Source organism: Pseudomonas sp. B6(2017), from assembly GCF_002112765.1.
GTDB classification, from domain to species: Bacteria; Pseudomonadota; Gammaproteobacteria; order Pseudomonadales; family Pseudomonadaceae; genus Aquipseudomonas; species Aquipseudomonas piscis.
On record NZ_NEIQ01000021.1, the window covers coordinates 1 to 115,343 of the forward strand.

Genomic DNA, 115,343 nt, shown 5'->3' on the forward strand with positions numbered 1-115,343 from the left:
CCACTGTCCGGACGGGACGGCCGGTGATGGCGCTGCCGTTGTCTTGAGTGGCGGGGCCATGGTCCGCACATCGGGGTATTCCACCAGGACCCCGGCGTCACGGTTGACCGCATCGCCGGGCCGATAGCCCTCCAGTACCTCGCGCACCTGCGCGCCATGGCTTTCGTGAAAACACAGCATGGGTTCGAGCAAGCGCCCGGAAACCTCGTCCCTGCGGCGGATGTAGTCCTTGAGCGACAAGGCGTCGGCTCGGCGGGCATCATAGTGATGACAGCGCGTCACCCCGACCACGCTGCGCACTGCGTCGAGGCTGGCCAGGTACACCAGCGTGAAATCGATCAGCTCATCGGCCAGCCCCTCGCCCTGGTGTTCCGGGTGCACGCAAATACCCAGCAGCTGCGCGACGGGGCCGGCCGGATCATGCAAGGCCTCGACCTGGAAGCAATCGCTGTGGCGTAGCTGGTCGACCGCCGCCAAGCGCTGGGAATAGATCGCCGCCACTAGCTGCCCCTGGTACTCGAGCACCAGCTGGCCCTGGGGGTAGAGCGCCAACCGACGCTGCAACACCGCTTCGGTAGCGCCCAGTCCGCTGGGCCAGCAGGCCAGCTCCAGTTCCCGCAGCCGTGGCAAGTCCCTGGGTAGTGGGTGGCGGATGCGGTAACGCCGTGGCAACAGCCGATTCAGGCTGGCCTGGGTGAACGGCTCGCCACGGGGCAAGCCCTGGGCCACGGCCCGATCCGGAAACAAGCCGGCTTGCGCCGCGGCCATCAGGAACACCGGCGCCTCGAACAGCTGGTGCCCGGCAAAACCATGGCTGGCGTCCAGATGCACCGCCCCGCTGCGCCGGGCATGCTGCCGGGCGCTGTCAGGGTGCAGGCAATGGGCGGCCAGCAGTATCAGGCCGTGGTGTGTGGTGAGTTCCTGCCAGCGGGCCAGGTGTTCGACCAGGCCCTGCAAGGCTGCCGCCGGCTCGATGCACGCTCCATGTCGATCCACATGAACGCTGCTTGGGCGTGCGTGGCGCTGGTCGTCGATGCCCTGGGTCGAGCCTGGCGGCTGCCAGGCCCGCCGATGTTCCTGGAAGGCATGGATATAGAGGATGTTCTCCGGGTCGCGGATACCGTTGGCGCCCAGGCTGGCGAGCAATCCCTGGGGATCGCCGATGTCACCGGTCAATAGCAGGTGCGGCAGGCCTTCCAGGGTTTGTTGCCCCCGGGCCTGCTGGGTGCTGTTGGCCGTGACGCCGATCAGCAGCAGCGGGTAGCGCTCGAGCTGCTGGCCACGCCGACTGTGATTGGCGATAGCCAGGTACAGGCGACGCAGCAACGCCCCATCGGAGCAGCCCACCTCGACGAGATAACCTGGTTGTTGCTCGAGCGGCTGTTGGTCGAATCGAGCGACCACGGCAGCCTCGAACGCAGCGAGATACTCGGCCGGCCAAGAACCTGCATCTTCCTCCCTGGGTTCCTGGATCGAGCTGGCATCGCCGAACAGCAATGCCTGCAATCGGTCCGGCAGCGGTTGCCAGGCCAGGCTCGCGCGCAACTGCGCGGTGCCCTCCAGCAGTGTACGGCCGGCATCGTTCAGGCAAAAACCGTGGCCTTGCCAATATCCCCAGGTACGTTGCTCGAAGTATCGGCGCAGCGCCTCCAGCACCGCACTGGACAGTCCTGTGGCCGGCCCTCTGGTGCTAGCCTCCTGCTCTTGCAGGACCTGCGCGCCACCGGCCTGTTCCAGCGCTATCACTAACGGTGCCAGCAGTGCCCCGTCCAGGCAGGTCGCCATCGGCTCGGGAGCATTTTCCCAGCCACCAGCGGAACGCTCGAGCCAGGAGCGCAGTTCGTGGCCGGCGGGCTCGCCCAGCAACTGCGGCAGCGACAGGCGAGTCAGTGCGCCGGCGCCGGCCGGGATGCGAATGCTCATTCCTGGCGTCAGCCCGTAGTGATCGTTGGCCAGCTGCACCAGGCATCCCAGCTCCAGCAACAGACGCAAGGCCACCCGCAACTGGCCCTCGTTGGCGGCGCAGGCCCGGGCCAGGCTGCGGGCGCTGATGCCGTCGGGCGTGCTTTCCAGGGCGCGCAGCACGCCATGTTGGCCAAGGGCCTCGAGCACCGGCAGCGCTAGCCAACCATCGGCGAGGCGATTGAGTAGATCGGTCACGACATACCTCCAGCGGTATCCGCAGCAGCTAGTGGCCAGCGTCTTGGCGGCATGGGGTTCATGCAGGGATGTGGGGGTATTGGCCCCGGTACAGGCCAGGTCTTGAGGTGTGCTCAGGACCTGGAATGCTCGACGTGCGAACGCATGGCACTTCCCGGATGGATCATTCGCCGGTCCGGTCCACCAGGTGGCGGGCCTCGAAGACGGTCATGCCGAGCATGCGAAAGTACGCACGCCAGAACTCCACCGCTTCCTGCGCTGCACTCACGTCCTGCACGCATTCGATTTCGAAGACATCGCCGCTGGCCAGTTGTGTCCGGGCAGGCCAGCGGGCCAGCGCGGGGTCGCTGGAGCAACGGATGAAATCCAGGAGTCGGGGCTCGCATGCGCCGGGGTCGTCGACGGCGTAGTCGACGAACAAGCGGCTGTCGGGTTCATGGCAGACGCCAAAGATGTGATACGCACCGTCCCTTGTAGAGTTCATGTCTTGTCCTCCTGACAAGAATCGCCTTCCCCGCACGCAAAGCGGTCTCGGTTACAGCGTCGCTGGCCGGCGCCTGGCTCGAGCGGTGCGGCCTGTGTACGGGCTGGCACCAGAAGTAGAAAAAAGCCTAGTCAGCTCATTGGATCGCGCCATTTGCGAGTGGCGAAATCCGACGAATAAACATCCCCAAACCTGCGCCTGCGCTCGGCACCTGGGCTCGAATGTCCGGCTGGCCCCATATGATTGCGCCCCGGATTTCCGGGCCTTGGCTGGCCGCTGCGGCAGCGGGCAGCGAGTTGACAGCGCGCTGGATTTCACCGCTGGATAAACGCTTGACCTTAAAGATGACTTTAAAGTTAAGGTTTGCCGTGGCCGCAGAACCACCGCCTTTCGATTCACCAATCGACCTCGCCCAAGCCCCATGGCCGGCAGGCGCACGTGGATTCGCTAAGCTCAATGGGCCAGGTCTGCCGAACAGCAGATCGAGGTTGGCCCGCAGGCTCCACGCGGCGACTACGCAACGTCTGCAACGACTCAAGGACACAGCATGCAAACCATATTGGGAGCCAGTGGGCAGATCGCCATAGAGCTGGCGCGAGAACTGTCCAGCAGCCATACCGATGCGCTGCGGCTGGTCAGCCGCAACCCGGCCAAGGTCAATACGTCCGACACCTTGCTACCGGCCGACCTGCTGGATGCCGACCAGGCCGCCAAGGCCATCGAGGGCAGCAGCATCGTGTATTTCACCGCCGGCCTGCCGCCGGACACTCGCCTGTGGGAGCAGCAATTCCCGCTGATGCTGAAAAACGCTCTCGAAGCGACGCGCGCGGCCAACGCCAAGTTCGTCTATTTCGACAACACCTACATGTACCCGCAAGACGATCGGCTGCTCACCGAAGACGCGCCCTTCCAGCCCGTCGGTCGCAAGGGCCAGGTCCGAGCCGCCATGGCCTCCATGGTGCTGCAGGAGATGGCCCGCGGCGACATTCCGGTGCTGATCGGCCGGGCGCCGGAATTCTATGGCCCAGGCAAGACCCAGAGCATCACCAACAGCCTGGTCCTGGATAACCTCAAGGCTGGCAAGACGCCGCGAGTGCCAGTGCGCGACGACACCAAGCGCACGCTGATCTGGACCCCCGATGCCAGTCGCGCCCTGGGATTGCTCGGCAATACCGCGGATGCCTATGGGCAGACCTGGCACCTGCCCTGCGACGATCAACGCCTGACCTACAAGGAACTGGTCGGCCTGGCTGCACAGGTGCAGGGCAAGGCGCCCTCCTACAAGGTTCTGGGCAAGTGGACCCTGCTGGCCGCCGGCCTGGTTTCCAGCCAGGTCCGTGAGCTGCGCGAACTGCTGCCGCGCTACGAATACGACAACCTGTTCGATTCATCGAAATTCAAGCAGCGCTTCCCCGAGTTCCAGGTCACTACCTACCGCCAGGGGCTGGAGCAGGTACTGGGCCGACACAGCGCCCGCTAGCCGTACCTGCCAGTGGGCGGCGGCTCCAGGTTCGCCAGCTCGGCCCAGCTCTTCACGCGAAGATTACGGTAGCCAAAGCAGCTCGCACCGCCAACAGCCTACCGGGAGCTCAACCTGGCTCGTACCAGGCCTGGTCATCGCCAGCCAGGCGCTCCAGCAGGCGACAGTAGTCGGCGAACATCGCCGTCACCCGTGCAGGATCCAGGCGCCCGGGCGCCAGGTCCCAATGGATCAGCAAGCCTTGCGGCAACTCGCTGCTAAGGTTGTCCAGCGCCACCCCATGGGTGCGGCTGGCACTCTTCACCAGGGTCGCCCCTTCGGGGAGTCCGAGGGGACCTTGCGGATCCAGCCGGGTAAACACCACCGGGAACTCAAGCTTGCGCGCCGACTGGCGATTCGTCGCCATCTTGCGCAGGGCCTGCAAGCCACTGACGCAGGCATGCCGGCGATCCTCGGCGAAGATCCGCTCGCAACGCCGGGCCTCCTCAAGCAGCGTCGCCGGGCGATCGTGAAAGTCGATCCAGCTCAATGTGGTGAAGTCACCCACCAGGGCGTCCACCTGCGGGTGCGCCGCCGGTCTCTGCCAGCCCGGGGCCACCAGGGTGAATGGCGCTGGCCAACCGTGCCTGGCGATGCTTCGGGCATAGACGGCGATCAACAAGGCATCGGCCGAGATCCCTGCCCGGTGGATACGCGTGCGCAGGGCTGGCCAGCAGGCCAGGCAGTGCTCGTATTCCAGGTACGCGATACTGCCGGCGCCGCCATCGTCGAGCTGCGGCCCGCATGGCAGGTGGCGGAACTTCTCTTGCCAGTAGGCCAAGGCCGGTCCTGCCGCCGGCGTGCGCTTGTAGCCTTCGAGCGCCGCGACGTACCCGGCAAAATCGATGTTCAGCGGCGCCAGAGGCTGGCCGTGGTAGAGCTGGAGCAACTGGCGCAGCAGCAGGTTACGGCTGGGCAGGTCGATAAGCAGCAAGTCCACCGCCAGGTGCACCCCCTGGCAACCACCGTCCAGGGGGCTCACCCGCAGCCAGGCATGGGGCCAGTCGCCCAGCGCAGTCACTTCTCCCAGCAGCCGTTCGGCGATGCGTCGAGCGTCGCCCCCCGGGCCGTGCGGCTCCAGCTCCAGTTGCGCCGAAGGGGCCGGCTCCATCACCTGCTGGGTGCCATTGGCCAGGACGCGCGTACGCAGCATCGGATGGTGGGCCACCAGTTGCTGCCAGGCACGGCCCAGTCGCGCAACGTCAAGGTCGTCGATCGCCAGAGCGCAATACAGCTGCGCGTTGCCCTGGCCCGGATGCAAGGTGCGATTGAAGGCATAGGCCTGCTGCTGATCGGTCAAGGCGAAGGGGCGCCCGGACGCTGCGACTGGAAGCACTTGAAAAGGCGCGACGACAACCAGTTCGCTCACCGGCAATGCCTTCCACCCGGCATCGGTATCGGCCACGCGGGCCAGCAATTGGCAGTAATCCTCGAACAACTTCTCGAGCATTCCTTCGGGGTAGCAATCGATGGCCACATCCCAGCTGAACTCCAGCACCCCGGCACGCTCGCGCAACTGGTGATCGAGGTTGATCTGCGGGGTCTGGGTCACGCAGTAGTGCTGGGCGTCGGCAAACCCCGGGGCTCCATCGATCGCCGGATTGTTGAGCATCGAGGTGAAGACCACCTCCGCTCCGCTGAATCGCGGCCCCTGGCCCTCGGTACGCCGAGCCTCGCGCAGCGCGGCAACGCTGCCCACACAGCCATGGTCGAGGTCCTCCAGCAACTGGCGCTGCGCTTGTTGCAGCCATTGCGCCAGGTCCTGTCCTTGCGCCGCAGCAAAGGAAAACAGCTGGGTCGAGATCAGTGGCCCCACCAGGCTATCGATATCCGGATGCAGGGGGAGCCGGCCGTAGCAGGTGCATATCAGGGAAAAGCCCTGTCCGGCATTGGCTTGCTGCAGGACCAGGCCGAACAGACCAAGCAGCAACGCGCTGCCGGAAACCTGCAGGGCCGCGCCCTGCTCCTTCAAGCGCCGCCAGCGTTCGCGGTCCAGGGTTCGGACCAGGCGACGGCGATGACGACCGGCAGGCCCCGGCGCCTTGGGCAGGTACAGACCCGCCGGCAGTTGGGCCAGCTTGTCAACCCAGTACCGCAGGTCCCGCTGGTAGCGCGGCGATGCCTTGAAGGCGTCCAGGGCCAATTGATAATCACGGAACCTCAGATCCTGCCCAGGCAGGACGGCCGCAGGCTCCCGGTAGACCTGCAGCCATTGCTGCAAGAGCACTTCGAGCGAGGTGGCATCGACGATCAACTCGTCGATGCTCAGGTGGACCCGGCTGGTCCCCTGGTCCAGCAGCGATACCGCGATAGTGAACAAACGCTCCTGACCCACCTGGTAGAGCTGGTGCGACATCGATGCGCGCAAGGCCATCAGCGAGCGTTCGCGCTCGGCGCTGGCACTGCGGCGCAAGTCGCGGACCCTGAAGCGATATGGCAGTGCCGGACCGGCCTGCTGGCGGCCATCGTCCAGCATTTTCAAACGCAGCGCGTCATGCTGCGCCAGGAGTCGGTTCCACGCCTGCTCCAGGCGGTAGACGTCCAGTTCCGGCCAGTCGAACTCCAGGTAGATATGGCAACCGACCCGCTCGGTCTCGGCCAGGAGCATGCGCCCCGACAAGAACGATTGCTGGATATCGTTGAGGGCAAACGGCTGGCAGGCGGCTTCGGGCTCGGCTTGCAACACTGGCAGCAGTCCTTGCTCGCCATCGTGGTCCAGCGTCGCCAGGTAAGCCTCGACCTCGCCAAGGCTCAGGTACGGGCTGAGCTGGGCCAGGGGGACCGCTACCTGCAACCGCTGTTCGAGCCTGGCCTTGAGGCCCACCGCCCCCAGCGAGTCGAGCCCCAGGCTGGCCAGGCTGCGCGCCTCGCACCCGGCCAGCGCCTGCGGGTCGCAACCCAGCACCTGGGTGAGGATCTGGCGCAGGTCCCGGCCCGGCTGCGGACAAGGGGCCGCGGGGCGCGTGGTCGCCGCCAGGCGCGGCGGCAGCCAATGGCGCTGCCGGGCGAAGGCATAGCCGGGCAGACCGACGCGCCGCGGCGGCTGTGGGCGCTGCAGTTGCTGCCAAGGCACGCTGCGCCCTTGCAACCAGGCAGCGGCCAGGGCGCCGAGGTCCGCTGTCGCCAGGGCCTGGTCGAGCGAGCCGTGGTTGCCTGGCGGCACCTCCTCGACCCACACCGGAGAATCGCCCAGGCCCCGGGCCAGTGCGTCGAGCTGATGCCGCAAGACGCTGATGCTTTGCACCTGGCTGGCCCAGCGGCAAGCCATCGCGGTGCGCCCCACTTGCAAGGTATAGGCGATGTCGGCCAGGTCCAGCTCCGGCTGGCGCTCGATGGCCTCCCCAAGCAAGGCGGCCTGTTCCCTGAGGCGTTGCCCATCCTGCGCCGACAGCAGGATCAATTGCGGGCCATGAGCCAGGCCAGGGGGGCGCGGCTGGACGTCAGGCTCCTCCACCACCAAGTGGGCGTTGACTCCGCCGAAACCGTAGCTGTTGATGCTTGCCCGACGAGGCAGCTCCTGCCCACGAGCATCGCGCATGGCCGGCCATGGCCGATTCTGTGCACTGAGCGACAACAGTTGCGGATCGAGGCTGATCGCCGGGTTGGGTTGGCCATAGCCCGGAATTCCCGGTAACCGCCGCTGGCGCAACGCATCGATCACCTTGAACAGTGCCGCCATGCCCGAAGCCAGCTCGCAGTGCCCGATCAACGGCTTCAAACTGCTCAGGTGCCAGGGCGCGACGACCGCTTGTCCGTCTCCCAGCTCTCGGTAGGCCGCCTGTAGCGCGTCGATCTCAATCGCATCGCCCAATGCCGAACCGGTGCCATGGGCTTCTACGTAGCCAAGGGTCTGGGGCTTGACCCCGGCGCGACGATAGGCAGCGACCATCGCCGCTTGCATGCCGTCATGATCCGGTGCGGTCAGGGACATCCCGTGGCCACCATGGCTCACGCCGCTGCCCTTGATCTTCAGGTGAATCCGATCACCGTCGCGCAGCGCGTCGGCCAGTGGCTTGAGCAGCAGCACGCCGACCCCCTCGGCGCGCACGTAACCATCGGCCCCAGCCTGGAACGAGCGGGTCTGCGCCTGTTCGCTGAGCAGGCCCATTTGCCGGTAGCCCGTGGTTTCATCCGCGGACAACAACAGGTTCACCGCGCCCACCAGCGCCTGCCGGCACTCGCCGCTGCGCATTGCCTGCATGGCCCGGTGCACGGCTACCAGCGCCGACGAGCAAGCGGTATTGCAGTATTCGCTGGGGCCACGCAGGTCGAGGAACCAGGAAATCCGGTTGGCGTACATGCACGGCGCAGAAGACGTCAGCAGGTACGGGCTGCTACAGGGCACCTCGACGACTTCAGGGTATTGGCTCGGGGCGGCGGTTATGAACACCCCTGTCGGCTGCCGGGCAAAATCCGCGGCACTGATCGCCGCATCGTCCAGGGCCAGCCAGGCATGCTGCAGCAGCAGACGCTGCTGCGGATCCATCAGCGCGGCTTCCGCCGCCGAGAGCGAGAAGAACCCGGGGTCGAAATATTCGATACCGTCGATGTAGCCGGCCACAGGCCCGGCCATGCCGCGTTCGGGCGGTACTTCGCGAAGCTGGCTGGTGCCGTTGTGAATGGCGGCGTAAAAACCTTCCAGTCCGCCACCGGGAAAGGAACCGCTGATGCCCACCACGGCAAAATCGTCCCCTGGAGTGGCGGACAGCGCTGGCGGTTGGGACGCCGGGGCGAGGTAGGCCGCCTGCGCTTCGGCCCCGGGCGATGCGGGGCCGCCCAGGCGCTCCTGCACGGCGTCGAGAATTTTCCCGAGGTTGTTGTAGCGAAAGAAAAAGCTCGGCTCCAGGACCAGGCCGAAGGCCCTGCCCAGCGCTTCGCCGAATCCTGGCAGGTCCGCCGAATCCAGCCCCAGCTCCATCAGGCTGTGCTGCGCCGATACGGGTCGCTCCGGTGCCTGCCCCAGGCAACGGTTGAGCGCCTGGCGCACGGCGACTTCGGGCGTGATACCCGGTTGCTCGAGCCGTGGCGCCACGGGTTGCGGTTGCTGGCGTTGGCGGCCAGCCAGGTGATAGTGCACCAGGACGCCATGGCCGGCGTTGTCGGCATCGGCGGGCCGGTAGCCAGCAACCAGTTTCTCGATCCGCGCACCGTGCTGTTCATGGAAGCGCAATATCGGATCCAGCAGTCCTCCTCGCTCGTCACGTGCCTGGATATAGTCGGCCAGGGCCAGGTGCCGGTGCCGGGGATAGTCCTTGCAACGGGTCACGCCGACCACCGTGTCCACGCCGTTTTGCAGCGTGCAGTATTGCAGCATGAGTTCCAGCAACTGGTCGCCATAGCCGCTGTACTGGTGGGCCGGCAAGATATTCAGGCTCTGGATCTGCACGATCCTGCCCTTGCCGTGGAACAGCTGGTCGACGGTGGCGAAGTTGACCGTGGCCAAGTCCTCGATGCGCAAGAGGCGCTGGGAATAGATCACGCCCACCACTTGCCCGCCGAGTTCCAGGACCAATTGCCCCGCAGGATCCTGGCGCAAGCGGCGCCGCAGGATCGCTTCATCGACTCGCCCGCCTGCTGGCCAGCAAGCCTGTTCGAGCTCCAGCAAGGCGCCCATGTCCCCCGGGGCTGCATGGCGGACACGATACTCGCGGCGCTTGTAGCAACCGCTGGTGGCGCTGCAACCGAGGCCATCCTGGGGGAACTTGTGGAGCATGCCCGGCTCGGCGAACAGCCCGGCTCCGGCCAGCGCCATCAGGTAGTGCGCGGCCTCGACCGGATAGTGGCAGGCAAGGTTGCCGGCCCAGTGGTCGCCCGGGTACCAGTGGCTGTCACTGAGTACCAGCAACTGCTCGCCAGTCAGCATCGCCAGGCCTGCGGCCGAACGCTCGAGGCTGGCCAGCACCGCGGCGCCATCCACCGCCTGCCCGGCGAGGTCCAGGTAATGACGCCGTGGTACCAGGGACGGCGGGCGCGGCGTCGAGGCTTGGGGTGGCAGCAGGTTCTGCTGGCCGATACCCAGCCACAGAATCCGTGCATCACCCGGTACGCCTGCTTCTTGTAGTTGTTGGCGCGCCGCCTGCGGTTCACCGGCCAGGGCGCGATCCAGCTCCAGCCATCGCAGCGGGTGGTGTTCCAGGGCCCGCCCCCGAGCGGTATGCCGGCCTACCCAGTGCTCCAGCTGGTCCAGGGTGCCCGCGGGGGAGCGGCCCAGGCTGACGACCCAGTGCGCCTGGGCAGACACTGGTTGGGCATCGAAAAGCTGGCCCAACAGCAGCTCCAGCGTCGGTCGATCTCCCGGCCAGGCGTATTGCTCGCCTGCCTGCTGGAGCCATTGCAGCGCCTGTGCCCAGCGCTCCTCCTGGCCGAACAGGAGCTCTTCGACCATGGCGGGCAAGCTGGCGAAATAGGCCAGGAACGGTTGGCTCAATAGCTCGGCCAGCAGTGTTCGGCGCTCGGGGGCGAGCACCAGATGGCGTTCCTCCCGGCGAATCCAGCGCTGGCCCCGCAGGAAATCACTCAACCGGCGGCGGGCGTCGGGATCCATCGGCCCGGCCGCCAGGCGTCCAGGATCGACCCGGCCGCTGTCGACATCGATTCCTGCGTTGCGTTGCAACCGCTGTAGCAGCCCCAGCGCCAGCAACTGGTCCAGGCCCTGGCGGAGTACCGGGCAATGCAGGTTCCAGTCCAGCGCCGCCAGTTCCAGCCAGGGGCCTGCCGGCGATAGCTCTGCGGCTTGCGGTAGCTCTGGCGCCAGCCAGGAGAACAGCTGGCTGGCCTGGCTGGGCAGCAAGGCGATGGCCGATGCCGGGGCCTTGAAAAAATACTGATCATCGCTCGCCTGGCTCAACCAGCCACAACCTTCGAGGGCATCGAAGATCACGCGCAACGGACCGGCGTTGACCGAGGCCGCATCGGTGAATTCGGCAAAGCCGAACGTCTGGTTGATGCCCCTGGCGGAAATCAGCTGGCGGCTTTCCAGGGCCAGCACACTGGCGATGAACAACAGCTGGTCGGTCAGCGCGGCATTGGTCGTCGGTTCCATGACAAGGCGTCCTGGGCTAGGTGCGATCACGATAAGGCGGTGTTGCGCGCGGCCTTGACCAGCTTGGTCAGAACCTCGCCCGGTCCCAGCTCCTCGAACTCCAGCTCCCCCTGGCGCATCAGGTATTGCATGCTCTCGAGCCAGCGCACCGAGCCGCAGATCTGCCGGGACAGGTTGTCCACCACTTCCCCATCGCGATAAGGCGCGGCGTTGACGTTGGCGATGACCGGGGTCTGCAGCGGCCGGTAATCGAAGGTCGCCAGGTATTGACTGAAGGCGCGCATGGCACTGTCCATGTAGCGGGAATGGAAAGGCGCGCTGACCGGCAGTTCGACGAAGGTGATGCCCTGCGCCTGGAAGATCTCCCTGGCTTCGCTGAGCGCCACCACAGGACCGGCCAGCACCACTTGGGACGGTGAGTTGTAGTTGGCAATGTCCAGGGCCCCGAGGGCATGACGGTTCAACAACGCCTGGACCTCATCAGGGCTCGGGCCGATGACCGCCGCCATGCCGCCTCCGGTGGCGAGCGCCATCAGCTCGCCACGTTTTTTCACCAGTTTCAGGCCGGTCTCGAAGGAGAATGCCCCGGCGGCGAACAAGGCGCAGTATTCACCCAGGCTGTGTCCGGCCAGGAAGTCGGGCTTGCGCGGATCGGCCTGCTGCCTGGCCAGGAATGCCAGGGCGCTGACGGTATAGAGCGCCGGCTGGGTGAACCGGGTGTTGGACAGCTGGCGCTCGGGATCTTCCAGGCACAGGGTCTTGAGCGAATAACCGAGGATCTGGTCCGCTTGCGCCAGGTGGTCGGGGAACTGCTCGAACAGCTCCGCCCCCATGCCCAGGCGTTGCGAACCCTGCCCGGGAAACAGGTACACCCTCTTGGGGCCGGATGGCAATGGCGTCGACGGTCGCTGGACCAGCCGTGGTGGCGGGGACAGGACTGGCGCCTGCCGCTGGATGTCGAGCGGTGCCTGCACCGATGGTGCCGCCGCCATGTCCGGCTGGATGGCGGTCGGCAACGGCTGCAAGGCGCGGCCCAGGGTCAGGGCCTCGTCGAACTTCTCCAGGTCACGGCCGAACGGGCTCAACACCGCGATCGTCTGCGGCAAGGAGCGCTCGCGCAGGTTCTGCTTGACCAGGTTGGCCAGGGTGCCGCTGGGCCCGAGGTCGAGGTAGATCATCGACTCACCGCGCTCGGCGGCTTGCTGCTCGAGCTGTGCCAGGGTCTGGGAAAAGCGGATCGGCTGGCGAATGCTCTGCCAGTAGTGGTCGCCGTCCAGCCGCTCCAGGACCTGGCCGCTGTGGCAGGAAACCACCGGGGTCTGTGCCGGTTGCCAGGCCACCTGGCGAAACAGGGCGTCGACCTCGGGCTTGAGAAAGTCGATATGCCGCGAGTGAAAGGCCTGGTTCACCGGCAAGCGTTGGTAGACCACGTCCCGGGCATTGAGCTGGCGCTCGGCCTCGGCGATCGCACTGGCCGAGCCCGCCACCACCATGACCGAGGGGGCGTTGTAGGCGGCGATATCGCAGTGCTCGTGCAACGCCGGCAGTTCCTGGAACAGCGACGGTGGAGCCAGGATCGCCAGCATCGCGCCAGTGCCCGTTGCGCCTTGCTGCTGGTGGAACAACTGCCCCTGGCGCACCACCAGGCGCACCGCCTCGGGCAGCGCGATGATCTCGGCCAGCGCGGCGCCGGCCAGTTCCCCGAGGCTGGCGCCCAGCAGCAGGTCAGGCTTGACGCCCTGCTCGGCCAGGGTCCGGCCCAACGCGTACTCGACCATGAAGATCGCCGGGTGGCTCAGGCGGATGTCATCGAACACCTGGGAGCGTGGATGGCTGTCGTGGTAGATCGTGGCGACCACCGACTGGCCCAGTTCGGCGCGCACCAGGCTATCGAGTTCGTTCATCCAGTGCTGGAACCGCAGGTTGTTCTGATAGAGCTCGCGACCCATCTGGTAGAACTGGCAGCCCTGGCCGGGAAACATGAACACCACGCAAGACTTCTGTCCCTGGAAAAGATAAGGCATGAATTTCATCCTGAAATGAATTGCGATAATGACGGCTCGCAGTATAGGAGCCGATCCGGAACGGCTCGGGGCCGTGAGAAAAAATCCTCGGCATCTTGGCCATCACTTCTATGCTGCTGTGGCGAAGCCCTTTGCAGCTTTCTCACATGGAGGTAGAAATGACGACCCAAGAACCAGTGACCGTATCGCCGATCAGCCAGTGGTACGACATGATGACCCGGATGTTCCCCGACCAGCGCCTGACGTTCCTCAACTACGGCTACCTGGCCAGGGACAGCGACTTCGACTGGATCGATGACCGGGACCTGGAGCAGAAATGCTCGGCGAACCTGATTCGCACCCTGCTGGGGAATATCGACCTGCGCGGCAAGAAGGTCCTGGAAGTCGGCTCTGGGCGTGGCGGCAACTGCTCCTACCTGGCCCGCTACACCGGGGCGGCGTCCGTCACCGGGATGGATTTCTGCCCGGCGCATATCGAGTTGTGCAACCGGGTGCATGCCCTGCCGGGGCTGACCTTCGTCGAGGGCGACGCCATGGCCCTGCCGTTTGCCGACAAGCAGTTCGACGTCGTGATCAATATCGAGTCGTCGCACTGCTATCCCGACCTCGATGCCTTCGGCACGCAGGTGCGCCGGGTACTGAAGGACGATGGCTGGTTCCTGTACGCCGACACCATGAAGGGCGACAACCCCAGCACCTTGAACGAGCGTGACAGCATCGGCGTCGATTTCTTCGAGAACGTGCTGGAACAGCACGAAGCGATGATTCGCCATGCGCGCTTCGAGGTGCGCGATCACGCCGATATTTCCGAAGGCGTGCTCAGGGCCTTCGAAAGCGAGCAAGGTCACCTCAAGCACCTGCTCAAGAGCCTGGTGAACGAGAAGAAGCAACAAGGCACGGCGCTGCCGCCCGAGGTCTGGCACGCATTCGACACCATGTTCCACTTCTTCGATGACAGCGGCGTCAAGGCCTACAGGAACGGCCATCTGGCGTACAAGCTCTGGCGCCTGAAAAAAGCCCCCTGAAGCCCATCGACAACAGGTGCAGAGACCGCCTCGGGCCTCAGCCAATGGCACTCTCCACCGCCTCTGGGCAATACAGGGCCGCACACGACCGGGCGATCACCCGCAATACCTCCGGTTGGGTCAACAGGGTCATGTGGTTGGCCGAAGCCACATCGGTCATTTCGAAATTCGGCAGCTGGCGTTGCCATTCCTGCCAATAGTCGGCGTGATTGAAAGCGGCGAACTCCTGGCTGTCGGTGGAAAAGAACGGTTCCAGCTCGCCCATCCACAAGCCACTGGCATTGCGAAAATAACGGCAGGCCACTTCCCCGGCCCTGGGCAGCGGCAGGATGCGGTAGTGCTCGACCTGGTAGGCCTGCTGGACCCGCGTGACTTGCTCCAGCCGCTCTTGCAGGCGTTGCTCGCTGATGGCCAGGCCACGCTGGCGAGCCAGCCCGATCAGTTGCTCGCGGTAATCCGCGATCGCCAGGGCCAGGTCCACTTCGTCGCGGTGGATCAGCACCTGGGCAAAACGCTCCGGCGTCTGGCCGATGGTCATTTGCAAGGACATGTTGACGGTCTGCAACAGGCGGGTCTTGTCACTAAGGCGCGCGGTGCGCTCGCCGGTCACGTCCGGCGAGTCGAGCATCACCAGGCTGTCGACGATTTCCCCCAGTTCCTGCAACTGCCGGGTCACTTCATAAGCCAGCATGCCGCCCAGGGAATAGCCCCCCAGGTCATAGGGGCCCTGCGGCTGCACCGACTGGATGACCTGGATGTAATAGGCCGCCATGGCCTGGATACCCTGTAGCGGCGCGCGATCGGTCATCCAGCCCCTGGCCTGCAGGCCGAAGAACGGGCGTTGCACCTGCTGGGCCAGCCCCTGGTAGATCTCGCTGCCTCCCAGGGCGCCGTGGAACCAGAACACCGGACGACCGTGCTGCGCCTGGTTGAGCCGCTGCAGTTCCGGGAAACGCGCTGGCGATCCGCCGAGCAAGTCGATGATCTGCGCGGGCAGCGCCACCTCTGGCCGGTCATCCGGCGCCAGCGGCCGGTCGAGCAGTTCCAGGACATCGCCAAGGGTATTGCAGAGCTGGATATCCGCCAGCACCAATCGGGGATCGATCCGGGCCTGCACCTGCATCGCCCATTGCACCATCACGATCGAATCGGCGCCGTAGGCCGTGAGCGGCCTGGCCGGCGCCAGTTCCTCAGGCGCCATGCCCAACAGTTCCGCAAGCAGGTACAAGCCCTGCTCTGCGGCGGTACGCGGTGCTTTTCCGGATTCCAGGGGAGCGCTCGCGCCAGCGGCGGGCAGCTCATCCGTCGAACTGGGCGCGGCGCCCTGCTCCAGCCAATAGCGCTGCCTGTCGAAGGCATAGGTCGGCAGGTCGATCAGTCGCGCACCGGCCTTCGGGGCCAGTTCATGCCAGGGAACCTCGCCCCCCTGGGTCCAGAGCAATGCCAGCTGCTGCAGGTCGCCGGCACCGACCAGGCCCTGGCCGAAGGCCGCGGCCCCCGGCCCGGACAACAGACTGGCGAGCGCCGCCGGAACCGCCTCGACATCACCGAAGGCCAGCGGCAAGCCTCGGGCTTGTAACGCAACCAGGCTTTCGCCCTGGGCAAGCGCGGCCAGGATCTCGGCCAGCAGCGTGCGCAACTGGTCGATGCTGGCCACCCGCAACGCCAGGCGCAGCGGCATGGCCTCACGACCAACCTGCAGGGTATGGGCCAGGTCTTGCAGGCGCGCTGGCCGATGGCGATCCAGATGATGCGCCAACCTGGCCAGCGCCTGGTGCAGGGAGTACCGGGTGCGCGCGGACAGCGGCACGATCTGTTCTTCGTCCGGTCCTGGCGGTGCCTCGCCCGCGTTCGTGCCTGGGTACTCCTCCAGGATCAGGTGGGCATTCGAGCCGCCGGCGCCGAAGGCACTGAGCGCGGCCCGACGCGGCACGGCCTGGGCCATGCCGTCGATCTCCAGCAGCGGCTGCGGCCAGTCGGCCAGCGTACGTTGCAACACGAATGGCGAGTTCTCGAAGTCCAACTGTGGATTCAACTGGCCGAGCAGCAACGATGGCGCCAATTGCCGGTGCTGCAATTGCAGTACCAGCTTGCTGAGGGCACACAGGCCCGAGGCGGCCTCGGCATGCCCGACATTGGATTTGACCGAACCGATGGCGCAAGACCGGGGCGCAACCCCGGCCTCGGCGAATACCCGGCTGAGGGCGCTCAACTCGATCGCGTCGCCCATGGCCGAACCGTTGGCCGCCGACTCGACATAGCTGATGGTGCGCGGGTCGATGCCGGCCCGCTTGAAGTTGCCCTCGATCAACGCTGCCTGCAGCTTGGCGCTGGGCATCGAGAAACCATGGGTATGGCCGCCATGGTTGACCGCCGTCGACTTGATCACCGCCAGCACCGGATCGCCATCGCGCTCCGCGTCGGCCAGGGTCTTGAGCAATACCGCCCCGACGCCTTCGGCCGGCAGGTAGCCATCGCCGTCGGCGAAGCTGCGGCTGCCGGCATGGCTGCCCAGTACCTGGCCGATGCTCAGGCCGATGTACTTCTTCGGATGCAGGCTGAGATTGACGCCGCCGGCGATCGCCAACCGGCAATCGCCGTTGCGTAGCGCTTCGCCGGCGGCATGGATCGCCGAGATCGACGACGAGCACATGGTATCGATGGCCAGGCTCGGTCCCTGGAAATCGAAGAAATAGGACACCCGGTTGGCGATGGCGCTGTAGGACGTCACGGACACCAGGGACTCGCGGACCAGATCCGCGGCGAACGCCTGGTATTGCTGGTACATCACTCCGACGAAGACTCCCACCTGCTGCTGATAGCGTTGCTTGAGCTGTTGCCGGGTGATGCCGGCGCTTTCCAGCAGGTTCCAGCAGGTCTCCAGGAACAACCGGTCGTTGGGGTTGATGATCGGTGCCTCGCGGGGCGAGAGATTGAAGAACAGCGGATCGAAATCCTCGATGCCATCGAGAAAGCCGCCCCATTTGCAGTAGGTCTTGTCGAAGCGCCCGCGCTCCGGGTGGAAATAGGCCTGGTGGTCCCAGCGCGCGGCTGGTACTTCGCTGATCAGATCCTGGCCCGCGGCCAGCTTGCGCCACAAGGTCTCCAGGTCTTCGGCGCCCGGATAGCGCCCACTGATCCCGACGATCGCCAGGTCGCGACCGCCAGTGGCCGCTGGCTGTGCGGCCCGGGCCTGGCGCTGGCCCTGTCGCCGCGCGGCTGCCGGTGCCACCCGGGGCGCGGCGTCGGCCTGACCGGGCGGCGCACGGCGCGCCTGTCCCGGCGCCAGCAACTGGCGCAGCCGCTCCGGTTGCTGGCGGCTGAAATACTGGCTCAACTCGCGCACAGTCTGGTGTTCGTACAGCAGGGTATTGGGCAGCGAGCCGAAGCTTCGCTCCAGCTGGCCGGTCAACTCGGTCAGCAGGATCGAATCGGCCCCATAGCGTTCGAACGACTCGTCGCTGTCGATCTTCTCCTGGGGACGCTTGAGGGTCTTCGCCAGCAGCTGCTTGAAATAGCGGAGCGCCAGGTTCTCCAGCTCATCCTCCATGACCTGCGGCACGGGTGCGGCTTCTGGCTCGACCGTCGCTGGTCCAGGCGCCTGGCGCTGCCCGGCGATGAAGCTTCTGATCCTGGCGATATCTCCTTGCAGCACCAGCCAGCGCCCAGCGCCTTGGGCACTGGCCAGTAGCCGGCGCAACGTGTTCAGGCCGCCGGCATCGCTCAAGGGACGGATTCCGCTGTGCTCGAACATCTGGCGTTCGCGCAGGGCATCGATCCCCATGCCGCCGTTGCGCCACAACGGCCAGTCAATCGCCAGGGTCCGCCCATGGCGCAGGCCTGCCTGGACCTGGGCGTTGCGCCAGCCGGCCCATTCATCCATGAAGCCATTGGCCAGGGCGTAGTCGCCCTGCCCTGGGTTACCAATTACCGCGCTCACCGACGAGTACAGCACGAAGCAGTCCAGCATCAGGTGCGCGCTGGCGAGGTCGAGGTTCAGCACCCCCGCCACCTTGGGCGCCAGTACCGCCGCCATGTCGCTTGCGCGCTTGTTGCACAGGCGACTGTCGCGAGTGATGCCCGCGCAATGGACAATCCCGTTTAGCGTGCCGAACAGGTGCTCGCAGCGCTCGACCAGTGTCCGTACCGCCTGCGGGTCGCTGATATCCAGGGCGTGCAGATGCACCTCGGCGCCCAGCGCCCGCAGTGCCTCGATGCGAGCCTGCGCGTGCGCCGATAGTTGGTCGGCCCCACGACTGGCCAGCACCAGCCTCACGCCTCGGGCCTGGCGGGCAATGCTGTGTGCCAGCAGCAAGCCCAGGCCACCGGTACCACCGCTCAACAGATAGGCCCCGCCCGGTCGCCAAGGATCGGCAGGGTCGTCGGCCAGCGTGGTTTCCTCCCAGGCAAGCACCTGGCGCTGGCCTGCGAGGTAACGCACCTGCTCGGCATCCTGCCGGCCATTGTCCAGCAGCCGTTGGGGGTTCAGATCCCCGGGCAGTTCCAGAAGCTGGACGGCGGCCACCAGGCCTTCGTTCCTGGCCGTCTTGAGCAAGGCCAGCAAGGCCTTGAAAACGGCGGTGGCCGGCCCTGCTTCGCCCCATACCAGTTGCACCAGGCTGTCGGCGGGGCACGCCTGCAAGCGCTGGATCAGGAAGCTGGCCAGCTCCGGCAGGGCAACGCCCGGATCGTCGGGCACCTGGGGCAAACGTTCGATAACGATCGATTGCTGCGCGCCGGCCAGGGCCTGGCAACTATCTTGCAGGGATTGCAGGTCCACGGTCGGGGCTGCGGCCACCAGCACCCACTGCCGGGCAACGGATCGCTGAGCGGGCTGTTCAAGGGTTTCGTCGCGCCACACTGGACGCAGGACCAGCAGCGGCTCGGCGGCCGGCGCCAGCACCCGCGACGAAAAACCCTGCAGGCGCAGGGCTATGCGCCCCTGATCGTCGCAAAGGTCCACGTCCAGCTTGCTGATACGCCCGGGCTGGTGGCCGGTGCCATGGCGCACCCAGGCCTGGCACGGCTGCTTGAGCAAGCGCAGATCGCCAAGGATCACCCTGTCCAGGGCGAACGGCACCAAGGGCCGTGGCTCCTGACCGGTTGCTTCATGACCCGGTTCGGCCAGGCCCATGCCGGCCTGCAAAGCGGCATCGAGCAGGCCGCACGGTAAGTCAGTGGCGGTATCTGGCTCGCCCAGCAGCTTGGCCAATACCTGGTCGTGGCCGGCCTGCAGTGCCTGGATCCGGCGAAACCGCTCGCCATAGGCCAGGCCCATTGCGGCGAACACGCCATAGCAATGCTCCGGCTCCAACGACCGCTCACCGGTGGCATTGGCGATGGCCGCCAGGTCCAGCGGTGCCGGTTGCTCGCTGGAACCCAGCAGGGCCACCCCGGTGCAGTAACACGAGTCATCGCCCAGGGCATCGCGGATCTCGAAACGAATCTCACCGGCGCCCTGCTCCACCAGTTCGATATCGATCAGCAACTCACCGCCCTCATGGCACATGGGGCGGCGCCAGGCGATGTTCTTCAGGCCTGCCAGGCGTTGCTCAGCGCCCAGGGACAACTCCAGGGCGGCCCTGGCCATCTCCAGGTAGGCCACGCCAGGCAGGGTCTTCCGGCCATTGACCCGATGCTCGGTGAAAAACCACTCGTTGCCGCTGAAGCGACTGCTAAAGCGTTGCCCCGAGAGATCCGAAGTATTGCGGTGTACCAGCGGATGCAGGGCGCCCGGCCCCGGTTGCACCGGCTCGGCGCCGGTGCTGAGCCAGTAGCGTTCGCGGCTGAACGGATAGGTCGGCAAGGGAATGCGTGTCGGCCGGCAGTGCCGGTAGAGCTGGCGCCAGTCCACTTCGGCGCCCTGGACCCACAAGCCCAGCAAGGTGCTGCCATCCTGCTGCTGAGCGCCAAGCACTTGCTTCGCAGCACTCGGGGCGCAGGCCCGGATGCCAGCCCCGCAGGCACGCAACTGCTCCACCAGGCTGGCGTGACTGTGGGCTACGAAGGCCAGCCGGTACTCCATCGCCTCGCGACCCAGTTGCAAGCTGGCGGCCAGTTCCGCCAGGGCCGGTGGTCGTTGGCCATGCAGGAACTCGAGCAACTGCCGGACCCGCGCCTGCAGGGCGTCGGGGCTGCGGGCCGAGAGCGGGAACAAGGTCGCCGCCATGCCTGGTTGCGCCGTGACCTCGACGGGGCCGACCGCTTCAAGCACCACATGGGCGTTGGCCCCGCCGAAGCCGAATGAACTGACGCCGGCCCGGCGCGGCAGCGGATTGCCATGGCTATCCTGGGCCGATGGCCATTCGCGCCCGGCCTGGAGGATCTCGAACGGGCTGTCGGCCAGCTCGATATAGGGATTGAGCCGTTCGCTGTGCAGGCTCCTGGGCAGATAACCGTTGTGCAGTACCAGCAGGGTCTTGATCAGCCCGGCGATCCCGGCTGCGGACTCGAGATGGCCGATGTTGGTTTTCACCGAACCCAAGTAGCAACGCTGGCCGGGCTTGGCGCCCAGTTCGGCGAAGGCCTGCTTGAGCCCGCTGATCTCGATCGGGTCGCCCAGGCGCGTGCCCGTGCCGTGGGCCTCTATGTAGCCGATGCTGGCGATGTCCAGGCCGCGGTACGCTTGCTTGAGCAATTCGGCCTGGGCCCTGGGATTGGGTGCGGTCAGGGAGTTGGCATGGCCGCCATGGTTTTCCGCCGAACCGATGACCGTCGCGACGATATTGTCGCCATCGGCCAGGGCCTGCTGGTAGTCCTTGAGGATCACCACCCCGACGCCTTCGCCCCGCACATAGCCGTCGGCATCGTCGGCGAAGGCCTTGCAACGGCCGCTCGGACTGAGCATGCCGGCCTTCAGCGCACCGATGAACACCATGGGTTCCAGGCACAGGTTGACTCCGCCAGCCACCGCCACCGCGCAATCGCCGTTGCGGATCGCCTGCACGGCGCGATGGACCGCCACCAGCGAGCTGGAACAGGCGGTGTCGACGGGAGCGCTGGGGCCATGGAAGTCGAACAGGTAGGAAATGCGGTTGGCGATGATCGAGTGGGCATTGCCCGTAGCATCGTGGCTGCCAGCATCGGCGCGGGCCAGCAGGCCGTTGTAGTCGGCGGAAGAAATGCCGATGAAGACCCCCGTATCGCTGCCTCGCAGGTCGCCGGGGCGAATACCCGCATGCTCGAAGGCGGCCCAGGTCTGCTCCAGCACCAGCCGATGCTGCGGGTCCATGGCCTCGGCCTCGCGTGCGCTGATCCTGAAGAAGTCGGCGTCGAACGCCAAGGGCTCGTCGATGAAGCCGCCCGGGCACGCGAAGGCATCCCGCAGGTGGGCACGCTCGGCGATGCCCGGCAAGTGCCAATAGGGCAACTCACTGATGTGCGAACGCTCCTGGCGCAACGCCTGCCAGAATTGCCCGGCGTCGGCGGCCCCCGGAAAACGTCCGGAAAAACCGACGATCGCCACCCGGGTGCCCGCTGCCTGCGGCGCTGGCCGCGGGCGGGAAATCTCGCTGACCTGGCGCCTGTCCCGGGGCGCCGGCGCACCGGCTTGGCGCGGCGACGGTCGCTGGTTGGGCAGACGGATGTCGGATGTATGGTTCGAGGTTGTATCGTTCATGCCCTTACCGTCCTGGTTCGCCCGGCAGCCTGGCCGGCCGGGTCGCTTCTGCCGCTCAATGCAGCGCCTTGTGCTGTGCTTGCAGCCTTGCCGCCAATTCACCCAGTTGCTGCTTCTCATAGAACAGGTCGGGCATCAGCCGGGTGCCGAAGCGCTTGTTCAGGCTGTCGGTCAGTTGCATCACCATGATCGAGTCCAGCCCCAGGTCATGCACCTGTGCCGACTGGCCGATCTCCTCGGCCGAGAACCCCAGCTTGTGCTGCAACTGTTCCTGGATGAACGCCAGTACCTGGTCCCCTGGATCGCCGGCACCGGTATCCGCCCTGGCGACCTGCGGCTTGGCCTCGCTGGCGGAGCTGGCCTGCAGCGACGACCGGGAAACATCGGCGACCTGCCCCGCAAGCCATGGGTGGTCGTGGTCGATAGCCGCCAGCTGGCGTTGATCGAGATGCAGGCTGACCCGATCGGCCTTGAGGCAGATCCGCGCCTGCTCATCGAGTACCAGCAAGCAACAAGCCAGGCCGTCGGTTCCCAGCCCGATACCGCTGAGCACCACCGTGAAGTCGCCGGCCGGTGACTGGTAGCAGCACAGCTGCTCGATATTGCGTATCACTACCTGGGCCTGGCCCAGCCCCAGCTGGTCCAACAACAGGTAGAACGCCTTGTCGAGGGTGGTCGCCAGGTACGGCGTCAGGTGCAGGTTGGCGGCGTGGTGATTGTGCCGGTTGAGCGGTGGCCGGCCTTCGAGCAGCAAGCCACTGCCGCCGACGACCCACCCGCCGGTGTTCTCCAGGTAGGGAGCAAAATCGTAGCCGGCCCGGGCCAGGCGTTCGCTGGCATCGGTGGCCGGTTGGCGGCTCAACAGCTCGTCGGCGGCATCGAGCCAGGATTGCGCCACGACCGGTTGCCCGCCCGCCAGTGGGTTGATCAGGGCGAACCCCAGGTTGATCGACTGGCCATCCTGGCGTAGCGCATCGAAATCCAGCTCCAGTTGCCCGGCATCGATTTCCAACAGGCGATAACGCAGCCCGCCAACCGTCGCCCAATCGCCGATGAAATGCTCGAAGGCGCAGGATACCGCCAGCGTGCTGCCGTCGAATCGCTCCACCAGCGCCGGCATCGCCAGAGCCACATCGACGAAGTTGAAGGCACCGAGGCGCTGGCCGCCGGGTGCCAGGTACAGGTAGTCGAGCAACTGCGCCGGCGCCAGTTCGCAGCGAAACAGCGCGCCCTCAGCGGTGCTGGGGCAACTCTCGCTCACCAGTGGATGCAGTTTGCGGGTGAACATCGACGGGTTGATGATCGCCGACTCGTAGCCCGGCTCGGTGTACCAGCAGCGGTTCTTCTCGAAGGCGTAGGCCGGCAGGCTGATGCGCTGTGGCTGGCGCTCGTACAGGCTGGTCCAGTCGACATCGTTGTCGCCCCCCAGCCAGCGCCCCAACAACGCCGCCAGCGGTTCGTCCGCCCGGGGCAAGCGACTCGCCGTGGTTTCCTGGAAGTGATAGAGGCTTGCGTTGTCGTAGCGGCCCTCGATGCACTCCGCCAGGCCATCCAGCAGTGCCTGGCGGTTGGCGCAGCGGATCACCAGGCGGTTGCGCAGGTTGTTCTTGCCCACTTGCAGCGTGTAGGCGACCTGGGCCAGCGAAGCATCGCTGCTGGCCAGCCAGGTACGAAACTTTCTGAGGTTCTCCGCCAGCAGCGCCAACTTGTGCACCGAGAACACGAACGCCAGGCACTCATCCGCAATCTGCCCGGCGGCGTCGGCTGGCGGCACGAACTCCTCGACGATCATGTGGGCGTTCATGCCCCCGGCAGCGATCGACGTCAGGCCGGCGCGCCGTGGCAAGCTCTGCAGCCGGCCGTCGACCAGGTGCTCCGGGCGGCGCCACTCGACCAATTGCTGCGGCACCTTGAAGGGCGAATCGGCGAAGTCGATGTCCTGGTTGAGCACCCCCGAGTGGATCGAGGGAGCGATCTGCCCGTGCTTGAGCTGCAACAGGGTCTTGGTCAGCCCGGCCACGCCCGAGGCGGCCAGCAGATGGCCGATGTTGGATTTTATCGAGCCCAGGTAGCAGAACTGCTTGTCCTGGGTATGGGGCATGAACGCATTGCGCAACCCCAGGACCTCGATCGGATCGCCCAGGCGTGTGCCCGAACCATGGCCCTCGACATAGGAAATCGACGCCGGGTGCACCTTGGCCTGCTCCATGGCCTGGCGAATCGCCAGGGTCTGCAAGTCCGGGTTGGGCACGTTGAAGCCATTGCGCTCGCCGGCATTGGTGATCGCCGAGCCCTTGATCACTCCGTAGATCTGGTCGCGATCGGCGATGGCCCGATCCAGGCGCTTGAGCAGCACCGCACCGACCCCTTCGCCGATCACCGTACCGTCGGCGCCCACTCCGTAGCTGTTGACCGACCGGGAAGTGATCGAGGTGAAGTTGCCCTGGGAGGTATTGACCACCGTATAGGGGTGGTACATCAGGTTCATGCCGCCGGCCAGGACCATCATGGTTTCATCGTGGCGCAGCATCTGGAAGGCGGTATGGATGCAGGTCGAGGATGACGAACACATGGTATCGATGAACAGGCTCGGCCCGGTCAGGCCATAGAAGTACGACACCGTCATGGGAATGGTGGCCATGCCCGAGCCAGAAGCCATGGCGCCGGCGGACAGATTGTGTTCGAAACCGTAGTAGTGATAGTCGTTGCTCATGGCTCCCAGCAGCACGCCGACGTTGCCGCCATAACGGCGTTGCAGGGTCTCGCGGGAATAGCCGGCGTCCTCGAAGGTATGCACCGCGGTTTGCAGGAACAGCCTGACTTCCGGCGACATGTGGTCGGCATAGACCTTGGGCATCTTGAAGTAGCTGTAGTCGAACTTGTCCACATCCTTGATGAATGAGCCGTTGATGCACGTGGTCTTGCCCAGCACGTCACGGTTCTTGTAGTAGAGCTTGGCATGGTCCCAGCGCTCGGCGGGGAACTCGTCCATGCAGTCGACGCCATTGGCCAGGTTGTGCCACAGCTGGTCGATGTCGTCGGCCCCCGGGTAATGGCCGCCCAGGCCGATCACCGCCACGTATTGCGCCAGGTCGCTGTCCGGCACCGGCTGCTTGGAGGCCGACGCCACGGCCGCTGCGGCACGGGCGAAGCGATCCACCGGCGATGGCCCCTGGGCGATGCCGGCCGCTGGCGTCAAGGCATCACCGGCGAACATAGCGACGAAGTGCTGGCGATACTTCTGCGCGAAGTGCTCGACCATGCCGGCGATGTTGACGTGCTCGAACAGCAGGGTCTTGGGCAACGAGCCCAGGTGTTTTTCCAGTTCGTTGGTCACCCCGACCGCCATGATCGAATCGAACCCGTAGGCCTCGAACTTCTCCGCCGGGTGGATCTTCGCCGCATCGACCTGGGTCACCTTGGCCACGATCTGCACGATGAAGGCCTGGATCCGCTGGCGCAGCTCGCTGTCGCCGAGGCTTGCGCCGCTGTCGACGCGGGGTGGCGCTCCAGCCGGGGGGAGTCCCTGGCCGGCAGGGGCCAGGCCGATACCGGCCAGGCGCGCGGCCTCGCCATACACCACCCAGGCCTGGGCGGTGACCGACTCGGCTAACAACAGTTGCAGGCTTTGCAGGCCCACCTCCTGGGGCATGGGCACGATGCCAAAGCGTTCGCGCAGTTGTTGCTCGATCACTGGCGCCAGGCCCATGCCACCGTCGCGCCACAACGGCCAGTTGATGCTCAGCGAGCGGCCCTTGCGCTTGCCGTCGGCGCAAAGCGCTTGCCGATAATGCATGTAGGCATCCATCCAGGCGTTGGCACAGGCATAGTCCGCCTGCCCCAGGTTGCCCAGGGCCGCCTGGGATGAACAACAGACGAAGAAGTCCAGTGGCCGTTCGCCAACGGCCAGGTCCAGGGCCTCGAGCCCCCTGACCTTGGCCGCCAGCACCTGGGAGAAATCACTGGCGCGCTTGCCCGGGATCAGGCCATCGCGGATCACCCCGGCACTGTGGATCACCCCGTGCAGTTCACCCTGCCCGGCGTGGATGGCATCGATCCACCGGTTCACGGCCGCGGCGTCAGCGACATCCAGCGCCTGGTAGAACACCCGGGCACCGAGCGCCTGCAGTTGCTCGAAGGCCTGCTGCATCTTCGGTTCGCTGGCCGAACGCCCGGCCAGGTACAGCACCGGGTTGCGGCAACTACGGGCAATGTGCCGGGCGAACAACAAGCCCAGGCCGCCGGCGCCGCCGGTGATTGCATATACCCCGCCGTCGCGCCATGGCCCGGGCTCGCGCTGTGGCTTGGAGGCGACGGCCAGCTCATGCCATTGACGGGCATAGAGGCTGCCGTTGGCCAGCACTCGCACCCGCTGCCGGCAATGGACGCGGCTCTGCTGTTCGATCATCCGGTACATCCCCGCCTCTCCCAGGTCGGGGTCCAGCAGCACCAGGCGCGCCTGCAACTGGCCGTTTTCGATCATCGCGGTGCCGAGCAGCGCCTCCAGCGCCCCCAGGCGCAGGTCGGACTGGCCCTGGACGACATAAAGCTGCAGGTAGTCGCCCGCCGTGGCATCCCGCCGTTGCAGGTAGTCGAGCAAGGCCAGCGCCGCAGCCTCGTACACCGCCGCGCCGGTGGCCCCGGGCGCCCCGGGCAACAGGCTGACCTGGGCGCTGAACTGCTCGCGCAGTCGCGTTACCACGGTATCCGGCAGCCCCAACAGCAGCAACTGTGGCCGGACGCCCTCTGGCAGCGGCTCGCCGGGGTCATCCAGGCTCTGCCAGGACGGGGTGCGGATCGAGCGTGCCAACTCGCTGTCGTCTTGCCTGGCCTGCGCTACCGGCAACACCGAGGCCTGATCCTGGGTCCGCCGTGAGCTGAACCCTTCCAGTTGCAGCAGGCACTGGCCGGCCTGGTCGTGGATCTGCAGGTCGACCTTGTCGATCGTCGTGCCGGCCGGCAGCGCTCCACGGCTGGCGAGCACCGTCAGTGGACCGTCGCGCAGCGCCTGCGCGAGCGAGCCATGCACCCGCAGGCGGTCCAAGGCGAACGGTAGCGCCGGGCCCGTCGCCTGCGGACCTTGCCCCAATACCGTGGCGATATGCAGTGCACTGTCGAGGATGCCCGGGGGCAGCGCGACGCCGTTCATCTGCGGATCGAGGGCACCGGCCGACAACTGGCCGAGCACCTGGTCGCGGCCCAGGCGGATCTGCCCGGCCGCGCGGAAGCTGCTGCCGTAGTGCACGCCCAGGCTGGCGAAGCCCTGGTACAGCGCCTCGTGGCTGCGCTCGCCCAGGTCGCAGCCGGTTTCCAGCTGCGCCAGGTCCAGGGCGGCGGGAGCGACCACCGCTGCCAGCAGCGCATCGCCCTGGGCATGCAGTTGCTGCTCGCTGCCGTCGAGGCTGTAGATCTTGAACGACAGGCGATCGGCTGCCTGGGGCGTGAGTTCACAGAACAACTCGATCTCACCGGCTTCCACCGTCGACAAAACCAGTGGCCGCAGCCAGGCCAGGTTGCACAAGGTGACGTGCTGCATGGTTCGTTCGCTGGCACGGACGATGGCCTCGCGCGCCATCTCCAGGTAGGCGACCGCGGGAAACACCCGTTGCTCGCCGATCCGATGATCGACCAAAAAGCGCTCCTGGCCACTGAAGCGGCTGGCGAAGCACGGGCGGGCCAGGGTCGAGAGGTTGCGCTGCAGCAGCGGATGCAGCCATTGGGCTTGCGGCCCGGTCGCGGACGACTGGCGCTGGCGGGCCTGGGGCCAGTAGCGCTCGCGGGCGAACGGATAGCCCGGCAGCGCTATGCGCGCCGGCGGCGTGGCGAACAGCCGTCCGCCGTCGAGTTCGTAGCCCTGGCGATAACAGTCCGCCAGCCCCGCCAGGGATTCGCGCAGCGTCTCTGCCTCCGCGCCCCGGCAATCGCCCTGCAACTGCTCGATATAGCGCACGACGGTCTTGCCCGGGGTGAAGTCGCGATCCACCTCGCCGGCGAACAGGTTGGGCCGTTTCTCGCCGGCCAGGTGGCACTGCAAGGCGTAGCACGTTTCCTGCAGGTCCGCCGCCACCAGTGCCAGGCGATGCCGGAAGTGATGGCGACCTTCGAGCAGCGTATGGCTGATGGAGGGCAGTTGCTCATCCAGGTAGCCACCGCGCTCCAGCGCTGTCTTCAGCTGTGCGGCCCGGTCCTGGAGGGCCTCGGCGCTCTTGGCCGACAGCACCAGCAAGTAGCACGCCTGCCGTGCTTGCCCCGCGGCCGGTTGCCGACTGTAGTCCTGCAGCACCACGTGGGCATTGGTACCGCTCATGCCGAAGGCACTGACCGCCCCGATCCGTTCGTGCCCGCGTCCGGCCCGGGGCCAGGCTTTGTTGGCCTTGTTGACGTAGAACGGACTCTGTTGCCACTGGATGTAGTCGTTTTCCTGTTCGCAATGCAGGCTGGCGGGAATGGTCTCGTGGCGCAGCGCCTGCACCAGGGCAATGACACTGACCAGGCCCGAGGCGGCGAAGGTATGGCCCAGGTTGGTCTTGGTCGAGGTCAGTGCGCAATGCCCCGGGGGATTGCCGCGGAACGCATCGTTCAGGGCATTGATCTCCACCGGGTCGCCCAACTGGGTGCCAGTGCCGTGGGCCACGATGTAGTCCACCTCCCGGGTCTGCAGTCCGGCGCGCCGGTAGACGTCCTCCAGCAAACGTTGTTGCGAGGCACCACTGGGCGCGGTGATGCCGTTGGTCTTGCCGTCGTAGTTGATGCCGCTGGCCCGCAGGGTCGCGTAGATCCGGTCGCCGTCGGCCTCGGCCCGGGCCAGGGGCTTGAGCAATACGCAACATACGGCCTCGCCCGGGACCATGCCGTTGGCCCGGTGATCGAAGGCGAAGCACTTGCCATCCGGCGAGAGCATCCCGGCCTGGGTCATGCCGATGAAGGCGTCGGCCGAGAAGATCAGGTTGACCCCGGCGGCGATGGCCATCTCGCATTCCTGGTTGCGCAGGCTGGAAGCGGCCTGGTGCAATGCCACCAGCGCCGACGAGCAGGCGGTATTGATCGCCATGGCCGGGCCGGTGAGGTTCAGGAAGTAGGCCAGCCGCGAGGCGAGGATGCCGTTATGGCTGGAGGTCAGGCTTTCTTCGCCGGCCAGCCGCTGGAAGTCGCCCTCCTCGACGCCGACGAACATTCCCACCCGCTGCGCCGCCAACTGGCGCGGGCCGATTCCGGCATCCTCCAGGACGTTCCAGCCCTCCTGCAACAGCAAGCGCTGGCGGGGATCGAGTTGGCTCGCCTCGCGGGGCGAGATCTCGAAGAACAGTGGGTCGAACTCGTCGATTCCCGGCACGCTGCCCATCCAGATGCAACGGGTCTTGGCTGGGTTTTCCCGGGGATCGCCGTAGTGTTCGCGCCAGTCGTAGCGTTGCGGTGCGATCTCATCGACCATGTCCCGGCCTTCGGCCAGCAACTGCCATAGTTCCTCGGGGCTACGAGCCCCGGGAAACCGTCCGCTGAGGCCGATGATCGCGATGCTGTCCGCCTGGCCCCCCGGGCTCGTGGCCTGTGGCATCGGCGTGGCAGGCTCAAGCTCAGGCTCAGGCTCAGGCGCGGGGGCTGGGCCCTGGGGCCGCAGGTAGCAGGCTTCGACGGCTTGCCGGTGCTGCGTGAGCAAGTAAGCGGCCAGTTTCGCCAGGGTCGAGTGGCTGAAGAATACTTCCGGGGTCAACTTCAACCCCAGGTGCCGGCTCAGCAGCCCGGCATATTCGGCCAGGCTGATGGAATCGAAACCGAAGTCGGCCAGGTTGCGGTCGTCGTCCAGCGCCTGCCGTTCGGCCTGCAAGGGCCTGCTCGCCAAGTCGCGCAGGTCCCAGGCCAACGCCTGCTCGAGACTCAGGCCCTTGAGTTCCGGACGCCCTGCCCCTGCATGGCGCGTCGACGCCACGGTGGCGGCCTGGGGCTTGGCGAGCGGCCGGTCGATGCCGGCCACCAGTTGCCGCAGACGCTCGGGTTGGCCGGCCAGAACCATGACCTGCTGGATATCGCTGGCGACCGCCCTTTCCAGCCAGTCCAGGCCCTCGGCGCTTTCCAGCAGCCGCTGGCCGCTGGACTTGAGATAGAACTCGGTGGAATCGCCCTCGCCCAGCGTCATCCCACCTTCGCGCCATAACGGCCAGTTGATCGTCACCACCCGCCGGGCCTGCTTGGCCTGGACATGCCGGGCGTAGGCCTGCTGGAAGCGGTTGGCCATGGCATAGCTGCAGGCGCCCATGTCGCCGAGCAGCGCCGAGCTCGAGGAAAAATGACAGATCAGCGCCAGTGGCTGCTCCGCCAGCACTTGGTCCAGCACCTGGCTGGCCTCGACCTTGGCCTTGAGCACCGCGGCGACTTCCTGCGGCGAACTGGCCAGCACGTTGCCACTGGCCTTGAGGCCGGCGGCATGCACCAGGCCATCGATCGGCCCGCTGTGGACCAGGACCTGGGCCAGCGCGGCGGTCAGTGCCTGGCCATCGGCGCAATCGGCCTGGACATGGAAAACCCGGCAGCGCGCATGCCCCAGCGCCTCGATGCGCGCCCGGGCGCTTGCCGACAACGGCGAGCGCCCGTTGAGCAACAGCTGCAAGCGGCCGCTGGAGCGTTGCCTGGCCCGCTGCGACAGGTGGCTCGCCAGCAGCCAGCCCAGTTCGCCGAGCCCGCCGGTGATCAACAAGGTGTCCAGCCGCTCCAGGGCCAAGGGGGCGCAGCCAGCCTCGAGGGTGACAGGAACCAGCGTCGGCCGCAGCGGCTCAAGGTCCTGGTACAGGCGGCTGCCCAGCACTTCGCCGCTCAGTTGCCGCCACACCCGTGGCAACCAGCGGTGATCGTCGGGCGAGTCCTGGGGACAATCGATAGCCACCGTCACCGGGCAGTCGAGCAAGGTGCCCAGGGAGCGCTCGATGCCGATCCACGACTCCAGGTGGCAACGTTCCAGGACATCCCTGGCGCGTCCGGCCAACAATAGCCGTTGGATGGGCCTCGCGCTGGCGGCCATGGCCTTGAGCAAGGCGACGATCGGGCTGCTGTCGCTGCTCCAGCGCCGATCGTCCATGGCCCACAGGTACAGCACGCGGTCGGGGCAAAAATCGGCCAGCGCCTGGTGCAGGCCCTGCTGCAGTCGCTGCGGATCCTGTGCCGCGACTCGGCGCTGGCCATCCTCCTCAGGTTCGTTGGCCAGGGCCGCAGACACGAACAGCAGTTCGCTGCCCGGGCTCAGGGTCTGCGCCACATCGGCCAGTTGCCGGCGTAGCGAGGGATCGCCCAGCAGGCACAGCACCCGCAGCGGCCGGGCCTCACCCTCGGGTTCGGCAACGGCCAGCCACTGTTCGCTGAAACCCAGTAGCGCGCTGTCGGCGCTGCCGGTGCCGAGGCTTGTGGCTTCGCCAGTCGTCGTGCCCTGGGCCGGGGCTTCCAGCCAGTAGCGGTCCTGGGCGAAGGCATAACCGGGCAGGCTGATTCGTGCCGGCAAGCAGTCGGCGTCATGCAACCGCTCCCAGTCGATGCTCTGCGCCGGTTCGCTGAGCCAAAGCGCGGCCAACTGCGAAAGGTCTGCGCGGTCCAGGGCCTGGTTGATATCGAGGCTGGCGGCGGCAAAGGTGGCGTCGCGCTCGCCAGCGCTCCAGGCTTGCAGTTGGTGTTGCAGTTGCTGCAAGTCGGTGACCAGGAAAATCGCCCGGGCCGCCATGGCCTCGCGGCCGACTTGCAGGGTGTAGGCCAGGGCGCCGAGATCCGGAGCCTGGTGCTCGAGGTAGGCCAGCAGTTGCTGCACCTGCTGGCGCAAGCGCGTGTCATCGCGCGCCGAGAGTGGCACCAGCACCGGCTGGCCATGGTGGATGGCGAACCGGCGGAGTTCACGGTACTCCTCCAGCACCGCGTGGGCATTGGTGCCGGAAAACCCGAAGGAACTGACTCCGGCACGCCGTGGTGTGGCCTGTTCCGGCCAGTCGCGGCCTTCCACGTCGATCAGCAGCGGCGAGTCATCGAGCCTGATATGGGGGTTCTGCTCCTGGAAGTGCCCCAGGGCGGGCAGCTTGCGGTGCTTCAGCTGCTGCACCACCTTGAGCACCCCGGCGATGCCGGCCGCCCCCTCGGCATGGCCGATGTTGGCCTTGACCGAGCCGATATGGCAGAAACCCCGGTCCTGGGTATAGCGGGCAAAGGCTCGCTTGAGGGCATTGATCTCGATCGGATCGCCCAGCCGGGTGCCGGTGCCATGGGCCTCGATGTAGCCAAGCGTCCGCGGATCGATGCCGGCGTTGCGCCAGGCCTGCACTATCACGTTTTCCTCGCCGGTCACGCTGGGCGCCGTCAGCGATGGGGTATAGCCGCCGTGCAGCGCCGCCGAGCCCTTGATCGCGGCATGGATCGGGTCACCATCGGCCAGGGCCCGGGACAGCGGCTTGAGCAGCAGGGTCGCTACGCACTCCCCTGGCACATAGCCGTCGGCGCGGGTGTCGAAGGTGTGGCAACGGCCAGTGGGCGACAACGCGCGGATCGTCGAGAAATAGCGGTAGTGCCAGGACGACAGCAACAGGTTGCTGCCACCGACCAGGGCCATGCCGCATTCGCCGTTGCGCAGGGCGACGCAGGCCGCGTGCAACGCGACCAGCGACGAAGAGCAGGCGGTATTGAACATCAGGCTCGGCCCCTTGAGGTCGAACCAGAAGGAAATCCGGTTGGCGGCGATGGTGCCGCTGCCGGTGGCGATGTACGGGTCCATGGGCAGGCCGAGCTCGCCGATCTTGTCCACATACTCGTTGAAGCACGAACCGATGAACACGCCGGTGTCGCTGCCACGTAACCGGCGGATCACCCCGGCATCCTCGGCGCAGGTATAGGCGCTCTGCAGCAGCAGGCGCACCTGCGGGTCCATCCACTGCGCCTCGCGACGCGACATGTTGAAAAAGCCGGCATCGAAGCGGTCGACCCCGTCGATGAAACTGCCCCAGCGCGAATAGGTCTTGTCCTTGGCCTCGGGGTCGGCATCGAACCAGGGCGCAATGTCCCAATGATCCTCGGGCACGGTCTTGATCAGCTCGCGGTCGTGCCAGATATTGCGCCAGAACTGCTCCAGGTCGCCGGCCTCGGCGAACTGCCCGTGCTGGCCGATGATGGCGATATCCTGCTCGCTTGCGTCACTGTGTCCGGCCCGCGCGGTCGGCGCGCTGTTCGGGACGGGCGCCGGCGTCGTGCCGGTGGTGTCCGTGGTATCCGGCTGGTCGAGCAAACGACCGAAGGCCGCGCCGTGCTCCTGCCAGAGAAAGCCCGCCAGCTCGACCAGGCTCGGGTATTCGAAGAACACCGTCGGCTCCAGTTCGATGGCCGTGGCGCTGGCGATGCGTTGCGCCAGGTCCACCAGGTGCGCCGACTCCAGGCCCAGGTCCATCAGGTTGCGCTGACGTTGCTGGCGACTGATGCCGCTGGCGCCGATCCCGTGCAATTGGGCTAGCAGGTAGGCCTCGATGGCCTCGCGGCTGGCGCCCTCGGTCGGTAAAGCCGGTTCCAGGTTGCTGTTGCGCAGGCGCTTGAGCGAGCAGCCGCTGAACTGCGCGACCAATTCGCCGTCGTCGCTGTACAGCCCGGCATCGAACAGCAGCAGTTCGCCGGAGTTCTTCAACAACTGCCCACGGATCCAGCCACTCATCGGGGCTTGGCGGCGGTGCAGCGTCAAGGACTTGATCCCCAGGGGAATATGCATGCCGGACAGGCTCTCCCCGTCCAGCAGCGGGACGATGCTCAAGAATGCGCTGTTGATCAGCAAGGGGTGCAAGCCGTAGTGGCGCTCGTCATCCACCACCACCCGGGCCAGCACCTCGGGACGTTCCGGCTGCCGGTAGAGCGCTTGCAGGGTGCGATAGCTGTCGCCGATGAACAGCTGTTCGCTGACCTGGTAGATGGAGGCCGGGTCCAGCCGGGTCATCGTGCTGCTCAACTCGACGGGAGCGATGGCCTGGTGCTCGGCAGCCACCGCCGTCAGCTCGCCGCTGGCCGCCACTTGCCAGGGCGCCTGCGCGCTGCGTCGGCATACCGCTTCGAACCCGGGCCCGCCAGCCCGGATCGCCACCTCCAGCTGCTCGCCACTCGCCAGTGCCACTGGCGCGGCGAACAGCAGCTGGTTCAAGCGCAACGCCTCGCCCTCGGCGAGCTGGCCCAGCCCCTGCTCCAGCGCCAGGCTGGCATAGGTCAGCCCGAGGAGGATCCGTCGTTGATCGAAGCGATGATCGCGCAGGCAGGGTTCGTCGTAGCGATACACCGCGGCCGCGACCAGGTCGGCACCGGCCGTGGGCACCTGCAGCCGACGGCCTGCCGGCCCGGCCCGCAGGCTGGCCCGCAACATCTCGAACTCCCGCGCCGCCTGCTCCGGGTTGATCTCCTGGCGCTGGATCCTGCCGTGCAGAGCCCTGATTCTACTGTCCACTGCTCTCTCCAATCCTTGGTTGCGGTAGTGCCTGCATGAGCCAGAAGTACGCTGTGCCCCGCGCGTTCATGCGCCACTGAAGTCGAGCAGGGCCTTGTTCGAAGGGCGCAGGAATGGCAGGTAGGCCGGCGGCGGCAACTTGCCCACCAGGCGCGGCACGATGCCCCTGGGTCCCAGCTCCCTGGCCAGCATGGCGATGAACAGGGTGATTTCCAGCGCTGCGACATGACGCCCGAGGCAGGCGTGGGGCCCGCCCCCGAACTGGCAGGTTTCCACCTGGTTCAAGGCACGGTCCAGGCCCAGCCAGCGCTCCGGCCGCCAGCTGTCCGGGTCCGGGTAGCGCTCTGGATTACGCGACACGTGCAGCAGGCTGACCCCGGCCATCACTCCGGCGGGGATGGTGTGCCCCATCAGCTCGAAGCTGGTGTGCACCTTGCGCATCTCGAAGGGCGCCGGTGGATACAAGCGCATGGTTTCACGGAATATCCCCTCGGCCAGCGGCACCTGGCTGGCCAGCTCCTCGTGGGTCACGGGCATGCTCGGCAGCCGGGCGACCTGCTCGCACAGCTGTTGCCAGACCCCGGGATGTTGCGACAGCTGCAGTACCGACCAGGCCATCACCGCCGCGGTGGTCTCGGAACCGGCGAAGCCCAGGCCGAGGATGTTGTGCACCAATTCGACCTCGGACATGCCATTGCCGTGGTCATCGCGTCCGAAGATCATCGCCCCTACCAGGCTGTCGTGATCATTCCTGGCCCGGGTGTCGGCGACGATCTGCGCCACCCGTTGCTCCAGCCAGCGCCGCGCCTTGCGGCAGCGCCAGGCCGGGAAACCGGGCAGGTTGATCTTCAACGGGATCATGCCGAGGAAGAACTCTTCGTATTGATGGCGCCACAGCTCCAGCTCCTGGGTCTGGATCCCCAGGATACGGAACACCACCTCCAGGGCGATGTCCTTGGTCTGCGGGAAGATCGCCAGTTTGTTTTCCCGGCACCAGCGGCTGACGCGCCGCTCGATGGTCTGCACTATGGCTTCGCCGACCTGGGCCCGGCTCAGCCCCCTGGGGGTGAAGGCGTCGGTGCTGGCCTTGCGCGCATTGCGATGGCGCGGGCCATCGAAGGCGTTCATCGCCTCACCGGTGATCACCGGCATTTGCTCGCGCAGGTAGGAGTTGTCGGTGTACTTGTTCTGCAGGATCGCCAGGCCCGCCTCGTCGGTGATCTGCAGCACCGGCAACTGGCTACCGAAGTAGGTCCAGAAGATCGGTCCGCATGCAGCCTCGGCCTGGCGCAGTTCGCCGAGGGCGTCCTTGCCGATCCGGTGGACATGGCCCAGCAAGGGGAGCTTGCCCGGCATGACCGGGAAGCCGTCCTTGAGCTTCAGATTGGCCGCCAACGACTGGGCGTGCCGGCCCGCGCCGTGGACTGCGCCGGTATCTCCTTGGATCGCTGTGGGTGTGTCCTGGGTCTGGCTCATAACATTCCCTGTTCGCTGGTTGAGCGGGTGAGCAGTTGGGTAAATTGCGCAATGTCCATTTCGCCACCGCTGATGCGCCGGTACAGCTCGCCGGAGAACAACGCCGAAGAGGTCGTGACAGGCTCCGATGCAGGTAGCGGATGCTCGAACGCATAGCCGGGCAGCGCGATGCGATTGCCGCCCCGGGGATACCGCGCCGGGATGTCCAACCCGGCGCCACGGCACCAGGCTGCGGCTGCTTGCCTCAGCGAACCCGCAGCGAGCGGCGGCTCGCCAGCCTCGATGCCCGTGCTCGCCGAAAGCCAGCAATCACCTGTGGGCAGGCCGGCCCGCAACGACTCGAGTCCGGCCAGCAGTTGCGCCCGATCCTGGACCACCAGCGCGGCCCGGTGGGCCAGGCGGTGTTCGCGCAGGGCTAAACTGTAGGCCAGATCTGCAATTTCGATAGTCGGATGTTCCTCTACCAGCGCCTGGAGCTTGTGCAGGTAGAGCATCAGGCTCGTGCGGCTGGCTGCGGCGATGATCAACAATTGCTCGCCCACTGTCCTCTCGCGCTGCGCCCGGGCGTCCCGGTATTCCTCCACCACCAGGCTGGCGTAGGCACCGCCGGCGCCGAAGGAGTTGATCAGGCAGCGCCGTGGCTGGCCGTTCGCCCCCGGCTCCCAGGGCCCGCCCTCGAGCTGCAGGCGCAATGGGCTGCCTTCCAGGCGGATATGCGGATTCAGCGGCTCGGCGTTGATGGTCGGTGCCCATTGTCGATGTTGCAGTTGCAGCAGCACCTTGGTCAGTTGGGAGATGCCCGACGCCGCCTCGAGATGACCGATGTTGGATTTCACCGTGCCCAGGGCGCAACTGCCGGGAGGCAGTTCGCCAAAGACCTTTTTCAACGCCGCCACTTCGATCGGATCGCCAAGCTCGGAGCCATTGGCCGCCGCTTCGATATAGTCGATTTGCGCCGGTTGCAGGCCCGAGCGGCGCAAGGCCTCGGTGATCACGCTGGTCTGCTGGCGAGTATTGGGTGCCGAATATTGCAGCTTGCCGCCGCCATGGTTCAGGGCCGAGCCCTTGATCACCCCGAGGATCCGTTCGCCATCGGCCAGCGCCGTCGCCAGCGGCTTGAGCAGCACGGCGCCGGCGCCCTCGCCTGGCAACATGCCGTCGCTCAGGCCGAAGCCACGGCTGAGCGTCGAGGTGCCAAGCAGATTGGCCTGCTTGAGGGTCTGGTAGCGCGACGGATCGAGGATCAGGTTGACGCCGCCGGCCAACGCCATCGCGCACTCGCCCTGCAGGATGCTCTGGCAGGCCAGGTGGATCGCCGACATCGAGCTGGCGCAGGCGGTATTGACCGCCAGGCTCGGCCCCTTGAGATCGAAGTGATGGGAAATCCGGTTAGGCAGTTGCCAGTCGGTGACATTGGCGGCGATCGCGGCGAGCTCGTCACTCTCCTGGCCCGCCGCCGGCTGGTTGTACATCGAGCCGATGAAGACCCCCACGGCTGCTCCAGCCTCCTGCTGCAAGCGCATCAGGGCATCGCGGTTGTAGCCGGCGTTCTCGAAGGTCAGCCAGGCCACTTCGAGCATCTGGCGCAGCGGCGGCGAAAAATGTCGCGCCTGGGCTTCGTCGATGCCGAATGCCTGGTGGTCGAAGGCCGTGACCTGTTCCAGGAAGCCGCCGTAATGGCCTTGTACTTGGCCATCAGGGGTTGGCCAGCGCTGGCCCTCGGCCGCGCTGACGCAATTGCGCCCGTTGCGCAGGTTGTCCCAGAACGCCTCCAGGTCGGTTGCCAGTGGATAACGGCCGCCCACCCCGATAATGGCGATATCGCGTCCGTGAACCTCAGGCTCAGCAGGACCCGCAAGTTGCGCGCCGGCCACCGGGCCTCGTAGCCGACTGGCCAGGGGCGCGCGTACCGTCGGCGCCGCGGGCGCTGTCATCGGCGGCGTGGCCGCGGTTAGCGCCGCCGCGAAGCGCGCGGCCAGCGCCGGTCGATGTTCGGCCATCAGGTAGCTGGCCAATTGGTCGATGGTGTTGTGTTCGAACAGAAGAGTGCGCGACAGCTCACCGGTACTTTTCTCCAGGGCCTGGATCAGGCTGATCTGCAGGATCGAGTCGATACCATAGCGATCGAAGGCCATGTCCCGCTGCAGGCGTTCGGGCGCCATGTTGACCAACTGCGACACCACCTGCGTGACCCATTGCCGGCACTGCCCGGCCAGCAGTTGATCGTCGCTGGCCATGGGCTCGGTGTCGGCGGCCACCGGCGCCGCGACCACGGCTGGCGCCCACTCGACCGCGACCGGCAGGCAGGCCACGCCATCGCTGGCCGCGACGATGATCTGCTGGCCCAGGCCATGGCTTGGCGCAGCGGGGAAGGCGATGCGCTCGAAGCCCTGGGCCTGCAGCAAGTGCCGCCAACGCTCGGGATACAGGCCCGGGCAGCCGGGAATCCGCAACGCCGTATCGTTGTGCAGCCACCAGCCTTCGAGCAAGCCGAAGGTCAGATGGGTGAACAGCGAACGGTCGCTGATTTCGTTGAGCACCAGCAGGCCGCCCTGGCGCAGCGCGCTCTTGGCGTTCTGCAAGGTACGCCGCAGGTCGGCCGTGGCATGCAATACGTTGGTGGCGATGACCAGGTCATAGCGCTGCGGTTCGATGCCTTGCTCGGCGCAGGGTTTGTCGACATCGAAGATCGCCGTGCGCAAATAAGGCGCCCGGGGCGCGAAATGGACCTGGGCATGGCGCAGGAATGCCTGGGAAATATCGCTATAGCAGTACTCCTCGATGCCTTGTTGCCACGGCCGCAACGCCTCGATCAACGTGGCGGTGGTACCGCCGGTGCCGGCGCCGATCTCCAGGATCCGCAATGCCTGGCCACTGGCGGCCTGGCGCTGGACGACATCGGCCACTACCTGGCCCAGCACCGCATTGAAATAGTCGCAGATCCGGTTGTTCTGGTAGACGCCCTCCACCAGGCTCATCGAGCCATCGGGAAACATCACCGCGGTGGCGGCCTGTTCACCCCGCAGGATCGCCGGCAATGCTTCCATGCAGGCTTGCACCAGGTGCAACTGCGCCTGCAAGTCGGCATCGCCCCGCCACGGCTGGCTGGCTTGTTGCCATTGCCTGCGCAGCGCCGTCGGCTCGGGCAGGGGCGAGAGCAGGTGGCCCTGCTCGTCGATATCGGCATTCTGTACCAGTAGCCGCAGGCTCTCGCGCAACCAGCGGCGGTAGAACGGCTGGGCCAGCAGGTTGGCCGCCACCGCCGGCGCGGCGGCTATCCGCTGTTCGGTCAGGGGCCCGCCGCCGGCCAACTCGCCCAGGCAGGCGAAGATATGGGCCAGCAGCAGCCGGTTCATCTCCCCGGCCGCCGCGTGATGCTGCGGTGCCGCGCCGGCGCCATGGGCCACCTCCGACCACGATTCGCGAACCAGCGCCGACCGCGCCGGGTAGCACGCCAACTGCCATTGGCTGTCGATGCCGGTGATCGCCATGGGCCGCAGTAGCTTGATCAAGCCCAGTTGCGCCAAGGGGCCGGCCAGCAGGCGATCGAGCGCCGCCATGCCCTCCGGCGGTTCGATCGAGCCCAGGCCCTGGGCAGACATGCGGGCCCGATAGGCCGGATCGGCCACCACCCCGACGGAACCCCAATACCCCCAGTTCATCACCTTGACCGCACAGGCCAGCTGTTGCCCGAGCTGCGCGGCGAAGGCGTCGGCAAAGGCGCAACCGGCGGCGTAGTTGCCCTGGCCGGCGGCACGGCTGAAGGCATTCATCGACGAAAAGAACAGTACGAAGTCCAACGCCGGGTTGTCCGCCGCGCCGCAAGCCGCGGCCAGGGCGATGCAACTCAGGCGCTTGGCATCGAACACCGCGCGAAATCTCGCCTCGTCCATCTGCGCCAGGCGCGCATCGTCCAGCACCAGTGCCGAGTGCACCCAGCCATTGATCGGCCCGCAGGCCTCGGCGACCTGCCGACTGGCCCGCACCAACTGTTCCGGGTCGGTGGCATCGGCCTGCAGGTACAAGGGTGGGGCCGCGTCATGCTGCAGGGCCAGTTGCGCCAATTGCTCGAGCTGGTCCTCTATCCGCTGGTCGGCCGCACGCCGCCCGAGCCAGACCACCCGCGCCCGCCAGTGGCTGATCAGATGGCGGCTCCAGGCCTCGCCGATTCCGCCGGCCCCCCCGATCACCACATAGACCCCGCCCTCGCGGTAATGCACCGTGCCGGCGCCCGGCTCCGGGCTGTCGGCCAGGGGCAGCAGGCGTTGCTCGAACCACTGCCCGTCGCGCCAGGCCAGGCACTGGCCCGGCACTTGCGGCTCAAGCAGCGCTTGGGGCAATGCCTGGTCATCCGACGGCAGATCCACCAGTTCCACCCGCCACTGTTCCTGCTCCTTGGCCAGAGAGCCGGCCAAGCCGTGGCAGGCGGCCAGTTCCGGCAGCAAGGGCTCAGCGGCATGCAACGTCACGCTGGCGCTGAAGACCAACTGCAGTTGCAGCGCCTGCTGCGCCACCTGCGACTGCAACAGTGCCTTGATCAAGCGAAACAGCATCAGCGTGGCCTGCTGTGCCGGGGCCACCCAGACCAGGCGCTGGAATGGCCGGCAGGCGGCCAGCTGGGCAGCGAGTTCCTCGATGTCGCCGGACTGCGCCGCGATGCACTCGAGCCCGGGGTACAAGCCGGACAGCCATTGGCGATGTCCCTCGGATGCCCCCATGACCAGGGTCGGCAGTGCCTGTATCGGGCCTGGTCGAGCGGTGCAAGCCGACCAGCGTGGTGCCAACAGGCTCAGGCCTGCCGGCAGCGCTGGGGAGCCGGCCAGCGCTGCCACCGGTTCGCGCGCCTTGCCCAGCGGCCGCGAGCTGAAGCCGCGCAGTGACACGGCGACGTGCCCCTGGGCATCGCACAGCTGGATCTCGATCCGTTGCACGGCCGAACCTGCGCGCTTGTCCAGGCTGACCAGGGCCCACATCCGTGGCTGGCAGCGACCGTGCACTTGCACCTGTTCCACGGCGAAAGGCAGCAGTGTCTCACCCTCGCCTTCCGGGCCTTGCAGCAGGCCGATGGACGCCTGGACCGCGCAGTCGAGCATGCCCGGATGCAGTAGCCAATCGCCCTCGAACCACTGTTGCGCCAACTCCAGTTGGGCCAGCACCCGGCCCTCGCCCAGCCATAGTCGCGACACCCCGCGATGGCTCGGGCCATAGTCGATGCCCAGCGCGGCGAAGCGGGTATACAGTTCGTCGGCTTCGATGCTGCGCATCCAGCCGTCCGCACGCAGTCGATCCAGGTCCAGCGCGGGCGCCTGGCTCGTCGTGACCACCTGGGCGCTGCCCTGGCAATGCTCCTGCACCACGGCACCGACCTGGGAATAGATCCGAAATTCGATCCGCTCCTGCTCCAGGTTCAACTCCACGTGCAGCTCGTCGGCTTGTGGCATCGGCCCATAGGGCACCAGCCACGCCACGTTGCGCAGTTGCAACGTGCCGCCATCCAGGACTTGCGGGGCCAGCGCGCGGACCATCGCCGCCCGGGCCATTTCCAGGTAGGCCACGCCGGGCATGGTGCTCTGGCCCGCGACCCGATGGTCAGCGAACCAGGGCTCGTCGCCCCGCCAGCGACTGCTGAAACGCTGCCGGGAGAAATCCGAGGTGTTGCGCTCCAGCAGTGGATGCAACCAGGCGCCAGCGACCGGCTGGCCGCTGCCTGGGGTACAAGCAAGATCGGTGACCCAGTAGCGCTCGCCGGCAAAGGGGTAGCCCGGCACGTTCAGGCGGCGCATCGGCCGTCCTTCCCGGTAGAACTGGCGCCAGTCGAGCGCCAGGCCCTGGACCCAGAGTTCCAGTAGCTTGTGGTACTTGCGCTTGGCGATCCAGGCCGTCAAGGCGGCCGCCATGTCGTCATCCTGGCCGAACAGCGCCAGCGCCGGGTTGTCGCCCGTGGCCAGGCCGCGATACGGCGCCTCGCCGCTGGCGACGAAGGTGTCGAGCTGGCGTTGCAGGTCCGCCAGCGAGTCGCTCAACAAGGCCAGCCGCTGCGCCATCGGCTCACGGCCGACTTGCAGCGTGTAGGCCAGGGCGTCGAGGTAGCCCTGGACATCTCCAGCGGCCTGGCTTGGGACGCTGGCGATGAACTGCGCCAGGCGTCGCGCCGACTCACGCAGCTGGTCTTCGGTGCGGGCCGAGAGCAGGAACGCCCTGGGGCCCGGCGACGCCTCGCTGGGCAACGGCTGCGGAGCGCGGTATTCCTCCAGCAGGATATGGGCGTTGGCGCCGCCGAAACCGAACGAGCTGATGCCTGCCCGGCGCGGTAGCTCGTTGCCGTCTCGATCCTTGCAGGCGGCCCAGGGACGGCTGTGCTGGACAACGTAGAAGGGGCTGCCATCGAGTTCGATATAGGGGTTGAGCGACTCGCAGTGCAGGCTCTTGAACAGGGTCTTGTGCTTGAGTTGCAACAGCACCTTGATCACCCCGGCGATCCCGGCGGCCAGTTCCAGGTGGCCGATGTTCGATTTCACCGAACCGACCCCACAGTAACCCTGGCCCGGTTGTTCGCCGCCCAGCTCATCGGCCAGTTCGCGGAACGCCATCTTCAGGCCATTGATCTCGATCGGGTCCCCCAGTTCGGTCCCCGTGCCGTGGGCCTCGATGTAGCCGATGCTGCGCGGATCGACCCCGGCCTTGCGGTAAGTGCTCTTGAGCAGCTCGGCCTGGGCACGGGGGTTGGGCGCCGTCAACGAGTTGGCCTTGCCGCCGTGGTTCTGTGCGGTACCGCGGATCAGCGCGTAGATCGGGTCGCCATCGGCTTCGGCCTGGGCGCGGGTTTTCAACACGATCATCCCCACCCCCTCGCCCCGGGCATAACCGTTGGCCTGGGCCGAGAAGGTCTTGCTGCGCCCGTCGAGCGCCAGCATGCCGGCCTTGCTGAAGCTGATCTGGGCCTCGGGAGCGACCAGGGTATTGACCCCGCCGGCGATCGCCATGGCGCAATCGCCGCTGCGAATGGCTTGCACGGCGCGGTGGATGGCCACCAGCGAGGAGGAACAGGCGGTTTCGATCGGCTCGCTGGGGCCATGGAAATCCAGCAGGAAACTCATGCGGTTGGGGCCAACCGAAGGCACCATCGCCGTGGCACTGTAGCCTTCCACCGGTACCCCGGCCTTGGCGATCAGGCTGCTGTAGCCGGTCACCCCGGTGCCGACGAAGATCCCGGTATCGCTGCCGGCCAGGTCCCTGGCGGCATAACCGGCGTCTTCGATAGCCAGCCAGACATGGGTCATCAGCAACCGCTGCTGGGGGTCCATCAACTGCGCCTCACGCGGCGAGATGGCGAAGAACAGCGGGTCGAAGTGGTCGACACCGTGAATGAATCCGCCCCATTTGACGTTGGTCTTGTTCGGTTCCCGGTGCGGATCGCCGTAATACTCGCGCCAGTCCCAACGGCTGGCGGGCACCTCGCTGATGCAATCGCGGCCATCTTGAAGGTTGCGGCAAAACTGAGCGACGTCCTCGGCCATGGGGAAACACCCGCTGACCCCGATGATCGCGATGTCATCCAGGGCCGCACCTGCCGCCGTCGTGGCCGGCGGTGGCGCGGCTGGCCGTGGCGTCACTGTCGGCTGCGGTTGCTCAAGGGCTTGTTCCTGGGGCGCCTCGCTCCGCGGCGCAAACCGCGCAGCCAGCACATCGTGATGCTCACGCTCCAGGTAAGCGGCGAAGCGGCCAATGGTGGCGTGTTCGAAGAAGATCGTCGGCGCCAGGCTCAGCCGCCATTGCTGCTTCAGGCTGCTGGCCAGCGTGGTCAGGCTGATCGAATCGAAGCCGTACTGGCTGAACTCGGCATCGGTGCGGATATCGCTGGCGGGAATCTTCATCTGCGCGGACACCTGCTCGATCAAGGCCCGCTGCAAGGCCTGGCCCAGCCCGGGAGCCAGGGGCGCCACGCCGGCGGACCCGGGCGGCGGCGCTGCCGGCCGTGGCGCGCCGGCCACCAGCCGGATGATCGGCCCAGGCTGGCCGTGCATGACCAACACTTGGGGCAATGCCAGGGCAACGCACTGGCGCAAGGCATGGATCCCGGCGTTGCTGGGCATCGCCAGCATGCCGGTGTCCTGCTGCATTTGCCGGGCGGTGGCGGCATCCACCCGCATGCCGCCGTCCTTCCACAGTGGCCAGTTGATCGCCAGGCTGTGGCCTTGACGCAGCCCCTGGGCGACGAGCCGCTGGCGATAGGCCGCATAGCGATCGACGAAGGCATTGGCTGCGGCGTAGTCCGCCTGGCCGACATTGCCGACCACACCGGTTCCCGAGGAAAAACCGATCCAGAAATCCAGCGCCAGGTCGGCGGTAGCCAGGTCGAGGTGACGGGTACCGACGACCTTCGCCGCCAGCACCTGCCTGAACTGCTCGTCCTGCTTGTTGATCAGCAAGCTGTCCTGGATCACCCCGGCGCAGTGCAGCACGCCGTCCAGATGCCGATGCTCGGCGACGATCTCTGCCACCAGGCGCCGTACCGCCGGTTCGTCGCTGACGTCCAGTCGCCGGTACTCGATGCGGTTGCGCCGCGGATCGATCCCGGCCGTGGCATCGGCGGTCGCTGGCGAACGGCCGGTGAGAATCAACACAGCGTCGCTGACGCTGGCGACGATGGCCTGGGCGAACACCCGGCCCAGGCCGCCCAGGCCTCCAGTGATCAAGTACACCCCGCGATCCCGCCACGGCGCCTCGATCGCCAGGTCCATCGGGGGGCAAGGCAGCCAGTGCAGGACCTGGCGCCGGCCACCCTGGTAACGGATCGCGATATCGGACGCTGGCGCATTGTCCGCCAACCGTTGTGCCAGGCACTGGGGTTCGTCCAGTTCGAGCAGTTGGGCACGCACCGCCGGCACCTCCAGTTGCAGGCTGCGCAGCAGCGCCGCCAGGCCGCCGACCAGGCGTTCGCCTTGGGGGTCATGTACTGCCAATTGCAACAGGCGCCGGCCGCCACCTGCGCCGAGCAGCCCCCTGATTTGCTGCAACAGCGCCAGGGCGGTCCGTTCATAGTCCAGGGCGCAGTCCTGTTCGATGAAGTCCAGCACCCGGCATTGGCCCCCGACGCCCTGCCCGTCCAGTTGCCGCTGGACCTGGCCGGCGCTTTCCGGCTCGAAGCCGCTGAGCAGGACCAGGCGCTGCTCGAACTCCGGCGCGGCTGCCGCGGGCGCGGGTTCATCAAGCCAGCGCGGCTGGAACAACAGGGTCTGTGGCAGCGCCGTTGCGCCATCCACCGGCTCGTCCACCGGGTTCAGTACCCGGGAGGTGAACCCTCGCAGCGCCACGCACAGCTTGCCTTGCTCGTCGAACAACTGGATGTCCAGGCGCTGCAGGGCCGTCTCGGCCTGCTGGTCCCCGCGGCGTTCGGCATAGCTCACCCGGGCCCACATCCGTTCGCTGCAGCGGTCCAGGACCTGCAAGGCCTCCAGGGCGAACGGCAGCGTCGGCCGGGACAACGCCGGCAACTGCTGCCGCTGTTCCTCGTCCAGCACCACATCGGCTCCGAGGCTCAAGGCAATGGCGGCCTGCAATGCCGAGTCCAGCAGCGATGGGTGCAGCACATAGTCGCCAAGGCTCGCCTGCTGGCAAGCGGGCAGCGCCAGTTGCGCCAGCACCTCGCCATGCCCCAGGTACACCCTCTGCAAGCCCTGGTAGGCCGGACCGTGATCGAAGGTCATGGCCTGGTAAGCCTGGTAGCACTGCCCGGCACCAAGCTGGCCACCGTTCATGCGTGCCTTGAACGCCGCCAGGTCGGCCGACTGCGGCGCGGCGGGCGCGGCGAAGTTGGCCAGGCCCTGGCTGTGCAACAGCGCTTGGCCCATCGCCTGGCCGGTCGCCGGATCCAGTTCGCGACTGCTGATTTCGAAGCGCAGTTGCCCATCGTCCTCGGCCGTGAGTTCGATCTCCACTTGCCGTGGCCGGTCCTCGACGATCAGGGGCCGCAGCCAGACCACCTGGCTCAGTGACGGTTGTCGTCCCGTCGCGACCAGGGCCACGGCGGCCCGGGCCATTTCCAAGTGAGCGACCCCGGGAAAGATCCGTTGCCCCGCAACCTGATGCTGCGCCAGGAACCACTCCTGGCCATCGAATCGACTGGTGAAGCGTTGCCGCTGCGGATCCGAAGTGTCGCGTTCGAGGAACGGATGCATGGGCGCCGCGATACCGGCGCCGGCCTCGCCCGCCGCGGCGCCGCGTTGTGCTGGCGGTATCCAGAAGTTCTGTCGGGCGAAAGGATAGACCGGCGCGTGTATCCGTCGCGCGGTGCTGTGGTGCTGGCGATTGAACGCAGCCCAGTCGAGGCTGCCCCCGGCCACCCAGGCTTCGGCCAGTGCTTGCAGGCTCGCCGGATCGCCAGCGACGGGTAACGGGATGTCCCGGCGTTCACCGCTCACGACTTGTCCGTCCCAGCAATGCCGGCAGGCGCGGCGATCCAGCCAGTGGTTGAGTTGCTGGCGCAACTGCTCCTTGTCGCCGCACAGGAACATCAATCGATGCGCCAGGGCCTGCCGTCCGATTTGCAGGGTATAGGCCAGGTCCGCCAGGCGCAGGTCCGGGTCCAGCAAGGCCTGGCGCAGCCGCCGGGCATAGCGCCTGAGGCTATCGGCGGTACGCGCCGACAACGGTAGCAGGCAGGGCTGGCCCGGCTCCTCGGTGGGGGCAGCCAGGGTTTGCGGCGCCTGGCGAATGACCATGTGCACATTGGTGCCGCTATGCCCGAAGGAATTGAGCGCGGCCATCCTCGGGCCGTCGGCGGGCCACTCCCGAGGCTCGCGATGGATATGGAACGCCGAGCCCGCCAGCTCGATGCGCGGGTTGAGCTGCTGGAAGTGCAGCAGCCCCGGCAGTTGCCGGTGTTTCATCGACAACAGGATCTTGATCAGGCTGACCACCCCGGCGGCCGCCGAGGCATGGCCGATGTGCGCCTTGGCGCTGCCCAGCGCGCAATAACCGGTGTCGCTGGTGAACTGGCGGAACGCTCGCACCAGCGCGTTGACCTCCACCGGGTCTCCCAGCGGCGTGCCGGTGCCATGGGCCTCGACGTAGCTGATCTGCCGTGGGTCGATGCCATGGCGCCGATACAGTTCGCCGATCAGCCGCTCCTGGGCCTGGCCGCTGGGCGCGGTGATCCCGTTGCTGGCGCCGTCCTGGTTCATTCCCGAGGCGCAGATCACCCCGTGGATCGGGTCGCCATCGGCCAGTGCCTCGGACAGGCGCTTGAGCGCCAGCATGCCCACCGCCTCGGACAGGACGATGCCGTCGCTGCGCTGGTCGAAGGTATGGCAGCGCCCGGTGGGCGAAAGCATGTCCATCTGGGCGAGGCTGATCAGCCCGGGCTCGCCGAGGGTGGCGAATACACCGCCGGCCAGGGCCAGCGTCGACTCCCCGTTGCGCAAGCTTTCGCAGGCCAGGTGGATCGCCGTGGCCGAGGACGAACAACCGGTATTGACCACCAGCGCCGGCCCCTTGAAATCCAGGTAGTAAGACAGCCGCGAAGCGATGATCGCGTCGGAGGCGCCGATGAAGGTCTCGTGGAAATAACCCGCCGGCTCGGCACCGACGAAGATCCCCACGGCCTGGTCACGCAAGCCCTTGGGGTTGTAGCCGGCATCTTCCAGGGCCTTCCAGCTCTCCTGGAGCACCAGCCTCTGGTGCGGATTCATCGACTCGGCATCGCGGGGGGAAATATTGAAGAACAGCGGGTCGAAGTCGTCCCGCTGTTCCAGGACCCCACCCCACTTGCAATAGGTCTTGCCGCTTTGGCGCTCGGCCGAAAAGGCCCGTCGCTGGTCCAGGTAGCGCTCACCCAGTTCGCCCACGCCGTCGACGCCGGTGCTGAGGTTGTGCCAGAAACGCTCGACGTCGGCCGCGCCGGGAAATTGCCCGGCCATGCCGATCACCGCGATTTGCTCGGCAACCGCCGGCCGCTCTCCGAGACCCTCCTGGACCACGCCCTGGCCATCGGCCTTGAGCCGCCGCAGCAGTTGCCCGGCCTCGTCGGCACTGATCTGGCGCTGTTGCAGCCGGGCGATGATGGATTGAAATGCTTGGCTGCTCATGATTGTCCCTTCCCCACCGCTGCCTGCGCGATGCCCTGGTTGGCCGCAACGCTGTCGTTGACGATTTTCAGCAATTCATCGATTGCCAGTTCACCGTTGAGAAACGCCGCCTCCAGGTGCTCTACGGATGCGCCTGGCGGCGCCACCATGGCCTGCTCCGGGCTTGCGTCCAGGCGGGCGCATTGCTTCGGGTGATGCTCCAGCAGGTAGTCCACCAGGGCTTGCAGCGATGGGTAGTCGAACAACAGCGCCGTGTTCAGTTCCAGGCCCAGGGCGTCGCCGATGTGGCTGACGAAGCTCACGCCGAGGATCGAGTCGATACCGTAGTCGGCGAACGGCTGGTCCACCTGGATACGCCCGGGCTCCAGTTGCAGGGCCTTGGCCAGGCCCTCCAGGGCCAGGGCGGTGAGCGCCGTGCGCGCGCCCTCGGTGGTCGCGGTGGTGACAGGCGCTGTCGCGGGCGGGATCGCGCGCGGCGCGGCATTGGGCAGGGCCTGCGGATGCTGTCGAGTCTGGTCACGGCGCCCGACTATCACCTGCTGGCCCAGCTCATGGGCGCACTGTGCGGGGAACAGCACCTGGTCGAAACCGCTCTCGCCCAGCACGTTGGCCCAGCTCTGCGGGGCCAGCGCCGGAGTACCGGGAATGCGCAACTGCGGATCTTCGTACAGCCACCAGCCCTTGAGCAGGCCGAAGGTCAGGTGGGAGAACAGCGATTGCTGGCTGATTTCGTTCAGCACCAGGATCCCACCGCCGCGCAGCAAGGACGCGGCATGGGCCACGGTCCGGCGGATGTTGCTGGTGGCGTGCAACACATTGGCGGCGATGACGATGTCATAGCCGCCCTCCTCCAGCCCCTGGGTGTGTGGCGGCTGCTCGACGTTCCACACCTGGTAGCTGAGGAAGGGATGGTCCGGGCCATAGGTTTTCCTGGCGTACAGCAAGAACGCTTGGGAAATGTCGGTGTAGCAGTACTCGGCGATGCGCTCGCGCCAGGGTTGCAGCGCCGGCAGCACGATGGAACTGGTGCCCCCGGTGCCGGCGCCGATCTCGAGGATCCGCAGCGGTCGCTGCGCTGTGCTGGCAGGCAGCATTTCCAGATGCTGTCGCACCACTGCGGCCACCACCTGGTTGAAGTAGTCGGACATGGCGTTGTCGCGGTATACCCCCTCGACCTTGCTCATCGAACCGTTGGGAAACAGCACATCGGTGGCCTGGGTGCGACCGGCGAGTATCGCCGGCAACTGCCGCAGGCAAGCGTCCACCAACTGCACCTGGGCCTTGCGCTGGGGCTCGGCGAGCAACGAGTCCCTGAGCCGGTCCCAGGATTGCTCCAGCTGTTCCACGGGCGCCTGGGCAGCCAGGGCGGCCTGGCTCCCCCGCTGTTCGATCAGCCCATGCTGCTGCAACCACTGCAGGCTGGTGGTCCACCAGCGGCCATAGTGCTCGCCGATACCCGCGAACTGGCGCAGGGCATCGCACTCATCGAACTGTCCCGGCTGCAAGAACACGCCCAGGCGGCGCAATTGGGCCAATGTCATGGCCGCCAGGGCGGCATCGAAGGGCAACGGGTCGTGGGCCGCAAGCAACGGCCGGGCAGCCAGGCGATAGGGCTCCAAGCCAATCTCGCTCCCCGGTGCCGCATCCTGGCCAAGGACCACCCGTGCGGGTTGCAACTGCATCAATTGGCGGACCGGCGCCGAAGCCGCCATGCACAGTACCTGCTCCAGCTGGCCACGGCTCAGGGCGTCGATGAAGCGGGCGAAACACAGGAAGCCCTCGCGGTCCTCCAGGGCCGCGGCGTGGCGACTCATGGGTTGCGCCGCCGGATCGGCCTCCTGTTGCTCGGCCAGGGAAGCCAGCCAGAACCCCCAGTGGATAGCCCCCACCGGGAACCCGGCCTGCTGTCCCAGGCTGCGCACCAGGGCATCGCCGAAGGTGATGCCGGCGGCATAGGCGCCCAGGCGCGCAGCGCCGGAAAAGGCAAAGCTCTGCCCGGACGAGAAGTAGCACATGAAGTCCAGCGGCTCATCGGCCAGCGCCCGGTAGAACTCGATGGCGCCCCGGCTCTTCACTGCCAGGATCGCCTCGAACTGCGGCTCGGGGATACGCGTCAGTGGATCTTCATGGCTGAACACCACCGCGGAGAAGATCGCTCCATTGATCGCCCCGTAGCGCTGCTTGATCTCAGCCACGGCGCCGTGCAGCGCTGTCGGATCGTTGGTGTCGGCTTGCAGGTAGTGCAACTGCGCCGGCGCGGCCAGGCCGGGAACCTGCTGCCGGCAGTGGGCAAGCCGGCTTTGCACCCGGGGATCGTCCACGGCGCGGCGCCCGAGCCAGATCACCCGGGCCTGGTAATCGGCCAGCAGATGGCGACTGATGATCGAACCCACGGTGCCAGCGCCGCCGAGAATCACATAGACCCCGCCTCGCTTGAGCGCCGGCGTGCTGAAGTGGCCGTCGGCCGGTTGCCCCTGGGGTTGCCAGCCCAGGTTGAAGATGCGCTGGCGATAACGCACGCCATCGCGCAACCCCACCACCTCGCCCCGGGCCAGCCCGGCCTCGCCCTGGATCTGGCGCAGCAAGCGCGACCGGCTCCGGGAATCGAGCAACTCGCGATGATCGACATCCAGGTTGCGCACGCGAAACCGATGCTCGCCCTGGGCCATGGCATAGGCCATGCCCGTCAGCCCGCCGCCCACGACGTTCACCGACCCGGTGCCGATGGCGAAGTTGTCCTGGCTGATGATGTAGCTGTCGATGGACGGGCAAGGGCTGTGTTGCTTGAGCCATTTTCCCAGGCGCAACAGGAGGATCTCGTTGGCCTTCGGACTGTCCAGTTGCGCCTGCCAGTGGCTGGGCTCGGCATGGCCGCCGAAAAAGTACAGGCAGTCGATGGGCGCCTGGGTACCCGGGCACTGCTCCAGTGCTTGCGGATCGTCCACGTCCAGTTCCCAGTGGTCCGGGGCCAGGCAGGTCGTGCGCTGGCCGGGTTCCAGGCGAATCACCCGGCCACCGTCGGTGGCGAAGCCGGCGCCGAGCAGGTACTGGGCGGCAAGTGCTTCGACCATGGGCCGGTTGCTGGCATCGGCGACGATCAGCACGCAGCGGTGCCCGGCAATCGCCCGCTCGGCAATCTGCGCCTGATCGTCCTGGTCATCGGCCTGCCAGCGGGCCAGGTAGCTCAGGTGGTCAATGCTGGTCGCTAGCGGCAATCCGCTGGGCGCCGTTGCGGCCTCGGCGCCGGGCACCGGCTCCAGGCTCGGCAGCCAGTAGGACTCCCGGGCGAAGGGATAGACCGGCAGGCTGATCCGATACGGCGGCGACCCTTCACGCCCGACCTGCAACTGCGACCAGTCGACGGCCTCGCCACGGGTCCAGGCCGCCAGCAAGGATTGCGCCAGGGGCGCGCCCGGGGCATCACCAAGCTCGGCCGGGAGCTCGGCGGCCGCGCGCTTGCCGCGCAGGTCGGCGCCATATGCCCCCGGCGGGGCCGCGCCGTCGTCGATGAAGGCGCGCAAGGCCATGGTCAGCGCCGCAGGCGAATCGACGATCAGGCCAAGTCGCACGGCCATCGTTTCCCGCCCCTGCTGCAAGGTGTACGCCAGGTTCGCCAGTTCGCCGCCCGCCAGCGCCGGACGGGCCTCCAGGTAGGCCAGCAGCGCCTGTGCATAGTCGCGCAGGCGCTCCGGGTCCCGGGCCGAGAGCAGGATCACCTCGACCGCCCCAGCGCTGGGCAGCTCGCGGTACTCGGCATGCTCCTGCAGCAGCACATGGGCATTGGCGCCTCCGGCCCCGAAGGACGAGACCCCGGCGATACGCCGCCCGCCATCGGCCGGCTGCCAGTCGGCGAGCCGCTGCTGCAGGTGGAACGGCGTGGTTTCCAGGTGCAGGTTGGGATTGAGCGTCGCCGCGTGCAGGCTCGGTACCAATTGCTTGTGCTTGAACTGCAGGAGCACCTTGCTCAACCCGGCGATGCCGGCGGCACCTTCCAGGTGACCGATGTTGGCTTTCACCGAACCCAGGGCGCAGCGGCCAGGCTCCACGCCATCGGGGGCGAAGGCCTGGACCAGGCCGCTCACCTCGATCGGGTCGCCCAGCTCGGTGCCGGTGCCATGGGCTTCGATATAGCTGATCTGGCGGGCATCGAGCCCGGCCTCTGCGATGGCCTGGCGGATCACCCGGGCCTGGGCCTGGGGGTTGGGCACGGTGTAGCCGTTGGTCTTGCCGCCGTGGTTGACCGCCACGGCGCGGATCAACCCGTGGATGTTGTCGCGATCGGCCAGGGCCTGGGACAAGGGCTTGAGCAGCACCGTGCCGACCCCCTCGCCCGGCACGAAGCCATTGCCGCCCTCGCCGAAGCTGCGGCAGCGGCCGTCCCTGGAGAGCATCTGCCCGGCGCTGAGCTCGACGTAGTTGGACGGGTGCAGGTACAGGTTGACACCACCGGCCAGGGCCATCCGGCATTCACCGCGACGCAGGCTCTGGCAGGCCCGGTGCAGAGCGCTCAGCGACGACGAGCACATGGTGTCCACCGGTTCGCTCGGGCCGTTGAGATCCAGCACATAGGACACCCGGTTGGCAGTGGAACTGAACGAGGTACGGGGAAAGATCAGCTGGCCCCGGGCACGCAACTCGGGACCATAGAGGCCATAACCGGTCTTGGTGATCCCGGCGAAGACCCCGACCTTGCCCTGGTACTGCCTGGCCAGGTCGGCCCGGGTGATCCCGGCGTCTTCCAGGGTTTGCCAGCAGGACTGCAGGAACAGCCGTTCCTGCGGGTCCATGTTCAGCGCCTCGCGCGGCGAGATATTGAAGAACAGCGGGTCGAACTCGGCGAAGCCGTCGATGAACCCGCCCCACTTGCTGTAGCTGCGGCCCAGCTTCAGGGCCTCGGCGACCGAGTCGACATAGAAGTCCTCGAGTGGCCAGCGCTGCGCGGGGATCTCGGTGATGCTGTCGCACCCGGCCTTGAGGTTCTCCCAGTATTGTTCGAGGTTGGCCGCCTGGGGGTAGCGACCGCTGATACCGATGATGGCGATGGGCTCGACGGTGTCCAGCGGCGCGGCTGGCGCTGCCGCCTGGGCAGGCGCCTGGCCGGCCGGCTGGGCGCCCAGGCCGCTCCACAGCAGGCAAGCGCGTGGGTGCTCGGCCACCAGGTAGGCGGCCAGCGCCTGCAGGTTGGGGTATTCGAAAAACAGCGTCTTGGACAGCAGGCGCTCCGCCGGGGGCAACTGGGTCAGCGTCGAGAACACCTCCTCCAGCGCCCGGTTGAGCCGGATGATCATGATCGAGTCGATGCCGTATCGCTCCAGCGGTGCCAGGGTTTCGACCCGACTGGCCGGTAACTTGGTGACAGCGCAGAACACCGCCTTGAGCCGGTCCAGGATCGCTTCGTCGAGCTGCGTGGAGTCGCCAGCGGGTGCCATCGAGCCCTGCTCCGGCTCGCTTACCCCAGGTTCGGTGGCGGCGAAGTGCCCGCGAATGCGCGCCAGGTCGCCCTCGATCACCAGCAGCCGTTCAAGGCCCGCGCCCAAGCCCAGCTGCAAGGCCTGGATCCCCTGCAACGACTGCATGGGCACCATGCCGCTGTGCTGGCGAATATGCGCCTGGTCAGCGGCGCTGATGCGCATGCCACCGTCGCGCCACAACGGATAGGCGAGCGCCAGGGTCTGGCCGAAACGCAAACCCTGCTCGACCCGCTGGTTACGCCACGCGGCGAAATGGTCGATGAAGCCGTTGGCAGCGGCGTAGTCGGCCTGGCCGATGCTGCCGAGCACCGCGGAACAGGACGAGAACAACACGAAGAAATCCAGATACAGCTGGCGGCAGGCATGGTCGAGCAGTTCCGTGCCCAATACCTTGGCGGCGAATACCTCGACCAGGTCCTGGGGTGTTTTCTGGGCCAGCAAGCGGTCCCGGTTGATCCCGGCGGCATGCAGTACCCCATCGAGCCCGCCGTGGTCGGCGCGAATCCTTCCGACCAGGCGCTCCAGGGCCTGGGCATCGGTCAGGTCCAGCGCCTGGTAGACCACCGTGGCGCCCAGCCGGCCAATGGCCTGCAACTGCGCCTGGCGCGCCTCGTCCAGGGTCGAGCGCCCGACCAGGATCAAGGTGGTCTCGCGGCATTGCTCGGCAATCGCCCGGGCGAAGATCAGCCCCAGGCCACCGGCACCGCCAGTGATCAAGTAGACCCCGCGATCCTTCCAGGGCACATGCACGCCGCCGCGATTGGCAGCACCGTCGTCCGCCAGTTCCTGCCATTGCAGTTCCTGGTGCTCGCCCTGCGCTGCAATCCGTTGCAGCACCGAGCTGGCGCGCTGGCGGCGCTCCCCCCACAGGCTGGTCAAGCGCGCCAACTGCGCCGCCGGCAGTGGTTGGCCGGCGTCCACCCGCAGCAGCAGGCACCTGGCGCTAAGCAATGGCTGCTCCAGGCAGGCCGTTTTCAACAGCCCCTCCAGGCCTGCGTAAAGCCCCTGTTCCGGGGTCCGTTCGGCGATCATCAGCTCTATCTGGACCCGCTCCTTCAACCCTTGCACGCACCGCAACAAAGCAACGGCCAGCTGTTGGTAGCAGGCTCCCGGAGTGCTCTTGTCGCAGGCCAGCACTTGCGCCTGGACCCCGGCACCGCCAACGCGGGCCAGCTCCTGCAACTGCGCCAGTTGTGCCGGGTCGAAGCCGACCCACAACAGCAAGCGCCGATGGCTCCCGGCCCCGGCATCGAGGCTCGTGCCCAGGGGTTCCTGCCACACCGGGCGAGCAAGGAACAGCCCGGTCGCCGGCGCAAGCTCGGGCGTCGACGACCGGGCCGGCTCGGCGGCAGACACGGGCACCTGCTCGATCCAGTAGCGCTCCTTGGCGAATTGATAGGTCGGCAGGTGAATGCGCCTGGCCGAACCGGCCGGCCACAACCCCGCCCAATCGACCTGCGCTCCGGCCAGCCACTGGCTGGCCAGGGGGTCGTGGTCGCCGCTGAGCTCCGGTGTTTCGCCGTCGGCCAGGCGCAGCAGCCGCGCGCGTAATTGCCCGGCATCCTCGGCGACCACCAGCGCCCTCACGGGCATGGGTTCCCGGGCGGTTTGCAAGGTGAAGGCCAGGTGTTGGAGCGGCACGTCGTTGTGCTCCAGCCACTGCCCCAGGGCCCTGGCGTTGTCACGCAGGCTATCGAGGGTCTTGGCCGAGAGTGGCACGAGCCGGCCGACAGTTTCCGGCGCCTGGCCCGGGGCATCTAGCGGCTGCCCTTGATATTCGCCGACCACCAGGTGGGCGTTGGTGCCGCTATGGCCGAAGGAATTGAGCGCGGCGAGCAAGCGAGTGCCACCGCTGGCTTGCCAGTCCTGAGCCTGGCGGTTGATGTAGAACGGCGAATGTTCCAGTTCGATCAGTGGATTCAGGCAGGTGAAACCGGGCATCGCCGGCAACGTGCGCTGGCGGATCGACAGCAGGACCTTGACCAGGCCGATGACTCCGGCCGCTGCCGCGGCGTGGCCCAGGTTGGCCTTGGCGCTGCCCAGCACGCAATAGCCCCGGGCCTCGGTGAACGAGCGGAAGGCGCGGATCAGCGCGTTGGCCTCCACCGGGTCTCCCAGCCGGGTGCCGGTGCCATGGGCCTCGACATAGCTGATCTGTTCCGGGTCGATGGCGAACTTGTGCCAGGTATCACGCAACAGTTGCTCCTGCGCTTCGCCATTGGGCGCGGTGATGCCGTTGCTCAGGCCATCCTGATTGATCCCGGACGCTTCGATGACCCCATGGATCGGGTCGCCGTCGGCCTCGGCGTCTTCCAGGCGCTTGAGTACCACCATGGCCACGCCCTCGGAGATCACGGTGCCATCGGCAGCCGCATCGAACGCATGGCATTGGCCGCTGGGGCTGAGCATGTCGATGGCCGACAGGCTGACCAGCCCGCGCTGGTCCAGCAACGCATATACGCCGCCGGCCAGCGCCATGCGGCTTTCGCCGTGGCGCAGGCTTTCGCAGGCTTGGTGGATCGCCACCGCCGAGGACGAGCAGCCGGTGTTGACCACCATCGCCGGTCCCCTGAGATCCAGGCAGTAGGACAGCCGCGAAGCGATGATGGCCTCGGATCCGCCGGTAAAGGAGTCGTGCTGGTAGCCCCCCGGTTCGGCGCCGACATACAGGCTCACTGCCTGGCCCGCCAGGGTCCGAGGGTCGTAGCCGGCATCCTCCAGCGCCTTCCAGCTTTCTTGCAGCACCAGTCGCTGGTGGGGCGTCATCGACTCCGCCTCATGGGGAGTGAGGCTGAAGAACAATGGATCGAAGCAATCGCGGTCCTTGAGGATGCCGGCGCGCTTGCAACGGCTGGTGCCCGGCCGGCCATCCGTGCTGTAGGCCTCGGGCCGCAGATAGTCCGGCCCCAGCTCCTGCACGCTGTCGTAACCGGCCAGCAGGTTGGCCCATAGCTGCTCGACGTTGTCGGCGCCGGGGAACTGCCCGGCCATGCCGATCACCGCGATCGGCCCCGGACGGCCCTGCGTGGTGCCGCCGGGAACCGTACCCGCCAGCGCGGCGACCACGACCGGGTTGCCCGGCAACCGGGACGCTGGCGGGTCCTGGACACTGGCCGCGCTACCGGCCAGGGCCGCGGCGATCGGCGCGCCATGGGCCTGCAGCAAGTAGGCCTGCAACTTGGCCACCGTGGCCTGCTCGAACAGGATCGCGCTGTTGAGCGTGATTCCCAATTGGCTGCCCAGGTGCTTGAGGAACCCGACGCCGAGGATCGAGTCCACGCCGTAGTCGGAGAATGGCGTATTCAGGGCGATGCCCTGCTCTTCGGCCTTCAGGGTCCTGGCCAGGGCCTGGACGATCAGTTGCCGCAACCTGCCTGGAACATCGGTGCAGGGGGTGGTGGCGCTGGCAGGTGGCAGGTTCACGCTGGACTCCTTGTCGGGTGCGGGCGCGGCCGGTTGTTGCAGCGCGACGACTGGCCGCGCCAGGGCGTCGCCATGGGCGGTGATGATCTGCTGTCCCAGGTCGATGGCCGGCGGGATGTGCGCCAGGGCCCGTTCGAAACCGCTGCTGCACAGCAGCTGCAGCCAGGTTCGCTCGGCGATCAACGGTGAACCGGGGATGCGCAATGCCGGGTCGTCGTACAGCCACCAGCCATCGAGCAAACCGAAGGTGACGGTAGCGGCGCAGGTCTTGCGGTTCAGTTCGTTCAACGCCAGCAGGCCGCCATTGCGCAACAGCGAGCGGACCCGCCCCAGGGTGCGGCGCATGTCGCCGGTGGCGTGCAGCACATTGGTGGCGACGATGACGTCATAGGCCGGGACGCTGTCGTGGCCCTGGCTGATGTCCAGGATGCGCGTGGTGAAGTAGGGCCGCCCCTGGGCGAAGCTGGCCTGGCCATGGTGCAGGAAGGCCCGGGACAGGTCGCTGTAGCAGTACTCGCCGATGTGCCCGGCCCAGGGTTCCAGCGCTGCCAGCAAGGCGGCGGTGGTGCCGCCGGTGCCGGCGCCCACTTCGAGGATGCGCAGCGCCCGGCCGGGCTCGGCTTCGGTCAGCCGCTGGATGTGGGCACAGACCTGGACGGCCAGTTGCCGGTTGAAAAAGTCCGCAAGGCTGTTGTGTTTGTAGATGCCCTCGACCTTGTCCATCGAACCGTCCGGGAACAGCAGGTCCGTGGCCTGGAGCTGCCCGGTCAGGATGCGTGGCAGGTGCAGCAGGCAATCGTCGATCAGCGTCACCTGGGCCTGCCGCTCGGGGTCCGCCAGATATCGGTCGCGCTGGTCCTTCCAGGCGGCCAGGATCGCCTCACGCCGGTTCCGGGCGATGGGGGTGGCCACGGCGAATGTCGCGCCCTGCCGGCGCAGGTGACCCTGTTCCACCAGGATCGCCAGGCATTCCTGCCACCAGCGCCGGTAGCGCTCGCCAATCCCGGCGCGCTGGCGCCAGTGTTCGGCGTCATGGGCGTCGCTGGTCACGAAGATCCCCAGGGTCTGCAACTGGACCAACAACAGCACGGCGATGGACTGATCGAGTATCCGTGGCTCGAATATCCCTTGCAGGCGTTGGTGTTCGGCCACTGGCAACTCGACCGACGGGGCGGCGGCCGGCAGCAGCTCGCCAGGCTCGAAACGCAACTGCCGGCCCTCGGGCACCGCCATCAACTGGCGTACCGCGGGCGATGCCTTGAGGCACACCAAGCGACGCAGCGAGCCGCTGGCCAAGTGCCCGACGAAGTGGCTGAAGCAGGCAAACCCTTCGGCATCCTCGAGGGCGTCCAGGTGCTCGCTGATCGGCTGCGCTTGGAGCGAAGCACGCCAGAACCCCCAGTTGATCACCCCCACCGGAAAACTGGCGGTGGCCGCGATCCTGGCGGCGCAAGCATCGGCGAAGGTGATGCCACAGGCGTAGGCGGACAGCTTCGCCGCACCGGAAAAGGCAAAGCCCTGCCCGGACGAGAAGTAGCAGAGAAAGTCCAGCGGCTGCCCCGCCAGGGCCTGGTAGAAGTTCAGGCTGCCGCGGCTCTTGACCTGGAGAATGTCCTGGAACTGCTCTTCGCTGGTGTGGCGGATGCTGTTCTCGAAGTCGAAGACCATGGCCGAGAACACCGCGCCATTGATCCGTCCGTAGCGCTGGGTGACCTGGGCCACGGCCCGCTGCAACTGCGCCAGGTCCGTTGCATCGACCTGCAGGTAGTCGACCCGTCCACGCAGCGATTGGGCCGCCAGGCGCTGGCGCACCGGTTCGCTGTCCGCGGGTTGCCGGCCCAGCCAGACCACCCGGGCCTGGTAATGCTCGACCAGCTGCCGACTGAGCACCTGGCCGATCACTCCACTGCCGCCGAGAATCAGGTACACCCCATCGTGCCGCAGGGCCGAGGGGCTGGTGCCGGACGGTGGCGGCAGCACCAGCGGCCACAGTTGCTGGACGAAGCGTTCGCCGACGGCCAGCTTGACCGGCTCGCCGCGCAATGCGGCAGGTTCGGCCAGGATCTGCGCCAGCAGCCGCTGCCGGCTGGCCGGCTCTTCGAGGTCGGCGGGGTCCAGGTCCAGCTGGCGCAGACGCACCCGGTACTCACCCTGGGCCATCGCATAACCCAGGCCGGTGCTACCCGCCCCCACGGGATTGCCCGAGGGCGTCGAGCCGGCGAAGTCGTGGCGAGCGAACGACAACAGGAAGCAATCGATGACGTGCTCGCCAGCCTGCTGGCCCAGGGCCTTGAACAGGCGCAACAGCGGCAGCTCATGGTGCTGCAGGCTGTCGGCCAGCTCTGCCAGCGACAGGTCGGCCGCTTGTGGCGCGACGCTCACCAGGATCTGCGCCAGCGGCCCCAGCGTCGCCAAGGTGTCGACCAGGGCTGCCGGGTCGCCAGCATCGCAGCGCCAGTGACCCGGTGTCAGTTCGGCAGACGCGCCCTGCTCGCAATCAATCCGCAACAACCGGCGGCGGTCCTGGTAATGCGCGTGCAATGCCGTCTGCAAGGCTTCGCTGATACTACCGGCCTGGCCCAGGGTCACCAGCAACACCGCTCCGGGGCCTGGCTCCGGCGCCGGTTCCGCGGCTGCCTGGACCTCCCAGCGTGGCAGGTAGCAGCAATCGTCGAGGTCCGCCGCCGTCGGCGTCTCGACCGGTCCCCCAGGGGCTGGTGGTTGGGCCAGGCCAGGAAGCCAGTAGCTGTCTCGGGCGAAGGGATAACCCGGCAGGCTGATGCGCCTGGGCCGCCGATGGGTGTCATCGCCGTAGAGCCGTGGCCAGTCCACGCTGGCACCCAGCACCCAGGCGGCCGCCAGTTGCTCCAGCCGCGCCTGTTCCGGCAATTGCGCGTCGGCGGCCGGCGGCCCGTAGGGATCGCACTGGCCCTGGAATACGTGGCCCTGCACCGTACCGGCCAGCCACTGCTCCAGGCCTTGCTGGAGTTGCGCCAATGACGCCACTGTCAGCGCCAGGCGCTCGGCCAGGGCTTCGCGCCCGGTCTGCAGGGTCCACGCCAGGTCGGCCAGGGCCAGGTCCGCGGCTCCTTCACCGGCCAGCAAACCCAGCAGCCGCGTAGCCGACTCCGCCAGGCGCTGGGGATCCCTGGCCGACAGCGGGATCAACCAGGGGCCGGGCATGGCCGGCCGCAAGTCCACCTGGGCCAGATGCTCTTCGACGATCAACGAGGCATTGGCGCCGCCGGCCCCGAACGACGAGATCGCGGCGATGCGCGTCGCGCCATTGGCCGTCCAGGGTGCCAGGCGCTGCTGCAGGCGCAGTGGGGTCTCGTGGAAATCGATCCGTGGATTGGGCTGCGCGGCATGCAGCGACGGCGCCAGCTGGCGGTGCTTGAGTTGCAGCAGCACCTTGCTCAGCCCGGCGATGCCGGCGGCGCTTTCGCAGTGGCCGATATTGCTCTTGATCGAGCCTATGGCGCATTGCATGCCCGCCTGCTTGGCCAGGACCCGGTTCAATCCGCTGATCTCGATCGGATCGCCCAGCGCGGTGCCGGTGCCATGGGCCTCGATATAGCTGAGCCGACTGGGGTCCAGGCCCGCTTGCGCCAGGGCCTTTTCCAGCACCCGCTGCTGCGCCGTGGCGCTGGGTACGGTATAGCCGTTGGTCTTGCCGCCGGCATTGGTGGCGCTGCCGCGAATCACCCCGTAGATCCGGTCGCCGTCGGCGAGCGCTCGGGCCAGGGGCTTGAGCACCACGGCGCCGACGCCCTCGGCATCGACGAAGCCATCGGCCTCATTACCGAAGGCACGGCACTGGTCGCCGGACGAGAGCATCATCATTTCGCATAGGCCAAGGTAATGCCGGGCATTGACGATCAGGTTGACGCCACCGGCGATGGCCACCTCGCAGCGTCCGCCGAGCAGGCTCTGGACCGCCAGGTCGATCGCCGTCAACGACGACGAGCACGCGCTGTCCACCACCAGGCTGGGCCCCTGCAGGTCCAGCTGGTAAGACACCCGATTGGCGATCGACCAGTAGTTGCTGATGGGGTTGTAGCTGCCGTTCATGACCCCGACGAACACCCCGACCTCGCCCTGGCGATGCAGGGTCGCCGGGTTGTAGCCCGCGTCCTCGATGCTGTGGTAGGCCACCTCCAGGAACAACCGCTCCTGCGGGTCCATGCGTTCAGCTTCGGTGCGCGAGATGCGGAAGAACCCCGGATCGAACTGGTCGATACCCTCGATGAAGCCGCCCCAGCGCGTGTATAGATGCCCGGGGGTGCCTTTTTCCGAGGCGAAGTAACATTGCCAGTCCCAGCGTGTGCGTGGAATCTCGCCGATGGCGCAGTGCCCGGTGGCCAGGTTGTGCCACAGCTCATCCATGCATCGGGCCCCGGGGTAGCGCCCGTCGAGGCCGATGATGGCGATACCGGCCGCCGCGCCTGCGGGTATCGCCGGCGTAACGCTGGATGGCACGCCGGCGTCGGGCCGTACCTGCTCGGATGACCCCAGCAACGCCTCGAGCTCGGGGCCTCGATGCAGGATGAAGTGGTCGGTCAGCGCCGCCAGGGTCGGCACTTCAAAGAACACCGCGCTGTCGACGGCGGAAAAATGCGCGCTGAAGGCATGGGTCAGGCGCACTACCAGGATCGAGTCCAGGCCATAGTCTTCCAGCGGCCGGGTCAGGCTGAGCTTGGCGGCGGGGATTTTCAGGGTCGTGCCGACCAGGTCGCGCAGGAACCCGGCGACCTGCTGCCACCAGTCACCGGCAACGGCCGGCTGCGCCAGCGGCGCAGGTAGCGGTGCAGGTTCGTGCTTGGGGGCAGGCGCTGGCCCGCCCAGGGGCTGGCGGACGATGCCGTCGCTCTGGGCCAGGATGATCTGCTGGCCCTGGTCGTGGGCTTCGCGAGCCGGGAACAGCACCGGGCCGAAACCTTCCTGCTCCAGCACCGCCTGCCAGCCAGCCGGCGACAGGCCGGGGCAACCGGGAATGCGCAAGGCCGCATCGCGGTAGAGCCACCAGCCTTCGAGCAGGCCGAAGCTCAGATGGGTGAACAGCGAGGCCTGGCTGATTTCGTTGAGCAGCAGCAAGCCGCCCTTGCGCAACAGCGCCTTGGCGTTGCGCAGGGTCTGGCGGATATCGACGGTGGCGTGCAACACGTTGCTCGCCACCACCAGGTGATAGCGATCGACCTCCATGCCCTGCTCGGCGCAAGGCCGGGACACGTCGAACAACCGGGTCCGCAGGAAAGGGTTGGCCGCGCCGAACTGTTCGGCGCCATGCTGCAGGAAGACCTGGGACAGATCGGTGTAGCAGTACTCGGCGATCTGCGCGTGCCAGGGCGCCAGGGCCGCCAGCAGGCCCGCCGTGGCGCCGCCCGTACCGGCGCCAATCTCCAGGATCCGCAACGGCTCGGCCGGCTCCGGGCGAGTTTCGATATAGGCCAGCGCCGCGGCGATCAGCACCTGGTTGAAGTAATCGCACAGCTGGTTGTTCTTGTAGACGCCCTCCACCAGGCTCATCGTCCCCTCGGGGAAGAGGATCCGTGGCGCGCTCAGCTCCCCGCGCAGCAGCGCCGGCAAGCCTTTGAGGCAGGCATCGAGCAGACGTGCCCTGGCCACCAGTTCAGGTTCGCGGCTCCAGCGCGGCAACTGCTCCTGCCATTGCTGCCACAGCGCCTGGGCCGGGCCGCGCTCGACCCCGGCCACATACTCAAGGCTTTCCTCCAGCCAGGGCCGCAGGTAATCCGGGACATTCGCGCCAAGGCGCTTGAGGTCCTCGGCGCGGGCAAGCCCCAACTCGTCCAGCTGGCTGGCCAACAGGCGACGCGCCAGTGCCTCAAGCTCAGCGAAAATTCCAGCGCCGGTGTGATGTGCGGCTGTTTGCATGCTTCAACTTCCCTGTGACGCGTCTGCTTTGGATGAATGAATGCCGGCTGCGGCCTCTAGGTAAGCGCGGCCAAGGCCAGCAGCCGTTCCCGCAGCCGCTCCTGCAGGGCCGCGGTGTCGGGCACCGGCCGGGTGTCGAGCGTGAGTTGCTCGCGGCCCAGTAATCCGTCCAGGCTGTCCGGGCCCTCGTTCGATACGGGCGCCAGGAGCTTGAGCAGTGCCAGTTGGTCCAGGTCTGCGGCCAGCAGTTGATCGATGGCTCGCAAGCCTTCCTCCGGCTCGATGGAGCCCAGCCCCAGGGCCTGCATGCGCTGCCGATAACGCGGGTCGCTGACCGTGCCGACGCTTCCCCAGTAGCCCCAATTGATCACCTTGACCGGGCAAGCCCAGCGCTCCCCGAGCTGGCGGGCGAAACCGTCGGCGAAAGTGCAGCCCGCCGCGTAGTTGCTTTGTCCGGCGGCGGTGCTGAAGGACATCATCGAAGAGAAGAACAGCACGAAGTCCAGGGTCGCGGCACTCGCGCCGAAGGCCTGGGCCAGGGCCACGCTGGTCGCGACCTTGGCCTGCAACACCTGGCTGAAGGTCTGCTCATCCATGTTGGCCAGGCTACGGTCCTTGAGCACGATGGCCGAATGCACCACCCCATTGATCCGGCCAAAGCGCTCGCCCACCTCGCGTTCGATCCTGGCCAACTGCTGCGCATCCGCGGCGTCGGCCTGCAGGTAGACCGGCGCCGGAGCGCCGTGCATCGAGCTGATGGCGGTCAATTCGTCGAGTTTCGCCGCGACCTCCCCCTCCAGCGCCCGCCGTCCGACCCAGATCACACGGGCGCGATGCCGGCTGATCACATGCTGGCTCCAGACGGCGCCGATGCCACCGGCACCGCCGATGACCAGGTAAACGCCGCCGTCGCGATAGACCGGTATCGCGGCCGCCAGCGCATCGGCCTTGACCTGTACCAGTTGCCGGCGCCACCACTGGCCCTGGCGCAACACCAGCGGCTCGCCGGAGGCGAGCGCGGCGAACGGCGCGCCACCCAGCGACGGCAGTTGCTGCTCGGCCAGGTCCGCCAGGCGCACCGTCCAATGCGGGTATTCCTTGGCCAGCGAGCCGGCCAGCCCATGCACCGCGGCATGGGTCACATCGCAGGACTCGCCGGGATGGATAGCCAGCGCCTGGGCGGTAAGCAGGGTCAGGCGCAGCGAGGCGCGACCATGGCCCAGTTCCAGCAGGGCCTTGATCAGCCGGAACAGCGCCAGGACACCCTGTTGCTGCGCAGCGACCAGGTCCGCGCCGGGCTCTACGGGCGGCGCCAGCCACACCACTTCCTCGAGGCCGGGGTGGGCCTGCAGCACGCCGAGATAGTCGTTCCGGCCATCCTCCAGCAGCTCCGCCCGGGGATAAAGCGTGGCCAACGCCTGGCGGCGCGCCGGTGTGGCGCCCAAGACCAATACCGGGCCCTGGGCTTGCTGTTCTTGGGATGCGCCGTCGAGCACCGACCAGACCGGCGCCAGCAGGTGCCGTGTAGCGCTGGATGGTTTGTTTTCCGTCACGGTATCGGGCCTCCTGGAGCTCAAGCCGATGAACCGTGCGCACAGCCGCCCCTGGTCGTCCACCAGGTCGATGTCGCAGCACTGGCGTGGCGGGTCGCTGCACAGCAACGCCCACATCCGTCGCTGGCAAGGGGCGATCAGTTCCAGGCGCTGCAAGGCGAAGGGCAACAGCAGTGGCCAGGGGCCGGCCAGCTCGCCGCTCAGTGGCAGCAACAGGCCGATGGCTGCCTGCAATGCGCCGTCGGCCATGCCGGGCTCCAGCCACCAGTCAGATCCGGGCGTGAGGTCTTGCAGTTCCAGCCGCGCCAGCACCTGGCGCTGGCCGTCCTGTTCGGCGATCTGCAGCTGGCGGATCGCGCGGTGGCTGGGCCCGTAGTCCAGGCCCATCCGCTGGAACAGCCCGTAGACGGCTTCAGCCTCCAGCTGGCGTGCCCAGGATCGTGCCCGCCACTGCGCCAGGTCCGGCGTCTGGGTTGGCTCGGGTGTCGCGGCGCTGACCCGGGCCTGGCAATGCACCACCGGCTGGTCGCCGTCAAGGCTGTGCAGGGTGAGCGCCAGGTGGCCCGCCGTGGCTTGCAGGTCCAGCTGCAAGCGCCGCGGCGTCCCTAGCACCGTCAAGGGCGCCAGCCAATGGAGCGGCTCGATGACCATGCCCCGAGCGGTTCCCGCGTCGCGAACCTGGCTGACGGCGACCCTGATCATCTCCAGGTAGGCGACACCGGGCAAAGTCTTGTGCCCGGCCACCTGGTGATCGCGCAGCCAGGGCTCGTCACCCCGCAGCAGGCTGGTGAAGGCCGGATGCTCCGGGCTCGGGTGCCGCGCCTGCAACAATGGATGTGCCGCCGGGACCGGTGGCCGCGGGCCGCCCACGGGCGCCCAGTAACGCTCGCTGGCGAAGGGATAGCTCGGCAGGCCGATGCGCCGGGGGCGCTCGCCCTGCCCGGCGCGCAACGCGGCCCAGTCGATCCGCAAGCCGTCGCACCATAATTCCAGCACCTGCTGCCACTGCCCCTGGGCCAGCAACTCGATCAGCGGCTCCTGCCGGGAGTCGGGCCATTGCTGCTTGAATTGCTCGAGCCGTTGACTGGCCAGTTGGCTGTCACCGCGAATCCAGCTGCTGCTGTCGCCGCCGGCCAGCGCGCACAGCGACCCCAACAAGCTATGCAGGGACGAAGTGACGAGCGCCGCGCGATGCGCCATGGCCTCGCGCCCCACTTGCAGGGTCCAGGCCACCGCCGCCAGGCTGTCGCCGGCCTCGGTCCGTTCCAGCCTGGCCAGCAGGCGCCCGGCGATCTGCCGCAATTGCTCGGGCTCGCGGGCCGACAACAGGATCATCTGCGGCTGTGCGGTATCGCTCGCCAACGGTCGGGGCCGTGGGTATTCGGCGACGATCAGGTGGGCATTGGAGCCCCCGGCGCCGAACGACGACAGCCCGGCGATGCGTGGCATGGGCCGGCCCGCCTGCACTGCCTGCGGCCACTGGCGCAGCTGCTGGTTGACCTTGAGGGCCGTGGCGGCGAAATCGATGAAGGGATTGAGGGTCTGCGAATGCAGCGAAGGCGCGATTTGTCCGTGCTTGAGCTGCAAAAGCACCTTGGTCAGGCCAGCGATTCCAGCCGCGGCCTCGCAGTGTCCGATATTGGACTTCACCGAGCCGATCCAGCAGGTCTGGTCCGGCGTACGCGGGCCCAGGGCCTTGTCCAGGCCGGCGATCTCGATCGGATCGCCCAGGCGGGTGCCGGTGCCGTGGGCTTCGATGTAGCTGATAGCTGCCGGCTCCAGCCCGGCATCGGCCAGCGCGCCGCTGATGGCCGCTTGCTGCGCCCGGGGGTCCGGCACGCTGTAGCCGGTACTCTTGCCGCCGTGATTGAGGTGGCTGCCCTTGATCAGGCCATGGATCTGGTCGCCATCACGCTCGGCATCTGCCAGGCGCTTGAGCACCACCACGCCAACCCCCTCGCCCGGGACATAGCCGTCGCCGCCTTCACCGAAGCTGGCGCACTGGCCCTGGTTGGAGATGAACTGGCCGCTGCTGAGCATCAGGTACTTGTTCGGATGCAGCGTCAGGTTGACGCCGCCGGCGATGGCCATGGTCGTACGGCCGCTGTGCAAGTCCTGGCAAGCCAGGTGCAGGGCCGTGAGCGAACTGGAGCACATCGAATCCACCGCCAGGCTCGGGCCCTGCAAGTTGAGGCAGAACGACACGCGGTTGGCGATGCTCGCGCTGGAGCCGGCGAACCCCATGCGCTGGCCGCGCAGGCTGGCCTCGGCGCCCAGCAGTTGGTACTCGTTGTACATCACCCCGGCATAGACGCCGACCTGCAGCCCCGAGCCCTCCTGCCCGGCGCCGAGCTGGCGGCTGTAGCCGGCGTCCTCCATGGCCGCCCAGGCGGTTTGCAGGAACAGCCGTTCCTGGGGATCGAGCAGCTCGGCCTCCAGTGGCGAGATATTGAAGAACAGTGGATCGAACCGGTCGATGTCCGCGATGAACCCGCCCCACTTGCTGTTATGTACGCCGGCCTGGCCGCGGTCGGCGCTGTAGTAGTCGCGCCAGTCCCAGCGCTCGGGAGGAATCTCGCGGATGCTGTTGCGGCCCTGGCTGAGGTTCTGCCAGAAGGCCTCCAGGTCTTCGGCGTCCGGATAGCGCCCGGCGATACCGATGATCGCGATATCGTCATGCACCGGCGGGTTCGCCAGGGGCGGCGGCGCAGCGCTGTGGAACAGACGCCGGAGCGCAGCGCCAGGGGCGCGCCCTGGCGCCTTGGTGGTCCGCGCCGCCAGGTAGCCAGCCAGGGCGTCGAGGCTGCAGTGCTCGAACAGCAAGGCCGGCGGCAACGCACCGAACACCTGTCCGAGGCGCCGGGTGAGCTTGAGGATCTGCAATGAGTCGAACCCCAGCTCCTCGAAACAGCGCGAGTCGTCGCTGCGCTCCAGCGGCCGCTGCAAGACCTCGGCCAGCAGGCCGCGCAGTTGCTCAGCGAGCGGTGCCGATACAGGGCTCGGGACCTGGCGTGCGGCAAGATAGCCAGCCAGCTCGCGCAGGCTCGGGTACTCGAAGAACAACGTCTTGGACAGCGGGCCGAAGCGTTTTTCCAGGACGGCGGTCATTTCCAGGATCATCAGCGAATCGAGCCCGTACTGCTCGAACGGCAGCTCTTCGTCCAGCCGTTGCGGTGCCAGCTTCAGGGTCCTGGCCAGCAACTGGCGCAGCCAACTCGCCAGATCCACAGCCTCCAGCGCCACGACTTCGGCCACCGGCGCCGGGCCGGCGTCGAGCAAGGCGCGCAGTTTCTCGCCGTCGCGGCCAGCCAGGACCATCAATTGTTCCGCATCGCTGTGCAAGGCCTGGTAGAACGCCTTGACGCCGGTGGCGCTGGCCATGGCTTCGATGCCCGTGCGCTCGGCCAGCAGGCGACGTGCGCCAGCGCTCATGTGCAGGCCGCCCGCCTGCCAGAGCGGCCAGTTGATCGCCAGGGTCCGGCCTTGCCGGTCGCCAGCGGCGACCTGGCGGTTGCGCAGGCTGGCAAAGGCATCCAGATAACCATTGGCGGCGGCGTAGTCGCACTGTCCGGCGTTGCCCAGAACACTGGCGATGGAGGAAAACAGCACGAAGAAGTCCAGCGCCAGGCCGCTGCTGCAGCGGTCCAGGTGCTGCGCGCCGGCGACCTTGGCGGCAAGGACGGCGGCAAAGTCTTGCGCGCTCTTGTCCACCAGCAGGGCGTCACGTGTGATACCCGCGCAATGGAGGATCCCGTGCAGTGCGCCATGACGCTCGATGAGGTCGTCGATCAAGCGCTGGACCTGGTCGGCGGCGGCCAGGTCCAGGGCCTGGTATTCCACTCCCGGTCCCAACTGGGCCAGCTTCTCCAGCGCCTCGGGCGCAGTCGCCGGCGTGCGGCCACAGAGCACCACGCGGGCTCGGGGCGCCGCCGATCCGATCGCCCGGGCCATGATCATGCCGATCCCGCCCAGGCCACCGGTGATCAGGTACACGCCGTCCGCTCGCCACGGCGCGGGGCCGTCGCCAAGGGGCTGGGACAGCCAGCACAACTCTTGGCGCCGCAACGTCCCGGCCTCGGCCAGGTAGCGCAGCTGGCGCTCCGCAGGATCGACCGCCTCGGCCGCCAAGGCACTGGCCAGTTGCCAAGGGGCGAGCCCTGCCGCCACCTCGACCACCTGGCAGGCCAATGCCGGCTGCTCACGACTGGCGCTGCGCAACAGCCCGGCCAGGCCGACATGACCCACAGGCTCATCGGCGGCGATCAACAACTGCAGCAGGCATGGCCGCGCGTCCTGGAGCAAGGGCTTGAGTTGCGCAGCCAGGGCCTGCGCGGCTTGCTGGTAGTCGCCCGGCGCCAAGACAAGACAGCCGATGCCCGAGGCCTGTAGCGCTTCGGCCAGCCCGGCAAAGGCTTCATGCTGGCCCAGGACCAGCACCTGTCGATCGAGGTCCGGCGCGGGAGTCGCGCTGGCCGGTTGGACCTCGCGCCACTGCTTGCGGCACAGCAAGCCGTCGCTCGCCTCGGGACCGGCAGTGGCGACCCGGAACGACAACTGGTGGAGCAAGGCGCAGCACTGGCCCTGCTCGTCGAACAACTCAAGGTCGAAGCGATAGCCCGGGGCCGTGCCGCCCGCCCGGCGAATTCGTACCTGCAACGTTGCCGGGCAATCGGCCAGCAGCACCCACTGCCCCACCCTGTCGGGCAACAGCAGCGGTGGTCGCTCGCCCAGCTCATCCAGCAACAAGGCCATGACCCCTTGCATGGCGGCATCGAGCAAGGCTGGATGAATGGCGAAGCCCGCGTTCGCCGCCGGATCCTCCAGGGTCACCCGGGCCAAGGCTCGGTCTTCCCAGCGCTCCAGCGTCAACAGGCGACGATGGCTGTGCCCATACTCGATGCCCATGGCGGCCAGGCACCGATAACAGGCCTGGATATCCACTGTCCGCGGAGCGCCGCCGGCGGCCTCCAGCGACGGCGCCGGGACCACGCCAAGGGCGGCCTGCGCCTGGCAATGCAGTTGCAGCTGGGCGGCATGATCGTAGGAATAGAGGCCGACCCGGTACTGGTCCTGCGCCTGTGCTTGCACCTCAAGGAACAGCTCCCCGGCAGCGGCGGTTTCGACGCTGAACGGCTGGTGCCAGGCCAGGTCGCGAACCAGCAACGCTTGGCCGGCGGGTAGCGCGCGGCCCAGGGCTGCGGTCAACGCCGCCTGGATCATCGCGACCATCGCCGCCCCGGGCAGCACGCCCTGGCCGTTGACACGATGCTCGGCCAGCAGGCTTTCGGTACCGCTGAAACGGGTCAGGTAACGCAAGCCATGCAGGTCCGATACATTGCGCTGGAGCAGCGGATGCAGGTGGGTTTCGCCGCTGCTGACAGGCAGCTCCCGGGCCGCGGGAGCCTGCCAGTATCGCTCGCGGGCGAAGGGATAGCCCGGCAGGCTCAGGGGCGCCGGACGGCCCTGCGGATACATCTGCTGCCAGTCGAGGTCGGCACCGGCCAGCCAGGCGTCGAGGGCGGCCTGGCTGGCCGCCCGGTGCATGTCGTGGCCAAGCGCCGGGCCGGGCAACGGCGTGGCGGACTTGGCTCGAGTGCGGGCCTGGGTGGCACCACTGGCGATGAAGTCGCGCAGCCGTTCCTGCAATTGCGCCAACGAACCGACCAGCCATCCACAGCGCTGCTCCATGGCCTCGCGCGCCAGTTGCAGGGTGCAGGCCAACGCTGGCAAGCCAGCCCCTTGCACTGCCTCGTGGGTCAATTCGTCGAGCAGCGAACGGGCTTGCTGCAACAGTTGCTCGCGGCTCTTGGCCGACAGCAGGATGATCGCCGGTCGCTGTTCGTCCACGACCATGGCGGGCCTGGGCCGTTGCTCCTGGTACTCCTGGATCACCAGGTGGGCATTGGCGCCACCGGCGCCGAAAGACGACACGGTGGCGATGCGCGGCGCCGCCTTGAGCACACCGCCGACCTCGACCTGGGCCTGGGGCCACTCGGCCAGGGTTTTCTGCACCCTGAAGGGGGTGGCGGCAAAATCGATTTCCGGGTTTGGCGCATCGGCGTGCAGCGACGGCACCAGCTGCCGGTGCTGGAGTTGCAGCAGCACCTTGGTGATCCCGGCGATACCGGCCGCGCTTTCGCAATGGCCGATGTTGGACTTGATCGAGCCGATGGCACAGTGCTGAGCGCGCGCAGTGCCCGCCCCGGCATTGAACGCCCGCGCCAGGCCGGCGATCTCGATCGGATCGCCCAGGGCGGTGCCGGTGCCATGGGCTTCGACATAGCTCACGGAGCTGGGGTCGACGCCGGCGCGGGCCAGCGAATCGCTCACCAGGCGCGCCTGGGCCAGGGGGTTGGGCACGGTGTAGCCGTTGGTCTTGCCGCCGGCATTGAGCATGCTGCCCTTGATCACGCCGTAGATCCGGTCGCCATCGGCCTCGGCCCGGGCCAGCGGCTTGAGCAACAAGGCGCCTACACCCTCGCCGGCGACAAATCCGTCGGCGTCGGCGCCGAACGCCTTGCAGCGCTGGCCGGTGGAGAGCATCTGCATTTCGCTCAGGCCCATGTAGTGCACTGGATCGACCAGCAGGCTGACCCCGCCGACCAGCGCACAGTCGCTGACGCCGCTGTGCAAGCTGTCGAGCGCCAGGTGGATAGCCGTGAGCGATGAGGAACAGGCGGTGTCCACCGCCAGGCTCGGCCCCTGGAAGTTGAACTGGTAGGACACCCGGTTGGCCACCGACCAGTAGCTGGACTGCCGGTTATAGGTGCCGTTCATCACACCGACGAACACTCCGACCCGCTGTCCCTCGGCCAGGCGCGCCGGGGTATAGCCGGCATCGCCGATGCACTGGTAGGCCTCTTCCAGGAACAGGCGCTCCTGTGGGTCCATCTTCAAGGCTTCGCGGGGCGAGATGTGGAAGAACAGCGGGTCGAACTTGTCGATCTCGTGGATGAAGCCACCCCAAGGGGTGTAGATGCGCCCGGGAGTACCGGGAACCTGGTCGAAATACTGGCGCCAGTCCCAACGCTCCCGCGGTACCTGGCTGATGCAGTTGCTGGCGTTCTTCAGGTGCTGCCACAGCTCGCGCACGTTGGCCGAATTGGCGTAGCGTCCCGCCAGGCCGACGATGGCCACATCGGTACCGGGCCTGCCGGATGGGGGCTGGACGGGTGGCGGCGAGGCAAAACGTGACTTGCCCGGGATGATCGGTTGCCCGCTCGTTCCGGCGGCGGGAGCCGGCGGTGGCGCGGCCTGGTCCACGCCCAGCAGGGACTTGAGGCGTTCTTTCTGGGTAGCGACGAAATGCCCGGCCAGGGCCTCGACGGTCTGGTATTCGAAGAACAGCGTGCTGCTGACCCCATCGAGCTGGTCACGCAGCAAGTTGGTGAGCTGCACTACCAGGATCGAATCGATGCCGTAGGTCTCCAGCGCTTCGCGAGCGTCGATCTCTTGCGGAGCGATCTTGAACAGCCCGCCGATGACCTGCTTGAGGTGGTCGATCATGCCCGCCTTGAGCTGGCTGTCGTCCACCGCCAATGGCGCGGCGAGCGGCCTGGGCAATGCTGGCGCTGGCGATGGCGCTGGCGCCGCGCTGCGTGACGGGCGCGCCGCGGTGCCGGCGCCGCTTGCCAGGGGCTCGCAGCGATCCTGCCAGACCACGCCATTGCTTCGGGCGATGATCACTTGCTGGCCCAGGTCGTGATCGGCCAGGGCCGGAAACAGCACCTGGCGGTAGCCTTCACTTTCCAGGACCTGCTTCCACTGCCGTGGAGCCAGCGCCGGACCGCCGGGCAGGCGCAGCTGCGGATCATCGAACAGCCACCAGCCCTTGAGCAGGCCAAAGGTCAGGTGGGTGAACAAGCCATTGCCGGCGATCTCGTTGATCATCAGCAGGCCGTTGTGCTTGAGCAGCGCCTTGACGTTCTTCAGGGTCCGGCGCAGATCCTGCGTTGCATGCAGGACGTTGGTGGCGATCACCAGGTCATAGGTGCCTGGCTCGATACCCTGGACCGCCAATGGCTGGTCGACATCGAACGGCTGGCAGGCCAGGTACGGGACTTGCGGGCCATAGGCCTGGCGGGCGTGCCTGAGGAACGCCTGGGAGACATCGGTATAGCAGTATTCGGCGATCCACTCCTGGAACGGTCGCAGCTTTTCGAAGGCACGGGCACTGGTGCCACCAGTGCCGGCACCGACCTCGAGGATCCGGATCGGCACCTGCGGCGCCTGCTCCAGGCGGCCGCGGACGAACTCCAAGGCCGCGTCGAGCAGTACTTCGTTAAAGAAATCGGACAGCGGATTGTGCTTGTAGATGCCCTCGACCAGAGCCATCGAGGCATCGGGAAAGAGAATGTCGGTGGCCGGGATCCGGCCATCGAGAATCCGCGGCAGGGCCTGCAAGCTCGCCTCGGCCAGCAATACCTCGGCCTTGAGGCTGGCGTGTTCGAGCCAAGCCGGCTGGTGCCCGGCCCACTCTTGCCATAACGCCTCCAGTGCCACCGGCCGCACCTGGGTGTCGTGGTATACGCCGTCCTCCAGCCGCAGGTAGCCATGCTGCGCCAATTCATCCAGGCTCTTGGCAAGCCAGCGCTGGTACATCGGTGACAGCTTGCAGCGCTGCTGCATATCGATGGCCGATTCGCCTGGACAAGTGAAGCAGCCCAAGCGCTCGAGCTGGGCCTGCAGCAGGCGCAACTGCAAGGTATGGATGAGCGCCTTGTGCGCCTGCACCTGTGCCACCACGCCGCGCACCTGCTGGCTGTCCGGACGCAGGCGGTCCTGGATCCGCGGGAGCAACGAGGGGTAGGCAGCCGGACGCAGTTCGGCGTATTCCCCCAACGGGCCGCCGGCAGGGGCCGGCAGTGCCAGCTGGCCGAAGGTTTCACCCAGGCTGCGTGTGGCACGCAGGAAGGTCAACTGGCTCGGCGCCTGGCCTTCGGCCCCACCAGCGAGCAGCACCCGCAGGGCTTGCAGCGCCGACTCGCCGTCGATCGAGCCCAGTCCGAGGCCGGCCATCCGCCGCCGATAGTCCTCGCCGGCCACCGAGCCGATCTCACCCCAGTAGCCCCAGTTGATGACCTGCACCGGGTAGCTGCGGCGTTGCCCCAGATAGCGGCCGAAAGCGTTCTTGAAGGTGCAGCCGGCGGCGTAGTTGCCCTGGCCCGGGGACTTGGTGAAGCTCTGCAGCGAGGAGAAGAACAGCATGAAATCCAGCGGCTGATGCTCGAATACCTCGGCCAGGCATACGCTGACGTCGACCTTGGCGGCCAGCGCGGCGGCGAACTCCCCAGGCTGCATGCGCGCCAGGCTTCGATCCTCGAGCTGCAGCGCGGCGTGGATCACGCCATGGATCGGCCCATGCTCGGCCAGCACTTGCGCCACGGCCTGTTGCAGCGCGGCATGATTGCCGGCATCGGCCCTGATGTAGCGTGGCGCCGGGCCCAGCCGGGCGAGCTGGTCGATGGCCGCGGTGATCGGGTCGTCCTGTTCACGACGCCCGATCCAGATGACCTGCGCCGCATGGCTGCGGATCAATTGCTCGCTCCACCAGCGGCTGATGCCACCGGCACCACCGACCACCAGGTAGACCCCGCCTTGGCGATAGGGGTCCTTGAGCGTAGCGGCCTGGGGGGGCAGGCAAGGCACCAGGCTGGGTCGATACCAGGCCGCGTCGCGCCAGGCCAGTGCATCGCCTTGCGGGTCGGCGGGCAATGCCAACAGGTCCTGGCTCGGCCAAGCGTCGCCGGCCGGCAGGTCCAGCAGCCGAATCCGCCAATGGCGGTACTCCTTGGCCATCGCGCCGACCAGGCCGTGGACGCTGGCATGGGCAGGCGCCACCGGTTCATGGACGGCCTGGTGCAGCGTGCTGGCCTGATCGAATACCGTCAGGGTGGCGCGGGTGATCAGCGTCCAGGCCAGCGGCTGGCTGTCGCCGCCCATCGCCAGCACCGCCTTGAGCAAGCGGAACAAACCCAGGACCCCAGCCTGCTGGGCGTGGATCATGTCGGCGACGCCGCTCGACTGCTGTGCCTCGCTCGGCGCCAGCCACAGCACCTGCTCCAACGGGCCCAGCTCGGCCAACCGCGCGGCCAGGGTCTCGATGGACTCGCTGCCGTCCAGGAGCAACGCGGCGGCCTGCGGATAACGCGCCGCCAACTGCCGCTGGCCATCCACGTCATGGGCGATCGCCAGTAACCGTCCGGTGTCCGGCGCTTGTACTTGCACACCGACACGCTGCCATTTTTCCAGCAGGTACCAATCGGCCTGCGCGCGATCGTCCAGCAAGCCTTGCAGGGCCGACGGCGCCTTCAGCTCCCGCAGGACAAAATCCCGCAGGGCCAGGCAATGCTCGCCCTGCTGGTTGTAGATATCGATATCGAAGCTCGACTGACCGACATCCACGGCCTGCCGGGCATCACGCACCCAGGCCCATATCCGCTCCCCCAGCGCCGCCCCGCTCTGCCACAACCCGGCCAATGCGAAAGGCACTCGGGTGGTCTGCAACAGCGCCGCCTGGCCCTGCTCCAGCCGCTTGGCCAGGAGCAGCCCGACGGTGGCTTGCAGGGCGCCATCCATCAGGCTCGGATGCAGGACGAACGACCCATGCCCTGCCCTCGACGACTGCGGCAGTTCGATCTGCGCCAGCAATTGTCCGGCACCGGTGTGCAACTGGCTTACCGCCCGGTGACTGGGGCCGTAGTGGATGTCGACGCTGTCGAAGGCGCGGTACAGCGTGTCGGCGTCCAGGCTTCGCTCCTGGATACTCGCCTGCAACGCCGCCAGGGACGCTGGTGGCTCGGGTATACCCTGCAGCAGCGCCTCGCCCTGGCAGTACAGCGCCTGGCCCTGCGGCGCGCGTATCTGGAAACCCAGGCGCTGCGGGTCCAGGCTGTCCACCAGGATCTCGACACCCAGAGGCTCGCCGTCCTGTTCGTCGAGCGCCAGCGGTTGCGCCCATACCAGGTTGCACAGGGCCAGGGGAGCGGCCCCCTGCTCACCCAGGGATTGGCTGATGGCCTCGCGTGCCATTTCCAGGTAAGCCACCGCGGGCAATACCCTCTGCTTGCGCACCCGGTGATCACGCAGGAAAAATTCGTTACCCGTGAATATCGAGGTGAACTTCTGCTGCGCCAGGTCCGACACGTTGCGTTGCAACAACGGATGCAGATGCCCGGCATCGCCCCGCTGGCCCTGGGGCGGGAACTGGAAGTCGCCACGGACCCAAGTGCGTTCGCGGGCGAAGGGATACCCCGGCAGGCTGATCCGCCGGAGCGTCCCCGGCGCAGCCCCGAGCAGTGTCCAGTCGAACGCCAGGCCCTTGACCCAGAGCTCCAGCAGTTTCTGGTATTTGCCTTTGTCGGCCCAGGCCACTAGCGTCGCCGCCATGTCTTCATCATGGGCGAGCACCGCCATCGCCGCCTTGTTCTCCTGGACGCGGCCCAGGTACAAGTTGTCGAAGCACCCCGAGCACTGAGGCGTGCTGGCCAGCAATGCTTGGCCCTGGGCCAGGCGCTGCTGTAGCTCATCGATGCTCGTGGCACTGAACGCCAGGCGATACTCCAGTGCCTCGCGGCCCTGCTGCAGGGTGAAGGCCAGGTCATCCAGACGCGGCAGCTGGCCCTCCAGGGCGCGACGTTGCAGGCATTGCCGTAGACGCTCGACTTGTTGCAGCAGCTGGGGCGGCGTCCGCGCGGACAAGAGGATGATCGCAGGCTGGTCGGCAAGGGCCGGCGAGCGCTCCGGGGCCTGGTACTGGGCGATGATCACGTGCCCGTTGGAGCCGCCGGAACCGAAGGACGAGACAGAAGCGACCAATGGATGTTCGCGTTCGCTACCGTCCAGATCCAGCCGCGGCTGGCGCCACTCTTGCAGTTGCTGCGGGATATGGAACGGTGACTCGGCGAAGGCGATCGCCGGATTGAGCCGTTGCGAATGCAGCGATGGCGCCAACTGCCGATGCTTGAGTTGCAGTAGTACCTTGGCCACCCCGGCGATCCCCGCGGCCGACTCCAAGTGCCCGATGTTCGACTTGGCCGAGCCCAGCGCGCAGTGCCGGGCCGCAACCGGCGGCCGGCCCAAGGCGGCGCTGCGTTGGGCGAAGGCTTGTTGCAGGCCACTGATTTCGATCGGATCGCCCAACGCCGTGCCGGTGCCGTGGGCCTCTATGTAGCTGAGTTCCCGTGGATCCATGCCGGCCTTGGCCAGGGACTCGGCGATCATCGCGCCCTGGGCGTTGGGGCTGGGCACCGTGTAGCCGTGGGTCCTGCCGTTATGGTTGATCGAGGTGGCACGAATCACCGCGTGGATGTTGTCGCCATCGGCCTGGGCCTCGGCCAGCGGCTTGAGCAACACCGCGCCGACGCCTTCGCCAGGCACGAAGCCGTCGCCGCCTTCGCCGAAACTGCGGCAGCGTCCGTCGCTGGAAGACATGGTCAACTGCGACTGGATGAAATACTTGTTCGGGTGCAGCGACAGGTTGACGCCCCCGGCCAGGGCCACTCGGCACTCACCCCGCCGCAGGCTCTGTACCGCCAGGTGCAAGGCCGTCAGCGATGAAGAGCAGAGGGTGTCCACCGCCATGCTCGGGCCATTGCAGTCCAGGACGTAGGACACCCGGTTGGCGATCGAGCCGAACGAGGCATCGACCGCATCGTCAGTGCAGTCGCTGGCAGTGGAGCGGGTATACAGCAGGTACTCGCCGTGCATCACGCCGACGAACACGCCCATGTTGCCCTGGTAGTGACGTTGCAGCGCGGCGCGGTCGTAGCCCGCATCTTCCAGGGTGTGCCAGGCGGTCTCCAGGAAGATCCGCTCCTGGGGGTCCATGCGTTCGGCATCGCGCGGGGAAATATTGAAGAACAACGGGTCGAAGCGATCGACATCGTCGATGAAGCCACCCCACTGGGTGTTGATCTTGCCTTTCTGGCCGCGGTCCTGGCTGTAGTAGTACTGGTTCTGCCAGCGTTCGGCGGGAATCTCGCCGATGCTGTCCACCGCATTCTTCAGGTTGTCCCAGAAGCTCTCAACATCGGGCGCCCCGGGGAAGCGCCCGGCCAGGCCGATGATCGCGATCGGTTGTTCCTGCTGCGCCGGCTGCCGCTCGGGCGCGGACCTTGGCTCGCTGCCGGCGATCTGCATGCCAGCCTTGGCCGGCTCCCGTAGCCCGAGCAGCTGGCGGCTGCGCGCCGGATGCTCGGTGGCGAACCAGGACGCCAGGGCCCTGATGCTCTGGTATTCGAAGAACAAGGTGCTGGACAACTCACCGAAAGCTTGCGCCAAGCGCTGGTTGAGCTCGGTGATCATCAACGAGGTCAGGCCGTAGCGATCAAAGCTCTGCTGGCTGTCGAGGCTGTCTTCGGCAATGGCCGAGACCTTGGAAAAATGCTGTTTGAGATAGCTCTCAAGCGCCGCTTGCAGGCTGTCGTCGCGGGCGGGCCCGGTCAGTTCGCTGCTGGCGGGAGCGGCGATATGGCAATCGAGGCCCGCAAAGGGATACGGCGCCAGGGCCACGCGCCGGCATTCATGCCGGGCAATTTGCTGCAAGTCGACCTGGCCTGCGACCCAACGGCTGGCGACGGCCTCCAGGGCCTGGCGATCCAGTCCTTGCAAATCCGCCTCGCTGACCGGCGGCCGTACTTCCCGGCCCGCCGTTCCACGCAGCAACGACGAACCCGTGCCAGCCCCGAGCAGCTCGAGCAATTGCGCCGCGCTCTCGGCCACCAACGCCAGGCGATGGCCAAGGGCGACCCGGCCCACGCACAGGGTATAGCTGATGTCGCCCAGGCTGGCCTCATCCAGGCGGCCAGCCTGCAGATCGCTGGCAAAGGCCGCCAGCAGCCGCTGCAGTTGTTCATCGCTGGCGGCGCTGAATGGAAACAGCCAGGGACCGTGAGGCTGCGTCCTGGCATCGGCCGGCGGCGGCGCCTCGAGGATCAGGTGGCCAGCGGAGCCACTGGCACCGAAGGCATTGATCAAGGCTCGCGGCGGCCCTTGCCAATGACGCAGGCTGTCGACGATGGCCAGCTTGCCGTGCTCCATGGCCACCAGGGGACTCAGGGGTACGCACCCCAGGGTCGGTGCCAATTGCCGGTGCTTGAACTGCATCAGCACTTTGGTGATCTGCGATAGCGCCGAGGCCGACTCCAGGTGGCCGATGTTGGCCTTGATCGAGCCCACGGGCAGCGGTGTATCGCCCTGGCGCTGGCCGAAGACCTTGGCGATAGCCGCGAACTCGGCGCCATCGGCCAGGCTGGCGCCCGGCGCGGCGGCTTCCACGTAGCCGATAGCCTCGGCGTCCAGCCCGGCCTGGCGCAATGCCTGGCTCATCGACGCCGCTTGGCTGTCGGTGCTTGGAGCACCGTAGCGCAGCGTCCTGCCGCTGTGGCCGATGGCCGTGGTGCGGACCAGGCCAAGGATCTGGTCGCCGTCGCGCCTGGCGTCCGCCAGCGGCCTGAGCAACAGGGCACCGACGCCCTCGCCCGCCACCCAGCCATTGGCCTCCAGGCCGAACGGATGGGCCTGGCCCTCTGCGGACAGCAGCTCCAGGGAGCTCAACAGCTCCAGGTGCGAGGGGTGGCTGATCAGGTTCACTGCACCGACGAGCGCTGCCCGGCACTCGCCCTGGCGGATGCTCGCACAGGCGAAATGCAGGGCGGTCAGTGCCGAGGAACAGGAGGTGTCGAAGGCTACGCTGGGACCATCGAAGTCGTTGAAGAACGAAACTCGGTTGGCAATCGCCGAATGCAAGGAACTCGCCCGCTGGCCTTGCGTGCCGGGCTGGTGGTGCTGGTAATCGCCCCACATCGCGGCAACGAAGACTCCGACCCGCCCGGCACTGCGGCGCAGGCTGCTGGCGGTATGGCCGCTGTTCTCCAGGCAATGCCAGGCCGCTTGCAGGAACAGGCGCTCCTGGGGGTCCAGGGTCCTGGCTTCGGCGGGGGTGATATTGAATAGCAACGGATCGAACAGCTGCTTATCGGCCAAGGCTCCCACCGACCAATGCGGCCCGACGGCTGCCGCCTGCTGGCCATGCAATAGCGTACCGGCGTTGATGCTGGCGATGGACGAACGCCCGGCGCTCAGGTTATCCCACAGCTCCCGGACGTCGGCGGCGCCCGGATAGCGGCCACCGATCCCGACGATCGCCAGCGGCTCATCAGGCTCCGCGGCGCAGGTGCCCGCCACTTCGAGGCGCGGCCAGCCCCGGGGCAGTTGCTGGATCACGGTGCCGCCAACGAAGCTGTGCAGCAGCTCGTCGCCCTCGTCCAGGGCGAAGGCAGCGCGAACCTTATCGAAGTACATCGAGCCGATGGGGCACAGCCCAATATCGAATTCGCCTTGTCTTTCCAGGAGCAACTGGCCGATCCGTCCGGCTTGCAGCAGGTTGAAATAGCGACTGTCCGCACCATGGGCCGGCGCCTGGCCGGCGATGATGAAGATCCGCAGCCGGGCCTGTTGCCCGTGCTTGCGGTTGAAGGGGGTATAGCTGCCATTGAACAACTGCGGGTCAGCCTCGCCGATGCGACTCAGGGCATGGCTGGCGGCGTGGTAGCGGTAGATACCGGCAGGCAGCCATGGCTCCTGCCCCGCCTCCCGGGGCGCCGGAGCGGTCAGTTGCAGGTAGATCTTCAGCTCCAGGCTGGAGTCGACGTGATACAGATGGGCGCCATCCGCGGCGGCCCGCAGCATGCCCAGGACGCGGCTCAATTGCGCCAGGCTCGGCGGGGTCTCGGCGTACTGGCGCTTGGTGGCACGCAGGCGCAGCGCCTCAGCACCGATCGCCAGGCAAGGCAGTTCGATGACCTGCTCGCCCTGCTCCGGCAAGTCGCGACGAATCTGCCGTTGCTGTTGGTGCAACTGCTCCAGCGCTGCCTGACCCGGCAAGTCGAAACCGTTGGTGCTGGCACTCAGGAAATCGCCGAATCCAGCTCCCGGTACCAGGCTCGCGCTGGCGGCCGAGCCGCCCTGGACCAGGCAATGCAGGACCCGATGGCTGGGTTGCAAGGCGAACAACTGGCGCAGTGGCGCAACCTCGAAACCCTGTACCGGGGCCAGCGCCAGGCCCAGTCCTGCCTGGCGCGACAGCAACAGCTGCTCGATGTACCCCGCTTCCAGGACCAGCAGCGCCGGCGCGGCATGGTTGTAGATGGGTTCGATGGCGGCCATCTCGGCGACCAGGAACAGCGCGAAATCGGCCCCGGCCAGTCGCGGGTCCTGGGGCACGTCCCGGGCCGGCACGCTGACCGGTAGCAGCCGGTTGAGCCGTGGCTGGTAGTACCAGGCGCCTCCCGGCAAGCCCTCGACCCGCCCCTGGGCCACGTACAGGTAGCACTGGATGGCATTGAGGCCGCCGGCCGATGAATAAAGGTACTTGCCCTGCCCTTGCAGCGAGACTTCGCGCAGCAACGACAACAGCTGGCCCAGTTGCTCGCGGCCGGCGGGCGTAACCTGCGTAGTGCGCAGATAGGCAGCTGGATCGAAGCTCACCGGTTCCAGCCGGATTGGCTCCGATCCGGACGCGCCATGGGTGGACGAGACTGGCGCCGTCGTTGCCGGCGCTGGCGAGTCCGCCAGCCCCCCCTTGTCGTCCAGGATATAGGCCATGATAGCGGCGATGGTCGGTCGCTCCAGCAGCACCTGCACCGGCAAGGTGACCTGATACTGCTGATGAATGCTGTGGATCGCCTGCACCAGGGTGAAGGAGGTCGCGCCCTGGTCAAAAAGATCGTCGTCAGGTGCCAGCTCGGTCAGTTCCAGCGCTTGGCGAAAGTGCGCTTGCAGCCACGCGGCCAGCGCCTGGACATCCAGCGTCGATGCCCGGGCGCCGGTTGCAGGGCCGCTGCTACCCTCGAGCAGTGCCTTGCGGTCAGCCTTGCCATGGGCGGTGACCGGGATCTGCTCGACGAACAGCACCCGGTTCGGCGTCATGTATTCCGGCAAGCGCGACTTGATGAAATCGCGCACGGCCTTCTTGTCCAGCCCTTGGGCAACGACATGGGCCACCAGCTTGGGGTCCTCCGATCCCGCATCCTGGACCTGCACCACCGCATCGCTGATCGAAGGGTGGCTCTTCAAGGTGGTTTCGATCTCGCCCAGCTCGATGCGCAAGCCGCGCAGCTTGACCTGGGAATCGAAGCGCCCCAGCACCTCGATCTCGCCGTTATCGAGGAAACGTGCCTCGTCGCCGGTGCGGTACAGACGAGCATCGGGCTCGTCGCAGAACGGATCGCGGATGAATTTCTCCGCCGTCAGCTCGGGTCGATTGAGATACCCGCGGGCCAGGCCGACACCACCGATGCACAATTCGCCGGTCTGGCCGATGGGCACCGCCGCGGTTCCGGCGTCGAGGATATGGATGCGAATGTTGTCGATGGGTCGTCCGATTGGCACGCGCCGGTCGGCCCGTGGCTCGGCGACCCACCAGGTGACGTCTACCGCAGCTTCGGTGGGGCCGTACAGGTTGTGCAACCGGGCCTGGAGCAGTGAACGGTAGAGCAGCAGCAGATCGTGGGTCAGGGCCTCGCCGCTGACGAACACGTTGCTCAACGATCGACACTCGTCCACCGCCGGATGCTTGAGGAACAAGCGCAACATCGAAGGCACGAAGTGGCAGATGGTGATCCGTTGCGCCTTGATGATCTCCACCAGGTAGTGGGCATCCTGGTGGCCACCGGGCCGGGCCATGACCAGGCAGGCGCCACTGAGCAGCGGCAGGAACAACTCCCATACCGACACATCGAAAGTGAAGGGAGTCTTCTGCAGGATCCGCTCATCCGGCCCCACGGCGTAATGGCGCTGCATCCATAGCAGCCGGTTGCAAATGGCCTTGTGCGGCAACATGCAGCCCTTGGGGCGGCCAGTGGAGCCGGAGGTGTAGATGACATAGGCCAGGTCGGCGGGACTGTTGATGAGCGAGGGATTGGCCTCGCTGGCATGCAGCGCCTGGTTCTGCGGGTCATCCAGGCACAATGCCTGGACGGCGTGTTCGGCCAGTCGCGGGGCAAAACGCCGCTGGGTCAGCACCACGCTGACCGAGGCGTCACCGATGAGCAATGCCAAGCGTTCCTGCGGATAGCCAGGGTCCAGCGGCAAGTAGGCGCCACCGGCCTTGAGGATTGCCAGCAAGGCCACCATCAGCTCGAGCGAGCGCTCCATCTGCACGCCCACCAGGCTGTCGGGCCCGACTCCCAGTTCGCGCAAGTAGTGAGCCAGACGGTTGGCCCGGGCATTCAACTGGGCAAAGCTCAAGCACTGGTCGGCAAACGCCACGGCCACAGCGTCGGGGCTACGCAGCACTTGTTGTTCGATCAACTGGTGCAGGCACAGGTCCAGCGGGTATGGGTGGTCCGTAGCGTTCCAGCCGGCGATGATCGCTGCTTCCGAAACCTGGTCACCAGGCCGCCCCTCTTGCGACATGCCCCGTGGGCCGCCATTGGTCGAGTTGTTGTCAGACACTGCGCGACTTCCCTGTCAGGTTCGGCCACCGGGCCCGGCAGCTTTTATCCGTGTCATCCCGTCGGCGGGACAGGCTCATGGGAGCGCCGGCCACGGGCTCAGGCAAATGAAGAATCGATTTCGTGCGGGGGTGCGCGGGCGGCTAATCGTCCTCCAGGGGACGCGGGTGACGATCCCGCAGGCGACTGCCCGGGAGCACGGATGCGCAAGGCCACCCCGGTTCCAGCCATGGCTTCGATGGAGGTTCAGCGAGAAGCAAGGCCGACGTATCCGTGTTCCTGAACACAGTAATTCCCTTTAACAGTGACTGTCCGAGGCTTGCCGGCAGCAACGATGCATACCTTGCGTGATCAATGACTTTGTTGTTTTTGCCGTGGTCCTGCGGACCCGGGTCGATTGCCGCAAGACGACGGTACGAGCGTAGTAGCAACAGGTCAGCTGTCAAACCTCGATCCACGGACTTGGCACCGACAGGCCCGAACGCCATCGACCCGGCGCCCGCAATTGCGGTGTGGCGACGAACTCAAGGGCCGCTATCGGACTGCAACTCCATACCCCATGCGTTGTCCGGTATAGGGGCGTCATGACGCCCAGCGACACAGGCCGAGGCGGACCGACCAAAGGTATTGACCTTCAAGTCGGCTTCAAACCTAGCCTCGACTCCCGGACAGCCGGGACAGACTCGCGCTGCCCCCGAACGATGGTGCGCGCCAAAGCCGCTACGCTCTAGCTACGCGCGACCATTGCCCCTCAACGCCAGGCACCGCAGGCTCGTACGCAACCGACCTCCAACGCTCCTGCACTACATAAGAGAGAGATGCGAACATGGGATATGTCACCACCCAAGACGGAGTCGAGATTTTCTACAAGGACTGGGGCCCGCAAGATGCCCCGGTCATCTACTTCCACCACGGCTGGCCACTCAGTTCGGACGACTGGGATGCGCAGATGTTGTTCTTCCTCAAGCACGGCTTCCGGGTGGTGGCCCATGACCGCCGTGGCCATGGGCGCTCGAGCCAGGTGTGGGACGGGCACGACATGGACCACTACGCCGATGACGTGGCGGCGGTGGTCAAGCACCTCGGGGTACAGAAGGCAGTGCATGTCGGCCATTCCACCGGTGGTGGCGAAGTGGTGCGCTACATCGCCCGGCATCCCGAGGATGCGGTAGCCAAGGCGGTGTTGATCAGCGCCGTACCGCCGCTGATGGTCAAGACCGAGAGCAACCCTGAAGGTCTGCCCAAGTCGGTGTTCGACGACTTGCAGGCGCAGCTCGAAGCCAATCGCGCCCAGTTCTACCAGGACATTCCGGCCGGGCCTTTCTATGGCTATAACCGACCGGGGGCTAAACCGTCCGAGGGCGTGATCCGCAACTGGTGGCGCCAGGGCATGATGGGCAGCGCCAAGGCCCACTACGATGGCATCGTCGCGTTTTCCCAGACCGACTTCAGTGCCGACCTGGCCGGCATCGGCATCCCGGTGCTGGTGATGCACGGCGATGACGACCAGATCGTGCCCCACCATAACTCGGGGGTGCTCTCGGCCAAGCTGCTGGCCAAGGGCACGCTCAAGCTCTACCCCGGTTTACCCCACGGCATGCCTACCAGCCATGCCGATACCATCAATGCCGACCTGCTGGCATTCATTCGCAGCTGATCGCACGAGGGCCAGCCCCTGGCCCTCTTCTCTATTCCTATGGTCGCTACTTCTTCGAACTGGCCAAGCGCTGCGGGCAATGGAGAATCTGCGCAATCGGCCAGGAACTCATCGCCAACCATGGCGCACCTGCACTACACCCAGCGGTACCGACGAGGGGGCGGTGAGGTGTTGGCCTCCAGGAACGGCCCCCGTGTTAAGCGCCCAGCCCCAATGGAAGGCCTTGGAAACTACCAGATCTTGTAGGTGCCAAGCCGATACCGGTCCTCTATAAGGGACCGCTTTACCTACCCTCGAGGACATCCAGCATGCACATGGAAGAGCACAGGCTGAGCGAGATGAACGATGAGTTGCTATTTTCGCTAGGGCGTTTCCGCTACGAACAGTTCGTGCAACGGCTGGGATGGCGACTGCCGGCCCATCCCCATCCGGACCAATGCGAATGGGACCAGTACGATACCGAACATGCCCGGTATATCCTGGCCATCAACCGGCAAGGCGCCATCGTCGGCTGTTCGCGGTTGATACCCACCACCTGCCCCAACCTGCTCGAAGGCGTCTTCAGCCAGACCTGCTCAGGCGCACCGCCCAGGCACCCAGCCATTTGGGAAATGACCCGATTCACTACTCGGGAATCACAATTGGCGATGCCGTTGTTCTGGAGAAGCCTGAAGGTCGCCAGCCAGGCGGGGGCCGAGGCCATCGTCGGGGTGGTCAACCGGAGCATGGCGCGCTACTACCAGATCAATGGCGTGCACTATGAACGGCTGGGGCCGCCGACCCTGCACCAGGATGAAAAACTCATCGCCATCAAGCTTTCGGCCCATCGCGAACAGCATCGCCGTGCCCTGGCACCGGCGACTTTGAGTGGCAATACCCCTTTGCAGGAAACCGCCTGAACAGGCCGAGCCGCCCGCAGGCGACTCGGCAGCGGCTCAGATATAGCCCAGGGCAACCGCGTAGGACACCGCCTGGACCCGGTTGCTGGCGCCGATCTTGCGCTGGATGTTGCGGTGGTGGTAGTTCACCGTGTCGGTGCACACCCCCATGATCACGCCGATTTCTTCCGAGGTCTTGCCATCGGCAGTCCAGCGCAGCACATCGCATTCCCGTCCACTGAACTCGACCTGGGCATTGAACACGCTGTCATCGCTTTCCAGTTCAGAGATCTTCTCATGGGCAGCGATGGCGAATGCCCTGGTCACAGGTTTCAAGGCCTCGAACTCCTCGAGGCTGATGGCCTTGCTCCGTCGTGCCAGGCTCAGCAGGCCGACTCGCCCCTGGGCATTGAACGAAGGTTGCGCCAAGCCATGGCACAGGCCCGAATCCCTGGCCTCGGACCAGAACTGCGGGCTGTCGCGAAATAGCTCGTTAGTCCACAGGATCGTGGCCGGGGAAAGCTTGCTGTGCTTCACCGTCGGATCGATCAAGGCGTAGTTTTCCCCCTGGTAGCGCTGCACCCAGTGCTCGGGGTAATTGCTATATATAGATGTCCTGGGGCGCATGAATGGGGTCACGCTACACATGCCGTAGGCAAAGAAGTCGAAACCCAGTTCATGCAAGGCTCTCATCGCGATAACCCTGAATTCTTCAGTATCAGCGGCTTGTGCAAAGATACTGTAAAAATAAGCGTCCCATCCAAACAGCTGTCCTAATTCCATTTTGAACACCACTAAAGTTTGAACGAGGTCGTGAGACTAGACCAAACTGAACTCATGTCAACAGGTAAATCGGAAGCTCCATAGACGTCTTCGTACTAATACTAGATTTGTACTATATAGTTAAACTCGCTAGCCATAAGCCAGTATCTACTCTCGATATTACTAGGCCATTACCGGTCTTAAGACGACGAACGCACGATTCTCTTCACGATACTGAAACAGTCCTTCCGAATGGCTTCTTAGCCACCCTCGCTACAAGATCTGGTAGTTCCAACGCCAAGAAACGCAAGTGTATAAACAACCCCCATTCAACGCCGTTACAACAGCAAGATTCTTGATGGCTGAAACTAATTTCGCCCAGAAATAGTTAACCAGACATTTACTTTATTTTAGAAAACGATGGTTCTAATTAAGTGAGGATGCTGCCCATGACTGCTTCAAGCGCTCCCAGCGACTTTGATGATCAAGTTGAACTTCGCAGGAAAAATCGAGCTACCGTCGAGCAGTACATGCGTACTAATGGCAAAGATCGCCTACGTCGCCATGAGTTGTTCACCAAGGATGGCAGCGTCGCTTCCTGGACCAACGAAACCGGAAAACCCCTGGAATTCAGGGGCCATGCCAAGCTCGCCGCTCTCGGCGCGTGGATCGAGAAGTGCTTCCCGGACTGGGAATTCCACAATGTACGGATTTTCGCCACCAACGATCCCAATCACTTCTGGGTGGAAAGCGACGCTCGTGGCAAGACTCGGGTACCGGGTTATCCCGAGGGATATTGCGAGAATCATTACATTCATTCCTTCGAACTGGACAACGGCAAGATCACCCAGAGCCGTGAGTTCATGAACCCTTTCGACCAACTTCGCGGCCTCGGTGTCCCGGTACCGAAGATCCAGCGCGCAGGTATTCCTGCCTCATAAGTCAAGTCCTTAAAACATTGGAGAAAGACCATGCCAAACAGCGCTGCACGTCAACTAAATGAGCACGACACCACTGAACTTCGCCGGAAAAATCGCGCCACCGTAGAGCAATACATGCATACCAAGGGCCAAGACCGCCTGCGTCGTCACGAGCTATTTACCGAGGATGGTTCTGGCGGCCTCTGGACCACGGATACCGGTGCGCCAATTGCCATCAACGGCAAGTCCAAGTTGGCCGAACATGCTGTCTGGTCACTCAAGTGCTTCCCGGATTGGGAGTGGTACAACATCCAGATATTTGAAACCGATGATCCCAATCATATCTGGGTCGAGTGCGATGGACACGGCAAGATCCTGTTTCCAGGATATCCGGAAGGTTATTACGAAAATCACTTCCTGCATTCTTTCGAATTGCAGGACGGCAAGATCAAACAGAACCGCGAGTTCATGAATGTCTTCCAGCAACTGCGCGCCCTGGGTATTCCGGTGCCGCAGATCAAGCGCGAAGGCATTCCTACCTGAATCCCATCCAGAGAGTGATCGCATCATGGAAGACTTACTGAACCGAGTTCTAAGTTGTGAAGCGTTGCAGCAACCTCAATGGAGCGAACCTTCACAATTGCACGATGCGCAGGCCTATCTCCGGGACAGCGCGCCGCTGATTCGCGTCGAAGACGTCCTGGTGCTGCGGGAGACCTTGGCCAAGGTCGCCGCCGGCGAGGCGATGGTCATCCAGTCCGGTGATTGCGCCGAGGACATGAGCGAGAGCTCTCCCAACCACGTGGCCCGCAAAGCCGCGGTGCTCGACATGCTCGCCGGTGCATTGCGCCTGGTGACCCAACAGCCGGTGGTGCGAGTGGGGCGGATCGCCGGGCAGTTCGCCAAGCCCCGTTCCAACAACAGCGAACGCATCGGCGACGTCGAGTTGCCGGTGTATCGCGGTGACATGGTCAACGGTCGCGAGGCCGTCGACAGCCATCGCCAACATGACGCCCAGCGCCTGGTGCGTGGTTATCGGGCCGCCCAGGACATCATGCAGCACCTGGGCTGGAGCGAACCTGTGGACCAGGAGCCACTGAGCGGTTCACCGGCCTGGACCAGCCACGAGATGCTGGTACTGGACTACGAACTGCCCCAGGTCCGCCAGGACGAACAAGGCCGGGTGTTCCTCGGCTCGACACACTGGCCGTGGATCGGCGAGCGCACCCGGCAATTGACCGGCGCCCATGTGGCGCTGCTCAGCGAGGTGCTCAACCCGGTGGCTTGCAAGGTCGGTCCGGACATCACCCGCGAGCAGTTGCTGAGCCTCTGCGAACGCCTGGACCCGCGTCGCGAGCCGGGCCGCTTGACCCTGATCGCCCGCATGGGCGCGCACAAGGTCGGTGATCGCCTGCCGCCCCTGGTCGAAGCGGTCCGCGGTGCCGGGCACAAGATCATCTGGCTCAGCGACCCGATGCACGGCAATACCATAGTCGCCCCGTGCGGCAACAAGACCCGCATGGTGCGGACCATCACCGAGGAAATCATCGCCTTCAAGCATGCCGTGACTGCGGCTGGGGGCGTGGCTGCCGGCCTGCATCTGGAGACCACTCCCGACGAGGTCAGCGAATGCGTTTCCGACGTCATGGAGCTGGACCGGGTCGCCAGCCAATACAAGAGCCTGTGCGATCCGCGCCTGACTCCCTGGCAAGCCATCACCGCGGTGATGGCCTGGAAGAACTCGCCCTCACCCGCCCTTTTCTGACTGGAGTTAGTCGCCATGACCGGCATTCCATCGATCATTCCCTATGCCCTGCCCACTTCCCGCGACCTGCCCGTCAATCTCGCGCAATGGCATATAGACCCCGAACGCGCCGTACTGCTGGTACATGACATGCAGCGCTATTTCCTGCGGCCCTTGCCCGAGACCCTGCGCGAAAGCGTCGTCGGCAATGCCGCACGCATTCGCCAGTGGGCCGCCGATAACCAGATCCCGGTGGCCTACACCGCCCAACCCGGGAGCATGAGCGAAGAGCAACGAGGATTGCTCAAGGACTTCTGGGGGCCGGGCATGCAGGCCAGCCCCGGCGATCGCGAGGTGGTCGACGCCCTGGCGCCCCGTCCCGGCGACTGGCTGCTGACCAAGTGGCGCTACAGCGCGTTCTTCAATTCCGACCTGCTCGAGCGCATGCGCGAGAGCGGTCGTGACCAACTGATCCTCTGCGGGGTGTACGCCCACGTGGGAGTGTTGATTTCCACGGTGGACGCCTATTCCAACGACATCCAGCCGTTCCTGGTGGCCGATGCGATCGCCGACTTCAGCAAGGAGCACCACTGGATGGCCATCGAATACGCCGCCAGCCGCTGCGCCATGGTCGTGACCACCGATGAGGTGCTGCTATGAACCAGGCCAGCGCCCCGCTGATCGAACGTATCCTGCAACCGGCCCCCGGGCCCTTTGCCCTGCTCTACCGTCCGGAGGCCACTGGCCCGGGATTGCTGGACGTCCTGGTGGGCAAGATGTCGGAACCCCGCCACTTGGCGGATATCGAGCTGCCCGCCACCACCATCGGCGCACCGCGCCTGGACGTGCTGACGCTGATCCCCTATCGGCAGATCGCCGAGCGCGGCTTCGAGGCCGTGGACGACCAGTCGCCGCTGCTGGCAATGAACATCACCGAGCAGCAATCCATCGGCATCGAGCAGTTGCTGCAGCTGCTGCCCGATGAGCCGATCCAGCTGGACAGCGAGCGCTTCGACCTGAGCGACGAAAGCTACGCCGAGATCGTCAGCCAGGTGATCGCCAACGAAATCGGCTCAGGGGAAGGCGCCAACTTCGTGATCAAGCGCACCTTCCTGGCGGAGATCAGCGACTACGGCCCGACCAAGGCCCTGTCGTTCTTCCGGCACCTGCTGGAACGGGAAAAAGGCTCCTACTGGACCTTTATCATCCACACCGGCGAGCGGACCTTCGTCGGTGCCTCGCCCGAGCGCCACATCAGCGTCAAGGATGGCCTGGCGGTGATGAATCCCATCAGCGGCACCTACCGCTATCCGCCCGCCGGCCCCAGCCTGGCCGAAGTCATGGAGTTCCTGGCCAACCGCAAGGAAGCCGAAGAGCTGTACATGGTGGTGGACGAAGAACTGAAGATGATGGCGCTGATCTGCGAGGACGGCGGCCACGTCCGGGGCCCGTACCTCAAGGAAATGGCCCACCTGGCCCACACCGAGTACTTCATCGAGGGCAAGACCCGCCGCGATGTGCGCGATATCCTGCGCGAGACCCTGTTCGCGCCGACGGTCACCGGCAGCCCGCTGGAAAGCGCCTGCCGGGTGATCCGGCGCTACGAGCCCCAAGGGCGTGGCTACTACAGCGGCATGGCGGCGTTGATCGGCAATGACGGCAAGGGCGGACGGTCCCTGGACTCGGCGATCCTGATCCGTACCGCCGACATCGATGACCAGGGCCAGGTGCGCATCAGCGTCGGCTCGACCATCGTCCGTCATTCCGACCCGCTGGGCGAAGCCGCGGAAAGCCGGGCCAAGGCCGCCGGCCTGATCGCCGCACTGAAGAACCAGACCCCCTCGCGCTTTGGCGACCACCTGCAAGTGCGCGCCGCCCTGGCCAGCCGCAACGCCTATGTCTCGGATTTCTGGCTGATGGACAGCCAGCAGCGCCAGCAGGTGCAAAGCGACTTCACCGGGCGCCAGGTGCTGATCGTCGATGCCGAAGATACCTTCACCTCGATGATCGCCAAGCAGCTGCGGTCCCTGGGGTTGCTGGTGACCGTGCGCAGCTTCAACGACGAGTACAGCTTCGACGGCTACGACCTGGTGATCATGGGCCCCGGCCCCGGCAACCCCAGCGAGATCCAGCAGCCGAAGATCAACCACCTGCACCTGGCCATCCGCACCCTGCTCACTGAGCAGCGGCCCTTCGTCGCGGTGTGCCTGAGCCACCAGGTCCTGAGCCTGTGCCTGGGCCTGGAGCTGCAACGCCGGGAGATCCCCAACCAGGGCGTGCAGAAGCAGATCGACCTGTTCGGCAACCCCGAGCGGGTAGGCTTCTACAACACCTTCGCGGCCCAGAGCACGAGCAGCCGCCTGGATGTCGAAGGCGTCGGCACCATCGAGATCAGCCGCGACAGCGAGACCGGCGAGGTACATGCCTTGCGCGGGCCGGCGTTCGCCTCGATGCAGTTCCACGCCGAGTCGCTGTTGACCCAGGAAGGCCCGCGGATCATGGCCGACCTGCTGCGCCATGCCCTCATCAATACCCCCGCCGACAGCAACGCTTCGGCGGCCCGGAGATAACCCATGCACGAATACGTCATCATCGACGCCTTTGCCAGCACCCCGCTGGAAGGCAATCCGGTCGCGGTGTTCTTCAACGCCGACGACCTGAGCGCTACCCAGATGCAGCGCATCGCCCGGGAAATGAATCTCTCGGAAACCACTTTCGTGCTCAAGCCGCGCAACAGCGGCGACTGGCTGGTCAGGATCTTCACCCCGGTCAACGAACTGCCCTTCGCCGGCCACCCGCTATTGGGCACCGCCATCGCCCTGGGCGCCCATACCGAGAATCACCGGCTGTACCTGGAAACCCAGATGGGCACCATCGCCTTCGAGCTGGAACGCCAGAACGGCAGCGTGATCGCCGCCAGCATGGACCAGCCGATTCCCACCTGGTCGGCCCTGGGCCGCGATGCCGAGTTGCTCAAGGCCCTGGGCATCGAGTCCTCGACCTTTCCCATCGAGATCTATCACAACGGCCCGCGCCACGTGTTCGTCGGCCTGCCGAGCATCGAGGCGTTGTCCGCCCTGCATCCCGATCACCGCGCCTTGTCGAACTTCCACGACATGGCCATCAACTGCTTTGCCGGTTCCGGGCGGCGCTGGCGCAGCCGGATGTTCTCGCCGGCCTATGGCGTGGTGGAGGATGCCGCCACTGGCTCGGCTGCCGGGCCACTGGCCATCCACCTGGCTCGCCACGGCCAGTTGCCGTTCGGCCAGCAGGTGGAGATTCTCCAGGGCGTGGAGATCGGTCGACCTTCACTGATGTTCGCCAGGGCCGAAGGCCGGGCCGAGCAGCTCAAGCGAGTCGAAGTTTCCGGTAATGGCGTGCTCTTCGGGCGGGGGACCATCGTGCTATGAACAATCCACTACAAGGCAAGCCTTTGTTGGGCAGCGGTATGTCGGAGTCCCTCACCGGTACCCTGGATGCGCCGTTCCCCGAGTTCCAGAGCCTGCCGGACGAGCCCATGGGCGTGTTGCGCAACTGGCTCGAACGCGCCCGCCGCGTCGGCATCCGTGAACCCAAGGCGCTGGCCCTGGCCACCGCCGACAACCAGGGCCGGCCTTCGACCCGGATCGTGGTGATCAGCGAGATCACCGACACCGGCCTGCTGTTCAGCACCCATGCCGGCAGCCAGAAAGGCCGCGAGCTGACCCAGAACCCCTGGGCCTCGGGAGTCCTGTATTGGCGCGAGACCAGCCAGCAAATCATCCTCAACGGCCGGGCGGTGCGCTTGCCGGATGCCAAGGCCGACGAGGCCTGGTTGAACCGGCCCTATGCCACGCATCCGATGTCCTCGGTATCGCGCCAAAGCGAGGAACTGCTGGATATCCAGGCCATGCGCGACGCCGCCCGGGAGCTGGCGCAGGTCTCGGGGCCGTTGCCGCGGCCCGCAGGTTACTGCGTGTTCGAGCTGCGGCTGGAGTCCGTGGAGTTCTGGGGCAACGGCCAGGAGCGCCTGCATGAACGCTTGCGCTATGACCGCAGTGACAAGGGCTGGGAGGTACGACGCCTGCAACCCTGAATAAGGCAAGTGTTGGTACGGGATCTACCGCGCGATGGATTGGCACTGGGGGCAAGACACTGCGGTTTATCCGACATGCGTCATGGAAGTCTTTCCGGCCATCCTCACGCGGCTCATTGATAAATCAGAGGAGTTGCTAAATGTGTGGTCTCACAGGATGGGTAGACTATACGCGCAGGCTCGAAGGGGAAAATCCTGCAATTCGCGCCATGACCAATACGCTCGCGTTTCGCGGGCCTGATGCCGAGGGAACATGGAAGCATCGGCATGCCCTTCTGGGGCACCGGCGGCTGGCGGTCATCGACCTGGACGGTGGCGTCCAGCCGATGATCTATCGTTTCGCCGATGGCCAGGAGGTCGCGCTGGTCTACACCGGCGAGGTCTACAACCACGACGCGTTACGCGAGCAGCTGCGGCAACTGGGGCATGAGTTCCAGACCCGCAGCGACACCGAAGTCGTGCTGCATGCCTACCTGCAATGGGGCGAGCGCTGCTGCGAATACCTCACCGGCATGTTCGCCTTCGCCCTGTTCGACGGGCGCGATGGCCACCTGTTGCTGGTCCGCGATCGCCTGGGAATCAAGCCGCTGTTCTACGCCCGGCATCGCGATGGCCTGCTCTTCGCCTCGGAGATCAAGGCCATCCTGGCTCACCCGGAATTCACCGCGACCCTGGAAACCACCGGGCTGGCCGATGTGCTCACGCTGTCCAAGGGCACCGACCAGACCCCGTTCAGGCACCTGATGGAGCTGCTTCCCGGCCATCTCCTGTCCTGGCGTCCCAATGGACCGATAAAACTGCGCAACTACTGGGAGGTACGCCGCCAGGAGCACCAGGACGATGTGCAGACCACGGTGCACAAGACTCGCGAGCTGGTCACCCAGGCGCTGGGGACCCAGTTGCATGCCGACGTTCCCGTGTGCTCGCTGCTGTCCGGCGGGCTCGACTCCACCACCCTCACGGCGATCGCCCAGCGTCTGGAAAAGGCCAGGACCGGCGGTGATATCAATTCCTTCTCCCTGGACTTCACCGGCCAGGCCGAGCATTTCAAGAGCGACGACCTACGTCCCGACCTGGACCAGCCCTTTGCCTTGCTGGCCGCAAAAGCCATAGGCAGCCAGCACCAGACCGTGCTCATCGACAACGCGGAGCTTGTCAGCGACCTGGCCCGCCGCGAGGTGTTCCGGGCCAAGGACGTGCCGCTCACCTTCGGCGACATGGATACCTCCCTGAACCTGATGTTCAGGGAGATCCGCAAGCACTCCACGGTGGCCATCTCCGGCGAAGGCGCCGATGAGGTGTTCGGCGGCTATAGCTGGTTCCGTGATCCCAAGGTCGTGGCCAGCGCGAACTTTCCCTGGGCATCGCGGGTGTACTTGCAGGCGGGTTTCATCAACCCGGATTTCACCCGCCGGTGCGACCTGGCCAAGTACCAGCAGGCGAGCTACGACGATGCCCTGCGCCAGGTCGAGCACCTGGCCCAGGACAGCCCGCAGGAACGGCGGATGCGCGAGATTTGCCACATGCACCTGAAACGCTGGATGGTGATCCTGCTCGATCGCAAGGACCGCCTGAGCATGTGCAACAGCCTGGAGGTACGTGTGCCGTTCACCGATCACCAACTGGTCGAGTACGTCTACAACGTGCCGTGGTCGATCAAGAGCAAGGACGGCCAGGAGAAGTGGCTGCTCAAGCAGGCCTGTGCCGACTATGTTCCAGAGGCGGTGCTCAAGCGCAGGAAAAGCCCCTATCCGACTTCGGCGAACCTGGGCTATGAACGCTTCCTGCGCCGCAGCACCGAGCAATTGCTGCAGGACGTCGGCAACCCGGTGTTCGGCATCGTCTCCCACGCTCATGTCACCGAGGAACTGCGCCAGCCCGAGGGCTACTTCAATACGCAGATGAGCCGGCATGGCCTGGAAACTGCGCTGGCACTGGACGCCTGGCTGCGCTCCCACGGGCTTGCGGTCTGATCGACACGGGCCAGCCCTCCCGGGTTGGCCACCATCCCCCGCCGCCCGCGCGTTCTGCGCGGGCCACCTGGCCTGGAGCCAGTCCTTGCCGGGAGCCGCCCCTGCTCCCGGCTCCTCTTTCTTTACAGGGCGGCGACCCTTGGCAACAGCGGGCCAACCGCCATCTATCGGCCTTGGAAATAATTTCAATAGCCAAACAGACTAAGCAGGCGATCACTGGGCAGCGGACCTGCACCGAGGCAGTGGCCGCCCCTGGAACAGGAGCGTTTCTTGACAGCCGGCCAATAGCGCTAAAACTTCAGGTGCAGATGACACGGACGATACGGAGATCCCCTGTGCGGATGAATAACGATAACGACGCCGAACACGGCTCCCCTCTTCTACTCCTGCCCTGCTCCCCGACGGCCGACTGACGTCCCGAGACCTGCCAGAGGAAGCCGTGCATGCCCATCACGCAAAGCACCCGCCTAGTACAAGTCGATAGTCCCCTTGGCGAAAACGTCCTGCTGTTGCAGGGCATGGAGGGCAGTGAAGAACTGGGGCGGTTGTTCCACTACGAATTGGACCTCACCTCCGAGGACCGTGCGATCAGGTTCGACCAGTTGCTGGGCAAACCGATGTGCCTGGGCCTGGAACTGCCCGAAGGCGGCAGACGCTACTTCCACGGCATCGCCTGCGGTTGCCGGCAACTGACCGGGCATGGTCAGTTCGCGAGTTATCGCGTCACCCTGCGGCCCTGGTTCTGGTTGCTCACCCGGACCTCGGACTGCCGGATCTTCCAGAACCAGAACGTGCCGGACATCATCAAGCAGGTGTTTCGCGACCTGGGCTTCTCCGATTTCGAAGACAGCCTGAGCACCAACTATCGCCAATGGGAATACTGCGTGCAGTACCGCGAGACCAGCTTCGACTTCGTCAGCAGGCTGATGGAGCAGGAAGGCATCTATTATTACTTTCGCCATGAGAAGGACCGCCACGTACTGGTGCTGGCCGATGCCTACGGCGCCCATGACACCGCGCCAGGCTACGCGTCAGTGCCCTTCTATCCATCCGACCAGCAGATGCGCGAGCGTGACCACTTCTACGACTGGCAACTGGCACGGGAAGTACAATCCGGCTCGCTGGCGTTGAACGACTACGACTTCCTGCGTCCGCGCGCGAGCCTCGAAGTCCGCTCCAGTGTGCCGCGCAACCACAGCAACAGCGACCACTCGCTCTACGACTATCCCGGCGAATACCTGCAAAGCAACGATGGCGAGCATTACGCCCGCACCCGCATCGAGGCCATTCACAGCCAGTTCGAACGCGTGCAGCTGCGCGGGCGGGCCCGTGGCTTGGGTTCAGGCCACCTGTTCAAGCTGACAGGCTACGACCGTGCCGATCAGAACCGCGAATACCTGGTGGTGGTCGCCCGATACCAGATCCGTCAGGAAGCCTATGAAAGCGGGCAAGCGGAACTGGCCGAGCCATTCCTCAGCGAACTGGACTGCATGGACGCCAACCAAGTCTTCCGGCCCCTGCATCTGACCCCGATGCCCGTTGTCCGCGGCCCCCAGACAGCAGTGGTGGTCGGCCCCGATGGCGAGGAAATCTGGACCGACCAGTACGGTCGGGTCAAGGTGCATTTCCATTGGGATCGTCATGACCAGTCCAACGAAAACAGCTCCTGCTGGATTCGTGTCTCCCAGGCCTGGGCCGGCAAGAACTGGGGAGCCATCCAGCTCCCGCGGATCGGCCAGGAGGTGATCGTCAGCTTCCTCGAGGGTGATCCCGACCGCCCGATCATCACCGGTCGCGTATACAACGCCGAGCAGGCCGTGCCCTACAAACTGCCGGCCAATGCCACCCAGAGCGGAGTGAAAAGCCGCTCGAGCAAGGACGGCTCATCGGCCAACTTCAATGAAATCCGCATGGAGGACAAGAAAGGCGCCGAGCAGTTGTTCATCCACGCCGAGAAGAACCAGGACATCGAGGTCGAGAACGACGAAACCCATTGGGTCGGCCACGACCGCAGCAAGACCATCGATAACGACGAGACCGTGCGCGTCAAGCACGACCGCAGCGAAAGAGTGGACAACCACGAGAGCATTTCCATCGGCGTGAACCGTACCGAAGAGGTCGGCAACAATGAAAAAATCACCATCGGCGTCAATCGCACCGAGCGCGTAGGCAGCAACGAAACCATCACCATCGGTGCCAACCGCACGGAAAAGGTCGGCGCCAACGAAGACATCACCATCGCCAGCCACCGGAGCGAAGACGTGGGCGGCAACGAAAGCATCGCCATTGGCGGCAACCGCGATGAAAACGTCAAGGGCAACGAAAGCATCGAGATCGATGGTAACCACAGCAGCCGTATCGGCCAGAACGAATCCCGCGACGTGGCCCGCAATCGCGGTACCGAGATTGGCCAGGACGACCGCCTGGACGTTGGCAAGCACTTCATCCTCGACGCCGGCGACTCCATCAGCCTGACCACGGGCGACGCCAGCATCACCCTGAAAAAAGACGGCACCATCACAATCAGCGGCAAGAACATCACCCTCGACGGCACCGGCGCCATCCACATCAAGGCCAGCCGGAATGTCGTCGTCAAGGGTCAGAAGATATTGCAGAACTAGCCATGGAGCCTGCGTCATGACCGTGCAATGCCTGCCTCCCGCCACCTGCGCCCCCACCCGGATGGACGGGGTCGTGCTGGGCGTACTGCTGGATGTGCCCAGTGCCCAGGCCCCCGTGGTGGCCTTTCCCGGCTGCCCGCTCGCCAGCGGGCTGGTGGCCCGTACCACCACGGTGCTCGATCGCCAAGACATCGGTGCCCAGGTAGCCCTGATGTTCGAGGCTGGCGACCTTGCCCGGCCGTTGGTGATCGGGCGTATCCAGCGCCTGCCGGAAAGCGCGGCGCCTGCCGTCGCCCATCTTGATGGCGAGCGCCTGGAACTCTGCGCAGAACGGGAAATCGTCCTGCGTTGTGGCAAGGCCAGCATCACCCTCACCCGCGAAGGCAAGGTGCTGATCCGCGGTGCATACCTGTCGAGTCGATCATCGGGGGTCAATCGAATCAAGGGCGGATCGGTGCAGATCAACTGAGGCGACAGGGCCATGGAACTGATAAACAAGACTCGTCTGGAGGCCGGCTATACCACCTCCACCGACAAGACCGGCCGCGAGTGGCTGGTGCTGGTCGCCAAGGGCACCTATGGCATTCCCGAACACCACGGCCATGCGCCACGGCTGCTGGAGCAACAGTTGCCGCTGGTCATGGCGGATGTCTTTCCCGGCGCCCCCGGAGAGTCGCCGGCGTTGTACGAAAATGACTTTGCCCTGTACAAGCCACGCTGCGATGTGCTGCTCAATGGCCACTGCCATGCGCCCAACGGGCAGCCCGTCACCCAGGTGAACGTGGCGCTGAAGATCGGCAGCCTGGTCAAGGCGTTCAAGGTCGTCGGGCCACGGGTCTACGAGGCCAGTGCCTTCTCGTGTTCGGTTGGCGACCCCGCGCCGTTCACCAGGATGCCCGTCAGTTATGCCCACGCATTCGGTGGCGTGGACAGGACACCTGCCGACGCCAGCCAACACAAATGGTATCCCTGGAATCACACCGGCGTTGGCTTCCATCCGGGCGCGCAGTTGGAGCAACTCCACGGTTTGCCCCTGCCCAATAGCGAGGAGCTGGACACCCCGGTTACCGACCCTGGGGGCGACTACCGGCCCATGGCATTCGGCCCGGTGGGCCGGGCCTGGCAGCAGCGCATCCACTGGGCCGGCACCTACGACCAGGCGTGGTTGGACCAGCAGTTTCCCTTCCTGCCGGAAGATTTCGACCTGCACTATTTCCAGTGCGCCCCCGAGGATCAGCAGATCGACTACCCCCAAGGCGCGGAAGAAGTGTCGCTGCTCAATCTCGATGCCCGAGGCAGGACCGCATTCCGGCTGCCGGCCAACCTCAAGCTTGTGATGCTGGTGGTTTTTCACGATGACAACGTCCGGGAAACCACAGCGGTGGTCGATACCATCCTGATCGAGCCCGATGCCCAACGCCTGGTCCTGACCTGGCGGGCGTCCTCGCCCCTGGGCCGCAACATCAGGGAAGTCGCCAAGGTGATCGTCGGGCAAAGGCTCGAGCGCTTCGAGCAAGCCCGGGCCCATGAAAGACGCATGCAGGGCAAGCAGCACTTCAAGTCGCTGGACTTGTTGATCCACTGGGCGACAGCCACATCGTCACCCGCACCAGAGGCGAGCTAAACCCCGTGGACGGTACCTCCCTGTTCGTCACCGGCATGGGCCTGACCTGCCCCGTCGGCACCAGCGTGGCCAGCGCGTGCGCCGCCAAGCGCGCCGGATTGTCGGCCTTGCAGGAGCTGCCATTGCTGGACAACGCGGCCGAACCCATCATTGGCGCACAGGTTCCCGGTATTGACCTGACCCTGCCCGCCCCCGCGCGCCTGTGCCATCTCATGCTGCAGGCGCTGGGCGAGTTGCTGGCAGGCACACCGCGACTGGACTGGCAGGCGATACCCTTCCTGCTGTGTCTGGCCGAGCCGGAGCGCCCTGGCGTGAACATCAGGGCCCTGGCCCAGACGATTATCCAGGAGCTGTCGGGCACGCTGGGCATCCAGGTCCACCTGGGCCATTCCAGGATCATTCCGACCGGGCATGTGGCGGCCATGCACGCCCTGGAAGAAGCTGGCCGGCTGATTCGCGAGACGCACGCGCCAGCCTGCCTGGTGGGCGGGGTCGACTCGCTCTTGGCGGCTTCGACCTTGCGATGGCTGGACGGCGATCGTCGGCTGAAGACGGCGATCAACCGGGACGGCCTGTTTCCCGGCGAGGGTGCCGCGGCGATCCTGGTCCAGGCCCACAGCCTGCCTGGCACCTGCCTGCAGGTGGCGGGCCTGGGTGTCGGCCAGGAACCTGCCCCTTTGCTCTCCGGCAAACCGCTGCGCGGCGACGGTCTGGCCGCCGCCGCGCGCACGGCGCTGGCGCAGGCCCGGCTGGGTTTCCATGAAATCGACCTGCGCCTGTCCGATGCCACTGGAGAGCAATACGGATTCAAGGAGCTTCCCCTGATGCAGGCCCGGCTGGCACGAGTCGTGAGAAAGGAGGACCAACCGCTCTGGCACTGGTCCGAGGCCATGGGCGATACCGGGGCGATTGCCGGGATCATCCAGCTGATTCTTGCAGACCAGGCGCTGCGCAAAGGCTACGCCCCTGGAACAAATGCGATGTGCATGACTAGCGCCTTGGGCGGTGCACGGGCAGTTGCCGTGGTGCGCGACGCCAGGCCAACCGGGAGTCGATCATGAGCTGCGAGGTCTACGCCAACGGCGACGAGATTGCCTGCAAGGCAGGCGGCGGCAAGGTCATCGCCGCGTTCCCGGATGTGTGCCTGACGCCCCCGGCACCTCCGGCAGGGCCGATTCCGGTGCCTTATCCCGATACCTCCTATTCCCGGGACATGAAAAAAGGCAGCAGGACGGTGAAGATCAAGCGCAAGGAGGTGATGCTGAAGAATCTTTCCTACTACAAGACCTCGCCCCTGGGCGATGAGGCAGCGACCCGCAGCCAGGGGGCCGGGATCATCACCCATGTGATCACCGGCAAGACCTATTTCGTTTCGTGGACCCTGGATGTGCTGTTCGAAGGCCAGAACATCGACCGGCATACCGACCTCACCACGTCGAACCATGCCAGCCCGGTCGCCAATGCCGCGGTGCCCATGGTCAACACGGCCAAATATGCGCCGGTGCAACAGGACTCCAGGGTGCCGGGCAAGCACAAGTGTGAATGCTGTGGCGGCGCAGCCCACAGTGAAGCCCAGGCGAAAGGCGAATACCTCTCCGAAGACCAGTTCTACGACACTGCGCAAAGCCCGCAGAACGCGAGCCTGCTGGCCAAGGTCCGCGCCGATCCCAAGTGCAGGCACCTACTGCCTCCTGCCGGGAAGGCGCCCAGTGGCTGCAACAAGTACTACAAGACCAGCATTCGCGAGAAAAAGAACATCGAGAACGACTGGGCGATGAACAGGCCCGGCTACATGGCCTGGCAAGGCGTACCGCCAGGAGAACCCGTCGCCCATCGGGTTCCCAAGGCGGCCGGCGGCTGCCCTGCCGGACAGGGAAACCTGGCGCCCACCGGTCGCAAGTGTGCCAAGCTCGAAACCCAACTCAGTGCATTGCAAGATTCACGCGCCACTAGTTTGCGCAGGCCCTGAAAATGAATACCAGCCACTACAAGTACATCGATCGTCCCGGCTTCCTCGAAGGCTGTTTCTACTGGAAAGGCCGTGGCTATCACTTCGCCGCTGCGCCCCCCGCCCAGTTGCTGGCGCCAGGCGCCTGGCAGGACGACGACCCGTGGATGGCCCTGGCCGCGATCCTGGAAAGCGCCAAGCGGGGGGATTTCAGCCATGTCTCCCGGCTCAGGGAGGTCATCCTGGATGAAGCCAGCGTGCCGACCCTGGTCAGCGCCTGCCTGGGCCTGACCGCCGATGCGGGACTGGAGTCCGACCTGGATTTCCTCGCCGAGCTGATGATCCAGGGCCCGGACCACCTGCGTATCGAAGCCAGCCTCGCGGCCCAGTGGTCGGGGGTGATGTGGCTGGTCCCGTTCATGGTCGAAGCCCGCTGCGCGCTCGAGCGCCAGGCCGACCGGGAAGCCGTGGAAGCCAATATCTCCAACCTGCTCGACCCTCTCGAAGGCGAACCCGAGTTCTACGACAGCAGCCTGGACGACGCGCAGTACCGGCATGCCGTGGATACGCGGCTGGCGCAACTGCAAGCGCCGCATGGCAACGACCGACTCTCGATTCTCGCTGGCACCGTCGTCGATGTGAACCGCCAGGCCTGGCTCATGAGAAAGGCCCTGGTGCCCAACGACCCGGACGCCTGGCTCGACTGGAGCAATTTCCTGCTCTGGAGGCGCACATTCGAGGTGTACTCGGGCATCGACTGCTCCAGCTTCTATGACCGCCATGGTCAGTTCCAACCCCTGAATGCCAGCGCCGTGCTGGACCAGTACCTGGCCTCCCCCCTGCAGTTGGAAATCGGCAGGCGCTACTTCTTCGGTCGCCTGGTGGTGTAGCCGCCATGACATTCATTGCCTCGATGGTCGAACAACACGCCGAAGAAGCGGCTTTTCTCATCCTGCTCCACGATTACGCAGTGCGTGCGCCCCACTACGATCTGGATGACCTGGGGCGGCTGGACGAACGCATCGAAGCTCATCTGGATGGCTTGCGAATCGCTGGCCCCGCTGGCTTGCAGGTCCTGCTGACACAGTTGGGCCCGGATACCATCGGTGAAATGTTCGCCAGCGTGGTCCTGGCGTTCCAGACCCAGGATGTACAGGGCCTGGCGCGGGTGAACGAGCACCTCAAGGGGGCGACGGGCACTGAGCGTGGTTACCTGATGGCCCTGGGCTGGCTGGAGTGGGAATACCTGTCGCCCTGGATCGAAGCCATGCTCGCGTCCTCCACGCCGTTGTTCCAGCGTCTGGGCCTGGCGGCCTGCGGTATGCACCGGCGGGATCCCGGCCCAACGTTGCAGACGGCTCTGGCCCATGCCGACCCCGGCGTGCTGACACGTGCTGCCCGTACGGCCGGCGAGCTGCGACGGCGCGAACTGCTGCCGGCTCTCCATCGACACTGCCAGCATGGGGATGTGGCCACGCGCTTCTGGGTGAACTGGGCAAGCGCGCAGATGGGTGACGAACAAGCCCTGGAACCCTTGCGGCTGTTCGCCGAGCAACCCGGTCAGTTCCAGTTCCGTGCGCTGTGTGTCCTGCTGGCCTGGCAACGACGCGAAGCCAGCATCAGCTGGATCTGCCAGCTGATAGAGAACCCCGGGCAGCTACGCACCGGCATCCGGGCCATTGGCCTGCTGGGCGATCCACTCAGCGTGCCTTGGCTGATCCAGCAGATGCACGACCTGCCGTACGCCCGGGTGGCCGGCGAGGCCTTCAGCCTGATAACCGGTGCCGACCTGGCGCTCCTCGACCTGGAACTGCAGGTGTTACCAGATTTCGATGTCGGGCCGAACGATGACCCCGAAGACCCCAATGTGTCGATGGACCCCGATGAAGACCTGCCCTGGCCGGACCCTGCGGCAATCGCCACTTGGTGGTGCACCCATGGCGCCAGCTTGCAGACTGGTATCAGCCATATGCTGGGGCGCCAGCAGAGCGAAAGCAGCTTCTTGCACGCCCTTGCTCGAGGCCAGCAGCGCCAGCGCATCGCCGCGGCCTGTGCACTGGCGCGATGGCAGCCGGACCAGGCGCTGTTTCCCACCAATGCTCCGGCCCGGCGACAAATGAGCTGCTTGCGCACGATGCAGGCCCCACACCAACACCGTCCCTGAACCGGATACCTTGGCGGCTTGCCGGATCGCCTGCGCTCCCACGGGCTTGCGGTCTGATAGGAGCCTGAGCTAACCGCCCGGGTTCCCTCATCCCCGGGACACTGTGCACAGTGTCCCGGCTATCCCACTGCATCGCGGCCGGTATTGGCCTTCAGGTCCCTGCCAATGTGCGGCCAGCACTCACTGGATGATTTCAGCCTCGGTGGTGACGATCTTGTTCACCAGGCCATACTCGACGGCTTCTTCTGCACTCAGCCAGAAATCCCTTTCGGTGTCGGCGGCAATTCTTTCCAGCGGCTGGCCGGTGGCCTTGGCGAAGATCTTGTTCAGCCGATCCTTCATCCAGAGGATTTCCTTGGCGTAGATCTTCACGTCCAGGGCCCGGCCCTGGAAACCGCCAGAGGGCTGATGCAGCAAGAAGCGCGTGTTGGGCAGCGAGTAGCGGTTTTCCTTGTCTGCCGCGACATAGATCAGCGAGCCCGCACTGGCCACCCAGCCGGAACCGATGGTGATGACCTTGGGCTTGATGAAGCGGATGGCATCGAAAATCATGTCGCCGGATTCGACATGGCCACCCGGGGAGCTGATGAACACCATGATCGGGTCGTCGCTGAGGTGGGCCAGCGCATGCAGTTGCTGGACGGCGATCGTCGCCATCTTGTGATTGACTTCGCCGGTGATGAATATCTTTCTTGCCGCGATGGTGCTGTCCAACAGCTTGCCGCTGAGGCTGGTGGAAGCACTGTCCGGGCGGTCTTTTTCTTCATCGAATAAACGCATAGGGGTTCCTGCTGTCTTTAGGGACATGCGGTGCCTGGAGAAAACCAACCGCTTGAGCCTAGCTACGCGGCGCCGATGTTGCGCTGGATACCGTTCCAGAAGCGATGAGCGGAGCCAGGAAGTCTGGCGAGGGCCAGGTGGCCAAAGGGCTCCGAGGGCCTGTAGAGCGTCAGTGAAGCCCCGTAGGGGGCGGCCAGTGCCGAATGTCTGCTGTACCCCACCCGTTTCGCAAAGCCAGCGAAGGCTCAGCCCGAAAGGGGCTTGTCCCGCCCTGCTTTCACCAGAACCAGCCACCGCCGCGGGCCAGTTCCTGTTCGCAGCTGCGGTATTGGGCGCCGAACAGCGAGGCCCGGGCCTGGACCTTGAGCGATACGTTCTTCAACCAGGGCTTGGCGTCGTAGCTGCGGTTGCGATAGCCACCCCAGCCTTCGTGGTAGTTCAGGTACTGGCCGTAGGCGTCCCATTTGGAGGTGCGGTTGACGTTGTAGCTCTTCTGCATGTACCAGCCCATGAAATCCAGGGCGTCGGCGAAGTTGTCGCGGCTTGCCCCCCAGCCACCGGCGTCCTTCTTGTAGTCGGCCCAGGTTTCATCCTTGGCCTGGGCGTAGCCGTAGGCGGTGCTGACCCGGCCCCAGGGAATGAAGCCCAAGAAGTAGTAGCGCGGTGGCAAGGCGTCGTGCTTGAACGACGACTCCTGGTACATCATCGCCATGGGCACCTGGATCGGCGCGCCCCAGCGCTGGTTCATCTTCTGCGCGGCTTCGTACCACTTGGGCTTCTCGCGAAAGATCTCGCAGAGATTGTCGGGGTTGGCCGGAGGCTTGGTGGCGCAACCGGCAAGGGCCAGGAGCAGGACGGGGAGCAAGAGCCGAAGCATGGAGGGGACTATTCCTTGGGCGCGGGCCTGGTGCAGCCCTTCGGGCGAAGCTTTATACACACTTTGCCATCAGCCGGCGATACGCCAGCGCGCAGCGCTGTGTTGCAACTCGCAACAGCGCCTGGCCAGGTCAGGCCTGCCGGCACACACGCGGCAGGCCCGCTGCCGGTCAATCGGGGCGCCAGCGCTCTCCACGATTGTTGCCGGTGCCCTTGTAGCCGCCGTAGCCATCCGGTTCCCAGCCACCGCCGGCATTGTCTCCGGTGCCGATGAAACCGCCACGGCCATCGGGCTCCAGCCCCCTGCCCTGGTTCTTGCCTGTACCGGTGTATCCGCCACGGCCATCGGAGACATAACCACGCTTGCGGTTCTCGCCCGTCCCCTCGTAGCCGCCCTTGCCATCGGAGGCCCAGCCGCCACCCCAGGCGCTGCCTTCACCGTGGAAGGCACCCTTGCCATCGGACTTGTAGTCTTGGCCGTAGTTGGTGCCGGTACCGGTGTAGCCACCCGAACCATCCGGGGTGAAACCGGCGCCCTTGTTCAGCCCGGTGCCTTTGAGCCCGCCATCGTCGGCCGGAGCATAACCGCGACCAAAGTTGTTGCCGGTGCCTCGGAGCGAGCCGTCCTTCTGCAACTCGTAATCGGAACCCTGGTTCTTGCCCGTACCCTTGAAACCGCCATGTCCGTCGGGCTCGTAGCCGCGATCCTGGGCGAAACCCTGGCCGATGAAACCTTCGGCGGCCAGCAGCGGCGTGCCGGCGCCGAGCAAGGCGATGGCCAATAGCAGGTGGGAATGTCTGTTCATGCCGTATCGATATCCTTATGTAGGGGAACGCCAGAATTCTTTGCCTGCTTGCCCTCAGCGGGAAATGGCCATCCAACCGGCGCAACCGGTCATGACCCCGGCCGAGGTGCGGTTCAGGCGCTGCATGGCCCTGGGCGACTGGATCGCCCGCTTGATCCGCGCCCCGGTCACCAGGTACGCCAGTTGGATGCTCAGGTCGATGCCGACTCCCAGTGCAGTGATGAAAGCCACTTCCGGCCAGGACAGCGCCGTCAGATCGAAGGCATGGGGCAGCACCGCGCCGAAGAACACCACCGCCTTGGGGTTGCTCAGGGTCAGCAGCGCTCCGGCGAGCAGCCCGCGGCCGGCCGAGCGCTTCGCCAGCGCCTCGGGCTGCGTGGGGTTCTTCGACCACAGCTTCCAGGCGATGAACAGGATGAAGGCCACGCCGAGCCACTTGACGCCGATGAACAAGTACTCGAAGCGCAGCGCCAGCGCCGCCAGGCCCAGGGTGGCCACCAGCAGCCAGAGCGCATTGCCCAGGACCATGCCACCGATGAACGGCAAGGTGGAACGGGCCCCGCGCGCCACCACCTGCCCCAGCATCGCGGCCTGGGCCGGGCCGGGAATGGCCGCGGCAATGGCGAACGGTACGGCGAAAAACCAGATCGAGGCAGTCACGCTCATCGACGAAATCCCCCAGGTCACAATGATATCGGCCTGGATATTCGCACCGAGGCAGCCGCTTGGGCAATGCCCGCTCCAGTGACGGCGCAGGATTCATGACGAGGCTTGGCCTGCGGGCCACAGGGGCACTGCATCAGCCCCCGGCAAGAATCTCCCGGGCGCACAGCAACAAGCCGTCGACCACCGCAGAAGGCGTTTGCGCACGGGTCACCAGGCCCAGGGTCGCCCGTGGCTGTTCCAGGGCCAGCTGGCGAAAGTTCAGCCCGGGACGGGCCATCCGCTGCATCGAGGCCGGCACCAGGGCAATGCCCATGCCGGCCGACACCAGGTTGACCGCCGACGACACTTGGGGGGCCTGCTGGTGGATCAGCGGGCTGAAGCCCTGGGCCCGGCAAGCGCTGACTATCTCGGCGCTCAGGCCGTAGCCGGATTTGCGCGAATAGAGGATGAAGCGCTCATCGCGCAGGTCCGCAAGATCCAGGCGCTCGCGGGCGAGCAAGGGATGGCCATCGGGCAGCACCACCATCAGCGGCTCTTCACTGAGGACCTGGAATGCCAGGTCGCCACCCCCGGCAAAAGGCGGGCGGACGATGGCGGCATCGATCTGTCGCTCCAGCAGCCGGCCGACCAGGGTCTCGCTGTTGCCCTCCACCAGGTTGATCTGCACCTGCCGATAGCGTTGCTGGTAGAGGCGCATCAACGCGGTCATGCCCTCGTTGAACGAGGCCGACTCGGTGAACCCCAGGGTCAGGCTGCCGATCTCCCCGCGCGCGGCCCGCAGTGCCCGGACCTTGGCCTCTTCGGCCCGGGCCAGGATGTCCCGGGCACAAACCAGGAAGGTCTTGCCGGCATCGCTGAGGACGATGCCGCGGCCCTGGCGGTGAAACAGCGGCGTGCCGATTTCCTCTTCCAGTGCGCGGATCTGCTGGCCCAGCGGCGGTTGGGCGATGTGCAGGACCTGGGCCGCCTTGGTCAGGCTCTGGGCCTCGGCGGTGGCCACGAAGTAACGCAGGTGCCGGAGTTCCATGGAATGTTCTACGTTCTGATTTTGGATAATTAGAATATTAGACATAACAAATGCCCAGGGCCAAGCTTTGCCTATCCAAGCAACGACACCCGCCAGCCCTGGGAGGCACCATGAAAAACACAAGGAAACTACGCGATCTGTTGGCCAGCGGCGAAAGCCTGGTAGCCCCTGGCGTCTACGACGGGCTCTCGGCGCGCCTGGTGGAACTGGCCGGCTTTTCAGCCGTCTACGCCAGCGGCGGAGCCATCGCCCGCTCCGCGGCGCTGCCGGATATCGGCCTATTGAGCTTCAGCGAGGTCCTGGAACGCGTGGAGAAGATCGTCGACGGCAGCGCTTTGCCGGTGATCGCCGATGCCGACACCGGGTTCGGCGGCAGTGCCAACGTCGAACGTACGGTACGTGCCTTCGAACGTGCCGGGGTGGCGGCACTGCACCTTGAAGACCAGGCGTTTCCCAAGCGCTGCGGGCACCTGGACGACAAGTCGCTGATCGATACCGAGCAGATGTGCCGCAAGCTGCGCGTCGCCCGCGAGGCCCTGGACGATCCGGACCTGGTGTTGATCGCCCGTACCGATGCGATCGCCGTCGAAGGCTTCGACGCCGCCCTGGAACGGGCGCAGCGTTATGTCGAGGCCGGTGCCGACATGATTTTCGTCGAGGCCCCGGAGACTCTTCAGCAGATCCGCGAAATCGCTGCCCGGATCCCCGGGCCCAAGCTGATCAACATGTTCCATGGCGGCAAGACCCCGATGATGCCGGTCGAGGAACTGGCGGCCCTGGGTTATCAGCTGGTGATCATCCCTTCCGACCTGCAACGCGCGGCCATCCATGCCACGCAGCAAGTCCTGGCGCAGATCAAGCGCAGCGGCGACAGCTCGGCGCTGGCCAGCCAGCTGGTGAGTTTCCAAGAGCGCGAGCGCATCGTGCGCACCAGCCGCTATCTGGAGCTGGACCAGCGCTGATCACCGCGCCGCCCGAACAGGCCATAGCGGTCCCAGCGATACGGCGCCAGGTCGATTGCCGGCTGGCGTCCGGCCACCAGGTCGCTGACGATCCGCGCCGAGCCGCAGGCCATGGTCCAGCCCATGGCGCCGTGGCCGCAGTTGAGTAGCAAGTTGCGCACTTGGCAGGTGCCGAGGAACGGCAGGTTGTCCCGGGTCATCGGCCGCTGTCCGAGCCATTGCATCGCGGTAACGCCCCGCAGCTGCGGGCAGACCTGCTCGGCGAAACGCTGCAGGGCGGCAAAGCGCTGCTCGATCTTGCCCGGTCCGGGTTGCCCGACATCGGCGAACCCGGTGAAGCGCAAGGTCTGGCCGAAGGCCGCCCAGGCTACCTTGTGCAGGATCGACACCGCGCCGACGCTCGGCCGCGGGATCCGGCCCAGGGGATAGGACAGCGAGTACCCCGTCACCGGGTGAATCGGCAAGCGCAGCCCAAAGGAGCCAGCAAGGGTGCCGAAGCCAGGCCGGCGGCGATCACCACGGCATCGGCGCGCCACGGCCTTGGTCACGCAAGCACGCTCGATGGCTGCCTGGGCATAGCGGGCTGCATCTCCCGTGCCGTCCCGGGCGCAGTAGCCCCCCTTGGCAAAACCCACCCGGGCCAGTCTTCTCCAGCCTGGGACCATGGGCTAGAGCAAGGCCGCCACTTGTTCGGCCGTGGCCTTGGCCGATTGCGGGTTCTGCCCCGTCACCAGCCGGCCATCGACCACCACCTTGGTGGTGAACGGCAACCAGGCCTTCTCGTAGCGTGCCCCACGCTGTTTCATCAGTTGCTCGACGTTGTACGGCACCTTGCCTGCCACGCCCGCCAGCACCTCCTCGATCCAGGCGTAACCAGTCAGGCGGCGACCCTCCACCAGCAGCCGGCCGTCGCTGAGCCGCGTGTTGAGCAACCCGCAGTAGCCGTGGCAGACCGAAGACACGATGCCGCCCTGCTCGAAGATCTCCCGGGTCAGGCGCTGCAGGCCCGGGTCGTCGGGGAAGTCCCACATCACTCCATGGCCGCCGGTGAAGTAGATGGCATCGAAGTCCGCGCCCTGCAACTCATCTGGATGAGCAGTGTGGGCCAGGCGCTGCAAGCTCGCCGGATCCTCCAGCCAGGCCTTGGCCGTGCCATCGAGCAATGGCCACTTCAACGCCCTGGGCTCCAGGGGCGAGGCGCCGCCTCTGGGGCTGACCAGGCGCTGCTCATGCCCCCTGGCGGCGAACACCTGCCAGGCATGGGTCAGCTCCCCCAACCATAACCCGGTGGGTTGGCCGGGGTCGGCGTAATGGGCAACGTTGGTGACGACATGCAAGATGCGCTTGGCCATCGATACGTACTCCGCACAGTGCCGGGACTGGCAAAAGGTTAGTCCACCAGGCTCGCAAACGCCCGGCAGGCAGGCTGGGTGGACGCCGCCCCGGTCACGCGGCAGCGCCGTCATTTGCCTGCTTGACATTAAGGTTAAGTTGAACGTTAGGGTTTACCCACCCCGGCCGGTATCGAGCGAACAGACGCCGGCCTTGCCCGGGGTATTCATCAGCGTGATGCACTCTCTGGAGAACTGGAACGTGAAACTTGCAACTGTCACCGCAATGGCCGGCGCACTCCTGGCCCCCCTGGCAAGTCCCGTGCTGGCGGACGCCACGGGCCATGCCGAAACCACGATGATCGATATCGCCGGCCATCCGGTGCCGGTGCTCAAGGGCGGCCTGTACGACCGCTATCGCTCCAACCCGCCGCTGTCGGTGATCGAGGCCGAGGCACCGGGCATGGACCTGAGCTGGTTCAAGCAACTGGCCAAGACCCGGGTCGACATGGGCTTCGAGTCCTACTCGCCGAACTTCTACTACAAGAACAGCCGTATCACCGCGGTCTATACCGCTGACCTGGCACGCTTGCGCGAGCTGATCCCGGCCGAGGTGCTGGCCCAGGTCCAGCCGCTGCAGGTCTGGCCTGGTCGCGGGTTGGTGGCCTTCACCGCCTACACCTACGACTACTGCGACAACGACAGCTACAACGAAATTGCCTTGTCGATCATCACCAACAAGCCGGGCAAGTCCAACCTCGGCCCCCTGACCCTGGTCGGCCAGTCCATCTCCAAGGACTTCTGGGGCTACGTGCTCAAGCTGCCGGTGAACACCGAACTGGCCCGGGTGCGTGGCGTGGTGGGCTACAACCTGCCCAAGTGGCTGACCGACATCAACCGCCGCGAGGAAGCCCAGAGCCTGTCCTACGACATCATCGACAGCCAGACCGGCAACGTCGACGTGATCTTCAAGGGCAGCAAGCTTGCGGACCTGTCCCACGACGTCGGCATGGTGACCAACAGCTTCACCAACCTCGACCACAACGGCCAGTTGGCCTACGGCTACGCCACCTCGCGCCAGACCAGCCATGCCTCCAGCAGCAGCGCCGACGCCGCGCGCCTGATCCTCGGGCAAGGCAGCCTGTCCGACTACCTGCGTTCGCTGCAACTGGGCAAGTTGGTGAAATACGAGTACGTACCCGAGTTCCAGAGCGCGCTCTATGCCCCCAAGCCCCTGGCCAGCCTGAACGATAGTCACTGATCCCGGGTGTCCTGAGGTGACCGGGACCGACCGCCAAGACGGCGGTCCCGGTGGTCACCGATCACTCGATGCGCATCTGGCCCGAACCCGGCAGGCTGCTGACCAGCCCGGCCCCGAGCAACTTCGCCGGGGTGTACGCGCCCGCTGGGGGGCGCTCGCCCGCCAGGTACTCGACCACTGCCAGGGCGCCACTGACGGTCAGGCTGTAGACATTGGCGGTGTGCACCCGGGCCACCTTGCGCTGGCCCTGGGCATTGCGCGCCTCGCCCCATACATAGGTGCCCTGGTCGGCCCGCTTGGCATCGTCCGGGCCGGTCACGGTCTTGCCGATATGCGCCTTGAGGCGCTTCTGCACCCAGGCCAGGCCCAGCAGCGGACGGACCAGGTTGGCCCACCTGGCACCACGGATCATCCCGGCCGACCCGGGGAGGAAGACCTCGATATTGGCAATGCCGGTGGTGTGGTAGGCGGTGGATACGTCGCCCCAGGGAATGGTCATGGCGAGCTTTTCACCGGCGCCGAAATCGATGCGCCGCACCTGGTAGGCCAGCGGCACCGTGACGATCTTGCCGTCGCGCCGCACCTTGCCACCCTGGGCCATGCCTTCCACCGAGGTCTTGGCCGTGCCGGGCGAGAAGCTCGAACGCGAGTCGAAACCCAGGGCCAGGTGCGTGGCGTCGGGCAGTGCCGCCTTGAGCGCGGCGGCGACGCAGTCGGTGGGGATCACGTCGAAGCCCACGCCCGGGCAGATCACCACCCCGGCCTCCCGAGCGCGCAAGTCCAGGGCCTGGGCATGTTCGAAGACCGTGATCTCGCCGGTGATGTCCAGGTAGTGCGCCTTGGCATCCAGGCAGGCCTGCATCATCGGCGCGGCGGTGGCCGAGAACGGCCCGGCGCAATGCAGGACCAGGTCCATGTCCTGGATGCGGGCCGCCAGTTGCGGTTCATCGAGCCCGAAGATCCGGGCCTCCAGGCCCAGCTCCCGGGCCAGCGGCTCGACCTTGTCGCGACTGCGTCCGGCCAGCACCGGGCGCAAGCCGCGCTGGTGCGCTTCGCGGGCGATCAGCTCGCCGGTGTAGCCATAGGCGCCGTAGATCATCCATTGCATCGGTTCGGCTGGGCTGGATCGTTCATTCATGGTGCGGCTCCTGGCAGGGTTGGGCGAGGCGGCACGCTGCCCTCCTCGATCTGGCTGCGACGCTAACCTTCAAGCCCGGTTCAGGGTCAAGGGGCAAGCCCGGCTCGCCCGTCCTGCTCAAGGATAGAAAAGCAACAGGCCGAATACCGCGAACACTGCCAAATGCATGAACCCCTGGAGCGGCGAGGTGCGCTGGCCGCCGAAGCTCACCAGGGTGAGCCCGACGGTGATGGCGAACAGCAGCATCTCGGCAGCCGACAGCCCCATGATCACCTGCTTTTGGGTGATCAAGCCGATCACCAGCACCGCCGGCACCGTCAGCCCCACGGTGGAAACGAAGGCGCCCAGGCACAGGTTCAGGGTGCGCTGCATTTCATTGTTGCAGGCGGCCTTGATCGCCGTGATCGACTCGGGGGTGAAGACGATGATCGCGATCAGCACGCCGCCAACCGCCACCGGCGCCCCGGCCTGGGCGATGCCGTAGTCGGTGACCACCGCCAGGTAATGGGCCAGCAAAACGATGGGCAAGATGAGCCCAAGCAAGACCAGGGTGCGCAGCAGCATTTCCCGGCGATTGGCCGGCGGCTGCACGTCGGTCTCGGTGCCAGCTTGCGCCTGGGGAAGGTGCAGGCTACCGGCCGGCGGCTGGACGAAAAATCGCCGGTGGCTGCCCACCTGCAACCACAGGAAAGCACCGTACAACAACACCGTGATGGCCGAGACTCCCATGGCCTGGGTGGCGCTGAACTCACCGGCCCCGGAAGTGAAGTTCGGCAGCAGCAAGGCGATGCCGGTGAGCAGCACGATCATCGAGATGTAGGAACCTGCGCCCTGGGCGTTGTATTCCTGCTCGCCGTTGCGCGCAGCTCCAGCCACCAGGCACAGGCCGATGACCAGGTTCATGATGATCATCATCACCGCGAATATCGAATCCCTGCCGATGGTCGGCAGCTCCCCCGGGCCCAGGAGCATGGAGGCGATCAATATCACTTCGATCGAAACGATGGACAGGGTCAGGATCAACGTGCCGTAGGGTTCGCCCAGTTGCCGGGCCAGGTGGTCGGCCTCATGCACCACGCCGAACGCAGCGGCGAGGATGGTGCAGAACAGCAGCAAGAATACCCAGCTGGCGGTCAGTGGCTGCAGGGGCGCGGCCAGCAGCTCGCTCCCCTGGAAAAAGAACAGGCCCACCACCAGCCAGGAGCCGGCCAGGCGCAGGACTGTGGACAACGGCACTACTCGGGAAAGTTCGCTCATGTCGGTCTCATCTTCGGTTCATTGCACAAGGAACATAGCCCAGGCCATGGCAGGTTCCGGTTCGCGGTGAATCACTGGCTGGCACGCCCCTGTCCGGCGTTGCAGGGGGCGCCGGCGGGTAAGCCACGCCGGGCCTGGGCGCAGGCACGCAGCAACCGCGCGGCATGACGAAGAGGCTCGTGCGCAGCACAAGGGATGGAGCAGGCAGGGAAAAGTAGCGGGGACGCTGGCCATGGGGGCTTGCTCAGAAGCTTCGGGCCGTCCCGCATGTCGATCCTGGCCCCGGGGTCGTCCCCGGGCAGGTGGTTGAACGCGCCATGGAAGCGGCGCTGCGGCGCACTCTAGCACCGGTGTGCATGTCGATTCCAGAGTCAACTCCTGCGAATCCCGCGGCATTCAACCAGCGAATCTTGCTTCTGCAAGCCGGCGAATGCAGGCACACGATTATAGTGGCGAGGGTTATCCGAACTTGGCACAAGCGAGGCACACATGCGATCAGCCCATGGTGGCGAAGCTTCATCCCCCGGAATCGAACGCCTGGATTTCGGCCGGGTCTCGGTGTTCTTCGGCAAGCGCCACGGCAAGTACCCGGACGGCAACCAAGTGATGATCCGCGGGACGGACACCCTGGCGGCCTTCGATACCCCCATCGTCGCCAACTGCATCGGCCCCTGGTTCGATGCCACCGAGTTGGTGGTCCTGGGCCATGTCCACGAGGACCACATGGCCGGCCTGCATCGCCTGCCCCGAGCCAGCGTCCACGTCCACCAGGCAGACCTGGCCGCGGCCCGGAGCTGGGAGGGCCTGGCGGCGGCGTTCGGGATCAGTCACCCGGAACAGGCCCGGGTCATGCTCGAGTACTTGCAGGGACAGTTCTTCTACGCCCCGCGCCCGGATGCCCAGGGCTACCAGGACGGCTCCTGCTGGGAACTGGGACGCTCCAGGGTCCGCGCCTTCCATATGCCCGGGCATACCGCCGGCCATACGGTGCTTTTGGTCGAGCCCGAGGGCGTGGCCTTCATCGGCGACATCGACTTGACCGGCTTCGGCCCCTACTACGGCGACGCCACATCCAACCTGGGGGATTTTCGCCGCAGCCTGCAGCGCTTGCCGGATATCCCGGCCAGGGTCTGGGTCACTTCGCACCACCGGGGCGTCTACACCGATCGTGACAGTTTCCTCAATGCCCTGTCGGCGTTCGCCAGCAAGCTCGATGAGCGTGAAAACCGGCTCCTGGCCTGGCTCGACGAGCAACCACAAGCACTCGAACAACTGGTGCAACGCGGGCTGCTGTACCCACCGGGACACACCGCGCCCTGGGTGGCGAGCGCCGAACGGCGCACCATTGCCCAGCACCTGGCCGAGCTGCAGCAGGCCGGCCGGGTGCAGCAGGACGAACAAGGACGCTACCGTCCCGGCTGAGGGTGTCCGGATGGCTGGGCGCTACGTTCGAGGTTCGGCATGCCGCCCAACGAGCGTCCGGCACCTGATCAAGCGTGACTGGCCACCAGCACGCCCATGCCGATCATGGCCAGGATCTGCGTGAAGAAGAACGCGAAACGCCAGCTGGCGACCTTGTCGGTCTGTGGCAGGCAGATATGCACCAGGCTCTGGGCCATGCGCGCAGCCAGCATCAGCAGTGCCAGGCCGTCCAGGGCGCCGCTGGTGACGGCCGATACATGGATCGCCAGCACGATGGCGCCATACACCGGCAGGTTCTCCACGCAATTGCGGTGTGCAGCCATGGCCCGCTGGTACCAATGGCTGCCCTGGGGCTTGTCCGGCTGCCACTCGCTCACCGTGGCGCGACCGGTCAGGATGCGCGACCAGCGATAGACGCCGACCGTGCCGAACAAGATGAGCAACGTCCAGCCGGCAAATGCCAACAGGACCCAAGTGGGCATATTCACTCTGGACCTTCCTGATTGATGGATAATGGCGGGGTTTGCACAGCACTCAAGGTGCTGGCAGGCTCACGACGCTCCGGTGGCCTTGAGCCCGAACCATAATATTAGAATTATCTAAATTAGCAATTACTAATTTAATGGATTACCTGTCCCCATGACTCCAGAACCCATTGGCGACGACGAGCGCTTTCTCGTCGAAGGCGCGCAGAAAGCCGCCACTCTGCTGCGCGCAATCAGCAATGAATACCGCCTGCAGGTGCTGTGCCTGCTGATCGAGCATGGGGAAATCACCGTGGGTGGCC

General features: G+C 66.1%; 44 protein-coding genes (1 of these 44 running past the window's edge). 23 read left to right on the forward strand and 21 right to left on the reverse strand.

The genetic code is table 11. The features are described 5' to 3' along the window. On the reverse strand, positions 1-2,160 hold a 2,160-nt coding region (locus CAG11_RS28205; RefSeq protein ID WP_143494795.1), incomplete at its 3' end, for a GNAT family N-acetyltransferase. Between the two features lie 163 nt (positions 2,161-2,323). Continuing rightward, complete coding sequence (locus CAG11_RS28210; RefSeq protein ID WP_053129839.1) at positions 2,324-2,644, reverse strand: hypothetical protein; 321 nt, start codon at positions 2,642-2,644, stop codon at positions 2,324-2,326. A gap of 547 nt (positions 2,645-3,191) precedes the next feature. Here CAG11_RS28210 and CAG11_RS28215 point away from each other — a divergent pair. Further along, complete coding sequence (locus CAG11_RS28215) at positions 3,192-4,124, forward strand: NAD-dependent epimerase/dehydratase family protein (protein WP_085599348.1); 933 nt, start codon at positions 3,192-3,194, stop codon at positions 4,122-4,124. Between the two features lie 109 nt (positions 4,125-4,233). On the opposite strand, the gene CAG11_RS28220 is transcribed toward CAG11_RS28215, so the two are convergent. Beyond that, positions 4,234-11,205: a GNAT family N-acetyltransferase gene (locus tag CAG11_RS28220; RefSeq protein WP_085599350.1), complete on the reverse strand. Its 6,972-nt coding sequence runs from the start codon at positions 11,203-11,205 to the stop codon at positions 4,234-4,236. A gap of 26 nt (positions 11,206-11,231) precedes the next feature. Beyond that, complete coding sequence (fabD, locus tag CAG11_RS28225; protein ID WP_085599352.1) at positions 11,232-13,229, reverse strand: ACP S-malonyltransferase; 1,998 nt, start codon at positions 13,227-13,229, stop codon at positions 11,232-11,234. A 158-nt stretch (positions 13,230-13,387) separates the two neighbouring features. Here fabD and CAG11_RS28230 point away from each other — a divergent pair, with 158 nt between their 5' ends. Then, positions 13,388-14,254, forward strand: a complete 867-nt coding sequence (locus CAG11_RS28230) for a class I SAM-dependent methyltransferase (protein WP_085599354.1) — start codon at positions 13,388-13,390, stop codon at positions 14,252-14,254. A gap of 37 nt (positions 14,255-14,291) precedes the next feature. On the opposite strand, the gene CAG11_RS28235 is transcribed toward CAG11_RS28230, so the two are convergent. The 6 genes from CAG11_RS28235 to CAG11_RS28260 all read right to left on the reverse strand — a co-directional run bounded on the left by CAG11_RS28235 (position 14,292) and on the right by CAG11_RS28260 (position 82,665). Beyond that, a complete protein-coding gene (locus CAG11_RS28235; protein WP_085599356.1) occupies positions 14,292-21,872 on the reverse strand; it encodes an SDR family NAD(P)-dependent oxidoreductase in 7,581 nt (2,526 codons plus the stop codon). A 55-nt stretch (positions 21,873-21,927) separates the two neighbouring features. Further along, positions 21,928-34,308, reverse strand: a complete 12,381-nt coding sequence (locus CAG11_RS28240) for an SDR family NAD(P)-dependent oxidoreductase (RefSeq protein WP_085599358.1) — start codon at positions 34,306-34,308, stop codon at positions 21,928-21,930. A gap of 66 nt (positions 34,309-34,374) precedes the next feature. Then, on the reverse strand, positions 34,375-35,784 hold the full coding sequence (locus CAG11_RS28245) for a cytochrome P450 (protein ID WP_085599360.1): 1,410 nt from the start codon (positions 35,782-35,784) through the stop codon (positions 34,375-34,377). After that, complete coding sequence (locus CAG11_RS28250) at positions 35,781-47,870, reverse strand: SDR family NAD(P)-dependent oxidoreductase (RefSeq protein ID WP_085599362.1); 12,090 nt, start codon at positions 47,868-47,870, stop codon at positions 35,781-35,783. The genes CAG11_RS28245 and CAG11_RS28250 overlap by 4 nt, the downstream gene beginning before the upstream one ends. Next, positions 47,867-62,656: an SDR family NAD(P)-dependent oxidoreductase gene (locus CAG11_RS28255; protein ID WP_085599364.1), complete on the reverse strand. Its 14,790-nt coding sequence runs from the start codon at positions 62,654-62,656 to the stop codon at positions 47,867-47,869. The genes CAG11_RS28250 and CAG11_RS28255 overlap by 4 nt, the downstream gene beginning before the upstream one ends. Positions 62,657-62,712: 56 nt before the next feature. Beyond that, positions 62,713-82,665, reverse strand: coding sequence for an amino acid adenylation domain-containing protein (locus CAG11_RS28260; protein ID WP_085599366.1), 19,953 nt, complete (start codon positions 82,663-82,665; stop codon positions 62,713-62,715). An 825-nt stretch (positions 82,666-83,490) separates the two neighbouring features. Between CAG11_RS28260 and CAG11_RS28265 the strand changes: the two genes are divergently transcribed. Together CAG11_RS28265 and CAG11_RS28270 are read left to right on the forward strand one after the other, a co-directional pair. Next, entirely contained in the window at positions 83,491-84,321 is an 831-nt protein-coding gene (locus CAG11_RS28265; protein WP_085599368.1) for an alpha/beta fold hydrolase, read from the forward strand. 308 nt (positions 84,322-84,629) lie between these two features. After that, positions 84,630-85,220: an acyl-homoserine-lactone synthase gene (locus CAG11_RS28270; protein WP_085599370.1), complete on the forward strand. Its 591-nt coding sequence runs from the start codon at positions 84,630-84,632 to the stop codon at positions 85,218-85,220. A gap of 36 nt (positions 85,221-85,256) precedes the next feature. Here CAG11_RS28270 and CAG11_RS28275 read toward each other — a convergent pair whose 3' ends face one another. Further along, complete coding sequence (locus tag CAG11_RS28275) at positions 85,257-85,982, reverse strand: autoinducer binding domain-containing protein (protein WP_085599372.1); 726 nt, start codon at positions 85,980-85,982, stop codon at positions 85,257-85,259. A 428-nt stretch (positions 85,983-86,410) separates the two neighbouring features. Between CAG11_RS28275 and CAG11_RS28280 the strand changes: the two genes are divergently transcribed. From CAG11_RS28280 to CAG11_RS28350, 15 genes are all read left to right on the forward strand, one after another. Beyond that, a complete protein-coding gene (locus CAG11_RS28280; RefSeq protein WP_085599374.1) occupies positions 86,411-86,902 on the forward strand; it encodes a PhzA/PhzB family protein in 492 nt (163 codons plus the stop codon). A 30-nt stretch (positions 86,903-86,932) separates the two neighbouring features. Further along, positions 86,933-87,424 carry a PhzA/PhzB family protein gene (locus CAG11_RS28285; RefSeq protein ID WP_031321683.1) on the forward strand — a complete coding sequence of 164 codons (492 nt, stop codon included), beginning with the start codon at positions 86,933-86,935 and terminating at the stop codon, positions 87,422-87,424. Between the two features lie 25 nt (positions 87,425-87,449). Continuing rightward, positions 87,450-88,646, forward strand: a complete 1,197-nt coding sequence (locus CAG11_RS28290) for a 3-deoxy-7-phosphoheptulonate synthase (RefSeq protein WP_085599376.1) — start codon at positions 87,450-87,452, stop codon at positions 88,644-88,646. Positions 88,647-88,661: 15 nt separating this feature from the next. Then, on the forward strand, positions 88,662-89,285 hold the full coding sequence (locus CAG11_RS28295; RefSeq protein ID WP_022640947.1) for an isochorismatase family protein: 624 nt from the start codon (positions 88,662-88,664) through the stop codon (positions 89,283-89,285). After that, a complete protein-coding gene (locus CAG11_RS28300; protein WP_085599378.1) occupies positions 89,282-91,195 on the forward strand; it encodes an anthranilate synthase family protein in 1,914 nt (637 codons plus the stop codon). The genes CAG11_RS28295 and CAG11_RS28300 overlap by 4 nt, the downstream gene beginning before the upstream one ends. Positions 91,196-91,198: 3 nt before the next feature. After that, a complete protein-coding gene (locus tag CAG11_RS28305; RefSeq protein WP_022640949.1) occupies positions 91,199-92,035 on the forward strand; it encodes a PhzF family phenazine biosynthesis protein in 837 nt (278 codons plus the stop codon). After that, the gene (phzG, locus tag CAG11_RS28310; protein ID WP_085599380.1) at positions 92,032-92,700 is read left to right on the forward strand and encodes a phenazine biosynthesis FMN-dependent oxidase PhzG; all 669 of its coding nucleotides are present in this window, start codon (positions 92,032-92,034) and stop codon (positions 92,698-92,700) included. Before CAG11_RS28305 ends, phzG begins: the two co-directional genes overlap by 4 nt. 140 nt (positions 92,701-92,840) lie before the next feature. Next, positions 92,841-94,673: an asparagine synthase (glutamine-hydrolyzing) gene (gene asnB / locus CAG11_RS28315; RefSeq protein WP_085599383.1), complete on the forward strand. Its 1,833-nt coding sequence runs from the start codon at positions 92,841-92,843 to the stop codon at positions 94,671-94,673. A gap of 443 nt (positions 94,674-95,116) precedes the next feature. Next, positions 95,117-97,294 carry a type VI secretion system Vgr family protein gene (locus tag CAG11_RS28320; RefSeq protein ID WP_085599385.1) on the forward strand — a complete coding sequence of 726 codons (2,178 nt, stop codon included), beginning with the start codon at positions 95,117-95,119 and terminating at the stop codon, positions 97,292-97,294. A gap of 16 nt (positions 97,295-97,310) precedes the next feature. After that, the gene (locus CAG11_RS28325) at positions 97,311-97,763 is read left to right on the forward strand and encodes a DUF6484 domain-containing protein (protein WP_085599387.1); all 453 of its coding nucleotides are present in this window, start codon (positions 97,311-97,313) and stop codon (positions 97,761-97,763) included. Between the two features lie 12 nt (positions 97,764-97,775). Next, on the forward strand, positions 97,776-98,918 hold the full coding sequence (locus tag CAG11_RS28330) for a DUF2169 domain-containing protein (RefSeq protein ID WP_085599389.1): 1,143 nt from the start codon (positions 97,776-97,778) through the stop codon (positions 98,916-98,918). Between the two features lie 5 nt (positions 98,919-98,923). Next, positions 98,924-99,979: a 3-oxoacyl-ACP synthase gene (locus CAG11_RS28335; protein WP_085599391.1), complete on the forward strand. Its 1,056-nt coding sequence runs from the start codon at positions 98,924-98,926 to the stop codon at positions 99,977-99,979. After that, positions 99,976-100,887: a DUF4150 domain-containing protein gene (locus tag CAG11_RS34385; protein ID WP_085599393.1), complete on the forward strand. Its 912-nt coding sequence runs from the start codon at positions 99,976-99,978 to the stop codon at positions 100,885-100,887. The genes CAG11_RS28335 and CAG11_RS34385 overlap by 4 nt, the downstream gene beginning before the upstream one ends. Before the next feature lie 2 nt (positions 100,888-100,889). Next, entirely contained in the window at positions 100,890-101,756 is an 867-nt protein-coding gene (locus CAG11_RS28345; protein ID WP_177409189.1) for a hypothetical protein, read from the forward strand. A gap of 5 nt (positions 101,757-101,761) precedes the next feature. Further along, the gene (locus CAG11_RS28350) at positions 101,762-103,030 is read left to right on the forward strand and encodes a TIGR02270 family protein (RefSeq protein ID WP_085599395.1); all 1,269 of its coding nucleotides are present in this window, start codon (positions 101,762-101,764) and stop codon (positions 103,028-103,030) included. Positions 103,031-103,210: 180 nt separating this feature from the next. Here CAG11_RS28350 and CAG11_RS28355 read toward each other — a convergent pair whose 3' ends face one another. The 5 genes from CAG11_RS28355 to CAG11_RS28375 all read right to left on the reverse strand — a co-directional run bounded on the left by CAG11_RS28355 (position 103,211) and on the right by CAG11_RS28375 (position 107,185). After that, on the reverse strand, positions 103,211-103,810 hold the full coding sequence (locus CAG11_RS28355; RefSeq protein ID WP_085599397.1) for an ATP-dependent Clp protease proteolytic subunit: 600 nt from the start codon (positions 103,808-103,810) through the stop codon (positions 103,211-103,213). A gap of 277 nt (positions 103,811-104,087) precedes the next feature. Continuing rightward, on the reverse strand, positions 104,088-104,687 hold the full coding sequence (locus CAG11_RS28360; RefSeq protein ID WP_053129805.1) for a hypothetical protein: 600 nt from the start codon (positions 104,685-104,687) through the stop codon (positions 104,088-104,090). A gap of 169 nt (positions 104,688-104,856) precedes the next feature. Continuing rightward, positions 104,857-105,492, reverse strand: coding sequence for a hypothetical protein (locus tag CAG11_RS28365; protein WP_085599399.1), 636 nt, complete (start codon positions 105,490-105,492; stop codon positions 104,857-104,859). 54 nt (positions 105,493-105,546) lie between these two features. Continuing rightward, positions 105,547-106,158, reverse strand: a complete 612-nt coding sequence (locus CAG11_RS28370) for a LysE family translocator (RefSeq protein WP_085599401.1) — start codon at positions 106,156-106,158, stop codon at positions 105,547-105,549. A 133-nt stretch (positions 106,159-106,291) separates the two neighbouring features. After that, the gene (locus CAG11_RS28375; RefSeq protein ID WP_085599403.1) at positions 106,292-107,185 is read right to left on the reverse strand and encodes a LysR family transcriptional regulator; all 894 of its coding nucleotides are present in this window, start codon (positions 107,183-107,185) and stop codon (positions 106,292-106,294) included. Between the two features lie 110 nt (positions 107,186-107,295). Here CAG11_RS28375 and CAG11_RS28380 point away from each other — a divergent pair, with 110 nt between their 5' ends. Continuing rightward, positions 107,296-108,147, forward strand: a complete 852-nt coding sequence (locus tag CAG11_RS28380) for an oxaloacetate decarboxylase (RefSeq protein WP_031320530.1) — start codon at positions 107,296-107,298, stop codon at positions 108,145-108,147. Here CAG11_RS28380 and CAG11_RS28385 read toward each other — a convergent pair. Together CAG11_RS28385 and CAG11_RS28390 are read right to left on the reverse strand one after the other, a co-directional pair. Continuing rightward, positions 108,123-108,782: an FAD-dependent oxidoreductase gene (locus CAG11_RS28385; protein WP_158091446.1), complete on the reverse strand. Its 660-nt coding sequence runs from the start codon at positions 108,780-108,782 to the stop codon at positions 108,123-108,125. The two genes, CAG11_RS28380 and CAG11_RS28385, sit on opposite strands and share 25 nt — an antisense overlap. 33 nt (positions 108,783-108,815) lie before the next feature. Beyond that, positions 108,816-109,499, reverse strand: coding sequence for a type 1 glutamine amidotransferase domain-containing protein (locus CAG11_RS28390; RefSeq protein WP_022640966.1), 684 nt, complete (start codon positions 109,497-109,499; stop codon positions 108,816-108,818). A 241-nt stretch (positions 109,500-109,740) separates the two neighbouring features. Between CAG11_RS28390 and CAG11_RS28395 the strand changes: the two genes are divergently transcribed. Then, entirely contained in the window at positions 109,741-110,739 is a 999-nt protein-coding gene (locus tag CAG11_RS28395) for an acetoacetate decarboxylase (ADC) (RefSeq protein ID WP_085599407.1), read from the forward strand. 61 nt (positions 110,740-110,800) lie between these two features. Here CAG11_RS28395 and CAG11_RS28400 read toward each other — a convergent pair whose 3' ends face one another. After that, entirely contained in the window at positions 110,801-111,877 is a 1,077-nt protein-coding gene (locus CAG11_RS28400) for a trans-acting enoyl reductase family protein (RefSeq protein ID WP_085599409.1), read from the reverse strand. Between the two features lie 117 nt (positions 111,878-111,994). Beyond that, the gene (locus CAG11_RS28405) at positions 111,995-113,134 is read right to left on the reverse strand and encodes a calcium:proton antiporter (RefSeq protein WP_053129787.1); all 1,140 of its coding nucleotides are present in this window, start codon (positions 113,132-113,134) and stop codon (positions 111,995-111,997) included. Positions 113,135-113,623: 489 nt separating this feature from the next. Here CAG11_RS28405 and CAG11_RS28410 point away from each other — a divergent pair, with 489 nt between their 5' ends. Then, positions 113,624-114,556 carry an MBL fold metallo-hydrolase gene (locus CAG11_RS28410; RefSeq protein ID WP_085599411.1) on the forward strand — a complete coding sequence of 311 codons (933 nt, stop codon included), beginning with the start codon at positions 113,624-113,626 and terminating at the stop codon, positions 114,554-114,556. A gap of 68 nt (positions 114,557-114,624) precedes the next feature. Here the strand turns inward: CAG11_RS28410 and CAG11_RS28415 are convergent, their stop codons facing one another. After that, the gene (locus tag CAG11_RS28415) at positions 114,625-115,038 is read right to left on the reverse strand and encodes an MAPEG family protein (RefSeq protein WP_256578751.1); all 414 of its coding nucleotides are present in this window, start codon (positions 115,036-115,038) and stop codon (positions 114,625-114,627) included. Positions 115,039-115,195: 157 nt separating this feature from the next. Here CAG11_RS28415 and CAG11_RS28420 point away from each other — a divergent pair, with 157 nt between their 5' ends. After that, on the forward strand, positions 115,196-115,343 hold the start of the coding sequence (locus CAG11_RS28420; protein ID WP_022640972.1) for a metalloregulator ArsR/SmtB family transcription factor. The gene runs 170 nt beyond the window's last position; only the first 148 of its 318 coding nucleotides appear in the window; the start codon lies at positions 115,196-115,198; its stop codon lies beyond the right edge, outside the window.

What these genes read in the sequence shown, in the direction of transcription:
- CAG11_RS28210 (WP_053129839.1), bottom strand. Translation starts at nt 2,644, where the DNA reads ATGAACTCTACAAGGGACGGTGCGTATCACATCTTTGGCGTCTGCCAT.
- CAG11_RS28215 (WP_085599348.1), top strand. Translation starts at nt 3,192, where the DNA reads ATGCAAACCATATTGGGAGCCAGTGGGCAGATCGCCATAGAGCTGGCG.
- CAG11_RS28220 (WP_085599350.1), bottom strand. Translation starts at nt 11,205, where the DNA reads ATGGAACCGACGACCAATGCCGCGCTGACCGACCAGCTGTTGTTCATC.
- fabD (WP_085599352.1), bottom strand. Translation starts at nt 13,229, where the DNA reads ATGCCTTATCTTTTCCAGGGACAGAAGTCTTGCGTGGTGTTCATGTTT.
- CAG11_RS28230 (WP_085599354.1), top strand. Translation starts at nt 13,388, where the DNA reads ATGACGACCCAAGAACCAGTGACCGTATCGCCGATCAGCCAGTGGTAC.
- CAG11_RS28235 (WP_085599356.1), bottom strand. Translation starts at nt 21,872, where the DNA reads ATGAACGATACAACCTCGAACCATACATCCGACATCCGTCTGCCCAAC.
- CAG11_RS28245 (WP_085599360.1), bottom strand. Translation starts at nt 35,784, where the DNA reads ATGAGCCAGACCCAGGACACACCCACAGCGATCCAAGGAGATACCGGC.
- CAG11_RS28250 (WP_085599362.1), bottom strand. Translation starts at nt 47,870, where the DNA reads ATGAGCAGCCAAGCATTTCAATCCATCATCGCCCGGCTGCAACAGCGC.
- CAG11_RS28255 (WP_085599364.1), bottom strand. Translation starts at nt 62,656, where the DNA reads ATGCAAACAGCCGCACATCACACCGGCGCTGGAATTTTCGCTGAGCTT.
- CAG11_RS28265 (WP_085599368.1), top strand. Translation starts at nt 83,491, where the DNA reads ATGGGATATGTCACCACCCAAGACGGAGTCGAGATTTTCTACAAGGAC.
- CAG11_RS28270 (WP_085599370.1), top strand. Translation starts at nt 84,630, where the DNA reads ATGCACATGGAAGAGCACAGGCTGAGCGAGATGAACGATGAGTTGCTA.
- CAG11_RS28275 (WP_085599372.1), bottom strand. Translation starts at nt 85,982, where the DNA reads ATGGAATTAGGACAGCTGTTTGGATGGGACGCTTATTTTTACAGTATC.
- CAG11_RS28280 (WP_085599374.1), top strand. Translation starts at nt 86,411, where the DNA reads ATGACTGCTTCAAGCGCTCCCAGCGACTTTGATGATCAAGTTGAACTT.
- CAG11_RS28285 (WP_031321683.1), top strand. Translation starts at nt 86,933, where the DNA reads ATGCCAAACAGCGCTGCACGTCAACTAAATGAGCACGACACCACTGAA.
- CAG11_RS28290 (WP_085599376.1), top strand. Translation starts at nt 87,450, where the DNA reads ATGGAAGACTTACTGAACCGAGTTCTAAGTTGTGAAGCGTTGCAGCAA.
- CAG11_RS28295 (WP_022640947.1), top strand. Translation starts at nt 88,662, where the DNA reads ATGACCGGCATTCCATCGATCATTCCCTATGCCCTGCCCACTTCCCGC.
- CAG11_RS28300 (WP_085599378.1), top strand. Translation starts at nt 89,282, where the DNA reads ATGAACCAGGCCAGCGCCCCGCTGATCGAACGTATCCTGCAACCGGCC.
- CAG11_RS28305 (WP_022640949.1), top strand. Translation starts at nt 91,199, where the DNA reads ATGCACGAATACGTCATCATCGACGCCTTTGCCAGCACCCCGCTGGAA.
- phzG (WP_085599380.1), top strand. Translation starts at nt 92,032, where the DNA reads ATGAACAATCCACTACAAGGCAAGCCTTTGTTGGGCAGCGGTATGTCG.
- asnB (WP_085599383.1), top strand. Translation starts at nt 92,841, where the DNA reads ATGTGTGGTCTCACAGGATGGGTAGACTATACGCGCAGGCTCGAAGGG.
- CAG11_RS28320 (WP_085599385.1), top strand. Translation starts at nt 95,117, where the DNA reads ATGCCCATCACGCAAAGCACCCGCCTAGTACAAGTCGATAGTCCCCTT.
- CAG11_RS28325 (WP_085599387.1), top strand. Translation starts at nt 97,311, where the DNA reads ATGACCGTGCAATGCCTGCCTCCCGCCACCTGCGCCCCCACCCGGATG.
- CAG11_RS28330 (WP_085599389.1), top strand. Translation starts at nt 97,776, where the DNA reads ATGGAACTGATAAACAAGACTCGTCTGGAGGCCGGCTATACCACCTCC.
- CAG11_RS34385 (WP_085599393.1), top strand. Translation starts at nt 99,976, where the DNA reads ATGAGCTGCGAGGTCTACGCCAACGGCGACGAGATTGCCTGCAAGGCA.
- CAG11_RS28345 (WP_177409189.1), top strand. Translation starts at nt 100,890, where the DNA reads ATGAATACCAGCCACTACAAGTACATCGATCGTCCCGGCTTCCTCGAA.
- CAG11_RS28350 (WP_085599395.1), top strand. Translation starts at nt 101,762, where the DNA reads ATGACATTCATTGCCTCGATGGTCGAACAACACGCCGAAGAAGCGGCT.
- CAG11_RS28355 (WP_085599397.1), bottom strand. Translation starts at nt 103,810, where the DNA reads ATGCGTTTATTCGATGAAGAAAAAGACCGCCCGGACAGTGCTTCCACC.
- CAG11_RS28360 (WP_053129805.1), bottom strand. Translation starts at nt 104,687, where the DNA reads ATGCTTCGGCTCTTGCTCCCCGTCCTGCTCCTGGCCCTTGCCGGTTGC.
- CAG11_RS28365 (WP_085599399.1), bottom strand. Translation starts at nt 105,492, where the DNA reads ATGAACAGACATTCCCACCTGCTATTGGCCATCGCCTTGCTCGGCGCC.
- CAG11_RS28370 (WP_085599401.1), bottom strand. Translation starts at nt 106,158, where the DNA reads ATGAGCGTGACTGCCTCGATCTGGTTTTTCGCCGTACCGTTCGCCATT.
- CAG11_RS28375 (WP_085599403.1), bottom strand. Translation starts at nt 107,185, where the DNA reads ATGGAACTCCGGCACCTGCGTTACTTCGTGGCCACCGCCGAGGCCCAG.
- CAG11_RS28380 (WP_031320530.1), top strand. Translation starts at nt 107,296, where the DNA reads ATGAAAAACACAAGGAAACTACGCGATCTGTTGGCCAGCGGCGAAAGC.
- CAG11_RS28390 (WP_022640966.1), bottom strand. Translation starts at nt 109,499, where the DNA reads ATGGCCAAGCGCATCTTGCATGTCGTCACCAACGTTGCCCATTACGCC.
- CAG11_RS28400 (WP_085599409.1), bottom strand. Translation starts at nt 111,877, where the DNA reads ATGAATGAACGATCCAGCCCAGCCGAACCGATGCAATGGATGATCTAC.
- CAG11_RS28405 (WP_053129787.1), bottom strand. Translation starts at nt 113,134, where the DNA reads ATGAGCGAACTTTCCCGAGTAGTGCCGTTGTCCACAGTCCTGCGCCTG.
- CAG11_RS28410 (WP_085599411.1), top strand. Translation starts at nt 113,624, where the DNA reads ATGCGATCAGCCCATGGTGGCGAAGCTTCATCCCCCGGAATCGAACGC.
- CAG11_RS28415 (WP_256578751.1), bottom strand. Translation starts at nt 115,038, where the DNA reads ATGCCCACTTGGGTCCTGTTGGCATTTGCCGGCTGGACGTTGCTCATC.